The 112,784-nt window shown below is 72.9% G+C and carries 100 protein-coding genes and 3 pseudogenes; 24 read left to right on the forward strand and 79 right to left on the reverse strand.

What is annotated here, in order from left to right; all coding sequences use genetic code 11:
• Window positions 1-142: 142 nt before the first annotated feature.
• The 3 genes from AB0M97_RS21720 to AB0M97_RS21730 all read right to left on the reverse strand — a co-directional run bounded on the left by AB0M97_RS21720 (window position 143) and on the right by AB0M97_RS21730 (window position 1,871).
• Window positions 143-418 (reverse strand): zf-TFIIB domain-containing protein, encoded by a 276-nt coding sequence (locus AB0M97_RS21720; protein WP_365962577.1) that lies wholly within the window; start codon window positions 416-418, stop codon window positions 143-145.
• A gap of 99 nt (window positions 419-517) precedes the next feature.
• Entirely contained in the window at window positions 518-1,468 is a 951-nt protein-coding gene (locus AB0M97_RS21725) for an aminoglycoside phosphotransferase family protein (protein WP_365962578.1), read from the reverse strand.
• A gap of 193 nt (window positions 1,469-1,661) precedes the next feature.
• Window positions 1,662-1,871 carry a hypothetical protein gene (locus tag AB0M97_RS21730; protein ID WP_365962579.1) on the reverse strand — a complete coding sequence of 70 codons (210 nt, stop codon included), beginning with the start codon at window positions 1,869-1,871 and terminating at the stop codon, window positions 1,662-1,664.
• A 636-nt stretch (window positions 1,872-2,507) separates the two neighbouring features.
• On the opposite strand from AB0M97_RS21730, the gene AB0M97_RS21735 reads away from it, so the two are divergent.
• On the forward strand, window positions 2,508-4,007 hold the full coding sequence (locus tag AB0M97_RS21735) for a protein kinase (RefSeq protein ID WP_365962580.1): 1,500 nt from the start codon (window positions 2,508-2,510) through the stop codon (window positions 4,005-4,007).
• A 146-nt stretch (window positions 4,008-4,153) separates the two neighbouring features.
• On the opposite strand, the gene AB0M97_RS21740 is transcribed toward AB0M97_RS21735, so the two are convergent.
• The 8 genes from AB0M97_RS21740 to AB0M97_RS21775 all read right to left on the reverse strand — a co-directional run bounded on the left by AB0M97_RS21740 (window position 4,154) and on the right by AB0M97_RS21775 (window position 16,169).
• A complete protein-coding gene (locus AB0M97_RS21740) occupies window positions 4,154-4,972 on the reverse strand; it encodes an RNA methyltransferase (protein WP_365962581.1) in 819 nt (272 codons plus the stop codon).
• Between the two features lie 55 nt (window positions 4,973-5,027).
• Complete coding sequence (gene cobA / locus AB0M97_RS21745) at window positions 5,028-6,260, reverse strand: uroporphyrinogen-III C-methyltransferase (RefSeq protein ID WP_365962582.1); 1,233 nt, start codon at window positions 6,258-6,260, stop codon at window positions 5,028-5,030.
• Between the two features lie 564 nt (window positions 6,261-6,824).
• A complete protein-coding gene (cobT, locus tag AB0M97_RS21750) occupies window positions 6,825-11,030 on the reverse strand; it encodes a nicotinate-nucleotide--dimethylbenzimidazole phosphoribosyltransferase (RefSeq protein ID WP_365962583.1) in 4,206 nt (1,401 codons plus the stop codon).
• A 380-nt stretch (window positions 11,031-11,410) separates the two neighbouring features.
• Entirely contained in the window at window positions 11,411-12,619 is a 1,209-nt protein-coding gene (gene cbiE, locus AB0M97_RS21755; RefSeq protein WP_365962584.1) for a precorrin-6y C5,15-methyltransferase (decarboxylating) subunit CbiE, read from the reverse strand.
• 106 nt (window positions 12,620-12,725) lie between these two features.
• Complete coding sequence (locus AB0M97_RS21760) at window positions 12,726-13,364, reverse strand: GNAT family N-acetyltransferase (protein WP_365962585.1); 639 nt, start codon at window positions 13,362-13,364, stop codon at window positions 12,726-12,728.
• A 137-nt stretch (window positions 13,365-13,501) separates the two neighbouring features.
• Window positions 13,502-14,329, reverse strand: a complete 828-nt coding sequence (locus AB0M97_RS21765) for a MetQ/NlpA family ABC transporter substrate-binding protein (RefSeq protein ID WP_365962586.1) — start codon at window positions 14,327-14,329, stop codon at window positions 13,502-13,504.
• Between the two features lie 68 nt (window positions 14,330-14,397).
• The gene (locus AB0M97_RS21770) at window positions 14,398-15,135 is read right to left on the reverse strand and encodes a methionine ABC transporter permease (protein ID WP_365962587.1); all 738 of its coding nucleotides are present in this window, start codon (window positions 15,133-15,135) and stop codon (window positions 14,398-14,400) included.
• Window positions 15,132-16,169 carry an ATP-binding cassette domain-containing protein gene (locus tag AB0M97_RS21775; RefSeq protein ID WP_365962588.1) on the reverse strand — a complete coding sequence of 346 codons (1,038 nt, stop codon included), beginning with the start codon at window positions 16,167-16,169 and terminating at the stop codon, window positions 15,132-15,134. Before AB0M97_RS21775 ends, AB0M97_RS21770 begins: the two co-directional genes overlap by 4 nt.
• 605 nt (window positions 16,170-16,774) lie before the next feature.
• On the opposite strand from AB0M97_RS21775, the gene AB0M97_RS21780 reads away from it, so the two are divergent.
• Both AB0M97_RS21780 and AB0M97_RS21785 read left to right on the forward strand, forming a co-directional pair.
• Window positions 16,775-17,134, forward strand: a complete 360-nt coding sequence (locus tag AB0M97_RS21780; protein ID WP_365962589.1) for a hypothetical protein — start codon at window positions 16,775-16,777, stop codon at window positions 17,132-17,134.
• 34 nt (window positions 17,135-17,168) lie between these two features.
• A complete protein-coding gene (locus AB0M97_RS21785; protein ID WP_365962681.1) occupies window positions 17,169-17,546 on the forward strand; it encodes a hypothetical protein in 378 nt (125 codons plus the stop codon).
• Between the two features lie 99 nt (window positions 17,547-17,645).
• Here AB0M97_RS21785 and AB0M97_RS21790 read toward each other — a convergent pair whose 3' ends face one another.
• From AB0M97_RS21790 to AB0M97_RS21800, 3 genes and pseudogenes are all read right to left on the reverse strand, one after another.
• Window positions 17,646-18,143, reverse strand: a complete 498-nt coding sequence (locus tag AB0M97_RS21790) for a GNAT family N-acetyltransferase (RefSeq protein ID WP_365962591.1) — start codon at window positions 18,141-18,143, stop codon at window positions 17,646-17,648.
• An 87-nt stretch (window positions 18,144-18,230) separates the two neighbouring features.
• Window positions 18,231-18,293 (reverse strand): annotated as a pseudogene (locus AB0M97_RS21795) (sigma-70 family RNA polymerase sigma factor); the annotation flags it as partial.
• Window positions 18,294-18,380: 87 nt separating this feature from the next.
• The gene (locus AB0M97_RS21800) at window positions 18,381-19,544 is read right to left on the reverse strand and encodes a glycerophosphodiester phosphodiesterase (RefSeq protein WP_365962592.1); all 1,164 of its coding nucleotides are present in this window, start codon (window positions 19,542-19,544) and stop codon (window positions 18,381-18,383) included.
• Between the two features lie 437 nt (window positions 19,545-19,981).
• On the opposite strand from AB0M97_RS21800, the gene AB0M97_RS21805 reads away from it, so the two are divergent.
• The gene (locus AB0M97_RS21805; RefSeq protein ID WP_365962682.1) at window positions 19,982-20,653 is read left to right on the forward strand and encodes a lysophospholipid acyltransferase family protein; all 672 of its coding nucleotides are present in this window, start codon (window positions 19,982-19,984) and stop codon (window positions 20,651-20,653) included.
• 79 nt (window positions 20,654-20,732) lie between these two features.
• Here the strand turns inward: AB0M97_RS21805 and AB0M97_RS21810 are convergent, their stop codons facing one another.
• The 5 genes from AB0M97_RS21810 to AB0M97_RS21830 form a co-directional block, all read right to left on the reverse strand.
• Window positions 20,733-22,256 (reverse strand): MFS transporter, encoded by a 1,524-nt coding sequence (locus tag AB0M97_RS21810; protein WP_365962593.1) that lies wholly within the window; start codon window positions 22,254-22,256, stop codon window positions 20,733-20,735.
• Window positions 22,253-22,804, reverse strand: a complete 552-nt coding sequence (locus AB0M97_RS21815; RefSeq protein ID WP_365962594.1) for a helix-turn-helix domain-containing protein — start codon at window positions 22,802-22,804, stop codon at window positions 22,253-22,255. Before AB0M97_RS21815 ends, AB0M97_RS21810 begins: the two co-directional genes overlap by 4 nt.
• Window positions 22,805-22,891: 87 nt before the next feature.
• Window positions 22,892-23,863 carry an aldo/keto reductase gene (locus AB0M97_RS21820; RefSeq protein ID WP_365962595.1) on the reverse strand — a complete coding sequence of 324 codons (972 nt, stop codon included), beginning with the start codon at window positions 23,861-23,863 and terminating at the stop codon, window positions 22,892-22,894.
• Window positions 23,864-24,019: 156 nt separating this feature from the next.
• Window positions 24,020-25,453, reverse strand: coding sequence for an argininosuccinate lyase (gene argH / locus AB0M97_RS21825; protein WP_365962596.1), 1,434 nt, complete (start codon window positions 25,451-25,453; stop codon window positions 24,020-24,022).
• 103 nt (window positions 25,454-25,556) lie between these two features.
• Entirely contained in the window at window positions 25,557-26,750 is a 1,194-nt protein-coding gene (locus AB0M97_RS21830; RefSeq protein WP_365962597.1) for an argininosuccinate synthase, read from the reverse strand.
• Between the two features lie 182 nt (window positions 26,751-26,932).
• Between AB0M97_RS21830 and AB0M97_RS21835 the strand changes: the two genes are divergently transcribed.
• Window positions 26,933-27,520: a pyridoxamine 5'-phosphate oxidase family protein gene (locus AB0M97_RS21835; RefSeq protein ID WP_365962598.1), complete on the forward strand. Its 588-nt coding sequence runs from the start codon at window positions 26,933-26,935 to the stop codon at window positions 27,518-27,520.
• Between the two features lie 3 nt (window positions 27,521-27,523).
• Entirely contained in the window at window positions 27,524-28,234 is a 711-nt protein-coding gene (locus tag AB0M97_RS21840; RefSeq protein WP_365962599.1) for a L,D-transpeptidase family protein, read from the forward strand.
• A gap of 266 nt (window positions 28,235-28,500) precedes the next feature.
• On the opposite strand, the gene AB0M97_RS21845 is transcribed toward AB0M97_RS21840, so the two are convergent.
• The 8 genes from AB0M97_RS21845 to AB0M97_RS21880 form a co-directional block, all read right to left on the reverse strand.
• Window positions 28,501-29,040 carry an arginine repressor gene (locus AB0M97_RS21845; protein ID WP_365962600.1) on the reverse strand — a complete coding sequence of 180 codons (540 nt, stop codon included), beginning with the start codon at window positions 29,038-29,040 and terminating at the stop codon, window positions 28,501-28,503.
• Between the two features lie 19 nt (window positions 29,041-29,059).
• Window positions 29,060-30,274, reverse strand: a complete 1,215-nt coding sequence (locus AB0M97_RS21850; protein WP_365962601.1) for an acetylornithine transaminase — start codon at window positions 30,272-30,274, stop codon at window positions 29,060-29,062.
• Window positions 30,271-31,176 carry an acetylglutamate kinase gene (argB, locus tag AB0M97_RS21855; RefSeq protein WP_365962602.1) on the reverse strand — a complete coding sequence of 302 codons (906 nt, stop codon included), beginning with the start codon at window positions 31,174-31,176 and terminating at the stop codon, window positions 30,271-30,273. The genes AB0M97_RS21850 and argB overlap by 4 nt, the downstream gene beginning before the upstream one ends.
• Window positions 31,173-32,324 (reverse strand): bifunctional glutamate N-acetyltransferase/amino-acid acetyltransferase ArgJ, encoded by a 1,152-nt coding sequence (gene argJ / locus AB0M97_RS21860; protein WP_365962603.1) that lies wholly within the window; start codon window positions 32,322-32,324, stop codon window positions 31,173-31,175. Before argJ ends, argB begins: the two co-directional genes overlap by 4 nt.
• Window positions 32,321-33,349, reverse strand: coding sequence for an N-acetyl-gamma-glutamyl-phosphate reductase (gene argC, locus AB0M97_RS21865; protein ID WP_365962604.1), 1,029 nt, complete (start codon window positions 33,347-33,349; stop codon window positions 32,321-32,323). Before argC ends, argJ begins: the two co-directional genes overlap by 4 nt.
• 81 nt (window positions 33,350-33,430) lie before the next feature.
• Entirely contained in the window at window positions 33,431-34,132 is a 702-nt protein-coding gene (locus tag AB0M97_RS21870) for a DUF4232 domain-containing protein (protein ID WP_365962605.1), read from the reverse strand.
• Window positions 34,133-34,305: 173 nt separating this feature from the next.
• The gene (locus tag AB0M97_RS21875; protein ID WP_365962606.1) at window positions 34,306-35,472 is read right to left on the reverse strand and encodes an alanine--tRNA ligase-related protein; all 1,167 of its coding nucleotides are present in this window, start codon (window positions 35,470-35,472) and stop codon (window positions 34,306-34,308) included.
• A gap of 331 nt (window positions 35,473-35,803) precedes the next feature.
• Window positions 35,804-37,054 carry an MFS transporter gene (locus tag AB0M97_RS21880; protein ID WP_365962607.1) on the reverse strand — a complete coding sequence of 417 codons (1,251 nt, stop codon included), beginning with the start codon at window positions 37,052-37,054 and terminating at the stop codon, window positions 35,804-35,806.
• 55 nt (window positions 37,055-37,109) lie between these two features.
• Between AB0M97_RS21880 and AB0M97_RS21885 the strand changes: the two are divergent.
• A pseudogene (locus AB0M97_RS21885) lies at window positions 37,110-38,121 on the forward strand (DUF5937 family protein).
• An 86-nt stretch (window positions 38,122-38,207) separates the two neighbouring features.
• Here the strand turns inward: AB0M97_RS21885 and AB0M97_RS21890 are convergent.
• On the reverse strand, window positions 38,208-40,694 hold the full coding sequence (locus AB0M97_RS21890; RefSeq protein WP_365962608.1) for an alpha-L-arabinofuranosidase C-terminal domain-containing protein: 2,487 nt from the start codon (window positions 40,692-40,694) through the stop codon (window positions 38,208-38,210).
• A gap of 144 nt (window positions 40,695-40,838) precedes the next feature.
• On the opposite strand from AB0M97_RS21890, the gene AB0M97_RS21895 reads away from it, so the two are divergent.
• Window positions 40,839-41,282, forward strand: a complete 444-nt coding sequence (locus AB0M97_RS21895) for a DUF6314 family protein (RefSeq protein ID WP_365962609.1) — start codon at window positions 40,839-40,841, stop codon at window positions 41,280-41,282.
• Here AB0M97_RS21895 and AB0M97_RS21900 read toward each other — a convergent pair.
• The 3 genes from AB0M97_RS21900 to AB0M97_RS21910 all read right to left on the reverse strand — a co-directional run bounded on the left by AB0M97_RS21900 (window position 41,264) and on the right by AB0M97_RS21910 (window position 43,891).
• Entirely contained in the window at window positions 41,264-41,857 is a 594-nt protein-coding gene (locus AB0M97_RS21900; RefSeq protein ID WP_365962610.1) for a histidine phosphatase family protein, read from the reverse strand. The two genes, AB0M97_RS21895 and AB0M97_RS21900, sit on opposite strands and share 19 nt — an antisense overlap.
• 115 nt (window positions 41,858-41,972) lie before the next feature.
• Window positions 41,973-42,410: a GNAT family N-acetyltransferase gene (locus AB0M97_RS21905; RefSeq protein WP_365962611.1), complete on the reverse strand. Its 438-nt coding sequence runs from the start codon at window positions 42,408-42,410 to the stop codon at window positions 41,973-41,975.
• Window positions 42,407-43,891, reverse strand: coding sequence for a PLP-dependent aminotransferase family protein (locus AB0M97_RS21910; RefSeq protein ID WP_365962612.1), 1,485 nt, complete (start codon window positions 43,889-43,891; stop codon window positions 42,407-42,409). Before AB0M97_RS21910 ends, AB0M97_RS21905 begins: the two co-directional genes overlap by 4 nt.
• On the opposite strand from AB0M97_RS21910, the gene AB0M97_RS21915 reads away from it, so the two are divergent.
• A complete protein-coding gene (locus AB0M97_RS21915) occupies window positions 43,890-44,807 on the forward strand; it encodes a DMT family transporter (RefSeq protein ID WP_365962613.1) in 918 nt (305 codons plus the stop codon). The two genes, AB0M97_RS21910 and AB0M97_RS21915, sit on opposite strands and share 2 nt — an antisense overlap.
• A gap of 94 nt (window positions 44,808-44,901) precedes the next feature.
• On the forward strand, window positions 44,902-45,096 hold the full coding sequence (locus tag AB0M97_RS21920) for a DUF1918 domain-containing protein (RefSeq protein ID WP_365962615.1): 195 nt from the start codon (window positions 44,902-44,904) through the stop codon (window positions 45,094-45,096).
• A 1-nt stretch (window position 45,097) separates the two neighbouring features.
• Here the strand turns inward: AB0M97_RS21920 and AB0M97_RS21925 are convergent, their stop codons facing one another.
• Window positions 45,098-46,336, reverse strand: a complete 1,239-nt coding sequence (locus tag AB0M97_RS21925) for a family 10 glycosylhydrolase (protein ID WP_365962616.1) — start codon at window positions 46,334-46,336, stop codon at window positions 45,098-45,100.
• Between the two features lie 186 nt (window positions 46,337-46,522).
• Between AB0M97_RS21925 and AB0M97_RS21930 the strand changes: the two genes are divergently transcribed.
• Together AB0M97_RS21930 and AB0M97_RS21935 are read left to right on the forward strand one after the other, a co-directional pair.
• A complete protein-coding gene (locus AB0M97_RS21930) occupies window positions 46,523-47,383 on the forward strand; it encodes a 3-hydroxybutyryl-CoA dehydrogenase (RefSeq protein WP_365962617.1) in 861 nt (286 codons plus the stop codon).
• A gap of 203 nt (window positions 47,384-47,586) precedes the next feature.
• Window positions 47,587-47,844 carry a hypothetical protein gene (locus tag AB0M97_RS21935; RefSeq protein WP_365962618.1) on the forward strand — a complete coding sequence of 86 codons (258 nt, stop codon included), beginning with the start codon at window positions 47,587-47,589 and terminating at the stop codon, window positions 47,842-47,844.
• 25 nt (window positions 47,845-47,869) lie between these two features.
• On the opposite strand, the gene AB0M97_RS21940 is transcribed toward AB0M97_RS21935, so the two are convergent.
• From AB0M97_RS21940 to infC, 10 genes are all read right to left on the reverse strand, one after another.
• Complete coding sequence (locus AB0M97_RS21940; RefSeq protein ID WP_365962619.1) at window positions 47,870-48,415, reverse strand: NUDIX hydrolase; 546 nt, start codon at window positions 48,413-48,415, stop codon at window positions 47,870-47,872.
• 131 nt (window positions 48,416-48,546) lie between these two features.
• Complete coding sequence (locus AB0M97_RS21945) at window positions 48,547-49,887, reverse strand: transcriptional regulator (protein ID WP_365962620.1); 1,341 nt, start codon at window positions 49,885-49,887, stop codon at window positions 48,547-48,549.
• A 259-nt stretch (window positions 49,888-50,146) separates the two neighbouring features.
• Complete coding sequence (locus tag AB0M97_RS21950) at window positions 50,147-51,217, reverse strand: PP2C family protein-serine/threonine phosphatase (RefSeq protein ID WP_365962621.1); 1,071 nt, start codon at window positions 51,215-51,217, stop codon at window positions 50,147-50,149.
• A gap of 191 nt (window positions 51,218-51,408) precedes the next feature.
• Window positions 51,409-53,931 carry a phenylalanine--tRNA ligase subunit beta gene (gene pheT, locus AB0M97_RS21955; protein WP_365962622.1) on the reverse strand — a complete coding sequence of 841 codons (2,523 nt, stop codon included), beginning with the start codon at window positions 53,929-53,931 and terminating at the stop codon, window positions 51,409-51,411.
• Window positions 53,931-55,052: a phenylalanine--tRNA ligase subunit alpha gene (pheS, locus tag AB0M97_RS21960; RefSeq protein ID WP_365962623.1), complete on the reverse strand. Its 1,122-nt coding sequence runs from the start codon at window positions 55,050-55,052 to the stop codon at window positions 53,931-53,933. The genes pheT and pheS overlap by 1 nt, the downstream gene beginning before the upstream one ends.
• A gap of 147 nt (window positions 55,053-55,199) precedes the next feature.
• Window positions 55,200-56,339 carry an ATP-binding protein gene (locus AB0M97_RS21965; protein WP_365962625.1) on the reverse strand — a complete coding sequence of 380 codons (1,140 nt, stop codon included), beginning with the start codon at window positions 56,337-56,339 and terminating at the stop codon, window positions 55,200-55,202.
• A gap of 60 nt (window positions 56,340-56,399) precedes the next feature.
• A complete protein-coding gene (locus AB0M97_RS21970; protein WP_365962626.1) occupies window positions 56,400-57,260 on the reverse strand; it encodes an RNA methyltransferase in 861 nt (286 codons plus the stop codon).
• A gap of 162 nt (window positions 57,261-57,422) precedes the next feature.
• On the reverse strand, window positions 57,423-57,806 hold the full coding sequence (gene rplT / locus AB0M97_RS21975) for a 50S ribosomal protein L20 (RefSeq protein ID WP_030381833.1): 384 nt from the start codon (window positions 57,804-57,806) through the stop codon (window positions 57,423-57,425).
• Between the two features lie 95 nt (window positions 57,807-57,901).
• Window positions 57,902-58,096 (reverse strand): 50S ribosomal protein L35, encoded by a 195-nt coding sequence (gene rpmI, locus AB0M97_RS21980; RefSeq protein ID WP_007829094.1) that lies wholly within the window; start codon window positions 58,094-58,096, stop codon window positions 57,902-57,904.
• 110 nt (window positions 58,097-58,206) lie between these two features.
• On the reverse strand, window positions 58,207-58,845 hold the full coding sequence (infC, locus tag AB0M97_RS21985) for a translation initiation factor IF-3 (protein WP_365962683.1): 639 nt from the start codon (window positions 58,843-58,845) through the stop codon (window positions 58,207-58,209).
• 386 nt (window positions 58,846-59,231) lie between these two features.
• Here infC and AB0M97_RS21990 point away from each other — a divergent pair, with 386 nt between their 5' ends.
• Window positions 59,232-59,588 carry a DUF1844 domain-containing protein gene (locus AB0M97_RS21990; RefSeq protein WP_365962627.1) on the forward strand — a complete coding sequence of 119 codons (357 nt, stop codon included), beginning with the start codon at window positions 59,232-59,234 and terminating at the stop codon, window positions 59,586-59,588.
• Window positions 59,589-59,600: 12 nt separating this feature from the next.
• Here the strand turns inward: AB0M97_RS21990 and AB0M97_RS21995 are convergent, their stop codons facing one another.
• From AB0M97_RS21995 to AB0M97_RS22005, 3 genes are read right to left on the reverse strand one after another with little or no spacing between them, the layout of a single operon-like run.
• On the reverse strand, window positions 59,601-60,332 hold the full coding sequence (locus AB0M97_RS21995; RefSeq protein WP_365962628.1) for an SseB family protein: 732 nt from the start codon (window positions 60,330-60,332) through the stop codon (window positions 59,601-59,603).
• A gap of 43 nt (window positions 60,333-60,375) precedes the next feature.
• A complete protein-coding gene (gene mycP, locus AB0M97_RS22000) occupies window positions 60,376-61,569 on the reverse strand; it encodes a type VII secretion-associated serine protease mycosin (RefSeq protein ID WP_365962629.1) in 1,194 nt (397 codons plus the stop codon).
• Window positions 61,566-62,477: a hypothetical protein gene (locus AB0M97_RS22005; protein ID WP_365962630.1), complete on the reverse strand. Its 912-nt coding sequence runs from the start codon at window positions 62,475-62,477 to the stop codon at window positions 61,566-61,568. Before AB0M97_RS22005 ends, mycP begins: the two co-directional genes overlap by 4 nt.
• 1,351 nt (window positions 62,478-63,828) lie before the next feature.
• Here AB0M97_RS22005 and AB0M97_RS22010 point away from each other — a divergent pair.
• Complete coding sequence (locus AB0M97_RS22010) at window positions 63,829-65,031, forward strand: amino acid deaminase/aldolase (protein WP_365962632.1); 1,203 nt, start codon at window positions 63,829-63,831, stop codon at window positions 65,029-65,031.
• 15 nt (window positions 65,032-65,046) lie between these two features.
• Here the strand turns inward: AB0M97_RS22010 and AB0M97_RS22015 are convergent, their stop codons facing one another.
• From AB0M97_RS22015 to AB0M97_RS22030, 4 genes are read right to left on the reverse strand one after another with little or no spacing between them, the layout of a single operon-like run.
• Window positions 65,047-65,967, reverse strand: a complete 921-nt coding sequence (locus AB0M97_RS22015) for a DUF2510 domain-containing protein (RefSeq protein WP_365962684.1) — start codon at window positions 65,965-65,967, stop codon at window positions 65,047-65,049.
• Between the two features lie 27 nt (window positions 65,968-65,994).
• Window positions 65,995-66,786: a 3-oxoacyl-ACP reductase gene (locus AB0M97_RS22020; RefSeq protein ID WP_365962633.1), complete on the reverse strand. Its 792-nt coding sequence runs from the start codon at window positions 66,784-66,786 to the stop codon at window positions 65,995-65,997.
• Complete coding sequence (locus tag AB0M97_RS22025) at window positions 66,783-68,165, reverse strand: aldehyde dehydrogenase family protein (protein ID WP_365962634.1); 1,383 nt, start codon at window positions 68,163-68,165, stop codon at window positions 66,783-66,785. The genes AB0M97_RS22020 and AB0M97_RS22025 overlap by 4 nt, the downstream gene beginning before the upstream one ends.
• Window positions 68,166-68,173: 8 nt before the next feature.
• Window positions 68,174-69,538, reverse strand: a complete 1,365-nt coding sequence (locus tag AB0M97_RS22030; protein WP_365962635.1) for a glutamine synthetase family protein — start codon at window positions 69,536-69,538, stop codon at window positions 68,174-68,176.
• An 86-nt stretch (window positions 69,539-69,624) separates the two neighbouring features.
• Between AB0M97_RS22030 and AB0M97_RS22035 the strand changes: the two genes are divergently transcribed.
• Window positions 69,625-70,356: an FCD domain-containing protein gene (locus AB0M97_RS22035; RefSeq protein WP_365962636.1), complete on the forward strand. Its 732-nt coding sequence runs from the start codon at window positions 69,625-69,627 to the stop codon at window positions 70,354-70,356.
• A 52-nt stretch (window positions 70,357-70,408) separates the two neighbouring features.
• Entirely contained in the window at window positions 70,409-71,104 is a 696-nt protein-coding gene (locus tag AB0M97_RS22040) for a gamma-glutamyl-gamma-aminobutyrate hydrolase family protein (RefSeq protein WP_365962637.1), read from the forward strand.
• Between the two features lie 49 nt (window positions 71,105-71,153).
• Here AB0M97_RS22040 and AB0M97_RS22045 read toward each other — a convergent pair whose 3' ends face one another.
• From AB0M97_RS22045 to AB0M97_RS22065, 5 genes are all read right to left on the reverse strand, one after another.
• Window positions 71,154-72,107: a LysR family transcriptional regulator gene (locus AB0M97_RS22045; protein WP_365962638.1), complete on the reverse strand. Its 954-nt coding sequence runs from the start codon at window positions 72,105-72,107 to the stop codon at window positions 71,154-71,156.
• A 200-nt stretch (window positions 72,108-72,307) separates the two neighbouring features.
• Window positions 72,308-73,027, reverse strand: coding sequence for a helical backbone metal receptor (locus AB0M97_RS22050; RefSeq protein ID WP_365962639.1), 720 nt, complete (start codon window positions 73,025-73,027; stop codon window positions 72,308-72,310).
• Window positions 73,024-73,593 (reverse strand): XRE family transcriptional regulator, encoded by a 570-nt coding sequence (locus AB0M97_RS22055; protein ID WP_365962640.1) that lies wholly within the window; start codon window positions 73,591-73,593, stop codon window positions 73,024-73,026. The genes AB0M97_RS22050 and AB0M97_RS22055 overlap by 4 nt, the downstream gene beginning before the upstream one ends.
• A gap of 449 nt (window positions 73,594-74,042) precedes the next feature.
• A complete protein-coding gene (locus AB0M97_RS22060; protein WP_365962641.1) occupies window positions 74,043-76,655 on the reverse strand; it encodes an ABC transporter permease/substrate binding protein in 2,613 nt (870 codons plus the stop codon).
• Window positions 76,648-77,739: a glycine betaine/L-proline ABC transporter ATP-binding protein gene (locus AB0M97_RS22065; protein ID WP_365962642.1), complete on the reverse strand. Its 1,092-nt coding sequence runs from the start codon at window positions 77,737-77,739 to the stop codon at window positions 76,648-76,650. Before AB0M97_RS22065 ends, AB0M97_RS22060 begins: the two co-directional genes overlap by 8 nt.
• Before the next feature lie 215 nt (window positions 77,740-77,954).
• On the opposite strand from AB0M97_RS22065, the gene AB0M97_RS22070 reads away from it, so the two are divergent.
• The 3 genes from AB0M97_RS22070 (at window position 77,955) to AB0M97_RS22080 (ending at window position 81,117) form a co-directional block, all read left to right on the forward strand.
• The gene (locus AB0M97_RS22070; RefSeq protein ID WP_365962685.1) at window positions 77,955-78,884 is read left to right on the forward strand and encodes a 5'-3' exonuclease; all 930 of its coding nucleotides are present in this window, start codon (window positions 77,955-77,957) and stop codon (window positions 78,882-78,884) included.
• Window positions 78,885-79,011: 127 nt separating this feature from the next.
• Window positions 79,012-79,857 (forward strand): siderophore-interacting protein, encoded by an 846-nt coding sequence (locus AB0M97_RS22075; protein ID WP_365962643.1) that lies wholly within the window; start codon window positions 79,012-79,014, stop codon window positions 79,855-79,857.
• 216 nt (window positions 79,858-80,073) lie between these two features.
• Window positions 80,074-81,117 (forward strand): RluA family pseudouridine synthase, encoded by a 1,044-nt coding sequence (locus AB0M97_RS22080; protein ID WP_365962644.1) that lies wholly within the window; start codon window positions 80,074-80,076, stop codon window positions 81,115-81,117.
• Here the strand turns inward: AB0M97_RS22080 and AB0M97_RS22085 are convergent.
• The 5 genes from AB0M97_RS22085 to AB0M97_RS22105 are packed head-to-tail and all read right to left on the reverse strand — an operon-like array spanning window position 81,111 to window position 85,772.
• Entirely contained in the window at window positions 81,111-82,613 is a 1,503-nt protein-coding gene (locus AB0M97_RS22085; RefSeq protein ID WP_365962645.1) for a cytochrome P450, read from the reverse strand. The genes AB0M97_RS22080 and AB0M97_RS22085 overlap by 7 nt on opposite strands.
• Window positions 82,614-82,659: 46 nt before the next feature.
• Window positions 82,660-83,280, reverse strand: a complete 621-nt coding sequence (locus AB0M97_RS22090) for an ATP/GTP-binding protein (protein WP_365962646.1) — start codon at window positions 83,278-83,280, stop codon at window positions 82,660-82,662.
• Window positions 83,261-83,659, reverse strand: a complete 399-nt coding sequence (locus AB0M97_RS22095) for a DUF742 domain-containing protein (protein ID WP_365962647.1) — start codon at window positions 83,657-83,659, stop codon at window positions 83,261-83,263. The genes AB0M97_RS22090 and AB0M97_RS22095 overlap by 20 nt, the downstream gene beginning before the upstream one ends.
• Window positions 83,656-84,063, reverse strand: coding sequence for a roadblock/LC7 domain-containing protein (locus tag AB0M97_RS22100; RefSeq protein ID WP_365962648.1), 408 nt, complete (start codon window positions 84,061-84,063; stop codon window positions 83,656-83,658). The genes AB0M97_RS22095 and AB0M97_RS22100 overlap by 4 nt, the downstream gene beginning before the upstream one ends.
• Window positions 84,060-85,772 carry an ATP-binding protein gene (locus tag AB0M97_RS22105; protein WP_365962649.1) on the reverse strand — a complete coding sequence of 571 codons (1,713 nt, stop codon included), beginning with the start codon at window positions 85,770-85,772 and terminating at the stop codon, window positions 84,060-84,062. Before AB0M97_RS22105 ends, AB0M97_RS22100 begins: the two co-directional genes overlap by 4 nt.
• 416 nt (window positions 85,773-86,188) lie before the next feature.
• Between AB0M97_RS22105 and AB0M97_RS22110 the strand changes: the two are divergent.
• Window positions 86,189-87,442: pseudogene (locus AB0M97_RS22110) on the forward strand (biotin carboxylase N-terminal domain-containing protein); the annotation flags it as partial.
• Between the two features lie 140 nt (window positions 87,443-87,582).
• Here the strand turns inward: AB0M97_RS22110 and AB0M97_RS22115 are convergent.
• From AB0M97_RS22115 to AB0M97_RS22170, 12 genes are all read right to left on the reverse strand, one after another.
• Window positions 87,583-90,438 carry a DEAD/DEAH box helicase gene (locus tag AB0M97_RS22115; RefSeq protein WP_365962650.1) on the reverse strand — a complete coding sequence of 952 codons (2,856 nt, stop codon included), beginning with the start codon at window positions 90,436-90,438 and terminating at the stop codon, window positions 87,583-87,585.
• A gap of 40 nt (window positions 90,439-90,478) precedes the next feature.
• Entirely contained in the window at window positions 90,479-91,369 is an 891-nt protein-coding gene (locus AB0M97_RS22120; RefSeq protein WP_365962651.1) for a diacylglycerol kinase, read from the reverse strand.
• 30 nt (window positions 91,370-91,399) lie between these two features.
• Window positions 91,400-92,347 carry a twin-arginine translocase subunit TatC gene (gene tatC, locus AB0M97_RS22125; RefSeq protein WP_365962652.1) on the reverse strand — a complete coding sequence of 316 codons (948 nt, stop codon included), beginning with the start codon at window positions 92,345-92,347 and terminating at the stop codon, window positions 91,400-91,402.
• Between the two features lie 48 nt (window positions 92,348-92,395).
• Window positions 92,396-92,677, reverse strand: a complete 282-nt coding sequence (gene tatA, locus AB0M97_RS22130) for a Sec-independent protein translocase subunit TatA (RefSeq protein WP_365962653.1) — start codon at window positions 92,675-92,677, stop codon at window positions 92,396-92,398.
• Window positions 92,678-92,946: 269 nt separating this feature from the next.
• Complete coding sequence (locus tag AB0M97_RS22135) at window positions 92,947-93,141, reverse strand: hypothetical protein (protein WP_365962654.1); 195 nt, start codon at window positions 93,139-93,141, stop codon at window positions 92,947-92,949.
• A 54-nt stretch (window positions 93,142-93,195) separates the two neighbouring features.
• Window positions 93,196-93,489, reverse strand: a complete 294-nt coding sequence (locus AB0M97_RS22140; RefSeq protein WP_365962655.1) for a hypothetical protein — start codon at window positions 93,487-93,489, stop codon at window positions 93,196-93,198.
• Window positions 93,486-94,538, reverse strand: coding sequence for a WYL domain-containing protein (locus AB0M97_RS22145; protein WP_365962656.1), 1,053 nt, complete (start codon window positions 94,536-94,538; stop codon window positions 93,486-93,488). The genes AB0M97_RS22140 and AB0M97_RS22145 overlap by 4 nt, the downstream gene beginning before the upstream one ends.
• Before the next feature lie 18 nt (window positions 94,539-94,556).
• On the reverse strand, window positions 94,557-95,510 hold the full coding sequence (locus AB0M97_RS22150; protein WP_365962657.1) for a WYL domain-containing protein: 954 nt from the start codon (window positions 95,508-95,510) through the stop codon (window positions 94,557-94,559).
• 129 nt (window positions 95,511-95,639) lie between these two features.
• Entirely contained in the window at window positions 95,640-96,011 is a 372-nt protein-coding gene (locus tag AB0M97_RS22155; RefSeq protein WP_004002537.1) for an FKBP-type peptidyl-prolyl cis-trans isomerase, read from the reverse strand.
• 55 nt (window positions 96,012-96,066) lie between these two features.
• Entirely contained in the window at window positions 96,067-97,047 is a 981-nt protein-coding gene (locus tag AB0M97_RS22160; RefSeq protein WP_365962658.1) for an FKBP-type peptidyl-prolyl cis-trans isomerase, read from the reverse strand.
• Window positions 97,048-97,181: 134 nt separating this feature from the next.
• Window positions 97,182-98,543 carry a Pup--protein ligase gene (gene pafA / locus AB0M97_RS22165; protein ID WP_365962659.1) on the reverse strand — a complete coding sequence of 454 codons (1,362 nt, stop codon included), beginning with the start codon at window positions 98,541-98,543 and terminating at the stop codon, window positions 97,182-97,184.
• 9 nt (window positions 98,544-98,552) lie between these two features.
• Window positions 98,553-99,812, reverse strand: a complete 1,260-nt coding sequence (locus AB0M97_RS22170; protein ID WP_365962660.1) for an MFS transporter — start codon at window positions 99,810-99,812, stop codon at window positions 98,553-98,555.
• Window positions 99,813-99,932: 120 nt separating this feature from the next.
• On the opposite strand from AB0M97_RS22170, the gene AB0M97_RS22175 reads away from it, so the two are divergent.
• Complete coding sequence (locus tag AB0M97_RS22175) at window positions 99,933-100,949, forward strand: LacI family DNA-binding transcriptional regulator (RefSeq protein ID WP_365962662.1); 1,017 nt, start codon at window positions 99,933-99,935, stop codon at window positions 100,947-100,949.
• A gap of 82 nt (window positions 100,950-101,031) precedes the next feature.
• Here AB0M97_RS22175 and prcA read toward each other — a convergent pair whose 3' ends face one another.
• From prcA to arc, 5 genes are all read right to left on the reverse strand, one after another.
• Window positions 101,032-101,781, reverse strand: a complete 750-nt coding sequence (gene prcA / locus AB0M97_RS22180) for a proteasome subunit alpha (RefSeq protein ID WP_365962663.1) — start codon at window positions 101,779-101,781, stop codon at window positions 101,032-101,034.
• 64 nt (window positions 101,782-101,845) lie between these two features.
• Window positions 101,846-102,691 carry a proteasome subunit beta gene (gene prcB, locus AB0M97_RS22185; RefSeq protein WP_365962664.1) on the reverse strand — a complete coding sequence of 282 codons (846 nt, stop codon included), beginning with the start codon at window positions 102,689-102,691 and terminating at the stop codon, window positions 101,846-101,848.
• A gap of 247 nt (window positions 102,692-102,938) precedes the next feature.
• A complete protein-coding gene (locus AB0M97_RS22190) occupies window positions 102,939-103,157 on the reverse strand; it encodes a ubiquitin-like protein Pup (protein ID WP_365962665.1) in 219 nt (72 codons plus the stop codon).
• Window positions 103,158-103,315: 158 nt separating this feature from the next.
• A complete protein-coding gene (gene dop / locus AB0M97_RS22195; protein WP_365962666.1) occupies window positions 103,316-104,827 on the reverse strand; it encodes a depupylase/deamidase Dop in 1,512 nt (503 codons plus the stop codon).
• 241 nt (window positions 104,828-105,068) lie between these two features.
• Window positions 105,069-106,835 carry a proteasome ATPase gene (gene arc / locus AB0M97_RS22200; protein WP_365962668.1) on the reverse strand — a complete coding sequence of 589 codons (1,767 nt, stop codon included), beginning with the start codon at window positions 106,833-106,835 and terminating at the stop codon, window positions 105,069-105,071.
• Between the two features lie 244 nt (window positions 106,836-107,079).
• On the opposite strand from arc, the gene AB0M97_RS22205 reads away from it, so the two are divergent.
• On the forward strand, window positions 107,080-107,385 hold the full coding sequence (locus AB0M97_RS22205; RefSeq protein WP_365962669.1) for a ferredoxin: 306 nt from the start codon (window positions 107,080-107,082) through the stop codon (window positions 107,383-107,385).
• 61 nt (window positions 107,386-107,446) lie between these two features.
• On the opposite strand, the gene AB0M97_RS22210 is transcribed toward AB0M97_RS22205, so the two are convergent.
• The 3 genes from AB0M97_RS22210 to AB0M97_RS22220 form a co-directional block, all read right to left on the reverse strand.
• Window positions 107,447-108,025 carry a hypothetical protein gene (locus tag AB0M97_RS22210; RefSeq protein WP_365962670.1) on the reverse strand — a complete coding sequence of 193 codons (579 nt, stop codon included), beginning with the start codon at window positions 108,023-108,025 and terminating at the stop codon, window positions 107,447-107,449.
• A 241-nt stretch (window positions 108,026-108,266) separates the two neighbouring features.
• Window positions 108,267-109,169, reverse strand: a complete 903-nt coding sequence (locus AB0M97_RS22215) for a tRNA (adenine-N1)-methyltransferase (RefSeq protein WP_365962672.1) — start codon at window positions 109,167-109,169, stop codon at window positions 108,267-108,269.
• Window positions 109,170-109,263: 94 nt separating this feature from the next.
• Entirely contained in the window at window positions 109,264-110,847 is a 1,584-nt protein-coding gene (locus AB0M97_RS22220; RefSeq protein ID WP_365962674.1) for a site-2 protease family protein, read from the reverse strand.
• A 178-nt stretch (window positions 110,848-111,025) separates the two neighbouring features.
• Between AB0M97_RS22220 and AB0M97_RS22225 the strand changes: the two genes are divergently transcribed.
• Window positions 111,026-112,000, forward strand: coding sequence for a RecB family exonuclease (locus AB0M97_RS22225; RefSeq protein ID WP_365962676.1), 975 nt, complete (start codon window positions 111,026-111,028; stop codon window positions 111,998-112,000).
• 14 nt (window positions 112,001-112,014) lie between these two features.
• Window positions 112,015-112,686 carry a response regulator transcription factor gene (locus AB0M97_RS22230; RefSeq protein ID WP_014671700.1) on the forward strand — a complete coding sequence of 224 codons (672 nt, stop codon included), beginning with the start codon at window positions 112,015-112,017 and terminating at the stop codon, window positions 112,684-112,686.
• Window positions 112,687-112,784: the final 98 nt, after the last annotated feature.

A 112,784-nucleotide genomic window follows, 5' to 3' on the forward strand; every position in this document is an offset into this window, starting at 1 on the left:
AAAACGCTCGGCTGGGAAACCCCAGCCGAGCGCCTCGCTAAGCTCCTGGACACAGCCAGTTGACCTCTGTGTTGCAACGACCCCTGGAATTCGCCTCCCGCCGGGGGGCTTCTTCGTGGCGCGGCTCAGCCGGAGAACGGCATCAGCTGGAGAACAGCATGTGCCCGAAGCTCTTGTGCCGGCGCCCGTGGTGGTGGCCGTGGTGCGGGGCGCCCCACGCGGGGGCGGGCGGCGCCGGGTAGGCCTGCGGGGCGGGCGGGGGCGGCGGGGCGGGCTGGGACCACTGGGCCTCCAGCCTGGTCAGCGACTCCAGCTCGCCGTAGTCGAGGAAGATCCCCCGGCACCCGCTGCACTGCTCGATCTGGACACCGTTGCGGTTGTACGTGTGCATTGGGGCGCGGCACTTCGGACACTGCATCGTCGGCTCAACTCCTCGCCGGTCGTTCCTGCTTCGCATATCGTCAGGACTTCGCGTATCGCCAGGACAAGACTCCGTCCGGCGGCGGCCGGTTGCACCCTACGTCGCAAAATCTTGTGCCGGTTCGCACGGATCGGTGGGGACGGGCCCCATCCGCCCGCATGCCGCCAGGACCATTTCCTCGACCTCGTCCAGGGGGCGGCCGTCCGCGGCGGCCTTCACGATCGCCTGGGCGGCGGTCTGCACGGTCAGCGCCCGGGCCGGGACGTCCAGCGCGGGCCAGGGGTCACCGGCCGCGGGCACGGCGGGACCTTCGGCGGCCCGGTACGCGGTCAGGAACCGGTCCCACTCGCCGGGCGTGAGCAGCCCGCAGGCGTACCAGGCCGCCGGGCGCGCCAGGTCCCAGGCGGGGACGCCGGTGCCCAGGTCGTCGACGTCTATGAGCAGCCAGCGTCCGTCGGGCGCGGGGTGCCGGACGAGCTGGCCGAGGTGCAGGTCGCCGTGGCACAGGGTCGTGGTGCCGGGTGCGGGTGCCTCGGCGCGGGCCCAGCCGGGCAGTGCGTCCCAGGCGCGCAGCACGGTGCCGGCGGCGGGGTGCGGACCGGCGCGGCGGAGGCGTGCGACGGCACGGGCCGCCTTCAGCGGGCCCCGCATGGGCGGCAGGCCGGTTCCCTCGACGGGGGTCCGGTGCAGCCGGGCGAGCAGGTCGCCGGCCGCCTCCCACGGCGCCGCGTCCGGGTCGTCCGGGTCGACGGGACTGCCGTACGGCCAGAACGTGACGAGCCTGCCGTGCAGGGCCACCGGCGCCGGTTCGGCGGGGGCGAGCAGGGTGTCCGGCAGGCGTGCGGCCAGGGACAGGCGCAGGGCGAGTTCGCGCGGGTCCGTGCCGGGCGCGTGGGCCTTGGCGACGGTCTCCTCGTGCCGTACGACGGTGCCGTCGGCGCGGTCGGCGAGCGTGGCGTCCGTCCCGCAGGGGCAGGCGGTGGTCCGCGCGTGGGCGGCGGCTCTGGCTCTGCCGGTCAGCTGGGACACGAGGGTGCTGGCTGTCACGGGGTGAGGGTAGTTGCCGGGGCGAGAGCCTGGGCAGGGCCGGAAGCGGGAGGCGGAAGGTGGGGGCACAGCAATGCCGGCGCAGCTCCCCAGCTGCGCCGGCATCTGTGCCGTCCGCCGCACCCCCGTCCCCACGGGGTTTCATGGATGGATGTCCCCGCCCGGACCGCTCTTCCGGGCCTGGGGTCGCCGCTCAGCGCCCCAGCATCACACCCACGGACGACGCCTGTGTGGCCACCGTCTCCCAGCCGTCGAAGACGAGCAGGAGCAGGGCTGCCAGGGGAAGCGCCATGAGCGTCGCCACCAGGGGGTGACGGCGGCCCTGGCGACGCGGGCGCAGCGTGGCGGCGTACGCCATCCGCTCCCGCGTGCGGAGCACTGTCCGCGATGCCGTGTGGGCCATGGCGCTCTCCTGACCGTTTCGGTTGGCCGTGTGCTGTTGGTCTTGTCGTTCTGTGCAGCGGCGGGTGTCTGACCTCGGGGGACGAGTGCTGCACCCGCCGCTTGACCTCAAATCTAGGTGCCGGGGCGGGCCGGCACGTCATGCCCTCGTACCGAATGCCGGGCCTCCCGGAGGATGAGCCGCGCCGCGGTGAGTACTCCCCAGGGTGGAGACGCGGCCCCGGGTGTCCGGGTCTTCCCGGAGGGGGTGACCGGTCCGCCCGGTTTCTCCGAACCGCCCTCCGTGGGGTGGGCCACCCCCCGAGCGCGTGACTTCGCTCACTTCCGTGACGTCCCGGCGCGCCTCCGCGTTCACGCGGCGGTGCGGTACGGCCGCCACCGCCGCCGACCTGCGCGTCGGGGTGTCCGCGTTCCCCGGCGTGGTCGTCCGCGGACCCCGCCCGGGTCCAACCCCCCTGTCGTCGCGGGCGGTTGGGATCTTGGGCCGTACGTGTCCGGCCCGGTCGAGGTGGAGCTGACCCCGTCTCAAGTGACGCGCCCGACACCGACAATCCGTCGCCGTGAGAGGGCGCGGCCTCTGCGCGCGGGAGGCCGGGGAAACGTAAGCTGTGGCACGTCACAGGACCGGGCAGCGGGGATGAACATGGCGATGATGCGCCTGAGGCGCGAGGACCCGCGCGTCGTCGGCTCGTTCAGGCTTCACCGACGGCTCGGCGCGGGAGGGATGGGAGTTGTCTACCTCGGCTCCGACAAGAAGGGGCAGCGGGTCGCGCTGAAGGTCATCCGGCCCGACCTGGCCGAGGACCAGGAGTTCCGTTCGCGCTTCGCCCGTGAGGTCTCGGCGGCACGGCGGATCCGCGGCGGGTGCACGGCGCGGCTGGTGGCCGCCGACCTGGACGCGGACCGCCCGTGGTTCGCCACGCAGTACGTGCCCGGGCCGTCCCTGCACGACAAGGTCGCCGACGAGGGGCCGCTGTGCGCCGCCGACGTGGCCGCCGTGGGGGCCGCCCTGTCCGAGGGCCTGGTCGCCGTGCACGAGGCCGGGGTCGTGCACCGGGACCTGAAGCCGTCCAACATCCTGCTGTCCCCGAAGGGGCCGCGGATCATCGACTTCGGCATCGCCTGGGCGACGGGCGCCTCGACGCTGACGCACGTCGGCACGGCGGTCGGCTCCCCCGGGTTCCTCGCCCCCGAGCAGGTGCGCGGCGCGGCCGTCACGCCCGCCACGGACGTCTTCTCGCTGGGCGCCACGCTCGCGTACGCGTCGACGGGCGACTCCCCCTTCGGGCACGGCAGTTCCGAGGTGATGCTGTACCGCGTGGTGCACGAGGAACCGCATCTGGACGGCGTGCCCGACGCGCTGGCCCCGCTCATCCGGGCCTGCCTCGCCAAGGACCCCGAAGAACGGCCGAGCACGCTCCAGCTGTCGCTGCGGCTGAAGGAGATCGCCGCCCGTGAGGCGCAGGGCCTCGCCGACGCACGGCCGCCCGCGCCCCGGGCCGGAGACGCGGACCGGCCGACCGGACGGCTTCCCGACGGGCCCCCGGAGCGCGGTCAGCGCCGACCGCAGGGGCAGCAGGGCACTCCCCCGCCGCGCGGCGGCGCCGCGTCCCGCGGGGCCGGTCCGGTGCGCGGCGGGGCCGCCTCAAGGGGCGGGAGCGCGTCGCGTGGCGGATCGGGCTCGCGGGGTGGTTCGGCTTCGCGTGGAGGTTCGGCTTCTCGCGGTGGTTCGGCTTCGCGTGGTGGTTCGGCTTCGCGTGGTGGTTCGGCGTCCCGGTCCGGGGCGCGGCCCACGCCCACGGGCCGTGGCGCGCGCCCGAACAGCGGTGGCCGGCCCGCGCCGCGCAGCGGGACCGGCCGCCGTCCCGGGCCGCGCGCGACGGGAACCGGGCGGCGGCCGGCCAATCCCCGGCTGCTCAGGCAGCGGCTCTTCGTGTTCGTCGTGGTGACGCTGCTCGTGGCGCTGGGCATCGCCGCGGCCCAGGGCTGCCAGGGTCCGGCCCGGGGACTCGGTGACGGGTACGGCGGCGGCGCAGCGCCGAGCCGGCAGGAGCGGGTCGAGCCCGGCCGTCTGCCGGACGGGACGCCGGCGGCGGAGGGGGACGAGGGGACGCGCCGGGAGGGCGCTTCCGGCTAGGGACGGGCCGGGGCCGCTTGGGCGGGGTCGGCTCGGCTCCGGCTCGGGGCGCGGGTGCGGTGCAGGCCGATGGGCGTGCAGGCCGTAGAGGCGCGCAGGCCGTGCCAGGCTACGCCTCCGGGTGGGGGCGTGCAGGCCGTGCCGGGCTACGCTTCCGGGCGGCCCGCTGTCACCGCGTAGAACGCGACCGCCGCTGCCGCGCCGACGTTGAGGGAGTCGACGCCGTGGGACATGGGGATGCGCACCCACTCGTCGGCCGCCCGCAGGGCCCGGGCGGACAGGCCCCCGCCCTCGGCGCCGAGCATCAGGGCCACGCGGTCCATCCGGTGCGGGGCCGTCTCGTCGAGGGTCTTGGCCCGCTCGTCCGGGGTGAGCGCGAGAAGCGTGAAGCCGGCCTCGCGGACCGTCGCCAGGTCCTTCGGCCAGACGTCCAGGCGGGCGTACGGCACGGAGAAGACCGCGCCCATCGAGACCTTCACGCTGCGCCGGTACAAGGGGTCGGCGCAGTCCGGGGAGAGCAGCACCGCGTCGATGCCGAGGGCGGCGGCCGAGCGGAAGACGGCGCCGATGTTGGTGTGGTCGTTGACCGACTCCATGACCACCACGCGGCGGGCGGTGCGCAGCAGGGCGGACGCCGTGGGCAGTGGCTTGCGCTGCATCGAGGCGAGGGCGCCCCGGTGCACGTGGTAGCCGGTGACGCGCTCGGCGAGCTGCGGGTCGACGGTGTAGACGGGCGCCGGGGTCGCGTCGATGACGTCCCGCATGGCGTCGACCCACTTGGCGGACAGCAGCATCGAGCGCATCTCGTAGCCCGCGTCCAGGGCCCGCCGGATGACCTTCTCGCCCTCGGCGATGAACAGGCCCTCGGCCGGTTCGCGGCGGCGGCGCAGGTCGACGTCGGTCAGGCTCGTGTAGTCGTGCAGACGCGGGTCGTCGGGGGTGTCGACGGTGAGGGGATCGGCCACGGGGTGCTGCTGCCTCGTCTGGTTGGTGGGTGGTTGCCGGAAGGGCCGGGGCGGGTCACGCCGACGCGGTGGGGCCCACCTTCACGACCTCGCCGACGACGATGACCGCCGGGGGGCGTACGTCCTCGGCGCGGACCGTCTCCGCGACCGTCGCCAGGGTGGCGTCGACGCGGCGCTGGGCGGCCGTGGTGCCCTCCTGGACGAGGGCGACCGGGGTGTCGGGGGACTTGCCGTGCGCGACGAGCGTGTCGGCGATCCGGCCGATCTTGTCGACGCCCATGAGGATCACCAGCGTGCCGGTGAGCCTGGCCAGCGAGGGCCAGTCCACCAGGGAGCGCTCGTCGTCCGGGGCGACGTGCCCGCTGACCACGGTGAACTCGTGTGCCACGCCCCGGTGCGTGACCGGGATGCCCGCGGCGCCGGGCACCGAGATGGAGCTGGAGATGCCGGGTACCACGGTGTACGGAATCCCCGCCTCGGCCAGCGCCTGCGCCTCCTCCATGCCGCGGCCGAACACGAACGGGTCGCCGCCCTTGAGGCGGACCACCGACTTGCCCTGCTTGGCGTGCTCGATCAGCGCGTTGTTGATGGCCTCCTGCGCCATGAAACGGCCGTACGGGATCTTCGCCGCGTCGATCACCTCGACGTGCGGCGGGAGTTCGGCGAGGAGGTCGCGGGGGCCGAGGCGGTCGGCGATGACGACGTCGGCCTCGGCGAGGAGGCGGCGGCCTCGGACCGTGATCAGGTCCGGGTCGCCCGGTCCGCCGCCGACCAGGGCGACGCCCGCGGTGCGGGTGCGGTGGTGCGGGGCGACGAGCGTGCCGTCGCGCAGGCCCTCCACGACCGCGTCGCGGATGGCGGCGGTGTGGCGCGGGTCGCGGCCCTTGGCGTCGGTGGTGAGCACGGCGACCGTGACGCCCTCGCTGTGGCCGGTCGCCGGGGTCCAGGCCGTCGCGGCGTCGGCGTCGTCGGAGCGCACGCACCAGACGCGGTGCCGTTCGGCCTCCGCCGAGGCGCGGGCGTTCGCCTCGGGGTCGCTGGTGGCGATCAGGGCGTACCAGGCGTCGGCGAGGTCGCCGTCCGCGTACGGGCGCCGCTCCCAGGTGATCTCCCCGGCATCCGCCATCGCCTCGACGGACGGGGTGGCGTCCGGCGACACGAGGAGGACGTCCGCACCGGCCGCGACGAGGGCCGGGAGGCGGCGCTGGGCGACCTGACCGCCGCCGAGGACGACCACTCGGCGGCCGGTGAGGCGGAGGCCTACGGGGTAGGCGGGGTGTTCGGCCATGAGGGTGCGGCTCCTGTTGCGGCGGTGCGGATGCCCTGACGTGCGGATTTTACGGCGCGGGGCGCTGTGGCCGCGCGGGCGGTCCAGTGGCTGGGCAGCGTGGCGGGCGGCGGGTTGGGCCGCGGCGTCCGCAGCGCGGGTTGGGCCGCGGCGTCGGCGGCGGGGTCGGCTGCCCTGACGCCGGCGGCGGGTGCGGCTGGTTCACCGCTGGCGGTGGGGCGGGGCGCTCCGTCGTCGGCGGCGGGTCGGTTGCTCCATCGTCGGCGGTGGGTGCGGCTGGTCCACCGCCGACGGCGGGTTGGGCTGTTCCGTCGTGGGCGGCGGGTCGGCTGCTCCGTCGTCGGCGGCGGTTTCGGCTACTCCGCCGCCGACGGCGGGTGCGGCTGGCTCACCGCTGGCGGTGGGGCGGGGCGCTCCACCGCCGACGGCGGTTGGGCTGCTCCATCGTCGGCGGCGGGGTCCGGGCTGCTCCATCGTCGGCGGCGGGTCGGCTGCTCCGTCGTCGGTGGCGGGTCGGTTGCTCCGTCGTCGGCAGCGGGCTGCCTCGCACGCGGGCCGGGGCACCTACTTCTCGGTCACCCCTGCCGAGTCGAACGTCGCCACCTCGTGCATCGCCCGGGCCGTGCTCTGCACCAGCGGGAGGGCCAGGAGGGCGCCCGTGCCCTCGCCGAGGCGCAGGTCGAGGTCGACCAGCGGGCGCAGGCCCAGCTTGTTCAGGGCCGCCACATGGCCGGGCTCCGCGCTGCGGTGACCGGCGATGCACGCGGCCAGCACCTCCGGGGCGATCGCGCGGGCGACCAGCGCCGCAGCGCCGGCGCTGACGCCGTCCAGGATCACCGGCGTACGCAGGGACGCTCCGCCCAGGAGCAGGCCGACCATGGCGGCGTGCTCGAAGCCGCCGATCGCGGCGAGGACGCCGATCGGGTCGGCCGGGTCGGGCCGGTGCACTTCGAGGGCGCGGCGCACGACCTCCGTCTTGCGGGCGAGGGTCTCGTCGTTGATGCCGGTGCCGCGGCCGGTGACCTCCGCCGGGTCGGCGCCCGTGAACACCGCGATCAGGGCGGCCGACGCGGTCGTGTTGGCGATGCCCATCTCACCGGTCAGCAGGGCCTTGTTGCCGGCGGCCACCAGGTCGCGGGCGGTCTCGATGCCGACCTCGATGGCCTGCTTGGCCTCCTCGCGGGACATGGCGGGACCGGCGGTCATGTCGGACGTACCGGCGCGGATCTTGCGGGGCAGCAGGCCCGGGGTGGCCGGCAGGTCGGCGACCACGCCGACGTCCACGACGCAGACCTCGGCACCGACCTGGTTGGCGAAGGCGTTGCAGACGGCGCCGCCACCGAGGAAGTTGGCCACCATCTGGGCCGTGACCTCCTGCGGCCACGGGGTGACGCCCTGGGCGTGCACGCCGTGGTCACCGGCGAAGATCGCGACGGCGGCGGGCTCCGGGACCGGGGGCGGGCACTTCCGGGACAGGCCGCACAGCTGCGCGGAGATGATCTCCAGCATGCCGAGCGCGCCCGCCGGCTTCGTCATGCGCTTCTGCCGCTCCCACGCCTCGCCGAGCGCTTTGGCGTCCAGCGGGCGGATCTGCGTGACCGTCTCGGCGAGCAGGTCGTGCGGCTCCTCGCCGGGCAGCGCCCGGCGGCCGTACGTCTCCTCGTGCACGACCCAGGACAGCGGGCGGCGCTTGGACCAGCCCGCCTGCATCAGCTCGGGCTCGTCCGGGAACTCGTCCACGTACCCGACGCACAGGTAGGCGACGACCTCCAGGTGCTCGGGCAGGCCGAGGGCGCGGACCATCTCGCGCTCGTCGAAGAAGCTGACCCAGCCGACGCCGAGGCCCTCGGCGCGGGCGGCGAGCCACAGGTTCTCGACGGCGAGGGCGGAGGAGTACGGGGCCATCTGCGGCTGGGTGTGGCGGCCCAGGGTGTGGCGGCCGCCGCGGGTGGGGTCGGCGGTGACGACGATGTTCACCGGGGTGTCGAGGATGGCCTCGATCTTCAGTTCCTTGAACTGCTTGGCCCGGCCCTTGGGGAGGGACTTGGCGTACGCGTCGCGCTGGCGCATGGCCAGTTCGTGCATCGCGCGCCGGGTCTCGGCGGAGCGGATGACCACGAAGTCCCAGGGCTGCGAGTGCCCGACGGACGGCGCGGTGTGGGCGGCCTCCAGGACGCGGAGCAGGACCTCGTGCGGGATGGGGTCGCCGCGGAAGCCGTTGCGGATGTCACGGCGTTCCCGCATGACCTTCAGGACGGCCTCGCGCTCGGCGTCGTCGTAGCCGGGGGCGGCGGGGCCGCTGGACTTGCGCGTCTGTGTCACGGCGCCCGCGCTCTCTTCCTGGCCTTCTTCCCGGCCTTCCCGGCCTTCCTGGTCATCCACGGCGGCCCGGGTGTCCAGGTCGTCGGCGTGCTGGACCAGGTCGGGACCGGCGTGCGGGAGGGCGGCCCCGCGGGCAGCGGGGACGGCGGAGGGCTCCAGGTGCTCGGCGGTGACGTCGGCGGGGGGTGCCACCTCGGTGGGGATCGTGGTCGCCTGCGGCGGGGTCGGGGCAAGGTGCGGGGTGGTCGGCACGGTGCCGTCGACGGGGACGAACTGGCCCACGGGCTGGGGGGAAGCGGGGGCCTGCTGGCCGGTTTGGGCGGCATCCGCGTACGCGAGGTCACCGGCGAGGGAGGACTGAGGGCCCTGCGGGGGCTGGACGGCGTGCGGGGCCTGGGCGGGCCGGCCGGCCATCCCGGGCTGGTGAGCCTCGGCGGGCAGGCCGACCGACGCGGGCTGGGGTTCCGCGTCGGGCTCGGGCTGCCGCGGGTCGTGGTTGATCCACGGGTCCTCGGTCACCTGCACCTCCTGGGGGGACTGCGGATCCTGGTGCTCCGCACCCTGCGCCGCCAACGTGTCGGTGCCGGCGGCGGGGGTGTCCCCCTCGGCGGGCTGCGCGAACTGCGTGACCTGCGCGGGGTCCGCCTCGGCGGCTTCGGGGACTGCCGAGGTGGGGGCGACTGCGGCGGCATCGGGGCTGCCCGGACCGGAGGGCGGTGCGATGTCGGGGTCCTGCGCCGTGAGTGCCGGGGCGGCCTCGACGGTGGAGGGCCCCGGCGGCATGGCGGCTTCGAGGGTTGAGGGCTCCGGGGACACGGCAGCCTCGGAGGCTGAGGGCTCCAGGGACGCGGCGGGCTCGGAGGCTGAGGGCTCCAGGGACGCGGCGGGCTCGGAGACGGACGGCTCCGGAGGCGCGGCGGCCTCGGGAGCGGCGGCATCGAATGCCGGGGTGGCCCCGGGGGCGAGGGCTTCGGCGGCCTGTGCCTGCTCGGGGACATCGACGGGAGCAGGGGGTACGACAGCCTGCGCCTGCTGGGGGACGTCAACCGGGGCAAGGGTCTCAACAGCCTGCGCCTGCCCGGGTGCGTCAACTGGGGCAGGGGCTTCAACCACCTGCGCCTGCCCGGAAGCATCCACCGGGGCGAAGGTCTCGACAGCCTGCGCCTGCTCGGAGGCGTCGGCTTCCGAAGCCAGAGGCTGCTCCGCGGCGGGAGCGTGTCCTATGGCCTCAGCGCCGGGCGCGACGACCTCCTCGGAGGCGGCGGCTGCGGAGACCGGGACCGGCGCAGCGGCAGCCTCATCCGGTACGGCGATCTGTTCAGGGGCAGTCACATCCGGTACGGCGATCTGCTCAGAGGCAGCCACATCCAGTACGGGCGCCTGCTCAGCCGTCGGCTCCTCGGGTACGAGGTTCTGCTCGGACGTGGCCACATCCGGTACGGGCGCCTCCTCAGCCGCGGCCACATCGGTCACCGGGACCTGCCCGGGAGCGGCAGCCTCGGCCGCGACGGCAGCCTCGGACACGACCGGCTCGGGCGCCGGTACGTCCTCCACCGCGACGGCCTCGGCCACGGCAGCCTCGAAGGGCTGCACGCCCTCCGGTGCGCCGGGCTCAAGGGCCGGATCACCCTGGGGCGCGGCCACCTCCGGGTTCTGGGGCAGAACAGGCTCTCCAGGAGCGGACTCGGTGACGAGCGCCCCGCCCTCCACGGGGACGGTCTGCACAGGCTCGGCCTGTCCACCCGCGACGGCCTGACCGGGCTCCGCCTCCGCGAAGACCTCACCGGGCTCGGTCCGGGCCTGGCCGGAAAGCTCCGCGCTCTCCCCTTCCGGGTACGCGACACCCGTACTCGCAGAGGACTGCGCGGGCGCGTCCCCCTGCGCCTCATACCCCCGCGCCGCCCGCGTCACCGCCGCCTCGGCGGCGCCCGGCTCGGGCGGGACAACCGTTTCGGCCGGTCTGGCCTGGGCCTGCCATGCCGGTGCGCCGTGCGAGGGGGCGGCGTCGAGGTACTCCGGGCCGGGCGGGCGGGGCGCGTCCGCGGGGCCGCGGTCGGCGAGGGAGCGGACCGGGCTCGCGGACGTGTTCGGCAGGGGCGGGCCGAGGTGCAGCGGCCGGCGCGGCGGGAGCGATGCCGAGGACACCGGCGGGGCCTGCTGCCCGGTGTCGGGCAGGCGGACGCCGCCGAGGTCGACGAAGCCGCTGTCGCGCCCTGCGGCCTCGTGCGGGCCGGGCTGGTGCACGGCCTCCACGACCGGCTCCGGGGCGGGTGGCGCGACCTCGTTGCCCCAGGGGCTCTGGGCGCCCGGCAGCAGCAAGAGGTCTTCGTCCTGGGCGGTGGTCTCGGAGAGGTAGGCGTACGAGCCGGGCGCGGGGACGCCAGGCTGTTCCACCGTGCCTGCGTTCTCCGGCAGCCCCTCGCCCGGGATCTGGCCGGTGTCGGTCATGCGTACCCCTCGCCCATCGGTTAGTGCTTCTACGACCAGCTCACCCGGAACGGCGCACTGACCGCCCCGCAGTGAGAACGAGCGTGCGTGCCCTGCGGCACGAACGACCCGCCGGAAAAGACGACAAAGCCATTCAGTGGCAATCCATTCAGTGGCATTGTCGCGGTCGTTCCTCCGTCACGACAGCGTGATCCACGACTGGCCGTTGTGGACTGCGCCACGTTGCGCGCCCTCCCGGTCGCTGCCGTACCACACCCGCCCCAAACCGGTCGCGTTGTGGGGACCTTGACCGGCGGGGCGCCGGCGTCCGTGTGGTCCGCAGCAGTCGGCCAGCCTACCGCGCGCGGTACGACAACAGGATCACCGGGACGGTGCCGGGGTCAGCCCGCGCGGACCGGGAGCACGCCGCTGAGCAGGAACGCGACGCTCCGCTCCGTCTCCGTCCAGGCGCGGGTGTCGAGTTCGACGGACTGGAGCAGCGCGCATTCGACGTCGTACCCGTGTTCGGTCAGGTCGCGGCCGACGAGTTCGGCGGCGTCCCGGGTCGCGGCGTGGGTGACGATGCGCTGCGGGCGCCGGTCGGCGACCGCGGAGACGACGGCCGCTCCCCCGCCGCCGACGCGGACGACGTCGGGCTCGGGGAGGTTCTCCAGGGCGTGCGGCGCGGTGCCGTGGACGATGTGGAGCTGGACCCCGAGGCGGCGCGCGGCGGCCTCGGTGCGGGCGCAGGCGGCGGGGTCGCGGTCGACGGCGATGACGGCGGCGCCGGCGCGGGCCGCCTCGACGGCGAACGCGCCGCCGCCGCAGCCGATGTCCCACACGAGGTCGCCGGTCCGCGGTCCGAGGCGGGCGAGTTGGGCGGCGCGCAGCAGGTCGCTCTCGCCCTCGCCGAGCACGCCGTAGGTCTCACCGGGCAGGGTCCAGCCGCGCGGTCCGGTGGCCGGGTCGCGTCCGGCGATCCAGCCGCCGCTCTCGGCGCCGCCGCCGGGGCCGCCGATGACGATGACGACGTTGGGGTCGCGCCAGGTGTGGTCGGCGGCCTTGTCGGAGGTGACGACGCTGACCTGTTCGCGGTCGGTGCCGAGTTCCTCGCAGATGACGAAGGTGCGGTGGACGCCTTCGAGCAGCAGGCCGAGTTCGGCGGGGCCGGCGCCGGGCGAGGTGAGAACGGCGACTTTGGTGTGGGCGCGGCATACGTTGACCGCGCGCCGCAGGGTGCGGGGGTGTGCGACGACCACGTGGGCGTCGTCCCAGGGCATGCCCGCGCGGGCGAAGGCGGCGGCGACGGAGGAGACGGCGGGGACGACCTCGACCTCAAGACCGAACTCGGGTGCGCGCAGGGTCCGTACGACGCCGAAGAAGCCGGGGTCGCCGTCGGCGAGCACGACGGCGGTGCCGCGGTGGGCGGCGATGCGGCGGGCGGCGAGGGCGACGCTGCCGAGGCGGATGCGTTCGGCGCCGCGCGGCACCTCGGGGAGCGACAGGTGGTGGGCGGCGCCCGCGACCAGCGTGGCGGCGCCGAGGGCGGAGCGTGCCGCGGCGGTCAGCGGCGAGCCGTCCCAGCCGATCACCGTGACGCGGTCGGCCATCGTCGTCAGTCTCCAGAAGGTCTGCGCAGGTCGGCTGGACATCCCGCGGGAGCGGGCTTGGTGAGACTACCTGGTGGCGCGGGCGGGGATGTCGTCGCCCGCTGGTTCAGTTCCAGTCGTCGTAGGAGGTGAAACCGCCGGTGTCGGCCAGTTGCTCGGCGACACCGGCGAGGTCCTCGGGGAGCAGGCTCCAGACGATGACGTCGGTGCGCACGTCGGTCCACCCGCCGTCCTCGGTCCTGGCGCGCGCTATCCAGGCGTTGCGCAGGACGCCCTCGCTGATGCAGCCGATCTTCTGGGCCACCTGCTGGGAGGCGGTGTTGTCGGCGGCGGTGCGCAGTTCGAGCCGCTCGAACTTCTGGTCGCTGAACAGCCACTGGGCGGTGGCGAAGGCGGCCTCGGAGGCGTAGCCCTCGCCGCGGGCCCAGGGGGCGATGACGTAGGCGATCTCGCTGGAGCGGACCCGCCAGTCGGTGTGCCGGAGGTGCACGGTGCCGACGAGGCGCTGGGTGAGGAACTCGGTGACGGCGAAGACGATGCCGCGGCCCTCGGTGCGTTCGGCGGGGGCGAGTTCGGTGATCCAGGTGCGGGCGTCGTCCTCGGTGTAGGGGTGGGGCACGGAGGTCCAGGCGGTGACGAGCTCGTCGTTCATCATCTCGGCGAAGGCCTCGATGTCCGGCTCTTCGAGGGGGCGCAGCACCAACCGCTCCGTGCTGATGGAGACGTTGGGGAAGGTGCTCGTCATGCGCCGCTCCGTAACCTTCGGGGACCTTCAGGGGCTGCTGAACTGCCCAGCATGCAGCATCGGGGCCCCCAGCCGCACGACGGGGTCCACTGCCTGTCAGAAAGCGGACCCCGTCCGTGCCGGGCCGCGGGCGGCCGTCAGAAGGAGGCGATGACGGAGCCGGCGTAGGTGTCCTGGATGAACTTCTTGACCTCGGCGGAGGTGAGCAGCTTGGCGAGCTTCTTCACGCGCGGGTCGTCCTCGTTGCCCTTCTTCACGGCGAGGAAGTTGCCGTAGGGGTTGTTCTTCGCGGACTCCAGGACGAGGGCGTCCTTGGAGGGCTCGAGGTCGGACTCGATGGCGTAGTTGCCGTTGACCACGGCGGCGTCCACGTCGTCCAGGGAGCGCGGGGTCTGGGCCGCCTCCAGCTCCTTGAACTTGAGGTTCTTGGGGTTCTTGACGATGTCGGCGGGTGTGGCCTCGTTGCCGACGCCGTCCTTGAGGGTGATGATCCCGTTGTCGGCGAGCAGCTTGAGGGCGCGGGCCTCGTTGACCGTGTCGTTGGGGACGGCGACGGTCGCACCGCTCTTGAGGTCGTCGGCCTTCTTGACCTTGTGGGAGTACAGGCCGAGCGGTTCCAGGTGGACCGTGACGACGGGCACGACGTGGGTGCCGTTCTTCTTGTTGAAGTCGTCGAGGTACGGCTGGTTCTGGAAGTAGTTGGCGCCGACCGAGCCGTCCTCCGTCGCCGTGTTCGGCGTGACGTAGTCGGTGAACTCCCGGACCTCCAGGTCGAGGCCCGCCTTCTTCGCCAGGTTGTCCTTGACGTACGTCAGGATCTCGGCGTGCGGGACGGGGCTCGCGGCGACGACGAGCGGCTTGGAGGTGTCGGTGGCGGCGACCTGGTCCGCGCCGCAGGCGGTGAGCCCGAGGGTGAGGGCTCCGGCGGCGAGGACAGCGGTGGTGACCTTGGTGGTGTTACGCACGAAAAGTGCCTTTCCTGATCGGTGGTGCGACCCCGTCTCGGGTGGTACGGGGAGTCTGTGCAGGGGTGTCAGGCGACCTTGCCGACGTCGGCCGCCGCGGGTCCCCCGGCCTTCAGCAGGCGCAGCCTGGGGGCGGGTCCGGAGCGGGCGCCGCGGCGGTGCAGGGCGCGGGCCGCGTAGTCGCCGGCGAACTGGATGAGGGAGATGACCACCGCGAGGATGGCGACGGTGACCCACATCAGGCCGGATTCGAAGCGCTGGTAGCCGTAGCGGACGGCGAGGTCGCCGAGTCCGCCGCCGCCGACGGTGCCGGCCATGGCGGAGTAGCCGATGAGGGCGATGACGGTGGTCGTGGTGCCGGAGATCAGCGAGGGCAGCGCCTCGGGGACGAGCACCTTGCGGACGATGGTCCAGGCGTTGCCGCCCATCGCCTGCACGGCCTCGACGAGCCCGTGGTCGACTTCGCGTACGGCCGTCTCGACGAGCCGGGCGTAGAAGGGGATGCCGCCGATGGCGAGCGGCACGATCGCGGCCTCGCTGCCGATGGTGGTGCCGGTGACCCAGCGGGTGAAGGTCATCAGGGCGACCATGAGGATGATGAACGGCATGGAGCGGGCGATGTTCACGACCTGCCCGAGGACCTTGTTCAGCACGGCGTTCTGCAGCAGGCCGCCCCGGTCGGTCAGGACGAGCAGGATGCCGACGGGCAGGCCGCCGAGGACCGCGATCAGGGTCGACCAGCCGACCATGACGAGGGTCTCCAGACACGCCTGTTCCAGCAGGGGCTGCATCTCGGACCAGGTCACTTGGCACCTTCCTTCACCAGCAGCTGCTCGGTCTCGCCGACGACGTCGATCTGGAGGCCCTGTTCGCGCAGGAAGCCGATCGGGACGACGTTCTCCTCGTAGCGGCCGGGCAGTTCGATGCGCATCCGGCCGACCTGGAGGCCGCCGACGGTGTCGATGGCGGCACCGAGGATCGATATGTCGATGTTGTAGGTGCGGGCCAGCTGGGAGATGACGGGCCGGGTGGCGGACTCGCCGTGGAAGGTGACGTCCAGGACGGTGCGGTCCTCGGCGGAGGCCTCGCCGCCGACCGGGAAGAGGGCGGCGGCGAGCTGGGAGCCGGGAGTGGCGAGCAGTTCGCTCACGGTGCCGGACTCGACGACGCGGCCGTTCTCCATGAGGGCGGCGGAGTCGCAGATCGACTTGACGACGTCCATCTCGTGGGTGATGAGCAGGACGGTCAGGCCGAGCTGCCGGTTCAGGTCGCGCAGCAGCTGGAGGATGGAGCGGGTGGTCTCTGGGTCGAGGGCGCTGGTGGCCTCGTCGGACAGCAGCACCTTGGGGTCGCCGGCCAGGGCGCGGGCGATGCCGACGCGCTGCTTCTGGCCGCCGGAGAGCTGGGCGGGGTAGGCCTTGGCCTGGTCGGCGAGGCCCACCAGGTCGAGGAGTTCCAGCGCCCTGCGGGAACGTTTCTTCCCTGAGGTGCCGAGGATCTCCAGCGGCAGTTCGACGTTGTCCTGGACGGTCCGCGAGGACAGCAGGTTGAAGTGCTGGAAGACCATGCCGATACGGCTGCGTGCCCGCCGCAGTTCCCTGCCGGCGCGCGGTCCGCGGCCGGCGAGCGCGGTGAGGTCCTGCCCGGCGACGGTGACCGTGCCGGAAGTGGGGCGCTCCAGGAGGTTGACGCAGCGGATGAGGGAGGACTTACCGGCGCCGGACTGGCCGATGACGCCGTACACCTCGCCTTCGCGGACGTGCAGGTCGACGCCGTCCAGGGCGGTGACCTCTCGGCCGCGCGAGCGGTAGACCTTGGTCAGGCCCGATGTGGTGATCACGTGGGTTTCCGTCACTGTCGAGTGCGCGGCGCGGGAGTGGGCGCCGGGCACGGGGCATTGTTCTTCCGGGTTCTGCGGAACGCGGCACGGTTCTCACGAGCGCGGGGTAACCGGGAGAAACCTGTGCGCGGGGCATGGCTCCGCTCCGGCGCGCGGGGCGTACGGGAGAGGAGCGGGCGCTCGCTTCGGGGCGCGAGGCTCAGATGGTGCGGGGGCCCTCTAGAAGGCGCACATTCGGCACATGCGACACAGACAACGAGCACCGGGCGTCGTGGTCGCCTCGGTCGCAGGAATGCGGTCGCTCGTCGTGGTCATGCGATCAGTAAAGCAGACGGACGGTGCTGACCGGGCATCGCCTGTCCGTATGCCGGACAGTGGTGGACACCTGGCCGGGCGCGGGCGGCGAGGACCCTCGATGCGCCGGTGACCTGGGCGGACAGGGCCGGGGACAGGTCGCCGGGAGGCCGGCGCCGAGCGGGTGGGCGGTGGGTGTGGCCAAGGCCACGGAGGTCGCGGCGGCTGCCCGTGGTCCCCGATCAGGCCGCCCCCGGCCCGGGCCGGGGGCGGCCTGATCGGGGACCACGGCCCGTAATAAGGTCACTGCCATGCTTGATGCCCTCACCCTGGCGACCGGCGTCGCCGCGCTGTTGCTCGCCGCCTGGTGCGGCTGGGCCGCCTACCGCGACGAGCCGACGAAGGACTGGCACTTCATCGGGATGGCCGTGGTGACGCTGCTGGCCCTGATCCAGCTGGTGGCCGGCATCGTGCTGCTGGCGCGGGGCGAGGAGCCGGCCCAGGGCACGACGATCTTCGTGGCCTATCTGCTCGGCGCGTTCGCGTGCGTGCCGGCGGCGGCCTTCCTGTCGCTGGCGGAGCGGACCCGGTGGGGCTCGGTGACGGTCGCCGCCGCCGGTGTCGTCCTCGCCGTGCTCGAAGTGCGGCTGTACGACATCTGGGGAGGCTGAGGTGGCCGGGAAGAGGCTCATCGGCGGGCCGGGCATGCTGCTGGTCTGGCTGTACGGCGTGATGGTCGTCGGCGCGGTGTCGCGGTCGGCGTACCAGATCGCGACGGAGTTCGACCGGGCGCCGCTGGCCTACTCGCTGTCGGCGGTGGCGGGGCTGGTGTACGGGTTCATCACGTACTCGCTGGTGCGGGGCGGGGAGACGGCCCGACGGGCGGCGTTGGTGTGCTGCGTGGCCGAGCTGCTCGGCGTACTGGTCGTGGGAACGTGGACGGTGTGGGAACCGTCCGCGTTCCCCGACGCGACCGTGTGGTCGGACTACGGGATGGGGTACCTGTTCATCCCGGTGCTGCTGCCGGTGTCGGCGATCTACTGGCTGCGGAAGGCGCGTGCCGCCGAGCCGCACGCCGCCTGAGCGGCACGCCGCCCCGCCGCGGAAAGACACGGCCGTCTCGCCCGTCCGGCCTGCAAAGACACGGGCGTCTCGCCGCCCCGGTGGCGGGCGCGGCGGGCGTCAGGCCGTCTGGGCGTACGCCTCGGCCCGCTTCTCCAGGACGATCATTGGTACGCCGTCCGTGCCCTGCGCGGTGCCCACCGCCTCGTAGCCGACCTTGCGGTAGAGGTTGAGGTTGCCCTCGCTGCGGTGGCCGGTGTGCAGGCGGAACGTCGTCGCGCCGCGCTCGTCCCTGAGGGCCGCCTCGGCCGCCTTCAGGAGGCGGGCGCCGATGCCGTGGCCTTGGAGGCGGGGGTGGACGCACAGCTTGCCGATGGCGGCGGCGCCGTCCTCGGTGACCCGGCCGCGCACCGAGCCGACCACCTCGTCGCCGAGGCGGGCCACGAAGACGCAGTCCGCGGCGACCTCCTCGCGCACCGAGTCGAGGGTCTGGACGAGCGGGTCGATGCGGTAGTTCCCGTACAGCGCGGCCTCGCTCTGGAAGCAGAGGTACTGCAGCCTGAAGATCTGCTCCGCGTCCTGCTCGGTCGCCGCAGAGATGGTCACGCTCATGCCCATGTGCGCACGCCTCCCGCTCATCTGATCGCCGGTTGTCCCTCACTCCTATCCCCGGACTCGGCGGGCCGCAACCTCCGCTGTGAGCAATCACCGCGGACATCCCAGGCATCCGGAACGTTCCGGTCCAAGACTGGCCTGTGAGATAGCCAACGTACGGCCGTGGAGGGGGTGGACGCGGCCGCCCGGGCGGTGGGCTGCCCGGGCGGCCGGAGGTCGCCCCGGCCGGGGCGGGGCGGCTCAGCCGTTGAGGAAGTCCTCGCGGGCCAGCAGGCCGGTGTCCGGGTGGTCCGTGAAGACTCCGTCGATGCCGGTGGCGAAGTAGGCCCGGTAGGCGCCGAACACGTCGCCGTAGGCGTCCGCGTCGGTGCCCCTGCGGAAGTCCGCGGGCAGGAACGGATTCTCGTTGCGCAGGGTGTACGGGTGCAGGAGGAGGCCCGCCGCGTGCGCGTCCCGGACGAGGGTGGTCGGCCGGGTCAGCCTGCCGCTCGCGTCCTTGGGTATGACCAGGTCGAGGGTCGGGCCGATGCCCTGGGCGTAGGAGGCGATCTCCCGCAGGCCCTCGGGGGTGATCAGGTCGGCGACGGTGCGCGGGTCGCCGTTCTCCCGGAAGTCCCAGGGGCGGCTGCTCGCGCCGGACAGCAGGACCACCAGCGGGTTGGCGACGAGCCCGCTCAGGCGCTGGATGCTGGTCGGCTCGAAGGACTGCAGGATGACCGGCGAGTTCTTCCGGTCCTTGCCGTGCCGGCGCAGCACCCTGGCGACCCGCTCCTCCAGGCCGAGGCCCAGCTTGCGGAAGTAGGTGGGGTGCTTGAGCTCGGGGTAGATCCACACCTGCTTGCCGGTCTCGCGGGTCTGCTCGTCCTGCCAGTCCAGCACCTCCTCGAAGGTGGGGATCTCCCAGCGGCCGTCGTAGAGGGTGTTGTGCGGGCGGTTGACGGGGATGCGCTCCTTGGCCCGCAGGGTCTTCAGCTCGGCGAGCGTGAAGTCCTCGGTGAACCAGCCCGTGGTGGAGACGCCGTCGAGGAGCTTGGTCCTCTTCCGGTCGGCGAACTCGGGGTGGTTCGCGACGTCGGTGGTGCCACCGATCTCCGGCTCGTGGCGGCAGACGAGGTGGCCGTCCTTGGTGGGCACCAAGTCGCCGGCCTCGACGATGTCGGCGCCCATGTCGAGGGCGTGTTGGTAGGCGGCGAGGGTGTGCTCGGGACGGTAGCCGCTGGCCCCGCGGTGCCCGATGATCGTCGGGACGGGCAGGCTGCGCAGCCCGCCGCCGCGCGCGGCCCCGGCGGCTCGCGCGGTGCCGGACAGTCCGAGGACCGCTCCGCCCGCCCCGAGCATCGCCGCGCCGAGCAGCGCGCGCCGCCCGGTACCGCCCGTCCGCTCGTCCGATTCCTGCGTTCCCATGAGCGCCTCCTGCCGTGCCGTCTGTCGTCGGTGCGGGCCGATCGTAGGGGCGTGCGCGTGACGTGCGGGAGACGTACGGCGGAACACGCGGGTGCTGCGGGATGTCTCCTGATGGCTCCCGATGTCGTGCCCCGAGGCGGATGTGACGGACGGTCCGGTCGGGGGCGGCCGGGTCCGGACACGGGCGGACATGCCCGGACACGGGGTTGGGCGCGGCGCGGCGGGGAACCCGGGCGGTGTGCCCCCGGGCGACGTCCGTCACACGTGACGGCCGTGTTGCGTCCCGCCGTCGGCACGCCCCCGCAGGTGAACGTGCGTCAACGCGGCGTAAGACCCCGGTGACATCCGATGTGCCCGATGTGCGCGACCCCGGGGGCCGCGAGTAATGTCCTCACCTGCACAGACTCATACAGCGTCCGTTGACCCCGGAGGGCCCGTTGTCCCGCTTCGCGCTCATCAAGGCAGTGCTCGGCCCGATCATGCGGCTGATGTTCCGCCCCCAGGTGGAGGGCATGGAGCACATTCCCGGCGACGGGCCCGTCATTCTGGCCGGCAACCATCTGACGTTCATCGACTCGATGGTCCTGCCGCTGGTCTGCGACCGGCAGGTGTTCTTCATCGGCAAGGACGAGTACGTCACCGGCAAGGGTCTCAAGGGCCGGCTGATGGCCTGGTTCTTCACCGGCGTCGGCATGATCCCCGTCGACCGCGACGGCGGCCGGGGCGGTGTCGCGGCGCTGATGACCGGCCGGCGGGTGCTGGAGGAGGGCAAGGTCTTCGGCATCTACCCGGAGGGCACCCGCTCCCCCGACGGCCGTCTGTACCGGGGCCGTACCGGCATCGCCCGGCTCACGCTGATGACCGGGGCGCCCGTGGTGCCGTTCGCCATGATCGGCACGGACAAGCTTCAGCCGGGCGGGGCGGGGTTGCCGCGGCCGGGGAAGGTGACGGTGCGGTTCGGTGAGGCGATGGAGTTCTCCCGGTACGAGGGGATGGACCGGGACCGCTATGTGCTGCGGGCTGTCACCGACTCCGTGATGGCCGAGGTGATGCGGTTGTCCGGGCAGGAGTACGTGGACATGTACGCGAGCAAGGCGAAGGCGGCCTAGCTTTCTGGCGCCGGGCGGGAGGTCGGGGGCGTGCGGGTTGTGGTTGGCGCGCGGTTTCCCGCGCCCCCTTTTGGGGCGGTCAGGGAGTGTGGTCCAGGCGTTGGTCCCTGAGGAGGAACCAGGCCGCTGCCGAGGCGGCCAGGAGGACCGTCGCGCCTGCGCCTGCCGCCAGGGTGAGGCCGTCGACGAAGGCCTCCCGGGCCGACGCCAGCAGGGCCCCGGCGGTGTCCGGGGGTAGTGTCCGGGCCGCCTCCACCGCGCCGCCCAGGGACTCGTGGGCCCCGGCCGGTGTACCCGCCGGGCCGGAGAAGCCCCGGTAGACGCCGGTGACGATCGAGCCGAGTACGGCGATGCCCAGGGCGGCGCCGAGTTCGTACGCCGTCTCGGAGACCGCGGACGCCGCGCCCGCCTGTTCCTTGGGGACGGACGACAGGATGACGTCGGCGGTGACCGTGAACGAGAAGCCCGCGCCGATGCCGACGAACAGCAGCACGGTCCCGATCAGCGGGTAGCCGGTGGAGTGGTCGACCACGGTGAGCGCGGCCAGGGAGAGGCCGACGGCCGCGAGCCCGCCGGAGACCACGGCCCGCACGGAGAAGCGCCGGGCCGCCCGGCCCGCGACCAGACCGGCCGCCACCGCCCCGATCGCGGCGGGCAGTTCGGCGAGGCCCGCCTCGAACGGGCCCCGGCCCTGGACGAGTTGCAGGTACTGGGAGAGGAAGAACACCAGGCCGGACAGGCCGAGGATGGTCAGCAGGTCGGCCAGCACCGCGCCGCTGAAACCGCGGTGGGCGAACAGCCGCATGTCCAGGAGCGGTTTCGGCAGGGTGAGCTGGCGCCGCACGAAGCCGTAGAGGGCGGCGGCGCCGAGCAGACCGGCGGTGAGCGCTCCTGGGGCGAGGCCGTGCGCGGCGGTCTCCTTCACCGCGTACACGATGCCGACCATGCCGGCCAGCGACAGGACGACGCCGCGCAGGTCCCACGGGCCGGGGTCCGGATCGCGCGACTCGGGCAGCAGCCTGGCGCCCACCACGACGAGGACCGCCATCACCGGCAGGTTGATGAGGAAGACCGAGCCCCACCAGAAGTGCTCCAGCAGGAACCCGCCCGCGACGGGGCCGACGGCCGTGCCGGCGGAGGCGGTCGCGCCCCATATGCCGACAGCGAGGCTGCGCTCGCGCGGGTCGTGGAAGATGTTGCGGATGAGCGCCAGGGTGGCCGGCATCAGCGTCGCGCCCGCGACACCGAGCAGGGCCCGGGCGAGGATCATCAGCTCGGGTGTCGACGCGTAGGCGTTGAGAACGGAGACCGCGCCGAATGCGGTGGCGCCGACGAGCAGGATCCGCTTGCGGCCGATGCGGTCGCCGAGGCCGCCCATGGAGACCAGCAGTCCGGCGATGACGAACGAGTAGACGTCGCCGATCCACAGCAGCTGGGTGCCGGTGGGCGCGAGGTCCTCGCTGATGTAGGGGGTCGCCAGGCCGAGCACGGTCGCGTCGACGGCCACCAGCAGCACGGCCAGCACGAGGACGGACAGCGCGAGCCAGCGGCCCGGGCGCTGCACCGCCTCCGTCGGGTCGGCCGGCCGCAGGGTGCTGCTCATGATTCCTCTCTCCGTGTCGCACCGCCGAGCAGCAGCTCGACGATCATGTGGGTGAAGTCCTTGCCGGCCACACGGCCCTCGGACACGGCCCAGGCGGCGGAGGCCAGCAGGCCGTACAGGGCCTCGGTGAGCCAGGCCGGGGTCAGGTCGATGCGGAACTCGCCGCTGAGCTGGCCGCGCCGGAACAGCGCCTCGATGCGCTCGTCGAGCCGGGACCAGCCCGCGTTGCGCTGCTCGCCCTCGAAGAGCTGGTTCTCGGAGTAGAGGAAGGCGAGCAGTCCGGCGGCCGGTTCGAGGGCGTGCACCAGGCGCCGTACGGCGTCGCCGGCGGGCCCTTCGTCGGGGCGGGCCGCGTCCAGTGCCGCCTCGCACTCGGCGATGCCGAGGGCCTCCAGCGCGCGGACGAGCGCGTCGCGCCCGGCGAACTGCCGGTGCAGGGTGGCCCGGCTGATGCCGGCGGCCTTGGCCACCTCGTCCATGGTCGCGGTGGACTTGCGGCTCAGCAGGGCCGCGGCGGTGCGCAGCACGTGATCACGATCGACAGCCATGAGACAACCATAACCTATATGAGACATCAATGTCTCATACGGGGTACGTGCGTCTCATCCACGGTGAGGAACGGGCGATCTTGGCGCTCAGCGCCAGGGCAGCTGTCCGCGTCGCTCCCAGTACGCGGCCGGGTCCTCGGTGAGGGTGGCGAGCCGGGACAGGCGGTCGTCGTCCAGGTCGACGACCGCGGCGTGCAGGTTCGAGGCCAGCTGGCCGACGGTCGCGGCGCCGGACAGGACGACACCGGCCCACGGCCGGCTCAGGACGAACGCCAGCGCGACCGCGTCGCAGCCCTGGCCGGTCTCCTGGGCGACGGCCCGCAGCGCGTCCGGGGCGTGCGGGGCGGCGAGCCTGCCGTTGGCCATGGCCTCCTTCACGATCACGGTGAGCCCGGCGGCGTGCGCCTCGGCGAGCGCGGGCTCCGCCGAGGTCTCCAGGAGGTTGTACGTGGACTGGACCGTACGGAACAGGGGGTTGCCGTCGACGGTCACCTCCAGCGCGGCGCGGATCGCGTCGGCCTGGGCGGGGCCGCTGGTGGAGAAGCCGACGCTGACGCCCTGCCCGGCGGCCTCGGCGAGGCGGGCGTGCAGGTCCTTGTCGGTGAGGGCGGGGCTGTCCGGTGTCACCGAGTGGATCTGGTAGAGGTCGAGCCGCCTGCCGAGCAGGGCGTCGGTCTCGGCGCGCTGCCGCTCGTACGTGGCGAGGGAGTGGTCCTTGACCTCGTGCCGCTCGGCGTCCGTGGACCAGCCGGCGGTGTAGGTGTAGCCCCACTTGCTGCCGATCACCACGTCGTTCACGGCCGGGTGGGCCTGGAGCCAGGAGGCGAGGAACTCCTCGGAGCGGCCGTAGGAGCGGGCGGCGTCGAAGTAGCGCACGCCCTGCGCGTAGGCGGCTTCGAGGAGTTCGTGGGTGCGCTCGCGCAGGGCTTCGACGCTGCGGTCCTCTCCGAGGTCCCGGTCCCGGCCGAGGGTGAGGTACCCGGGGCGGCCGACGGCGGCGAGGCCCAGGCCGATGTGGCAGGTCGGGGTCGTCGCTGAGGCGAGGCGGGCGAAGGGCATCGCGGGCTCCGTTCGGTCGGCTCCGGTACGGCTTCGACCAACGTAACCCCTGATGGCCTGCGCCCCCGGCGCCCGGTTCGTCCGGTGCGCCGGGGGCGCGGATGTTCTCAGCGTCGTGCCGCGCGGTTCCCCGCGTCCCTGTCGGGGTGCTGCCCCTCAGTCCTGCTTCTTCGCCGACGCCCACGCGTGCTGGGCGGCCACGTCCGCCTTCACCTCCGCGAGCTGGACGGCGACCGCCTCGGGTGCCGTACCGCCGCGGCCGTTGCGGGAGGCCAGGGCGCCCCGCACGGTGAGGACGGTGCGCACCTCGGGGGTCAGGTGGGAGGAGATCTTGGCGAACTGCTCGTCGGTCAGCTCGTCCAGTTCCTTGCCCTCGGCCTCCGCGGCCTTCACGCACTCGCCGGCGACCTCGTGCGCGACGCGGAACGGCACGCCCTGGCGGACCAGCCACTCGGCGATGTCGGTGGCGAGGGAGAACCCGGCCGGGGCCAGCTCCTCCATGCGCTCGCGGTGCACCGTGAGGGTGGCCATCATGCCGGTGAAGGCCGGGAGCAGGACCTCCAGCTGGTCGACGGAGTCGAAGACCGGCTCCTTGTCCTCCTGGAGGTCGCGGTTGTACGCCAGCGGCAGGGCCTTCAGCGTCGCCATCAGACCGGTGAGGTTGCCGATGAGGCGGCCGGACTTGCCGCGCGCCAGCTCGGCGATGTCCGGGTTCTTCTTCTGCGGCATGATCGAGGAGCCGGTGGAGAAGGCGTCGTGCAGGGTCACGAAGGAGAACTCCTTCGTGTTCCAGATGATGACCTCCTCGGCGATCCGGGAGACGTTCACGCCGATCATCGCGGTGATGAAGGCGAACTCGGCGACGAAGTCGCGGGAGGCCGTGCCGTCGATGGAGTTGGCCGAGCTGCCGTGCTCGAAGCCGAGGTCCTTCGCCACCGCCTCCGGGTCCAGGCCGAGGGAGGAACCGGCCAGGGCGCCCGAGCCGTACGGCGACACGGCCGTCCGCTCGTCCCACTGGCGCAGCCGCTCGGCGTCCCGGGACAGGGACTGCACGTGCGCGAGGACGTGGTGGGCGAACAGCACCGGCTGGGCGTGCTGGAGGTGGGTGCGTCCCGGCATGGCGACGTCGGGGTGGGCCTCGGCGAGGCCGATCAGGGCGTCCTGGAGGTCGGCGATCAGGCCGCCGATGACGCGGGCGTGGTCGCGCAGGTACATCCGGAACAGGGTCGCCACCTGGTCGTTGCGCGAGCGGCCGGCGCGCAGCTTGCCGCCGAGGTCGGGGCCGAGGCGCTCCAGCAGGCCGCGCTCCAGGGCGGTGTGGACGTCCTCGTCGGCGATGGTGCCCACGAACTCGCCCGACGCCACGTCCGCCTCGAGCCGGTCCAGCCCTTCGATCATCCGGGTGAGCTCGTCCTCGGTGAGCAGGCCCGCCTTGTGCAGCACGCGCGCGTGGGCGCGCGAGCCGGCGATGTCGTAGGGCGCGAGCCGCCAGTCGAAGTGGACGGACGCGGACAGCTTCGCCAGGGCCTCGGCGGGACCGTCGGCGAAACGGCCGCCCCAGAGCCGTACGTCACCGCTGTTGCTGCTCACTTGCGTGCTCCTCGGAAAAGATGGCGATGTGCGACCGCCTCCCCACTCTCGGCAAGCGGGGAGGCGGCTGTCAGGCTAGTGCGTGTGAGGGACCGTCAGGCCGTTACGCGAGGTCGCGCTTGGCCGCGATCTTCGACGACAGGCTGTAGATGTCGATGAAGCCCTTGGCCGCGGCCTGGTCGAAGGTGTCGCCCGTGTCGTACGTGGCCAGGTTGAAGTCGTACAGGGACGACTCGGAGCGCCGGCCGGTGACGACCGCGCGGCCGCCGTGCAGGGTCATCCGGATGTCGCCGGTGACGTGCTGGTTGGCCTCGTTGACGAAGCCGTCCAGGGCGCGCTTGAGCGGGGAGAACCACAGGCCGTCGTAGACCAGCTCGCTCCAGCGCTGCTCGACCTGCCGCTTGTAGCGGGCCAGTTCGCGCTCGACGGTGACGTTCTCCAGCTCCTGGTGGGCGGTGATCAGGGCGATCGCGCCGGGAGCCTCGTAGACCTCGCGGGACTTGATGCCGACGAGGCGGTCCTCGACCATGTCGATCCGGCCGACGCCCTGGGCGCCGGCGCGCTCGTTGAGCTGCTGGATGGCCTGCAGGACGGTGACGGGCCTGCCGTCGATGGCGACCGGGACGCCTTCCTTGAAGGAGATGATCACCTCGTCGGCCTCGCGGGCGGCGGCCGGGTTCTGCGTGTACTCGTAGATGTCCTCGATCGGGGCGTTCCAGATGTCCTCGAGGAAGCCGGTCTCGATGGCGCGGCCGAAGACGTTCTGGTCGATGGAGTACGGCGACTTCTTGGTGGTCGCGATAGGCAGGCCCTTGTCCTCGCAGAAGGCGATGGCCTTGTCGCGGGTCATGGCGTAGTCGCGGACCGGGGCGATGCACTTGAGGTCGGGGGCGAGGGCGACGATGCCGGCCTCGAACCGCACCTGGTCGTTGCCCTTGCCAGTGCAGCCGTGGGCGACGGTGGTGGCGCCGTGCTTCTGCGCGGCGGCGACGAGGTGCTTGACGATCGTCGGCCGGGACAGCGCGGAGACCAGCGGGTAGCGGTCCATGTAGAGGGCGTTGGCCTTGATCGCCGGGAGGCAGTACTCCTCGGCGAACTCGTCCTTGGCGTCCGCGACCTCGGCCTCGACGGCACCGCAGGCGAGCGCGCGCTTGCGGATCACGTCCAGGTCCTCGCCGCCCTGGCCAACGTCGACCGCAACGGCGATGACCTCGGCGCCCGTCTCCTCGGCGATCCAGCCGATGGCGACGGAGGTGTCCAGACCGCCTGAGTAGGCGAGTACGACGCGCTCGGTCACGGGTTTCTCCTCACAGTGCATTCGCTGATATGCATGAGTATGCAGTGCTCCGCATGATTCGTCAATCCAGCCCGTCCGGGTCAGTCCGCGGACCCGGACGCGGGCCCGCCCCCGGCCCCGGCCCCGGTCCCTGCCGCCCATTCCTTAGACAGCCAAAAGGTTCGCCTGCATAATCGTTAGATATGGGAAAGACCTATGACCGCATAGACGGCAGACTCCGCACCTTCATCGAGTCGCAGCCCGTGTTCTTCACCGCCACCGCGCCGCTCTCCGCCGACGGCACCGTCAACCTCTCCCCCAAAGGCCTCAAGGGCTCCTTCGCCGTGCTGGACGAGCACACCGTGGCCTACCTCGACTTCGCCGGCTCCCATGCCGAGACCATCGCGCACCTGCGGGAGAACGGCCGCATCACCCTGATGTGGTGCGCCTTCCAGGGCCCGCCGAACATCGTCCGGGTGCACGGCCGCGGCGAGCCGGTCTTCCGCGACGACCCGCGCTTCGGGGACCTCCTCGCCCGCTTCCCGGACATCGACCCGGCCCAGCACGGCCTGCGCGCGGTCGTCGTCGTGACCGCCGACCTCGTCCGCGACTCGTGCGGCTACGCCGTGCCGTACATGACGTACGACGAGGACCGCGACCTGCACCGCAGGCGCTTCGCGCGCGAGGACGACACCTCGCTGAGCGCGTACTTCGCCCGGAAGGACCACATCGCCACCAGCCTGGACGGCCTACCCGGGCTGCCGCTGCCGCTGCCGCCCTCTACCGTCTGAGCCATGCGCCCCGGTGTCGTCGCCGCCCTCGCCCTCGCCTCCTCGGTCCTGCTCCTGCTGGGCGCCGCGCCGCCCGGCGAGGGTCCGCCGCCGCTGCCGGCCCGGATGGCGGACACCGGCGGCGGCACCCAGCTGATCACCGCGCGGGCACCCGGCACCGCCTCGACGTCGGGCACGGTCACCTGGTGGGACCTGCGGGACGGGCGCTGGACGCGGGCCGGTTCGGCGCCCGCCCGCTTCGGGGCCAACGGCCTCACCGAGGGCTCCTCGCGCAAGCAGGGCACCAGGACCACCCCGACCGGCCTGTACGACCTGCCGTACGCCTTCGGCATCAGGGCGGCCCCGCCCGGGACGGCGTACCCCTACCGCCGGGTGCGCGAGGACTCCTGGTGGTGCCAGGACAACGCCTCCCGCTCCTACAACCGCTGGACCGAGCCCCGCGTGGCCGACTGCCGGGCCGCCCACGCCGAGCACCTGATCACCTACGGCACGCAGTACGCGCACGCCCTCGTCATCGGCTTCAACTACGAACGCCCGGTGCGCGGGCGCGGCGCCGGCATCTTCCTCCACGTCAACGGCCACGGCGCGACGGAGGGCTGCGTCTCGGTCCCCCCGGACGCGATGCGCCGCATCCTGAGCTGGGCGGACCCTGCGGCCCGCCCGCACATCGCGATCGGGACGGAGGGGGGAGGGACGGCCATCACGCGGTACTGACCGGCGCCGGCCGAGCCGGCCCGGCGCCGGATCGCCTCCTTGGGTCGCGCGACGGGCAGGCGCCGCGCCGCTGGAGCGACCGTGAAGTGGACCGCGTGCGGCGGGCGTTGCGGCGGGTCGCGGTGTGCTGCTGCGGGGGGATCGTGCTCGCGGCAGGGGCGGTCGCCGTCGCCTGGGTCGGCCACCGAGTCCCCTGCCCCGCGCAGGGATGAGACCTCCTCGAGGGACCGCACCGGCACGACCGCCCGCAGGCGCAGCAGTCCGCCCTAGTGCCCGTTCTGCGCCAGCCGCAGCAAATGGTCGGCCAGGGCCTGACCCCCCGTCGGCTCGCGTGAGATCAGCAGCAGTGTGTCGTCGCCGGCGATCGTGCCCAGGATGTCGTGCAGCTCCGCCTGGTCGATCGCCGAGGCGAGGAACTGCGCGGCACCCGGCGGGGTCCGCAGGACCACGAGGTTCGCGGACGCCTCCGCGGAGATCAGCAGCTCCTGCGACAGCCGCCGCATCCGCTCCTCCTTCGCGGACTCCCCGAGCGGGGCCCGCGGCGTGCGGAAACCGCCCTCGCTCGGTACCGCGTAGATGAGGTCGCCGTCGGTGTTGCGGATCTTCACCGCGTTCAGCTCGTCCAGGTCGCGGCTGAGCGTCGCCTGCGTGACGGTCAGCCCGTCGTCGGCGAGCAGCTTCGCCAGCTGGCTCTGCGAGCGCACCGGCTGCCGGTTGAGGATGTCCACGATCCGGCGGTGGCGTGCGGTGCGGGTCTGCGGCACGGCAGGCCCGCCGTTGTGCTCGTGGTCCTGCGCCTGGCTCATCGTCGTCTCATTCTCCGGATCATCTTTCCCCGTCGGCCCCGTGGGCCCTGTCGGCCCCCTCCAGGGCCTGGTCGAGGATGCCGGGCAGCGCCCGGAGGAAGGCGTCCACCTCGTCGTCGCGCAGGTTCAGCGGCGGCATCAGCCGTACGACATCGGGGGCGGGCGCGTTCACCAGGAGACCGGCGTCCTGAGCCGCCTGCTGCACCTTGGGGGCGAGCGGCTCGGTGAGCACGATACCCAGGAGCAGGCCCGCGCCCCGGACATGGTCGGTCAACCGGTGGCCGAGGGCCTCGATCCCGTCGCGCAGCTTCTCGCTCTGCCGCTTGACGTTCTCCAGCAGTCCCTCGTTGTCGATGGTGTCGAGGACGGCGAGCCCGGCGGCGCAGGCGACGGGGTTGCCGCCGAACGTGGTGCCGTGGTGGCCCGGCCGGAGCAGGTCGGCGGCCCGGCCGAAGGCGACGGTGGCGCCGAGCGGCAGCCCGCCGCCGAGCTGCTTGGCGAGGGTGACGACGTCGGGCAGGACGCCCTCGTGGGCCTGGTACTCGAACCAGTGCCCGGTGCGGCCGATGCCGGTCTGCACCTCGTCCAGGACGAGCAGCGCGCCGGTCGCCGCGGTGATCGCGCGGGCGGCCTTGAGGTAGCCGGAGGGCGGGACGACGACGCCGTTCTCGCCCTGCACCGGCTCGATGATCACGAGCGCGGTGTCCTCGGTGACCGCGGCGGCCAGTGCCTGCGCGTCGCCGTACGGCACGTGCGTGACGTCGCCGGGCAGCGGCAGGAACGGGTCCCGCTTGCCGGGCTGGCCGGTCAGCGCGAGGGCGCCCATGGTCCGGCCGTGGAAGCCGCCGTCGGTGGCGACGGCATGGGTGCGGCCGGTGAGCCGGCCCATCTTGAACGCGGCCTCGTTGGCCTCCGCGCCGGAGTTGCAGAAGAAGACCCTGCCGTCCCGGCCGAACAGCCGCAGCAGCCGCTCGGCGAGCGCGACGGTCGGCTCGGCCATGAAGAAGTTGGAGATGTGGCCGAGGGAGCCGATCTGCCGGGTGACGGCCTCCACGACGGCCGGGTGGGCGTGGCCGAGCGCGTTGGTGGCGATGCCGCCGACGAAGTCGAGGTACGCGTTGCCCTCGGCGTCCCACACCCTGGTGCCGGCGCCGCGCACCAGGGGCAGCCGGGGGGTGCCGTAGTTGTTCATGAGCGCGCCCTGCCACCGCGCGCTCAGTTCCTGGTTGCTCATGACGGCTCCCCCTCGTGCTCGTCGGGCACGACCATCGTTCCGATGCCCTCGTCGGTGAAGATCTCCAGCAGGATCGAGTGCTGGACCCGCCCGTCGAGGACGCGGGCGGTGTTCACGCCGCCCCGGACGGCGTGCAGGCAGCCCTCCATCTTGGGCACCATCCCGGAGGACAGCTCCGGCAGGAGCTTCTCCAGCTGGGCCGCGGTGAGGCGGCTGATCACCTCGTCGGAGTTCGGCCAGTCCTCGTAGAGGCCCTCGACGTCCGTGAGGACCATGAGGGTTTCGGCGCCCAGCGCGGCAGCGAGTGCCGCGGCCGCCGTATCGGCGTTGACGTTGTAGACGTGTCCGTCGTCCTCGGAGCGGGCGATCGACGAGACGACCGGGATGCGGCCGTCGGCCAGCAGCGCCTCGATGGCGCCCGTGTCGATCCCGGTGATCTCGCCGACCCGGCCGATGTCGACCGGCTCGCCATCGATCCGGGGCCGGTGGCGGGTGGCGGTGATGGTGTGCGCGTCCTCGCCGGTGAGGCCCACGGCGAACGGTCCGTGCCGGTTGAGCAGCCCGACCAGCTCGCGCTGCACCTGCCCGGCGAGCACCATCCGTACGACGTCCATGGCCTCCTCGCTGGTGACGCGCAGGCCGGCCCGGAACTCGCTGACGATGCCGTGCCGGTCGAGGGCGGCGCTGATCTGCGGGCCGCCGCCGTGCACGACGACCGGCCGGAGCCCGGCGTGCCGCAGGAAGACGACGTCCTGTGCGAAGGCGGCCTTCAGCTCCTCGTCGACCATGGCGTTGCCGCCGAACTTGATGACGACGATCTTCCCGTGGTGCCGGGTGAGCCAGGGCAGCGCCTCGATGAGGATCTGGGCCTTGGGCAGGGCGGTGTGCTTGCGGGTGCTCATGAGGAGTAGGCGCTGTTCTCGTGGACGTAGTCGGCGGTGAGGTCGTTGGTCCAGATGGTGGCCGTTTCGGAGCCCGCGGCGAGGTCGGCGACGATGTGCACCTCCCGGTAGCGCATGTCGACCTTCTCGCGGTCCTCGCCGACGGAGCCGTTCTTGCAGACCCAGACGCCGTTGATGGCGACGTTCAGCCGGTCCGGCTCGAAGGCGGCGGTCGTGGTGCCGATGGCGGACAGGACGCGGCCCCAGTTGGGGTCCTCGCCGTGGATCGCGCACTTGAGGAGGTTGTTGCGGGCGATGGAGCGGCCCACCTCGACGGCGTCGGCCTCGGTCCCGGCGCCCACCACCTCGACCTTGATGTCCTTGCTGGCGCCCTCCGCGTCCCGGATGAGCTGCCGGCCGAGGTCGTCGCAGACGGCCCGTACGGCCTCGGCGAAGGCGTCCTGGTCGGGAATGATCCCGGAGGCGCCGGAGGCCAGCAGCAGCACGGTGTCGTTGGTGGACATGCAGCCGTCGGAGTCGACGCGGTCGAAGGTGACCCGGGTGGCCGCGCGCAGCGCCCGGTCGAGCGCTGCGGACTCCAGGTCGGCGTCCGTGGTGAGGACGACCAGCATGGTGGCGAGGCCGGGGGCGAGCATGCCCGCGCCCTTGGCCATGCCGCCGACGGTCCAGCCGTCCTTGGTGACGACGGACGTCTTGTGGACGGTGTCGGTGGTCTTGATGGCGATGGCGGCCTTCTCGCCGCCGTGTTCGGAGAGCCGGCCGGCGGCGGTCTCGATGCCGGGCAGCAGCTTGTCCATGGGGAGCAGGACGCCGATGAGCCCGGTGGAGCAGACGGCGACCTCGCCGGCGCCCACGCCGAGGACCTCGGCGGCCTTCTCGGCGGTGGCGTGGGTGTCCTGGAAGCCCTTCGGGCCGGTGCAGGCGTTGGCGCCGCCGGAGTTGAGGACGACGGCGGTCAGCTGCCCGCTCTTGAGGACCTGCTCGGACCACAGGACGGGCGCGGCCTTGACGCGGTTGGAGGTGAACACGCCCGCGGCGGCGCGGCGGGGCCCGGTGTTGACCACGAGGGCCAGGTCCGGGTTGCCGTTCTCCTTGATCCCGGCGGCGATGCCCGCCGCCGTGAATCCCTTCGCTGCCGTCACGCTCACGGCGCAACTCCGATCGTCGTCAGTCCGGTGGTCTCATCGAGCCCCAGGGCGATGTTCATGCTCTGCACGGCACCGCCCGCGGTGCCCTTGGTCAGGTTGTCGATGGCACTGATCGCGATGATCCGCCCCGCCGCCTCGTCGTACGCGACCTGCACCTGAACGGCGTTGGAACCGTGGACGGACGCCGTGGCGGGCCACTGCCCCTCGGGCAGCAGGTGCACGAACGGCTCGTCGGCGTAGGCCTTCTCGTAGGCGGCGCGCAGCGACTCGGCGTTCACGCCCTCGCGTGCCTTGGCGCTGCAGGTGGCGAGGATGCCGCGGGGCATCGGTGCGAGGGTCGGCGTGAAGGACACCGAGACGCGCTCCCCGGCGACCGCGCTGAGGTTCTGGATCATCTCGGGGGTGTGCCGGTGACCGCCGCCGACGCCGTACGGCGACATGGACCCCATGACCTCGCTGCCCAGCAGGTGCGGCTTGGGCGCCTTGCCCGCGCCGGAGGTGCCGGAGGCGGCGACGATCACGGCCTCGGCCCCGGCGAGCTGGGTGGCGTAGGCCGGGAAGAGGGCGAGGGAGACGGCGGTCGGGTAGCAGCCGGGCACCGCGACGCGCTTGGACCCCTCCAGCGCGGCGCGGGCCCCCGGCAGTTCGGGCAGGCCGTACGGCCAGGTGCCGGCGTGCGGCGAGCCGTAGAACCTCTCCCAGTCGGCGGCGTCCGCCAGCCGGAAGTCGGCTCCCATGTCCACGACCAGCACGTCGGGTCCGAGCTGTTCGGCGACGGCGGCGGACTGGCCGTGCGGCAACGCGAGGAAGACCACGTCGTGACCGGCGAGGACGTCGGCGGTGGTCTCCTGGAGGACCCGGTCGGCCAGCGGCAGCAGGTGCGGCTGGAGCGTGCCGAGCCGCTGCCCGGCGTTGGAGTTGCCGGTCAGGGCGCCGATCTCGACCCCGGGATGGGCGAGGAGCAGACGCAGGAGCTCCCCGCCCGCGTATCCGCTCGCTCCGGCCACTGCCGCACGTACCGTCATGGACATCCTCCACCGACTCTCTCGATGGCATGACTATACGTTTCGCTGCACGTTTATGCAATGACGGCCGGGGCGGAGCGATCAGTGGGTGAGCGCGTCCTCGGCGGTGGCGAAGAAGCTGGTGACCTGGCCGTCGTTGACCGTGACGGGGCCGCCGCCGATCGGCACCGTCGCGGGGCTCTCGGAGGCGGCGAGCGCGATCTCCACCTTGTCGGCGCTCTTGCCGCCCTCGGTGCCGACGCGCGCGAACAGGATCCCGGCGTAGGCCTTGTCGCCGGGGTTCAGCATCCAGTCCTCGTTCGCGGGTCCCCTCTTCTGGGCGGCGCCGTCGAGCCCCGGGACCGTGATCATCGGTTCGTTCGCCGCCAGCGCGCAGGGGTCGCCGCTGTTGTTGATCGCGGTCAGCAGGGCGTGGTTGGCGGGCTGGGAGGCGACGGTGACGGTGAAGCCCATGTCGGTCGTCTCGCACATGCCCACGCCGCCGTCCTGGTCGTCGTCCACCCCGGCCTCCGACGGCGGCGGGGTGCCGCCGTCGGAGGAGCCCTCGCCGCCTGTGCCGCCGTCGCCTGTGCCGCCGTCGCTCGGTCCGGCCGTCGACGGCGTGCCGGAGCCCTTGCCCTTGTCCTTGCCCGTGTCCTTGCCGGCGGCGGACGGGCTCGCGGTCGCGCTCGGAGCGGCCTTGTCCTTCCCGGTGTCGCCCGCGCATGCGGTGAGGGCCGGCACTCCGAGTGAGAGAGCGGCGAGTACGGCGGTGGTGCGGCGCGAACGGGCTGTGCGAACCATGAGATGCCCCCCGAGTTGGAATGGTCCGGTGATCGTGCCCTACGGGAGCGGTGCTGGGGACCGCTCGCACCGGGTGGGAACTGACTGCGAACAGCTTTGTGACACTGCGCGCGACGGCCATGGGCGCGGCAGCGCCGGGCGAGCGGGCCGAACACCGGCCGCGCCCCCGGCTGTCACTCCGGCCGCAGCCCGAGGACGAGGTCGCGCGGCAGGCCGTGGGTGTCGTGGAGGTAGTGGAAGTCCTCCTCGCTCAGCGGGCCCCGGAAGCGCGGCCGGGCCAGTACCCGCCGGCCGCGCTCCAGGAGCCGGCCGAAACGGCGCTCCTCCTCCAGCAGCACCCGGCGCACGACGTGCGGGTCCTCGCCCTGGCGGAAGTGGTCCAGGGTGTGCCGGACCAGCTCGTCCGGCAGGTCGCCGAGGCTGCCCGACGGATCGTGCCGCCGCACCACGGTGAGCACCCGCCGCACCAGACTGCGCAGCACGTGGCCGCGGCCGGTGCCGGCCGGGCGCACCCCGTCGCCGATCACCACCACGGCTGAGCGCAGGTGGTCGCAGACCAGCCGCAGCGACGGCTCGTCCAGCGGCCACAGGGCCGGTACCAGGCGGCGCCAGGGGTCGAAGAGGTCGCACTCGAACACCGACGTCCGGCGCTGCACCGCAGCGGCCAGGCGTTCCAGGCCCAGTCCGGTGTCGACGTTGTTCCGGGGGAGCGGCACGAGGGAACCGTCGGCGAGCTGCCGGTGGCCCATCGACACGTGGTTCCACACCTCCACCCAGCGTCCGTCACCCGTCGGCGTCGACCGCGGCGGGGTGTCGCCGGTCCACAGGAAGATCTCCGAGTCGGGGCCGCACGGGCCGGTCGGTCCGCCGGACCACCAGTTGTCCTCGACGGTGAGCTCCACCGGCACCCCGCGCTCCTGCCACAGCTCCAGGGAGGCGGTGTCGGGGCCGGTCCGGTCGTCACCGCCGAAGGCCGTGGCGTACAGGAGTCCCGGGTCGATGCCGAACCCCTCGGTGAGCAGGCCGAAGGCCCAGTCGAGGCTCTGCCGGTGCCCGTAGTCTCCGAGCGACCAGGTGCCGAGCATCTCGAAGACCGTCAGGTGGGTGCTGTCCCCGACCTCCTCGAGGTCCGTGGTGCGCAGGCAGCGCTGCACGTTGACCAGCCTGCCGCCGAGGGGGTGCGGGCGGCCCTCCAGGTACGGGGTGAGCGGGTGCATGCCCGAGGTGGTGAACAGCACGGGGTCGTCCTCGGGCGGGAGCAGGGTCGAGCCGGTGATACGGCGGTGGCCGCGTTCCTCGAAGTACTCGACGAACGTGCGGACGATCCGGTCGGTGTTCATGGGGTGGCTCCTTCGCGTGAGCGGGGAGGCACCGGACAACGGTCCGCACGGTCGTCGGAGCCGCGGCGGGAGCGCCGTGGACCCACCGGCAGGCCGTTTCCGGTCGCCGGTGGGGAGGGGATACGTCAGGCGGCGGCAACCGGCGAGCTGGTCGCTCGCGCGGTCGCGGTGGTGGGCCGGCCCGTGACGTTCATGGAGCCGAGCGTAGCGGGGGCGGTTGTTCCGGGGCGCGCCCTTTTCGACCCAGGGGTCGGCCCTGTGGCCGCTCGGCCACTGGGCACCGGGCGCTCCGCCCGTTCGGCCACCAGGCCACCCGCCGGCTGATGGACGTCTACGCCGACAGCACCACCCCCGGCAGCTTCCGCAACCTCCGCACAGGCGAGCAGAACACCGGCAGGAACGCGCCTGCCATGCACACCGCGCCCGCCCAGACCGCCATCCGTACGCCCGCCACCTCGCCGATGAGGCCGCCGAGGGCGGAGCCGACGGCGAGGGCGCCGGTGAGCAGGAAGCGGAAGGTGGCGTTCATGCGGCCGAGCAGGGGGTCCGGGGTCATGTGCTGGCGCAGGGTGACGCCGAGGACGTTGTCGATGCCCGTCTTGGTCATGGCGGCCAGCCATCCGGCGCCGGCCACCCACAGCCACGGGCCCGCGCCGACCAGGCCGACGGCGAGTGCGGCGGGCGCGAACCACAGGCCGGCCAGCCCCAGGGCACGCCCGTGGCCGAGCCGGGCGGCCAGCCGGCGGGCGACGGCGGCGCCGAGCAGGATGCCCACACCGCCCGCCGCCCAGTACGCGCCGAGCGCTCCGGCGGACAGGCCCAGCTCGCGGGTGAAGAGCACGGGCAGGACCGCGTTGATCATCTGGCCGCCGAGGTTGCCGAGGGTCGCGGTGAGGGCCAGCGCGCGCAGTTCGCGGCTGCCGAGGACGTGGCGCAGTCCTGCCGCCGTCTCGGCCCGCAGCCCTTGCCGGCCGGCCGGCGCCGCGGCGGGCGCGGGTCGCTGCCCGATGCGGGTGAGGCCGAGCGCGGAGGCCAGGTAGGCGACGGCCCCGACGAGAATCGCGGGCGGGGCCGTGCAGAGCTGGACCAGGAAGCCGCCCGCGCCGCGGCCCGCGATGTTGGCGCCGGCCATCAGACTCACCAGGGCGGCGTTCGCGGGCACCAGCCGTTCGCGGCCGACGAGGTCGGGCAGCGCGCTCTGCGAGCCGATGTCGAAGAACACCGTGGCGCAGCCGTTCAGCAGGACCACCGCGTACAGCTGCGGCAGCGACAGCACGTCCAGCCACCAGGCGACGGGGACCGACGCGAACAGCAGCGCGCGGGCGGTGTCGGCGGCCACCAGCACCCGGCGGCCGGGCAGCCGGTCCACCCAGACGCCGGCGGGCAGGCCGACGAGGAGGAAGGCGGCGGTGGACAGCGCGGCCAGCGCACCCGCCTGTCCGGGTCCCGCGCCGAGGGCGGTGACCGCGAGCAGCGGGATCGCCACGTAGCCCATGTTGCCGGCGAGGTGGCTGAGGGCACCGGCGGCGAAGAGGATGCGGAAGTCGCGCAGCCGCCACGGGGAGCGGGGTGTGTCGGTCATGCCCGGTACCGTGCGCGCCCGCCGTCCGCTTCCCTATTGATTTAGCCTGGGCTGAATGATCGAGATCGAGCTGGGTCTGGCGGACGTGGCCCGCACCCGCTTCGCGATCTCCCCGCTGTGGGAGGTGGTGGCGAGTGTGCGGGTGCTCAAGGGCGCCGACGAACAGGGCCTGCACCGCACGTGGACCGCGCAGGCGCGCTCGCGGCTGGCGGCGGCGGACCTCGATGTCGGCCCGTTGTTCGACCTCGTTCCGGTGCCGACGCGCTCGCCGTGGGCCGGCCGCGTCCCGGGGTTCCTCTGCCCGCCGCCCACGACGCCGCTGCCGTCCCTGGACGTGGAGCTGGCCACGGTCCGGGCGACCCCGCCGGAGCTGCTGCGTACGACGGCCGAGGTGCCGCCGGGGCGGCTCGCGGAACTGCGCGCCGACCCGGTGGCCGGGCTGGGGCGGCTGGCCGGGCTGATCGAGGCGTACTGGGAGCTGGTCCTCGCGCCGTACTGGCCGCGGATACTGACGCTGCTGGAAAGCGACATCCGCTACCGCGCCGGGCGCCTGGTCGAGGGTGGCGCCCAGCACCTGTTCGCCGACCTCGATCCGCAGGTGACCTGGGCGGGGAACACCCTGCGACTGGCCCACCGCACCGCGTGCGGGGAGCGGCGCCTGGCGGGCCGGGGGCTGCTGCTGGTGCCGTCGGCGTTCGTGTGGCCGCGCGTCTTCTCGGTGCTGAACGAGCCCTGGCAGCCGTCGCTGCGCTACCCGCCGCGCGCCGTCGGCACCTTGTGGGACACGCGGCCCGCGACCGTGTCCGACGCCCTGGCGGGGGTGCTGGGCCGTTCCCGCGCGAGGCTCCTGACCGAGCTGACCGCCCCGGCCTCGACCACCGAAACTGGCCCGCCGCACCGGATTGACCCCGGGCGGTGTCTCCCAGCACCTGACAGCCCTGCGCACCGCGGGACTGGTCGGCGCCCACCGTGCGGGCCGCTTCGTGCTGTACGCCCGCACCCGGGCCGGGCAGACGGTGGTGGAGGCGGCGGGCGAGGGCCCGGCGCCGACCACCGCCCCCGGCTGAGACCGGCGCGCCGGGGACTACCGGCGACGCCGGGCGGGGCGACGGCCTGAGCGCCGCCGCCCCGCCCGGCCCGGGTCCCGGCCCGGTCACCTCTGCTTGAGCCGCAGGAAGGTGATCGAGTTCGCCGGGAAGGTGTACGTGAACCGGGCGGACGCGCCGCGGAAGGTCGACTCGACCGGCGTGACGGGGGTGTCCGTCTCGGTGTTCACCGCCTCCGGGTCGGCCGCCAGCGTCGTCACGCGGGCCGTGGCGGAGACCTTCGCGCCGCCCAGGTCGATCGCCGTGCGCGCCGCCGTGGGCTGGGCGTTGACGACCTTGACGATCAGCTCGCCGGTCTTCGCGTCCCTGGTGACGACCTGCCGGAAGGGTTCGGCCGGCTTGTCGTCCGTGAAGCTGCCCCACTCCTGGCCGTCGAGGTAGAGGGTGACGTGACGGCCGCGCACCTTGATGTCGATGTCGTAGGCGCGGCCCGTCTCGATGGAGCCGGCCTTGGCGATCAGGGTGGACTTGCCGCCGTCGGACGCCTGTTCCACCGCGGACTGGGTGTTGTTCCAGCCGCCGAGGTTCCACCAGTAGTAGGTGCCGGTGTCCTTGACGCCGAAGGCGACGAGGAAGCCCTCGTTGCCCGCCTTCTTGGTGGCCCTGACATGCAGGTCGTAGTCGTGCCAGGCCGGGTCGCCGGCGGTGACCAGGGTGTTCTCGGCCGCCGTGTCGGTCTGCACGTACTGGCCGTCCACGACGCTCCAGCTTCCGCCGCCCCGGTGCGTCCACTTGGCGGCGTCACCGGAGAAGTCGTCGCTCAGCAGGGCGGAGCCGTCCGCCGAGGTGACCCGCACGTCGTCGTACGCGGCGCTGGTCGCCCACGTCGACAGGCCCACGGCGCCGGTGATCGGGCCGTTGACGCCGGGGGTGGTGGTGGCCGTGGAGGGCACGACGCGGTCACCGGTGTTGGTCATGAACAGCTTCTGGACCTCGTAGTTGGCCGATCCCCAGGAGGCGTGGTTGTTGAACCAGATCATGTCCGGGCGCCACTGCACGTAGTCCTCGTTGGCGAGCAGCGGCGCGTACGAGGCGAGCTTGACGATGTCGGCGTTGCGCTCCAGGCCGGTCATGAAGGCGGCTTCGGCGAGGCCGTTCTTCCAGGCGTTGCCCTGGGAGGCGTACTCGCCGAGGAAGACCTCGGGGCCGCCGCGGTCGTAGGAGTCGTAACGGTCGTTGTTCTGGAGGAACCACTGCGGGCTGTTGTAGTAGTGCTCGTCGACCATGTCGACGCCGGCCTCGCGGTTCAGCCGCCAGGCGGTGTCGAAGGTGGTGCCGGAGTCGTCGGGGCCGGAGTTGGAGACCACGGTGATGTCCGGGTACTTCGCCTCGATGGCGGCCCGGAAGCGCTGGAAGCGGTCCATGAACGCGGCCGGCAGGTTCTCCTCGTTGCCCACCCCGATGTGGGTGAGGCCGAAGGGCTTGGGATGGCCCATCTCGGCCCGCTTGGCGCCCCATTCGGAGGTGGCCGGGCCGTTGGCGAACTCGATGAGGTCCAGGGTGTCCTGGATGTGCCGCTCCAGCAGGGCCTCGTCGTCGGTGGCGCGGTTCTGGCCGCAGCCGGTCACCAGGGCCGGGACGACGGGCAGCGGCATGGCGCCGACGTCCTCGGCGAAGCGGAAGTACTCGTAGTAGCCGAGGCCGTAACTCTGGTTGTAACCCCAGAAGTTGGCGTTGGTGGCGCGTTCCTCGACGGGGCCGATGGTGTCCTTCCACTGGTAGGAGCGCTTGCGCTGCCAGCCGGAGGCCTCGCTGTAGTCCTGCATGGAGCCGGTGTTGACGATGCAGCCGCCGGGGAAGCGGACGAAGCCGGGCCGCAGGGCCTCGATCTTCTCGGCGAGGTCCTTGCGCAGGCCGTTCGGCTGCCGCTTGTAGGTGTCACGGGGGAACAGCGACACCATGTCGAGGGCGGCGTCCGCCGAGGAGGCGACGGCGAGACGGCCGGTGCTGCTGGTGCGGGCGGCCGTGAAGGTCGCCGTGTACTTGGCCCAGCCGCCCTGCGCGGTGATCCGGCGGCCGGTCGCCAGGCCGCCGGCGGCGTCCTTCAGCGACACGGTGAGGGTGGCGGCGGATGCGGCGCGGGCCCACACGGAGAAGTCGTAGCGCTTGCCCGCCTCGACGCGGATGCCGGTGTTGTACCCGGCGTTGGTCACGGCCGAACCGGCGCCGAGCGACAGGTAGCTGCGGTTGCGTTCGTTGAGGCGGCCCGCGTCGTTGACGACCTTCGCCGTGCCGTCGACCGTCCAGGAGGTCAGCGGCGTGTACGAGGTGTTGTCGTCGGTGGAGTACTCGAAGGACCGATTCTGCACGAGTTCGGCGTACAGGCCGCCGTCGGCGGCGCGGTTGATGTCCTCGAAGAAGACGCCGTACATCGTGTCGTCGATCCTCGCACCCTGCCGGGCCGGGTCGACGGTGATCGCGTAGTCGGCGGCGTCCGCGGCCTGCACGGGTGCCGGGACGACGACGGCGCCGGCCGTCAGGAACGCGCAGGCGGCCAGAGCGAGTCTCCAGCGCGTGCGGGTGGTGCGTGACATGGAAGCTCCGCGGCTCGATGGGAGTCGTTCACGGCTGTTCGATATTTCGTACGATGGTCAGGACTTCGAACGGCAAGATAGGGAGGGCGCGCAGACGCGTCAATGGGTCGCGCAGAAACCGACGGGACGGAAGAACGGGACGGGATGGGCGAGTTCTGGCCAGTGCCGGACGTGCTGGCGTTCCTCGCGGGGCGCTGGCGGGTGCGGCGGTCGGTGCGGGATCGGGCGAGCGGACACGACGGGCGGTTCACCGGGACCACCGAGTTCCGGCCACTGGACGGCGGCGGGCTGCTGCACGTCGAGTCCGGCACCTTCGTCTGGCGGGGCGTCGCCCGGCCCGCCGAGCGGACCCTGCGCTTCCTGCCCGGCAGTGCGCCCGGGACGGCGGACGTGCGCTTCGCGGACGGGCGGTTCTTCCACGGCCTGGACCTGAGCACCGGCCGCCATGTCGCCGGCCACCCGTGCGCGGCGGACCTCTACCGCGGCGAGTTCACCGCTCTGGACGCCGGACGCCGGCGGACGGTGTGGCGGGTGGGCGGACCCGCCAAGGACCTGGTGCTGACCACCGACTACGACCGGGAGGACTGAAGCGGCACCCCGTCGAAGCGCAGGTTCCAGCGGCCGGCGCGGCCCGTCACGGACGTCGCCGACAGCGGGCGCACGTCGAAGTTCCAGTACGTCGCGGGCGGCGCCTTCAGGGCGTAGACCAGGGCGGCCCGGATCACCGCCGGCTCGGCCACCGCGACGATGTGGCCGCCGTCGCCGACGGGCCGGGTGTCGAGCCAGCCGCCGACGCGGCCGATGAAGGCGAGCAGCGACTCGCCGCCGTGCGGCACGGCACGCGGGTCGGCGAGCCAGGCGTCCACGGCCTCCGGCTCGCGGGCCATCGCCTCGCCGAGGGTCAGTCCGCGCCAGCGGCCCATGTCGCAGTCCCGCAGGGCGAGTTGCACGAGCGGGGCGTAGCCGAGGGCGGCGCCGGTGGCGCGGGAGCGCGGGGCGGGCGAGCAGTAGCGCAGCTCGGCCCCCGCGAGCGGCAGCAGGTCACGGCCGACGCGCTGCACCTCGTCCCAGCCGGCCTCGTCCAGCGGCCGGTCGTCGTCGAAGCGTTCCGCGAGCGGCGGCGCACCGCGCGCGGCGGCGACGAACGTGACCCGGAGCGACATGCGGTGATGGTGGTCCCGGAATGTGCGCAGGTCAAGAGGGATTGCCGGTCAATCGCCCGAAGGTCCGCGAAACCTTACCCACAGGTCAGGGAAGTGTCCGGCCGAGCCGGGCGGATCACTCGAAATGGAGCGCCATCCACCGCCCGGGGTGCTCCAGCGGCGCGAACCCGAGCTTCTCGTAGACGCCGTGCGCGTCGTGCGTGGCGAGCAGGACGCGCCGCAGCCCGAGGGACCGCAGGTGCTCGCGGACGGCGGCGACCAGGGCGGTGCCGACGCCCTTGCCGCGCACGGCCGGGTCGACGTACACGTCGCACAGCCACGCGAAGGTGGCCCCGTCGGTGACGGCGCGGGCGTACGCCACCTGCTCGCCCGAGACGGTCTCGTACACGCCGAAGTTGAGCGAGCCCGCGATGGCCAGGTCCTGCCTGTCGCGGGACCGGCCGAGCGCCCAGTACGCGTCGGTGGACAGCCAGTGGTGCACGCGCCCGGCGTCGACGCGGTCGGGGTCGGCGGAGAACTCGTAGCCCGCGGGGAGCGTCGGCGTATCGGTCATGGCGGGATCGTCGCAGGTGGGGCGGGTCGGCGTCGACCCGTTAAGCCGTTGAGCGCCTCGTCGCAGGCGGTGCGCAGCCGCCGTACGCCCTCCGCGATCTCGCCGGTCCCGGCGACCGCGGCGAAGCTGAGCCGGATGTGCGCGGCCGGGGGTTCGGCGCTGAAGTAGGGGCGGCCGGGCGTGATGGCGACGCCGGCGCGCAGCGCGGCGGCGGTGAGGGCGGCGTCGTCGGCGCCGTCGGGCAGCCGCAGCCACAGGTGGTAGCCGCCTAACGGGATGTGCGGCAGGGCGAGTTCGGGCAGGTGGAGGCGGACGGCGGCGGTCATCGCGTCGCGGCGGGCGCGCAACTGCGCGGAGACGGCGCGCAGATGGCGCGGCCAGGCGGGCGAGCCGACGAGTTCGAGCGCCGCCTCCTGCAGCGGCCGGGGCACGAAGAAGGTGTCGACGACCTGGATGGCCCGCAGCCGGTCCAGCACCGGTCCGCGGGCCGCGAGGGCGCTCACCCGGAAGCTCGGCGAGGTCGCCTTGGTCAGGGAGCCGACGTGCACGACGACGCCGTCGGGGTCGTCGGCGGCGAGCGGGCGCGGCAGGGGCCCGGCGTCCTCGTGCACGAGCCGCCGCACGAAGTCGTCCTCGATGACGAACGCCCCGGCCTCGCGTGCGATGCGCAGCACCTCGGGGCGCCGCTCGGGGGAGAGCACGGCGCCGGTCGGGTTCTGGAACAGCGGCTGGCAGATCAGGACGCGGGCACCGCTGGCGCGGAAGGCGTCGGCGAGCAGGGCCGGTTTCACGCCGTCCGCGTCGACCGGCACGGGCACCGGGCGCAGTCCGGAGGCGCGGCAGATGGCCAGCATGCCCGGGTAGGTGGGCGACTCGACCAGGACGGGCGCCCCGGGCGGTGCCAGGGCGCGCAGTGCGGTGGTCAGCGCGGCCTGGCCGCCCGCGGTGACCAGTACCTCGGCGGCGGTGACGGGCCCGCCGATGCCGCGCGCGAACCACTCGCGCAGTTCGGGCAGGCCCTCCATGGGCGGTCTCCCCCAGGCGCCGGGGCGCCGGCCGGCCCGGGACAGCGCGGCGGCCATGGCCCGCTCCGGCTGGAGGGACGGGTGCAGATAGCCGCCGTTGAACTCCATGACGCCGGGCGCGGGCGCGGCCAGCGAGGCGAGCACGCCGGAGGCGTCGACGGAGCGCGGCACGAGGTCGGCGGTGCCGTCCGCGCTGAGGGCGATCTCCTGCCAGGAGGTGTCCCCGGCGGGGGTGGCGGAGACCGGCGGCCGGGCCCGGAACGCTCCGGCGCCGGGCCGGGTGACGACCAGCCCTTCGGCGGCCAGCTGGGCCAGGGCGCGCGAGACGGTCACCGGGCTGACCCGGAACCGTTCGACGAGGGCCCGGCTGGAGGGCAGCTTTCCACCGGGTGAGTAGCGGTGGAGTTCACTCCGCAGTTGGTTCGCCAGTTCACCGACGCTGCTACGCTCATGCATGAGAGCACACAGTAGCACTATCGCCCCGCCCTCGATAGCGGTAACCGCCCCCGTGCAGCGCCCGGGGCCCGGCACCGCCCTCGCCGCGCTCGGCGTCGTCGCCTTCTCCCTCACGTTCCCGGCCACCGCCTGGGGCCTGGAGGGCTTCGGGCCCTGGTCGCTGGTGGCCGTGCGCAGCGTCCTCGCCGCGCTGATCGCGGGCGGCGCTCTGCTCGCCCTGCGGGTCCGGCCGCCGTCCCGCGCGCACTGGCCGGGGCTCGCGGTCGTCGCCGCCGGGGTCGTCGTCGGGTTCCCGCTGCTGACCACGCTCGCCCTGCGGACGTCGACCACGGCGCACGCGGCCGTCGTCGTGGGCCTGCTGCCGCTGACCACCGCCCTGTTCTCCGCGCTGCGGGTCGGCACCCGCCCCTCGCGCACCTTCTGGGCGGCGGCGCTGGCGGGCGCGGCGGCCGTGGTCGCCTTCACCGTGCAGCAGAGCGGCGGCGCCCTCACCGCCGCCGACGCGTACCTGTTCGGGGCGCTGCTGGTGTGCGCGGCCGGTTACACCGAGGGCGGCCGGCTGGCCCGGGTCATGCCCGGCTGGCAGGTGATCGGCTGGGCGCTGGTGCTGTGCCTGCCCCTGGCCGTGCCGGCCGCCGCGGTGGCGCTGGCGCACGAGCCGGTGGAGCTGACCGCGCACAGCGTGACCGGGCTGCTGTGGGTGGCGGCGGGCTCGCAGTTCCTCGGGCTGGTCGTCTGGTACCGGGGCATGGCGGCGATCGGCATACCGAAGGCCAGCCAGTTGCAGCTCGCCCAGCCGCTGCTCACACTGGTGTGGTCGGTGCTGCTGCTGGGCGAGCACCTGACGGTGGCCGCCCCGCTGACGGCCGCCGCGGTGCTCGTCTGCATCGCCGTCACACAGCGGGCGCGAGGCTGAGCGGCGCGCACGGGCCGGTTCCCACCGGGCCACCGCGCCGTGGACTCGAGGCCGCGGACCGCTGCTCCCGCACCTTCGTGAGGAGGCCCCGCAGATGCGCGCAACCGTGGGCGACCAGCTTGTCCAGCACGGCAGGGTGGTCGGTCAGCACGACAAGGTCGCCGAGATCGTCGAAGTGATGGGCAAGGAAGGCACCCCGCCGTACCGCGTCCGGTTCGAGGACGGCCACGAAGCGGTGTGCTCCCCCGGCCCGGACAGCGAGATCCGGCACAGGAAAACACACCAGTAGATCAGCGCGGTGGTCCCGCCGGCCGCTCGTAGTGGTCGGCGACCACCCGCGCGAGGGCCCCGATGCGGTCCGCCGCCGCGTCCCGGGCGGCGAAGTAGACGTGCCCGCGCACCTGCGCGTATCGCTCGGCGAGCGCGAGGTGCCGGGACAGCTCGGCCGGGTCCTGCCAGGCCGCGGGCTGCGCCGGGTCGCCCGCCTTGTAGAGCGCCTCCCCCACGTAGAGGCTGGTGCCGGTGCCCTGCGCCACGTCGGCCCACCAGGGCAGCAGCTTGGCGTAGTCGGCGGCGGGGAAGCCGATGTTCCAGTACAGCTGCGGGCAGATGTAGTCGATCCAGTTCTCCCGCACCCAGCGCCGGGTGTCCGCGTACAGGTCGTCGTACGTCTGCACGCCCGCGCGCGTGTCGGAGCCGCTGGGGTCGGTGGCGGCGTTGCGCCACACGCCGAAGGGGCTGATGCCGAACCGGGTGGTGGGCCGGACGCTCTTGATCCGGGCGGCGGTCTCGCGCACCAGCCGGTCGATGTTGTCGCGCCGCCAGGAGGCGCGGTCCGGGAAGCCGGCGCCGTGCGCCCGGTGGGCGGCGTCGTCGTCGAAGGCCTGGCCGGCCACCGGGTAGGGGTAGAAGTAGTCGTCGAAGTGCACGGCGTCGACCGGGTAGCGGTGCACGGCGTCGAGCATCGCGTCCTGCACGAAGGCGCGGACCTCGGGCAGCCCGGGGTTGTAGTAGAGCTTCCCGCCGTACGCCACGACCCACTCGGGGTTGCGGCGCGCGGGGTGCGAGGCGGCGAGCCGGGCGGGGTCGGTGTGGTTGGCGACGCGGTAGGGGTTGAACCAGGCGTGCAGCTCCAGGCCCCGGGCGTGGGCCTCCTCGACGGCCGTGCCGAGCGGGTCCCAGCCGGGCGACCTGCCCTGGGTGCCGGTGAGGTACTGCGACCACGGCTCGTACGGCGAGGGCCACAGCGCGTCGGCCGTCGGCCGCACCTGGAAGATCACCGTGTTGAGGCGGCGGCGGACGGCCGTGTCGAGGTGGGCGATCAGTTGCGCCCGCTGCTCGGCCGCGGGCAGGCCCGGCCGGGACGGCCAGTCGCGGTTGGCGACGGTCGCCAGCCACACGCCCCGCATCTCGGTGATCACCCGTCGCCCGCCGCCCGGCACGGCCGCGGCGCCCGGAGCGGCCCCCGGTACGGCCGTCAAGGCGGCGAGCGCCGCGACCGCGAACGTCCTGCGTGACAATCTGCTCATCTGCGCACCCCCGGAACCTTCCGGAACACTCCGGACCCGTGCGGTCACGGATCGACACTGAAGTCCCCCAGCATGCCCCACCCTGGCGATCGATCATCGAGACGTGGCGGTAACGTGCACGATCGGAGCAGGGCACCCGTTACCACGGCGACCTGCCCCCAGCCGTAGATCAGCGAAAGGGACGATGTGACAGACATCGAGCGCGTCGGAGTCGTGGGCTGCGGCCAGATGGGAGCGGGCATCGCGGAGGTGTGCGCCCGGGCCGGACTGGACGTGAAGGTCGCCGAAACCACCGGCGAAGCCCTGGAGATAGGCCGTACCCGGCTGTTCACCTCCCTGGACAAGGCTGCCCAGCGCGGCAAGATCACCGAGGAGGAGCGGGAGGCGACGCAGGCGCGCCTGAGCTTCACCACCGACCTCGGCGAGTTCGCCGACCGCGACCTCGTCATCGAGGCCGTCGTGGAGAACGAGCAGGTCAAGACCGAGATCTTCCAGGTGCTCGACCAGGTCGTGACCCGGCCGGACGCGATCTTGGCCTCCAACACCTCCTCCATCCCGCTGGTGAAGCTGGCGGTCGCCACCTCGCGGCCCGACCAGGTCATCGGCATCCACTTCTTCAACCCGGCGCCCGTGCAGCAGCTCGTCGAGCTGATCCCGGCGCTGACCACCTCGGAGGGCACCCTCGGGCGGGCCCAGGTCTTCACCGAGAAGATGCTCGGCAAGCACGCGATCCGCGCCCAGGACCGCTCCGGCTTCGTGGTGAACGCGCTGCTGATCCCGTACCTGCTCTCCGCGATCCGGATGTTCGAGACGGGCATCGCCAGCCGCGAGGACATCGACAACGGCATGGAGATGGGCTGCGCCCACCCGATGGGCCCGCTGAAGCTGTCCGACCTCATCGGCCTGGACACGGTCGCCTCGGTCGCCCAGAGCATGTACGACGAGTACAAGGAGCCGCTGTACGCCGCTCCCCCGCTGCTCCAGCGGATGGTCGACGCGGGCCGGCTGGGCCGCAAGACCGGCTCCGGCTTCTACACCTACGGCTGATTACGCACGGTCAGATTTCGGCCAGTTGGCGGGCCCGGCACCGAAAAAGGTGCCGGGCCCGCGCCGTTCACACGGCGTGTGCGCACCGGGCCCGCATATGCCTCTCGCACACCCTCCCCACGCGCCCACCAGGCGAGTTGACTCGTGATGCGCACGAAGGGGATGTGAAGCGAGCACGACCAACTACGGAAAGGAGCGGATCTGTGACCGCCGATCCCGACCATCCCGCCGTCCACGGAGAACTCGCAGAGTTACGACGCCGCCTCGACGTGGCGTACGCCCGCGTCGAGGGCGGCCTCGCGCTGCTCAGTCATCGCACCGAGGAGACCGCCAAGGAAATCGAGGAGCTGAACTCCCGGATCATCACGCTGGAGCACACCCGCTGGCCACTGGCGTCGATCGCCGCCCTGGCGGCCGTGGGCGCGCTCCTGGTGGCGCTCTGGCAGGCGTTCGGCCGCTGAGGGAGCCGGGCGTGGTGGGGGGGGGTCAGGGCAGGGTGTCCTGTCCGAGCCTGAGGTGGTGCAGCAGGAGTAACGCGGCCGCCATGCCGGCGGCCGGGACCTCGCCGCGGGCGACCAGATCGGGGACGACCTTGAGGGGAACCCATTCCCGGCGGTCCGACTCGAAGTCGTCCACGGGGTGTCCGAGGTACTCGCCCTCGTCGGCCCAGTAGATGTGGTGCCGGGCGTCGGTGAGGCCGTTGGACGGCTCCACGGTCATGAGGTGGTGCAGGGGTCCCGGCCGCCAGCCGGTCTCCTCCTCCAGTTCCCTGGCCGCCGCGCCCGCGATGTCCTCGCCGTCCTCGACGACGCCCGCCGCGAGTTCCCACCCCCAGCTGTCGGTGATGAAGCGGTGCCGCCACAGCAGGAGGACCTCGTTCGCCTCGTTGACCACCGTGGCCACGGCGACGGGCCGCAGCCGTATGAGGAAGTGGTCGAGGTGCCGGCCGTCCGGCAGCTCGACATCCGCGAGATTGACGTTGAACCAGCGATTTGCGTACACAGGTTGTTCGTTCTGTTTCGTCCACTGCACGGTTCTGCCACCTTTCACCGAGTAGATGGCAATATCGCAGCAGCAGTGGTGCGACAGCAGGCGCCCGGCGGGCCACTCCCGGCGCGGCGACGGGGCGCGGGGCCTGTGACGTGGGACGGCGACGGGAACGCCTACAGCGGCACGCGCAGCGCCCCGTCGATGAGTTCGGCGGCCTCGGCCGTGCCCGCGCAGCCGCTCGCCCTCAGGCGCTCGCGGACCGCCCGCAGCCGGTCGCGCAGCCGCTGCGACTCCATCCCCCGGGCCTGCTCGGCCATCTGGACGGCGATGGCGACCGCCTTGTCGGCGTTGCCCTGGCGCAGCTCGATGGTGCTGAGCATGGCCAGCCGGTGCACCCGGCCCCGGTCGTGGGCGGGAGTGTCCACGGCCGCCGCCGCGTGCTCCCCGGCCGCGGCCAGCTCGCCGAGGCTCAGCAGCGCCTCGGCGACCTGCACGTTGACCAGGCCGGGCTGTACGTAGCCGGTCTCGTCGGGCTCGTGGCCGCGCCGGATGCGCTCGGCGGCCTGCTCGGCGCGCCGGATGCACGACAGGGCTCCGCTGCCGTCGCCCAGGTGCGCGTACGCCTTGGCCTGCATCGCGTACAGGTCGGAGGCGAGCGCCGGGGTGATGTGCCGTCCCGCGGCGCGCAGCGCGGCCTCCGCGAAGGCGACGGCCTGGCGGTACTCCCGCATGAACAGCGACTGGTTGACCAGCAGCGCGATCACGTACGCCCCGAGCCCCCGGTCACCGCTGGCCTTGGCGAGTCTGAGGGCCTGGTGGAAGTAGCGCTGGGCGAGACCGTGCGCGTCGGAGTCGTACGCGCAGATGCCGGCGATCGCCACCAGCCCGCCGGTCGCCCGGTGCAACTGGCGGCCGGTGGCGTCGGTGTAGCCGCCGCGCAGCAGCGGGGCGGCCTCGGAGGTGAGGAAGCCGACGATGCGGGCGCGGGTCGCCACGCCGCCGGCCTTGCGGTACATCTGCTCGTAGTGGGTGCGGGCGGCGCGCAGCATCTCCAGGTCGGCCGCCGTGACCCGGTGCCGGCCGCCCCGGGAGACGTCCACGTCCTCGGGCGGGTTCTCCCACTCCCACACGGGCATCACGGCGGGCGTGCCGGTGACGGCGGGCGCGCCCAGGATGTGCGGGCGCTGCTGCTGGTCGGAGCGCCACAGCGCGGTGGCGCGCTCCACGAAGCCCGACAGCGACCCGGTGTGCGGCACGGACGGTTCGCCGGGCACGCCGAGGCCGATGTCGTCCAGGGTGACGGGTCTGTGCAGCCGGGCGGCGAGAACCTCGCAGATCAGGTCGGGCACCTGGCCGCGCGGGCGCTGCCCCTTCAGCCACCGTGCCACGGCGGTGTGTTCGTACCGCAGGGAGAGCCCGCGGCGGCGGCCCGCCTGGTTGACGTGGGCCGCGAGACCCGCGTGCGAGATCCCGGCCTCGTCCAGGATCGCGTCGAGCAGAGTGTTGGGCTGCATGGGTGCCCCCCGGGTGGCTCGGTGCGGGACAGACTAGTGCGAGCGGCTTCACACGGGGTGTGAACGGAGTGCCCGAATCCGCACCGTGTGCGCGCTGTCGCGGAGAGTGCCCCACCGGTTGACTGAAACGCCTCGCAAGAGGCCGGCCGGGCCGCCGGCTCCCCCTCGAACAGCACGGCGGCCCGATCCCGCGCCGTCCGCCCGGCTGCCTGCCCGGCACTCCGCGGCGGGGCGGACGGCGCGCCGCGCGGCCCGGGCGTCATGGGACGTGGTACGCCCGGTGTCCCGCAGGTGCGCCCGCGTGCGGGGCGCGGGGGCACCGGTCGTTGCGCAGGACGAGCAGGGCGACGTCGTCGGCCGGCGCCGTGCCGGTGTGGCGCAGCAGCTCGGTCAGGACGGTGCGCAGCACGCTCTGCGGGCAGACCGGCGTGCCGCGCACGGCCTCGGTGAGCACGTCGGCGAGCGGGAAGAACCGGCCATGGCCGTCCCGGGCCTCCTCCGCCCCGTCGGTGTAGAGGAACAGCGCGTCACCGGGCCGCAGCCGGCCGCACGGGTCGGCGGTCAGCTCGGCCGGCAGCGCAAACGGCCCGATCGGCGGCAGCGGTTCGGACGCGGCCAGCGGCACGGCACGGTCGTCGCCCAGCACGTACGGCCAGGGGTGCCCGCAGTTGAGGACGTGCAGGGTGCCGTCGTCGCGGATCTCCAGCAGGAGCAGGGTGACGAACTCCTCGGCGACCGGGACGTCCAGATCGCGTCCGGGCGGCCCGTGGTCGTCGCGGGCGTGTTCCCGCAGGTGCCGGGCCAGCGCGCGGTCCAGCCTGCGCAGCACGCCCCCGAGGTCGGACTCGTCGTGCACGGCCTCCCGGAAGCTGCCGAGGACGGCGGCGGCGGTCGACGTCGCCGCGAGGCCGTGTCCGCGTACGTCGCCCATGACCACCCGCACGCCGTGCTCGGTGGGGATCACCTCGTAGAGGTCCCCGCCGATCGAGGCGCCCCGGTCGGCGGACAGCTGCGCGGCGGCCACCCGCAGCCCGTCGATGCGGGGCGGCAGCGGACGCAGCAGCACCCGCTGGGCGGCGTGCGCGACCCGGCGGGCCTGCCGCACCTCCCGCAGCAGCACCTGTCTGACGTGCAGGACCAGCCCGGTGCCCACGGCGAAGAACACGGCGCTGGTGACGACGCGTGCGCCGAACCCGTCCTGCTGGGCGAGCGGGCAGCCCAGCTTGTACACGACCGCCACGGCCCCCCACGCCGTGGGCAGGCCGAGCGCGAGCAGGCGCCGGAGGGACCGCCGCGTGGCCGGCCGGGCCCGTGATCTGATGCGGATCATGCCGATGGCCCCCCAAGTAGGCCGTGACAGCGCGGACGGCCCCGAAAGGCCGGTCCGATTCTGTCTACGGCCCCCTCCCGGAAGGCCACCTCGCCCAGGAACCTCACCCATACGAGTGAGGCACCGCGGGCAACACCCGGAAAACGTGCGGGGGTGCCACGCCCTCCGTGCCGCGCGGTCCCCCGCGACGCTCAGCCGCGCAGTACGGCCCCCACGCGCTCCCCGGCGAGGGCGACCGCCGCGTCCCGGGCGGCCGACGCCTCGTCCACCGTCAGCGTCCGGTCCGCCGCGCGGAAGCGCAGCGCGTAGGCCAGCGACTTTTTGCCGTCGCCGAGCTGGTCCTCGTTCTCGTAGACGTCGAACAGCCGGATGGACTCCAGCAGTTCACCGGCGCCGTCGCGCAGCGCGGCCTCGACTTCGGCGGCCGGCACCGGCTTGTCCACGACGAGGGCGACGTCCTGCGTGGCGACCGGGAAGGTGGAGATGCCCGGCGCCTGCGGCGTGCTGTCGCCGGCCACCTCCAGGGCGTCCAGGTCCAGCTCCATCGCACAGCTGCGCTCCGGCAGGCCCAGCGTCTTGAGCACGCGCGGGTGCAGCTCGCCGGCGTGGCCGATGACGCGCTCGGCGCCGTCGACGGTGATCACCAGCTCGGCGCACCGGCCGGGGTGCCACGGCCCGTACTGGCCCTTGCGTACGGCGAGTCCGGCGCCGGCCTCGCGGGCCACGGTGCGGGCGGCCTCGATGGCGTCGGCCCAGTCGGCCGGGCGGCCCCTGCCCCACCAGCCGGCCTGCTCACGGGCGCCCGCGAGGACGACGGCGACGTGCCGCGGCTGGTGCGGCAGCGCGGCGTCCAGCTCGGCGATCTCCCCGTCGGTCGGCCGCCGGTCGACGGGCAGGACCGGGGCGACGCGCTGCTCCTCGCGCGGGTGGAAGACCAGGCCGGTTTCGAACAGCGCGAGGTCGTGCGAGCCCCGGCCGTCGTTGCGGCGCAGCGCGCCGAGCAGGCCCGGCAGCAGCGAGGTGCGCAGCGCGGGCTCCTCGTCGCTGAGCGGGTTCGTCAGCCGGACGACGCGGCGGGCCGGGTCACCGGCGTCCAGGCCGAGCTGGTCGAAGACCTGCTCGCTGACGAACGGGTAGTTCGGCGCCTCGACGTAGCCCGCCCCGGCCAGGGCCCGGCCGATGCGGCGGTGCAGCCGCTGGCGGTGGGTGAGGCCGCGGCCGGCCGGCGGTCTGGGCAGCGTCGAGGGCAGGTTCTCGTAGCCCTCCAGCCGGATGACCTCTTCCGCCAGGTCGTTCGGGTCGGTCAGGTCGGGCCGCCAGGACGGCACGGTGACGACCAGCTGGTCCTGCCCGGAGACGCCGCAGCCGACCTCCTGGAGGCGGCGTACGACGGTCTCGCGGCCGTACGGCACGCCCGCGACCCTGTCCGGGTGGTCGGCCGGGAGGGTGATGGTGCGCGGCTCGGCCGGCGCGGCGACCTCGGTGACGCCGGCCTCGGCGGTGCCGCCCGCGAGCAGCACCAGCAGGTCGACGGTGCGCTGCGCGGCGGCAGCGGCGGCCTGCGGGTCGACGCCGCGCTCGAAGCGGCGGGACGCCTCGGAGGACAGCTTGTGGCGGCGGGCCGTGCGGGCGACGGAGACGGGGTCGAAGTGCGCGGCCTCGATCACCACGTCGGTCGTGGCGTTCGCCGCGCCCTCGCCCGCGTCGTGGTCGGCGATCTCGGTGTTGGCGCCGCCCATGACTCCGGCGAGCCCGATGGGGCCGCGCTCGTCGGTGATGACGAGGTCCTCGGCGTCGAGGGTGCGGGTGACGCCGTCGAGGGTGGTGAGCTTCTCGCCGGCCTCGGCTCGGCGCACCCCGATGGCGCCCTGGACCAGCTTGCGGTCGTAGGCGTGCAGGGGCTGGCCCAGCTCCATCATCACGTAGTTCGTGACGTCGACGGCGAGCGAGATCGGGCGCATGCCGGCCTTCTGCAGACGGCGCTGGAGCCAGATCGGGGAGCGCGCCTCGGGGCTCAGGCCGGTCACCGTGCGGGCGGTGAAGCGGTCGCAGCCGGACGGGTCGGAGACCCGCACCGGGTAGCCGAAGGCGTTCGGGGCGGGGACGTCGAGGAGTGCCGGGTCGCGCAGCGGCAGGCCGTAGGCGGTTGCGGTCTCGCGGGCGACGCCGCGCATCGACAGGCAGTAGCCGCGGTCGGGCGTGACGGCGATGTCCAGGACCTCGTCGACCAGTTCCAGCAGTTCGACGGCGTCCTTGCCGACCTCGGTCTCGGGCGGCAGCACGATGATGCCCTTGCTGCCGTCGTCGCCCATGCCGAGTTCGTCGCTGGAGCAGATCATGCCGTGCGAGACCTTGCCGTAGGTCTTGCGCGCGGCGATCGCGAAGCCGCCGGGCAGCACGGCGCCCGGGAGGACCACGACGACCTTGTCGCCGACGGAGAAGTTCCGCGCGCCGCAGACGATCTCCTGCGGCTCGCCGGTTCCGTTGGCCGGGCCGACGTCGACGGTGCAGAAGCGGATCGGCTTCTTGAAGCCCTCCAGCTCCTCGATGGTCAGCACCTGGCCGACGACCAGCGGGCCCTTGAGGTCGGCGCCGAGCTGCTCGACGGTCTCGACCTCAAGACCTGCGGAAATGAGCTTGGCCTGGACGTCACGGCCGGTTTCGGTGGCCGGCAGGTCGACGTACTCCCGCAGCCAAGAAAGCGGGACCCGCATCAGATCTCCATCCCGAACGGCCGGGTGAACCGGACGTCACCCTCGACCATGTCTCGCATGTCCTCGACGTTGTGGCGGAACATCAGCATCCGCTCGATGCCGAACCCGAAGGCGAAGCCGCTGTACTTCTCCGGGTCGACGCCGCAGGCGATCAGCACCCGCGGGTTGACCATGCCGCAGCCGCCGAGCTCGATCCAGCCCTCGCTGGAGCAGGTGCGGCAGGGCCGGTCGGGGTTGCCGACGGAGTCGCCCTTGCAGACGTAGCAGAGCATGTCCATCTCGGCGCTGGGCTCGGTGAAGGGGAAGAAGTTCGGCCGCAGCCGGGTCTTCATCTCCGCGCCGAACAGCGACTGGACCATGTGGTCCAGGGTGCCCTTCAGGTCGGCCATGGTCAGGCCCTCGTCCACGGCGAGCAGCTCGACCTGGTGGAAGACGGGCGTGTGCGTGGCGTCCAGCTCGTCGGTGCGGTACACGCGGCCGGGGCAGATGACGTAGACGGGCAGCTCGCGCTCCAGCAGGGAGCGGATCTGCACGGGCGAGGTGTGGGTGCGCAGCACGACGCCGGACTCGGTGCCGCCCTCGGGGCCCTGCACGAAGAACGTGTCGTGCTCGCCGCGCGCGGGGTGGTCGGGGCCGATGTTCAGGGCGTCGAAGTTGAACCACTCGGCCTCGGCCTGCGGGCCCTCGGCGACCTCGTAGCCCATGGCCACGAAGATGTCCTCGATGCGCTCCGACAGCGTGGTCAGCGGGTGGCGGGCACCGGCCGGAACCCGGTCGTGGGGCAGCGTGACGTCCACGGCCTCCTCGACCAGCACACGGGCGTCGCGCTCGGCCTCCAGCTCGGCCTGACGGGCGGCGAGGGCCTTGTTGACGGCACCGCGGGCCTGTCCGACGCGCTTGCCGGCGTCGGCCTTGGCGTGCGGGGGCAGGGCGCCGATCTCGCGGTTGGCGAGGGCCAGCGGGGAGGTGCCGCCGGTGTGCGCGACCTTCGCCTCCTGGAGCGCGTCGAGGGAGTCCGCGGCGGCGAAGGCGGCGAGCGCCTCGTCCCGCATGCGCTCGATCTCTTCCGGTTTCAACGCCTCGACCTCGACAGGGTCGTACGACTTATTCGGTGCCGACATCTCTTCCCGTGCTTCCGGTTGGCTGGCTGGAGGTCCCCGTCACTGATCCGATGACGGATCGTCGCCGACTTCGGGACGCAAAGGTGCCAAAGGCCGAGTCTAACGGGGTGGGGGTTGACGAATGCGCCCGTGGGGCTCCCGGCCGTCTCAGGTGAGATACGCCGGTGCCGCCACGGGCAGCGTAAATCGGAACTCGGCGCCGCCACCGGGAGCGCGGCCGACCGTGATGGTGCCGCCGTGGGCCTCCACGATGCCCTTGACGATGTAGAGCCCGAGGCCCGTGCCGCCGCGCTTGCTGCCCCGCCAGAAGCGGGTGAAGACGCGGTTCATGGACTCCTCCGGGATGCCGGGCCCCTCGTCGCTCACCGTGACCGACGTGCCGGTCTCCTCGCCCTCGCGGGGGGATGTGGCGGCCGTGATGTCGATGGTGACGGTTCCCTCGCCGTGCCGCACGGCATTTTCCAGCAGGTTGCTGAGCACCTGGTCGATCTTGTCGGGGTCGGCCCACAGGCCGGGCAGCGGCTGTTCGAGGCGGAGCAGGAAGCGGTCGGCGGGCAGGCCCGCGGCGACGTACGCCTGGATGTGGCGGCCGACGGCGGCGCCGATGTCGACGGGCTGGCGGCGCAGCTCCAGCCGTCCGGAGTCGATGCGGGAGATGTCGAGGAGTTCGGCGATGAGCCGGGTGACGCGGTCGGCGTCGGCGTCGACGGTCTCCAGCATCAGCCGTTTCTGGTCGTCGGTGAACCGTTCCCACTTGGCGAGCAGGGTCGCGGTGAAGCCCTTGACGGAGGTCAGCGGCGAGCGCAGTTCGTGGGCGACGGTGGCGATCAGCTCGGCGTGGCTGCGCTCGGTGCGGCGCCGGGCCTCGGTGTCGCGCAGGGTGACGACGACGCGGTGGACGGGGCCGGTGGGCTCGGTGCGGACGTAGCGCGCGGTGACGAGGACTTCCCGGCCGCCGGGGAGTAAGAGGTTCCGTTCGGGCTGGCGGGTGCGGATGGCGAGGCCGCCGTAGGGGTCGGTGAGCTGCCACCAGCGCCGGCCCTCCAGGTCCTCCAGCGGCAGGGCCTTCTCCAGCGGCAGGCCGAGCACGTCGGCGGCGCGGACGGCCGCGATGCGCTCGGCGGCGGCGTTGCAGCAGATCACCCGGCCGTGTTCGTCGGCGACGACGAGGCCGTCGGGCAGCTCGTCGGGACCGACGCCGAGCCCGGCGAGATCACCGGCCCCGGACGCGGGCGGGCGCCGCCGCGCCTTCCGGGCCCCCGGTGCGCTGCTCGTGCCGACGCTCATCCCCGTGTCCCACCTCTCAGACGGCATGGGAGGTGCAGTGCCCCTGAGCTGGTCAGCCTACTAGCTGCCGGTGACGGAGCGGCACCCTCCCGAGGCGCGCTGTGCACGCGCGGACGCGTACAGGCATACGGCGGCGGCGGTGGCGAGGTTCAGGCTCTCGGCGCTTCCGTGGATCGGGACGCGCACCACGGCGTCCGCGAGGGCCCGCGTCTCCTCGGGCAGGCCCCAGGCCTCGTTGCCGAACACCCAGGCGGTCGGGCCGCCCATGGTGCCCTGGTCGAGTTCGTCGTCGAGGTCGCGGTCGCCGGCCCCGTCGGCGGCCAGGACGCGCACACCGGCGTCCCTGAGCCGCCCGACGGCCTGCCCGACGGGGACGCCGACGGCGACGGGCAGGTGGAAGTGGGAGCCGACGGAGGCGCGGACGGCCTTGGGGTTGTACAGGTCGACGGAGGCGTCGGTGAGGACGACGGCCTCGGCACCGGCGGCGTCGGCGCACCGCAGGACGGTGCCGGCGTTGCCCGGGTCGCGGACGTGGGCGAGGACGGCGACGAGGCGCGGGCGGGCCTTGAGGATGTCCTCGAACGGCGTGTCCAGGAACCGGCAGACCCCGACCAGCCCCTGCGGGGTGACGGTGGTGGAGATGTCGGCGACGACCTGCTCGGCGGCCAGGTGCACGCGGGCGCCGGCGTCACGGGCCGCGCCGACGATGCCGGCGTGCCGTTCGGCGGCGTCCGGCGTCACGAACAGCTCGACCAGGGTGGGCGCGCCATCGATCCGGTGCCCGGCGGCCTCCCGCACGGCCTGCGGCCCCTCCGCGAGGAACAGCCGCTCCTTCCCCCGGAAGTTCCGCTTGGCCAGCCGCCGCGCGGCCAGCACACGGGGCGAACGGGGGGAGATCGGCTCGGGGAGGGCGGGGGGCATGCGGCAGCTCACCTTCGGTACGGAAAGGCCCGCCGCGGCGGCGATCGGCCACGACGGCGGTGTTCGGCGGTGCCGAACCAACCGGTACTCAGACAACACAACGGACCCGCGGGTCATCCCCACGGGTCCGTTCAGGCACGTCGGCTCAGTGCCGGCGCAGCGTCACGCGGCCTTGGGCGCGTTGACGTCGCTCGGCAGGGCCTTCTGCGCGACCTCGACGAGCGCGGCGAACGCGTTGGCGTCGTTCACGGCGAGCTCGGCGAGGATCTTGCGGTCGACCTCGACGTTGGCGGCCTTCAGACCCTGGATGAAGCGGTTGTAGGTCATGCCGTTGGCGCGGGCAGCGGCGTTGATGCGCTGGATCCACAGCTGACGGAAGTCGCCCTTGCGCTTCTTGCGGTCGTTGTAGTTGTAGACCAGCGAGTGGGTGACCTGCTCCTTGGCCTTGCGGTACAGGCGCGAGCGCTGACCGCGGTAGCCGGAGGCCTGCTCGAGGATTGCCCGGCGCTTCTTGTGGGCGTTGACTGCCCGCTTGACGCGTGCCACTTGTTAACTCCTTGTAGCGGGGCCGCGGTGGTCCTCACGCGGCCCGAAATCGATTGGGTCCCGGTCCAGACGAACGGCGCTCGGGCGCCGCAGCGTCACTTGCCGAGAAGCTTCTTGATCTTCTTGGCGTCGCCCGGGGCCATCTCGGCGTTGCCGGTGAGGCGCCGCGTCAGACGGGACGACTTGTGCTCGAGCAGGTGGCGCTTGCCGGCACGCTCACGGAGCACCTTGCCGGAGCCGGTGACCTTGAAGCGCTTGCTGGCACCGCTGTGCGACTTGTTCTTCGGCATGGCGCCGTTCTCTCCTCGTCGGTGGCGCTCCGGTGCCCGGTCGTGAAACCGGGCACGGTGGAGCGTCGCTTGTATCGGTTACTGCTTCCCTGGGACTGGCGTCCCCGGGGTCACGCCTCGGCGGGCTCGTCGGCCGGCGCGTCGGCTTCCGCGGCGTTCTGCGAGCGGCCGGGGTTGGCCTTCGCATCCGCCTTGCGGGCCTCCTGCGCCTGGCGGGCCTCGGCCATCGCCTCGGTCTTCTTCTTGTGCGGACCGAGAACCATGATCATGTTTCGGCCGTCCTGCTTCGGGTTCGACTCCACGAATCCGAGGTCCTGGACGTCCTCCGCGAGACGCTGCAGCAGTCGGTAGCCCAGCTCGGGCCGGGACTGCTCACGTCCACGGAACATGATCGTGATCTTGACCTTGTCGCCCTGCTTGAGGAACCGGACGACGTGACCCTTCTTGGTGTCGTAGTCGTGCGGGTCGATCTTCGGCCGGAGCTTCATCTCCTTGATGACCGTGTGCGCCTGGTTCTTGCGCGCCTCACGGGCCTTCATGGCCGACTCGTACTTGAACTTCCCGTAGTCCATGAGCTTGCACACGGGCGGACGGGCGTTCGCCGCGACCTCGACCAGGTCCAGGTCGTACTCCTGCGCAAGCTCCAGTGCCTTGGCCAGGGGGACGATGCCCACCTGCTCGCCACTGGGACCGACAAGTCGCACCTCGGGAACGCGAATCCGGTCGTTGATGCGGGGCTCGGCGCTGATGGATCCTCCTCGGTAGCACCACGCGACGGTCTGGCGGACAGCCGCGTAACGTCTGTATGTGACAGTCCCAACCGCGCCGGGGCAACAAAAATGCCCCGGACGATCACAGGCGGGGCTCCTCGAACTACCGGAGCACCGCCGCGACGAACGCGGGGCGCACTTTCGGGTCGACCGCCGCCACGGAGGGGCGGGGCCGCCTGACCGGTGACCCGCCGTCCCAGGGGGACGGTCAGGTGGGAGTTCGAAAGCCTCCACTTGTGGGCCGGGCCCGCCGCCATGGGCGTACGTGTCCGACCGGTCCTTACTCAAGGTTAGCAGCTCGCCGGGGCAAGGGCTAACCGAGACTGCATGCGCCGGGGCGTCGCCGTACGCCTATCGTGTGCGGCATGAGTGAGACCCCTCCTGAGACGCCCGACTTCGACGCCATGACCCGCGACATCGCCGAGGTCCCGGCGGTCGAGGTGATCGTCACGGTCGCCGTCAACCTGATGAGCGCCGCCGCCGTGAAGCTCGGACTGACCGAGGAGGGCGACACCCACAAGGACCTGGACGAGGCCCGCAAGCTGGTGCACGCGCTGGCCGGTCTGCTGGACGCGAGCACGACCGAGATCAGCTCCTTCCACGCGGCGCCGCTGCGGGACGGCCTGAAGTCGCTGCAGCTGGCGTTCCGCGAGGCGTCGCTCGTCCCGGACGAGCCGGGTCAGGGCCCGGGCGAGAAGTACACGGGCCCGGTCTTCGGGTGACGTCCGGCTGATTCAGCCGCGGACGTACAGGGGCTCGCCCGGTGGCGTCGCCCCGGCCGGCATCAGTGCCAGGTCGAGGCCGCGCACCAGGCGGGCCCGCAGCGTTTCGTCGGCGGCGAGGCGCTCGGCGACGGCGCGAGCGGTCTCGGCGGGCGGTGCGGCGGCGTCCAGGACGAGGGCGAGGGTGCCGTCGGCCTGTCCGGGCCCGAGGTGGGCGCGCAGCACGGCGGGCTCGGCGGCGACGGCGGTGCGGACGGCGGCCAGGACGGCGGGGTCGGCGAGCGGATCGGTGGTCGTGCGGCCCTCCGCCAGCGCCAGCAGCGCGGGGCCGGTCAGCTCGAACGGCACCGGACCGGCCACGTCCAGCACGACAGTGTCCGCCTTCTCGTGTGCGGCAGCTCGGAGCGCCTGGTGCAGGGGTACGGCGACGGGGCGGGCCGCCGGGTCCCAGCGGGCCAGCGAGTCGGTGGACGTGAAGGCCGGGAGGGCGGTGCGGCCGGCCGCCTTCAGGGTGGGGACGGCCATGTCGCTGGTCTTCTCCCGCCGCAGCCCCCGCTCGTCCTCCTCGGCCTCACCGAGCACGGCGACGACCGGGACGAGCAGCCGGGCGTCCTTGAGTGCCTCCAGGACCGGCGCGACGGCGGTGCGGTCGTCGGCCCAGCGGGCGAGCGCCGCGCCCAGCCGGGGGTCGGCGGAGCCGTCGTCGTCGGAGAAGCCCGGGTCGGGGATGTTCTTGTTCGCCACGGTCACCGACCCTATCGGGGGCACCGGCAGGCGCCGTACGGGGCTACCGGCCGTCGGGCGGCGGCCAGGCGGACGGGGTGCGGCGGGCGCGCCACATCACCACCGCCATGACCAGCAGCACGCCGCCGGCGCCGCCCGCAAGCGGGGCCGCCCAGCCGGCGGTGTCCTCGGCCGAGGCGGCGGTGTCCGGGCCGGGGCCGAAGTACTTCTCGCCGTACGCCGCCGCGCGCAGCCCCTTCGGCTGGAGCCGGCCGGCGGCCTCGATGGCGGCGGCCGGGTCGACGAAGCCGAAGCCGCGTGAGTCGTCGCGGCCCCCGGCGGGGGCGTTGCGCGCGGTGTCCTCCAGGAGGTCCTTGACCTGCGCCGGGGTCAGCTCGGGGTGGGCCGACGTCACCAGGGCCGCGGCGCCGGAGACGAACGCGGCGGCGGCGCTCGTGCCCCAGCCCTCGTAGTACTTGCGGTCGGGGTCGGCGATGACGACGTCGACGCCGGGCGCGCTGACCGTGGCGTACCAGCGGCGGGTGGAGAAGGAGGCGCGGGTGCCGTAGCGGTCCACGGCGGTCACGGCGATCACGCCCGGGTAGGCGGCCGGGTAGGAGACGCGGTCGCCCTTCTCGCCGCCGTTTCCGGCGGAGGCGACGACGACCACGCCCTTGCGCAGGGCGTACTGGATGGCCTCGTCCTCGGCGGGTTCGGGGTGCGCGGAGGCGGAGTCGTCGCCGAGGGAGAGGTTGATGACGTCGGCGCCGTGGTCGGCGGCCCAGCGGATGCCCTCGGCGAGGGCGTTGCCGCGGGTCTTGCGGGCCCTGGCGCGGGACGGGTCGCCGTCCTCCAGGATCACGCGGACAGGGAGGATCTTGGCCTCGGGCGCGATGCCCATGACGCCCTCGGTGCCGCCGCTGCCGTGTCCGTGGCCCGCGACGATGCCGGCCATGGCGGTGCCGTGCCGGGCCCAGGCGCGATCGCCGCGCTCGGCGCCGAAGCCGACCATGTCCTTGCCGGTGAGGACGTTGCCCCGGAGGTCGGGGTGGTCGGCGTCGACGCCGGTGTCGAGGACGGCGACGGTGACGCCCTCGCCCTTGGTGGTGCGCCAGGCCTGCTCGGTGTGCATGGCGTCCAGGCCCCACTGCTGGGCGCGGATGCCGTCGGCGTGGGCGGTGGTGGCCGGTACGACGGCGAGGGCGACGGCGAGGAGCGGGCCGAGCAGCCTGGCCCGGCGGGGGAACGGACGGGTCATGAGGGCTGCTCCGTGGCCCGGCCGGCGGTTTTGCGCAGGCTCCGCTCGACGCGGTCGGCGAGGCCGCGCGCCTCGTGGCCGAGGCCGGCCTGGGCGGGGGCCGCGGTGGTGCCGGTCTTCATGGCCTCCTCGGCGGGCAGCGGTTCGTCGACGGTACGGCCGTCGGCCCAGCCGGAGACGGCGAAGACGACGACGGGGGCGTCGGTGAGGACGGAGATCTCCCAGGAGGCGCGCTGCTCGGCGCCGAAGCGTGCGGCGGGGGTGTCCGGCGCGGCGTACGGCAGCGGCATCAGGTCGGTGCGGCGGTCGAGGCCGTCCTTGCGGAAGCGGGCGGCGAGGCTGGTCATGGCGGCGGCGTCGGCGTCGGTGAACAGCAGGCCGACGGTGGTGACGTGGCTCTGGGTGGCGTCCGTGTAGGTGGCGCGCAGCAGGCGCCGGCAGCCGGCGGGGTCCAGGGCCTTGCGCAGCAGCGGGTCGAAGGCGCCCTGGCAGCCGCTGTCGGGGGCGACGGCGATCCGGGTCCAGGTGCGGTCGGCTCCGCCGGGTCCGGCGCCGCGGCCGTTCACGGTGGGCGGGAAGAGCTGGTCGACGGGGACGCTGTGCCACAGGCCGCCGGCGGCCTCGTACGCCTCGCGCGCGCCGCCCCCGCCGGGCTCGCCGACGAGCCAGCTGCCGGTGACGGCACCGCCGATGAGGCCGAGCCCGAGCACGAGGCACACGGCGGCGGCAGCGGTCCGCGACCGCCGCGGGGCGCCGAGCGGCCGGGGCCGGGCCTGCTCGTCGTACCCCTCGGGCACCCCGAACGACACGACGGGGCGCGCGGCGGTGGGCGCGCTCCAGGCGAGGGAGGGGTCGGGCGGCGTGACCGCCCCGGTGGAGCCCGGAGGACGGGCCTCGCCATAGGACATGTCACCCGGCCGCCCGCCGGACGGCCCCGAGGGCGCCCGGAAGTCCCCGCCGGGCCCGGCGGTCGGCTGCGCGGGCGGGGACGGGCGGCGGAGGGGGCGGGGCGGCACCGGGCGCCGGCCCGGGCCTTCGGTGAGGGGCGCCGAGGGGCGCGGCGCGGGCGCCGACGGGCGGCCGACAGGGCGGGGCGGCACGGGGGCCTGCCCCGGCCCTTCACCGAGGGGCGCTGAAGCGGCGGACCTCGGCGGACGACTGGCCGGGCGGGGCGGTACGGCGGCCTGGCCAGTCCCCTCGGCGAAGGGCACCGGGGACGCGGGGCGCGGCGCGGGCGCGGACGGCAGGCCCGACGGGCGTGGAGGCATGGTGGTCCGGCTCGCCGCCTCCGCGGGGCGCGGCGCGGGCGCCGACGGGCGTGGAGGCATGGTGGTTCGGCTCACCGGCTCCGTGAAGCGCGGCGCGGGCGCCGACGGGCGTGGAGGTACGGCGGTCCCGCTCGCCGCCTCCGTGAAGCGCGGCGCGGGCGCCGACGGGCGTGGGGGCATGGTGGTTCGGCTCGTCGGTTCCGTGGGGTGGTCCGGGGATGCCGGGGGGTGCGTCGGTGCCGGTGGGTGGAACGGGGCCGGGGTCTGGGCGGGCCCAGGGACGCTGGTGTCCTCGCCGGCGGCCGGTGGCGTGTCGGGGAAGCGGGCCGATGCCTTCGGCGGGGGCGGGGGGTTGCCCGTGGCAGGCGAACGGAAGCTCGGGGAGCGAGGGCTGTCGGTCCCCGGTGCGGTGCTGTCGCGCGGTGCCTCGCGGCGCGAAGGCGACGGCTCGTGCGGCGAGTCGTTGCCCGTCGGGTGCGTGTCCCGCTCCTGTGGGCGGGGCTGTGCCGGTTCCCGGGTCTCGGGGGCCGGGGTCTCGGGCGTCGAAGGGGTGGAGGCGCGCCGCGCTTCCGTGCTCATCCGCCCCCCGTTTCCTCGTCCCCGGGTCCTGCCGTCCCCGTCCTCGGGCTTGTCCCGTTCCCCGGGCCTTGTCCGGTCCCCGGATCTTGTCCCATGCCCGGGGCTTGTCCCGTACGCGGACCCGCCTTCCGCCCCAGGGCAGTCTTGTTCCGGCGGGCTGGAATTCCCAGGGCAGGTATACCCACGCGCGGAATTCCGTCAGGCACGCACACCCCGGGCGGGATCCCCCGGGGCACGCACACCCGCGCGCGCGTGGCCGCATCCGGCGCTGTGGCGGCGGGTGGGGTTCCGCGTGCGTGCGCGTCACTCTACGGCGTGTCGGTGCCGGAGCGGGAACCAGTCCGCGCCGCCGGGGCATCTGCCCGGGAACGTCCCCCTCCCCTCCGGTAATTCCGTCTGGCAGGCTGCGCCCATGACCGCACGCGCCGCCGACCGGGCTCGGTACGACCGGGCCACCGCCCATCTCGACGCTCCTCTCGCGATCGTGGACCTGGACGCGTTCGACGCCAACGCCGACGACCTGGTCCGCCGGGCCGGTGGGAAGCCGGTCCGGGTCGCCAGCAAGTCCGTGCGCTGCCGTGCGCTGCTCGAACGGGTCCTGGCCCGGGACGGTTTCGCGGGGATCATGTCGTTCACGCTGGCCGAGTCGCTGTGGCTGGCGCGCTCCGGTTTCGAGGACGTGCTGCTCGCCTACCCGTCCGCCGACCGCGCCGGTTTCGCGGAACTGGCCGGGGACCCCAAGCCGGCCGCCGCCGTGACCGTGCTGGTGGACGACCCGGCGCAGCTCGACCTCATCGACGCCTCGCGCGACGGCGGACGCGAAGTGGTGCGGGTGTGCCTGGAGTTGGACACCTCGCTGAGGATGTTCGGCGGGCGGGTGCGGGTCGGCGCGCTGCGCTCCCCGCTGCACTCCCCGGCACAACTCGCCGACCTGGCCCGCGCGGTGACCCGCCGGCCGGGTTTCCGGGTCGTCGGGATCATGGCGTACGAGGGTCATGTCGCCGGGGTCGGGGACGCGGTGGCCGGGCGTCCGCTGCGGTCGCGGGCCGTGCGGCTGATGCAGGCCGCGGCCCGCCGGGAGCTGGCCGAGCGGCGCGCGGCGGCGGTGCGGGCGGTGCGGGCCGTGGTGCCGGACCTGGAGTTCGTCAACGGCGGCGGCACCGGGAGTGTGCAGCACACGGCCGCGGAGGACGCGGTGACGGAGATCGCGGCCGGGTCGGGGCTGTACGTGCCGCGGCTGTTCGACCACTACACGTCGTTCACGGGCCGTCCGGCCGCCCTGTTCGCGCAGCCGGTGGTGCGGCGTCCGGGCGTCGGCGTGGTGACGGTGCTCGGCGGCGGCTATCCGGCGTCCGGCGCGCCCGGCCCGGACCGGCTGCCGGTGCCGTATCTGCCGGAGGGGCTGCGGTACGACCCGCAGGAGGGCGCGGGCGAGGTGCAGACGCCGCTGGTGGGCTCGCCCGCCGACGATCTCCTCGTCGGGGACAAGGTGTGGTTCCGGCACGCGAAGGCGGGCGAGCTGTGCGAGCGGTTCGGCACGCTGCATCTGGTGGCGGGGGACGCGGTGACGGCGTCGGTGCCGACGTACCGGGGCGAGGGGCACGCGTTCCTGTAGCCGCCGCGCGCCCGTTCAGCCGGTGGGACCGATGCTGCTGCCGACGCCGCCTCCGGTGGACGCGTCGCCGACCGGGCGGATGCCTTCGGTGATGCGGTCCATGTCGGCGAGCGGCGGGCCGTCCTCGCCCGCGTCGAAGACGTACCGGACGACAATGGGCGACTCGGTGCCGACGGTCGAGGGGAACACCAGCGACTGCACATGGCCGCCGGGGCCCTTGGCGGTCCTCACCCGCCAGCGCACGAAGTACCCGGCGCGTCCCGCGACCGCGACGGGGCCCGCCGCGACCTGCTCGTGGGACTCGATGCCGCCGAAGGGCCGGTTGCCGAGGAGGTCACGGTCGTAGGCGTCGTCGGCCGCGTCGGGGATGTCCTCGCGGGCCAGCGCCTCGGGCGACCGCTCGTCGTTCGCGGTGACCGTGCGGGAGATGACGAGGCCGTGCCGGCACAGGCCGCCGTCGCCGGGGCAGTCGTAGGTGCCGTCCCTGGTCATGACGACGTCGTCCTGGGCGACGTGCTCGGGCCGGATCCAGCCGTCGAGGAGGGGCAGGGTGATGCCGTTGAGTTCGTCCACGACGCGGGACGGGTCCTCGGCGGACGGCTTCGAGGGGGACGCTGGGGGCGGGGCGGCCGTCGGCGTGGCGCCGGACGCGGTCGGGGCGGGCTGCGGCAGGTTCCGCGTCCCGGGGGCGCCGTCGTCCTTGCCGAGCAGGACCGTGCCGGTGACGATCGCGGCGACGAGGACGGCCCCGGCGGTGGTGAGGGCGACGGCCCCGGCCCGCTTGCCGCCGGCGGCGGCGGACGGGGAGCCCGGCGGCGGCACGGGGGGTGCCGCCGCCTCCGGTGCGCGCCGGTGCGCGGTCCAGGCCGTGCCGTCCCACCAGCGTTCCAGGTGCGGGCCGGACGGGTCGCGGTACCAGCCGGGCGGCGGTGTCATGCTCATCCCGGCACTCTAGGACGGGCCCTACAGCGGCGTGACGTACGCCCCCGAGATCCCGCCGTCCACCAGGAAGTCGGTGGCGTTCACGAAGGACGAGTCGTCGCTGGCGAGGAAGGCGACGGCGGCGGCGATCTCCTCCGCCTCGGCGAACCGGCCGAGCGGGATGTGCACCAGGCGGCGCTCGGCGCGCTCCGGGTCCTTGGCGAACAGCTCCTGAAGGAGCGGGGTGTTGACCGGGCCGGGGCACAGGGCGTTGACGCGGATGCCCTCGCGGGCGAACTGCACGCCCAGTTCACGGGACAGGGCGAGCACGCCGCCCTTGGACGCGGTGTACGAGATCTGCGAGGTGGCCGCGCCCATCTTCGCCACGAAGGACGCCGTGTTGATGATGGAGCCCTTGCCCTGGCGCCGCATGTAGGGGATGGCGGCCTTGCAGCACAGGTAGACGGAGGTGAGGTTGACCTCCTGGACGCGCTTCCAGGCGTCCAGTCCGGTCTCCAGGATGGAGTCGTCGTCGGGCGGGGAGATCCCGGCGTTGTTGAAGGCGACGTCGACGCTGCCGTAGGTGTCGTACGCCGTCCGGAACAGCGCCTCGACCTGCTCCGGGTCGGTGACGTCGACGTTGACGAAGATGCCGCCGGTCTCCTCGGCCGCCGCCTTGCCGCGGGTCTCGTCGACGTCGCCGCAGACGACGTGCGCGCCCTCGGAGGCGAGCCGGCGCGCGGTGGCGAGTCCGATGCCGCTGCCGGCTCCGGTGACGACGGCGGTACGGCCGACCAGGCGGCGGCAGATGTTCTCGTCAGGCGATGCGGTCACTGTGCGGGGCCCTCCGTGCTGATGAAGACGTTCTTGGTCTCGGTGAAGGCGGCCAGGGCGTCCGGGCCCAGCTCGCGGCCGATGCCGGACTGCTTGAAACCGCCGAACGGGGTCCAGTAGCGGACGCTGGAGTGGGAGTTGACGGACAGGTTGCCCGCGCGGACGGCCTGGCAGACGCGCAGGGCGCGGCCCACGTCGCGGGTCCAGATGGAGCCAGACAGGCCGTACTCGGTGGCGTTGGCCAGGGCGACGGCCTCCGCCTCGTCCTCGAAGGGCAGCACGACGGCGACCGGGCCGAAGACCTCCTCGACGGCCACGCGCGCGTGGGGGTCGACGCCGGTGAGGACGGTGGGCGGGAACCAGAAGCCGGGGCCCTCGGGGGCCTTGCCGCGGATGCCGTCGGCGTCCGGGTCGACGTAGGAGCGGACGCGCTCCAGCTGGGTGCGGGAGATCAGCGGGCCCATCGCGGTGCTGTCGTCGGCCGGGTCGCCGACGACGACGGACTCGACGGCGGGGGCGAGGAGTTCGAGGAAGCGGTCGTGGACGTCGTGCTGGACGAGGATGCGGGTGCGGGCGCAGCAGTCCTGGCCGGAGTTGTCGAGGAAGGCCATGGGGGCGGCGGCAGCGGCGGCCTCCAGGTCGGCGTCGGCGAAGACGATGTTGGGGCTCTTGCCGCCGAGTTCCAGGGTGACGCGCTTGAGCAGGGCCGAGCCCTTGGCCAGGACCTGTTTGCCGACGGCCGTCGACCCGGTGAACACGATCTTGGCGACGCCGGGGTGCTCGACGAGGGCGGTGCCCGTGACGGGGCCGTGGCCGGGGAGCACCTGGAACAGCCCTTCGGGCAGGCCCGCCTCCAGGGCGAGTGCGGCCAGGCGCAGGGCAGTCAGGGGTGTGGTCTCGGCGGGTTTGAGCAGGACCGCGTTGCCCGCGGCGAGCGCGGGGGCGGTGCCCCAGGCCGCGATCGGCATGGGGAAGTTCCAGGGGGCGATGACGCCGACGACGCCGAGCGGTTCGAGGATCGTGACGTCCAGTCCGCCCGCGACGGGGATCTGGCGGCCGGTGAGCCGCTCCACTCCCCCGGCCGCGTAGTCGAGCAGGTCACGGACGTTGCCGGCCTCCCAGCGGGCGTTGCCGATCAGGTGGCCCGCCTCCAGGACCTCCAGCCGGGCCAGCTCCTCCAGGTGCGCGTCCACGGCGGTGGCGAAGCGGCGCAGCAGGCGGGCGCGGTCGCCGGGTGCCAGGGCGGCCCAGGCGGTCTGCGCCCGTGCGGCGCGTACGACCGCGGCGTCGACGTCGGCGGCGGAGGCGGCCGGGACGGTGGCGACGACCTCCTCGGTCGCGGGGTTGAGGACCGTGAGTTCGTGGGGGTGTTCGGACAAGCGGGGCCTCACATGCGTTCGAAGGAGCGGCGCAGTTCCCAGTCGGTGACCGCGGCGTCGAAGGCGTCGAGTTCGACGCGCGCCATGTTGCGGTAGTGGGCGACGACCTCGTCGCCGAAGGCCGCCTTGGCGAGGGGGCTGTTCTCCCAGAGTCCGGCGGCCTCGCGCAGGGTGGTCGGGACGTGCGCGAGGCCGGCGGCGTAGGCGTTGCCGGGGCAGGGGTCGGGCAGTTCGAGCCGCTGCTCGATGCCGTGCAGCCCGGCCGCGATCATGCCGGCGACGGCGAGGTAGGGGTTGACGTCGCCGCCGGGCAGCCGGTTCTCGAAGCGCAGGGAGCGGCCGTGGCCGACCACCCGCAGGGCGCAGGTGCGGTTGTCGTGGCCCCAGGCGACGGCGGTGGGCGCGAAGGAGCCCGGCTGGAACCGCTTGTAGGAGTTGATGTTGGGGGCGTACAGCAGGGAGAAGTCGCGCAGTGCGGCGAGCTGCCCGGCGAGGAAGTGCCGCATGACGTCGGACATGTCACCGCCGGGGCCCGCGGCCATGACGTTGGTGCCGTCGGCGTCGGCGAGCGAGAGGTGGATGTGGCAGGAGTTGCCCTCGCGCTCGTTGTACTTGGCCATGAAGGTGATCGACACGCCCTCCTGGGCGGCGATCTCCTTGGCGCCGGTCTTGTAGACGGAGTGCTGGTCACAGGTGACGAGGGCCTCGTCGTAGCGGAAGGCGATCTCGTGCTGGCCGGGGTTGCACTCGCCCTTGGCGGACTCGACGGTCAGGCCGGCGGCGGTCATCTCGTTGCGGATGCGGCGCAGCAGGGGCTCGATGCGGCCGGTGCCGAGGACGGAGTAGTCGACGTTGTACTGGTTCGCGGGGGTCAGGCCCCGGTAGCCGGCGTCCCAGGCCTGTTCGTAGGTGTCCTTGAAGACGATGAACTCCAGCTCGGTGCCGACCTGGGCGGTCCAGCCGTGGGCGGCGAGGCGGTCGAGCTGGCGGCGCAGGATCTGTCGGGGCGCCGCGGCGACCGGGGAGCCGTCGTGCCAGGCGAGGTCGGCGACGAGCATCGCCGTGCCCTCGTTCCAGGGGACGCGGCGCAGGGTCGTGAGGTCGGGGTGCATGGCGAAGTCGCCGTAGCCGCGGTCCCAGGAGGACATCGCGTAGCCGTCGACGGTGTTCATGTCGGCGTCGACGGCGAGGAGGTAGTTGCAGCCCTCGGTGCCGTGGTGGAGGACCTCGTCCAGGAAGAAGCGGGCGGCGAACCGCTTCCCCTGGAGCCGCCCCTGCATGTCGGGGAACGCGAGCACGACCGTGTCGATGTCACCGCCCGCGACGAGGGCGTGCAGTTCCTCGATGCCGAGCGGGGCTGTGCGGTCTGCCACGGGAGAGCCTCCTTGGGGCTTCTGCGTTCCGCCGTGAGCCATAAGGTATTGCCGAGGACCTTTGCTTGGGAAGGGGGCACGGCCGTATGCGGGAGGAACCCGGCGGTGGGGACCGCCTAGCGCCGGTGCTGCGGCCGGTGCGGGCGGGCAACGGCTTCGAGGAGGCGCTGGAGCAGATCCTCCAGGTGGTGCGGCTGGGGCTGGTGCCGCAGGGCGGGCGGCTGCCGGCGGAGCGGGAACTGGCGGAGCGGCTGGGGATCAGCCGGGTGACGCTGCGGGAGGTCCTGAAGGTGCTCCAGGACCAGGGGCTGGTCGAGTCGCGGCGCGGGCGGTACGGCGGAACGTTCGTGCTGCCGCGCGCCGACGGCCCCGGCGGCCAGGACGCGCTGCGGCGGCGGGTGGCCGGCACGGACGTCGAGGACGTGCTGCGGTTCCGGGAGGTGCTGGAGGTGGGGGCGGCCGGGCTGTGCGCGGCGCACGGCCTGGGCGGCGAGGGCGCGGCCCGGCTGCGGGAGGCGCTGGACCGCACGCACGACGCGCCGCTCGCCGAGTACCGGCGCCTGGACACGATGCTGCACCTGACGCTCGCGGAGCTGTGCGGGTCGCCGTCGCTGGCGGCGCAGTACGCGGCGGTCCGGGCGACGCTGAACGACCTGCTGGACTGCATTCCGCTGCTGGTGCGCAACCTGGAGCACTCGCAGCGGCAGCACACGGCGCTGGTCGAGGCGGTACTGGACGGTGACGCGGACGGGGCGCGGGAGATGATGCGGGAGCACTGCGCGGGGACGGCGGCGCTGCTGCGCGGGTTTCTCACCTGAGCCGGTCGGAGGGTAAAGGTAAGGGTTCACACCATTGCGGGGAGGGGTCGAGGTGACCGGACGGCGTCCGCTGATCGGCGTCAGCACGTATCTGGAGGCCGGGGCGCGCTGGGGCGTGTGGGAGCTGGAGGCGGCGCTGCTGCCCGCCGGGTATCCGCGGCTGGTGCAGCGGGCGGGGGGCCTGGCCGTGATGCTGCCCCCGGACGCGCCCGAACACGCCGCGGCGGCGGTGGCGCGGCTCGACGGGGTGGTGATCGCCGGCGGTCCGGATGTCGACCCGGCGCGGTACGGGGCGCCGCGGGACGCGCGTACGGGACCGCCCGCCGTGGAGCGGGACGCGTGGGAACTGGCGCTGATCGGGGCGGCGCTGGGGGCGGGGGTGCCGCTGCTGGGGATCTGCCGGGGCATGCAGTTGCTGAACGTCGCCCTCGGCGGCACGCTCGTGCAGCACCTGGAAGGGCACGCGGAGGTGGTGGGGATGTTCGGCGGGCATCCGGTCGCGCCGGTGCCCGGGACGCGGTACGCCTCGCTGGTCCCGGAGGAGACGGTCGTCCCGACGTACCACCATCAGTCGGTGGACCGCCTCGGGGAGGGGCTCGTGGTGTCGGCGCGGGCGGCGGACGGGACGGTGGAGGCGGTGGAACTGCCGTCGGCGGCGGGGTGGACGCTCGGGGTGCAGTGGCATCCCGAGATGGGGGACGACCTGCGGGTGATGCGAGGGCTGGTGCGGGCGGCCGGCGGGTCGTAGGAACCGTCCCCGGCGGATGCCGTGGTACCCGCGGGACGGGCGCCCCCCGTCACGCGCGCGTGAGCGACAACAGCTCCCGGGCCGGGCCCGTCGGGCGGTGACCCGTTGGCCAGACCGCACGGAGGTCCCTCGTCAGGGCGATGCCCTCGACCGGGACGGGGACCAGGCGGCGCATCGACAGCTCCTCCCCCACGGCCAGTTCGCTGAGGACCGCCGGGCCCGCACCGCCGACCACCGCGGCCTTCACGGCCGTCGTGGAGGACAGTTCGATCAGCGGGCGGGCCAGGCCGCCCAGGGCCGCGTCCAGGACCTGACGGGTTCCGGAGCCCTTCTCGCGCAGGATCAGCGGGGTCGCCGCCAGCTCCTGCGCGGCCAGCGGCCTGCGGCGGCGGGCCCAGGGATGGCCGGGCGCCGCGACGACGATCAGCCGGTCGTGGGCAATGACGGCCGAGTCCAGGCCGGCCGGGACCGACAGGCCCTCCACGAAGCCCAGGTCGGCCTCGTCGGACAGCAGCCGCTCGGCGACCGCCGCCGAGTTGCCGGCGAGCAGCGACACCGCCGTGTCCGGGCGCTGGGCGCGCAGCGCGAGCAGCCAGCCCGGCAGCAGGTACTCGGCGATCGTCATGCTCGCCGCCACCCGCAGCCGGGAGTCGCGCCGGTCCCGCAGCGCCTGCGCCCCGGCGTCGAACGCCTCGGCGGCCTCCACGATCCGCCGCGCCCAGTCGGTGACGAGGGCGCCCGCGTCGGTGAGCCGGGAGCCGCGCGGCGAGCGGTCCACGAGGGCCACACCGAGCTGCCGTTCCATCGACCGGATGCGGCTGCTGGCGGCGGGCTGGGTGATGCCGAGTTCCCGGGCGGCACCGCCGAGGCTGCCGAGCCGCGCGACCGCCAGCAGCAGTTCCAGCGCTCCGAGGTCCGGCACCCGGTGCGCCAGCGGCCCCCCGGCGGTCTGCCGGGATGCGTCGTGCCCGTCCGTCGACCTCGTGCTGTCACCACTGCTCATAAGCCCAGCTTATGTTGCACCAGAGGGATGCTCCCTGGTCGCGGCGGAGAACGGGCACGACGGTGGACGTCATGGTCACCGCCGCCCAGCTCCTCCCCCGTGCCACCGCGCGTCCCCGCGTGCCGCCGTCCGTCAGCTCGGGCCGAACCGGTACGCCGCCGTCATGGGCGCCGCCGCCGTGGGCACGGCGCGCGGTGTGGTCAGCGGCGCGCCGCTCGCAGGGCCCGCCCCAGCACCCGGGGCGCCTCGGCCAGCGACGGGCCGTACCAGGTGAGGTGGCGGCCACTGACCAGCGCGCAGGGCAGCCCGGGGAAGGCCTCGGGTCCGTCGTCGGCGGTGAAGCGGTAGGGCTCGTCGGGGAGCACGACGAGGTCCGGGCCCGCGGCGAGCAGGTCGTCCCGGGACACGCGCGGATAGCGCTCGGCGTGGGCCGCGTACACGTGGTCGACGCCGAGGCGGGCCAGCACGTCGCCGGCGAAGGTGTCCCGGCCGAGCACCATCCACGGGCGGCGCCACACGGGCACCACGGCGGTTGTACGGCGCCCCGGCTGCGGCAGCGCCGCCCAGGTCTCCTCGGCCTCGTCCAGCCACCGGGGGCGGCTGCCCGCCCCGCACGCCCGCAGCACCCGCTCCAGCTCGCCGAAGGCCTGCGGCACGCTGCGCACCTCGGTCACCAGCACGTCGACACCGGCCGCCCGCAGGGCGTCGAGGTCGGGGGCGCGGTTCTCCTCCTCGTTGGCGATCACCAGGTCGGGGGCGAGGGAGAGGATCCGCTCGGTCTTCGGGTTCTTGGTGCCGCCGATGCGTACGACGTCGAGGCCGGCCGGGTGCGTGCACCAGTCCGTGGCGCCGACGAGGGCGCCGGGCAGCGTCACGGCCACCGCCTCCGTCAGGGACGGCACCAGCGAGACGACCCTCACTGCGGGGGCCTGTCCCGGACCGCCTCGATGTGTTCGGCGACCGCGACGACCAGCAGCCGCGTGTCGGAGACCGTGGCCCGCCAGCGGTGCCGCACCCCGCCCGTGAGGTAGAGGGTGTCGCCGCGGCCGAGGCGGTAGGCGCGGCCCTCGGCCTCGATCTCCACGGCGCCGTCCGCCACGTACATCAACTGGTCGTTGCGGTACTGGAATTCACGGCCCGCGTCGTGGTCGCCGGTGAACTCCGAGGCGTGCATCTGGTGGTGTCCGCGCACCAGGGACCGCACCCGGGGCTCCGGGAAGGGCTCGGCCGCCTCGGCGCGCACGACGTCCACGCTGCACGCCGGGTCGGCCGCCGCGAGGAGTTCCACGGCGGTGGTGCGCAGCGCGTCGGCGAGCTTCTCCAGGGAGCTGGTGCTGGGCCGCGCCCGCTCGTTCTCGATCTGGCTGAGGAACGGCACGGACAGGCCACTGCGTTCGGCCACGACGGCGAGCGTGAGCTCCAGGGCCCTGCGTCGCCGCCGTACGGCCGCGCCCACCCGCAAGGGCTGTTCTTTGTGGTCGCCCATCGCTCCGGCTCCCTCCTTCGCTCGTCGTCCGGCCGGCCGGCCGCGCCGTCGCCGGCGCGCCCGTGGTGCCGGCTTCCCTGCACCCTACGCATGTTCGGCAAACCGATTCATGCGCCCGTCACATGCCTGTCACCCCGTGGGGGTTGCGACCTCATGGTTCGCGCCAATGGAACGACGGGACGTTCCGTCGGGTCAATGCACGGTCGCTCGTCCGAGTTCCCGTCCTGGCGGAGATTTCCCGTCCCGGATCGCGTGGCGGTGGCGGTACGTGTTTGGCCGAATCCCTACCGCAGGCGCCGGGGCGGCCCGCCGGTATCGGAAAGGGCGCCCGGTATGCCGAAGGGGCGGGCCCCGCCGCACGGCTCGCGGCGGGGCCCGCCCCTCGCGGGGGACGCGCCGGGTCCCGTCAGGTCACCCGGCACGCCCGGTATCAGGACCGGAAGCGTGGATCACTGCGGAGTCATCCGCCCGACCATGTCCGGGTGCTCCTCGAGCCACGCGGCGACGGCCTCCTCCTCGTGGCCCTGACCGCGCTCGTTGATCTCGGCCTCCAGCGTGCCCAGCTCGTCCTCGGTCATCCGGAAGCCCTTGATCCACTTGGTGAGCTGCGGATACTGCTCCGGGAACTTCTCGCTGGAGATGGTGCGGATCGTGTTGCCCTCGCCGAAGAGCTTCTTCTCGTCCTTCAGCTTGGTCAGCTCGTACTCGCTGTACGCCCAGTGCGGCGACCAGAGCACGACGACGACGGGCTCCTTCTTGGCGTAGGCGCGCTTGAGCTCCGCGAGCATCGCCGGGGTGGAGCCGTCGACGACCTTGTACTCCTCGTCGAGGCCGTAGCCCGGCAGGACGTCCTTCTTGAGCAGGTTCATCTCGCCGGTGCCCGGCTCGATGCCGATGATCTTGCCGTCGAAGCGGTCGGCCTTGCCCTTGAGGTCCGCGAGGGACTTGACGTCCTTCACGTACGACGGGACGGCCAGCTCCAGCGACGTCGGCTCGTACCAGGTGCCGAGGTCGTTGAGCTTGTCCTTGTGCTGGTCCCAGTAGTTCTTCTGGGCGTACGGCAGCCAGGCGTCGAAGTTGAGGTCGATGTCGCCGGAGGCCAGGCCGGTGTAGACCGGGCCGACGTCCATCTGCTTCAGGTTCAGCCGGTAGCCGCGCCGCTCCAGGACGTTCTTCCACAGATAGGTGATGGCGATGTCCTCGTCCCAGGGGAACCAGGCCACGTCGACGGGCCGCTTCGCCTCGGCGGGCGTGCTGCCGGCGGCGTCCTTCACCGGGGCGAGCTTCTCGACCACGCCCGGGTTCTTCTTCAGCCATGCCTTGACCGCCTGCTGCTGCCTGCCCTTGCCTGCCTTGTTGATCTCGGCTTCCAGGCCGGTGAGTTCCTTCTCGGTCATCCGGAAGTTCTTCAGCCATGTGCCGACGACCGGGTTCTCGGCCGCGAAGCCCTTGCGGGACAGGGTGTGCACACCGTCGCCCTTGCCCCAGCTGCCCTTGGGGTCCTCGAGCTTCTTCAGGTCGTAGTCGCTGTAGGCCCAGTGCGGGGACCACAGGGTGACGACGATCGGCTGCTTCTTGGCGTAGGCGCGCTTGAGCTGCGCGAGCATGGCCGGGGTGGAGCTGTCCACGACCCGGTATTCCCTGTCGAGGCCGTACTCCTTGAGGACCTTGCTCTTCAGCAGGCCCATCATGCCGGCGCTCGGCTCGATGCCGGTGATCTTCCCGCCGAACCGCCCGGCCTTGCCCTTGAGGTCCGCGAGGGAGTCGATGTCCTCCATGTACGCGGGGACGGTCAGCTCCAGGGAGGTCTCGTCGTACCAGGCGCCGAGGTCGTCGAGCCGCTTGCCGTACTTCTTCCAGTACTGCTCGTGGGTGGTGGGCAGCCAGGCGTCGGTCTGGAAGTCGATGTCACCGCTCGCCAGCGAGGTGTAGAGCGGGCCGGCCTCCAGCTGCTTGGTCTCCACCTGGTAGCCGCGCCGCTCCAGGATCTCCTTCCACAGGAAGGTGGAGGCGACGCCCTCGTCCCAGGGGATGTAGCCGATGCTGATCCTCTTGTCCTGGCCGACGTCACCGCTCGCTGCGGTGGCGGTGCCCTTGTCCGCGCCGAAGACGCCCATGCCGCCCGCCACGAGCGCGAGCACCACGACGCCGATCACGGCGACGGCCGGACGCGGCCGGTACGACCAGATCTTCATGCCCTGGGCCGCGCGCGCCCGGGCCGCGGCACGGCGGCCGAGCGGCGACACCTGGGTGCCGAGGGCGCTGGTCATGCGGTCGAGGTAGATCGCCAGGATCACGATCGCGACACCGGCCTCGGAGCCGAGGCCGACGTTGAGCTGGCCGATGGCCTCGTTGACGTCGCCGCCGAGGCCGTCGGCGCCGACCATGCCGGCGATGGCGGCCATGGACAGGCCGAGCATGATGACCTGGTTGACGCCCGCCATGACGGTGGGCAGGGCGAGCGGCAGCTGGACGCGCAGCAGGATGTTGCGCGGGGTGGTGCCGAACGCCTCGGCGGCCTCGACCAGCTCCTTGTCGACCTGCCGGATGCCCAGCTCGGTCATGCGGACGCCGGGGGCCAGCGCGAAGATCAGGGTGGCGACGATGCCCGCGGGAGCGCCGCTGCCGAAGAAGAGGATCGCCGGGATGAGGTAGATCATCGCGGGCAGCGTCTGCATGAAGTCCAGCACCGGCCGGACCACGCCGCTGACGCGCTCCGAGCGGGCCGCCCAGATGCCGACGGGCACCGAGATCACGAGCGCGATGATCGTGGCGACGAGGACCAGCGAGAGGGTCATCATCGCGTTCTCCCACAGGCCGAGGGAGTCGATGAACGCGAACCCGGCGAAGGAGAGCACACCGGCGACGGCGCCGCGCAGCCAGAAGGCGATCACGGCGAAGATGCCGGCCAGCAGCAGCGGCTCGGGGGCCTGGAGGACGGCGTCGATGCCGTCGTAGGCGCCGAGGAAGACCGTCTTGAGGAAGTCGAACAGCCACGCCACGTTGTCGAGCAGCCAGTCGACGGAGCTGTTGACCCAGTCGCCGAAGGGGATCCTAGGCATGGGCGGTCACCTTCTCCCCGTCGTTGCCGCTCCGGGAGGCGCAGGGCGCGGGCGGCGCCGTCTGCTCGTCGCCGAGGAAGCCGACCAGCCGCTGCCGGGGGACGACCCCGACGACCTCGCGGCGCTCGCCGAGCACGGCGACCGGGTGGGCCAGCCGGGCGCTGAGCGCGCAGAGGTCGGTGAACGGCGTCTCGGGCGTCGCGGTCTCGCAGTCGCAGTCGGCCTCGTGGCCGCTGACGTCGCGGTCCATGACGGACTCGGCGGTCAGCACGCGGGAGCGGTCGACGTCCTGCGTGAAGGAGGCGACGTAGTCGTCGGCGGGGCGCAGCAGGATGTCCTGAGCGGTGCCGACCTGCACGATGCGGCCGTCGCGCATGACGGCGACGCGGTCGCCCAGGCGCATGGCCTCGTTGAGGTCGTGGGTGATGAAGACGATGGTCTTCTTCAGGGTGCGCTGGAGCTCCAGGAGCTGGTCCTGCATGTCGCGGCGGATCAGCGGGTCCAGGGCGCTGAAGGACTCGTCCATCAGCAGCAGGTCGACGTCGGTGGCGAGCGCGCGGGCGAGGCCGACGCGCTGCTGCATGCCGCCGGACAGCTCGTCGGGCCAGGACTCCTCCCAGCCGGCCAGGCCACACAGGGCGAGCGCCTCGTCGGCGCGCCGTGCGCGCTCGGCGCGGGGCACGCCCTGCACTTCCAGACCGTAGGCGGCGTTCTCGCGCACACTGCGGTGCGGGAAGAGCGCGAAGTGCTGGAAGACCATGCTGATCTTCCTGGAGCGGACCTCGCGCAGGTCGCGGTCGCCGAGCGCGGTCAGGTCCTGGCCGTCGAAGCGGACGTGACCCGCGGTCGGTTCGAGCAGGCCGTTGAGCATGCGCAGCAGGGTGGACTTGCCCGAACCGGACAGCCCCATGACGACGAAGATCTCACCCGGCTCGACGGTGAAGGAGGCGTCGATCACGGCGGCCGTGGTGCCGTTCGCCCGCAGCTCCTCCCGGTCCGCCCCCTGCTGGAGCCGTCTGACCGACTCGTCCGGTCGTCTGCCGAACACCTTGTACAGGTGCTCGGCCTCTAGCCTCGCTGACACGCTTACCTTCTCGTCTCGACGGCAATGGGAACGGAGCGACCGGGGCGCGGACATCTGTGACAGTTGAACGCGCAACCCGCATCGCTCCGAGGCCGCCCCTGCCCCCGGCCCTCGAACACAAACGCACGGGCGGCCGGACTTCACAGAGTGTTTACAACGTTGGCATTCGGCGGCCGGACGGTCACGGTGCGTGGTTGTCAGTGGTGTGCGGCATGATGCGAGACGTGACCGGACGACTGATGCTCCTCGACACCGCCTCGCTCTACTTCCGCGCCTACTTCGGGGTCCCGGAGTCGGTCCGGGCCCCGGACGGCACGCCGGTGAACGCCGTGCGCGGGCTGCTCGAGTTCATCGACCGCCTGGTCAAGGACCACCGGCCCGACCGGCTGGTGGCCTGCATGGACGCCGACTGGCGGCCGCAGTGGCGGGTCGAGCTCATCCCGTCGTACAAGGCGCACCGGGTCGCCGAGGAGCACGCGGCGGGTCCCGACGAGGAAGAGGTCCCGGACACCCTGTCGCCGCAGGTGCCCGTCATCGAGGCCGTGCTCGACGCGCTGGGCATCGCCCGGGTGGGCGTCGCGGGGTACGAGGCGGACGACGTGATCGGCACGTTCACCGCCCGCGCCACGGGCCCGGTCGACATCGTCACCGGCGACCGCGACCTGTACCAGCTGGTGGACGACGGGCGCGGGGTCCGCGTGCTGTACCCGCTCAAGGGTGTCGGCACGCTCCAGCTGACCGACGAGCCGTGGCTGCGCGAGAAGTACGGAGTGGACGGACGGGGGTACGCGGACCTGGCGACGCTGCGCGGCGACCCGAGCGACGGGCTGCCGGGCGTGCCGGGCGTCGGCGAGAAGACGGCCGCGAAGCTGCTGGCCGAGTTCGGTGACCTCGCCGGGATCCTGGCCGCCGTCGACGACCCGCGGTCGAAGCTGACCCCGGCGCAGCGCAGGCGGCTGGACGAGGCACGGCCGTATCTGGCGGTCGCGCCGAAGGTGGTGAAGGTCGCGGACGACGTCCCGCTGCCCGAGGTCGACACGGCCGTGCCGGTCGCGCCGCGCGACCCGGCGGCGCTGGAGGCGCTGGCGGCCCGCTGGGGCCTGGGCGGCTCGCTGCAACGGCTGCTGACGACGCTCGGGGCGTGACGGCACGGGCGGCACGCGACCCGCGATGTTTGTGACGGACGCGTGCTCAAGATGTTCATGAGAGGGGTACTCGCGGGAGGGAAGTGCTAACTTAGGTAACCCTAAGCACGGACCAGGGAGATCCCTCATGGCAGACCGACCGGACCGCAAGCCGCGCAAGCTCTACGCCGCGCAGGTCGTCCGCACCGAGCGGCTGACCCCCCACATGCAGCGCGTGGTGCTCGGCGGCGACGGTCTCGCCGGGTTCTCGGCCGACACGTGCACCGACCACTACGTGAAGCTGCTGTTCCCGGCCGGGGGCGCGACGTATCCGGAGCCGTTCGATCCGGAGCGCGTGCGCGAGGAGTTCCCCCGCGAGCAGTGGCCGGTCACCCGCACCTACACGGTGCGCCACTGGGACCCCGAGCACCGGGAGCTGACGCTCGACTTCGTCCTCCACGGCGACGAGGGACTCGCCGGCCCGTGGGCGATGCGCGTCCAGCCGGGCGAGATCGTCCGTTTCCTGGGCCCCGGCGGCGCCTACGCCCCCGATCCGACCGCCGACTGGCATCTTCTCGCCGGTGACGAGAGCGCGCTGCCCGCGATCGCCCGCTCCCTGGAGGCCCTGCCGCACGGCGCGCGGGCACACGCCTTCATCGAGGTCACCGGCCCCGAGGAGGAGCAGAAGATCGACTCCGACGTGGACGTCGTCTGGCTGCACCGCGGCGACCGGCCGGTCGGCGAGGCGCTGGTGGAGGCCGTGCGGGGGCTGGACTTCCCGGCGGGCCGGGTGCACGCCTTCGTGCACGGCGAGGCGCACTGCGTGAAGCAGCTGCGCCGCCTGCTGCGCGTCGAGCGCGGCGTCCCCCGCGAGGACCTGTCGATCTCCGGCTACTGGCGGCTCGGCCACAACGAGGACGGCTGGCAGGCCTCCAAGCGGGAGTGGAACGCGCGCATCGAGGCGGAGCAGGAGGGCGCGGGGTCGGCGGCGTGAGGCACTGACCCGGCCCCTTGGCGAAGTCACCGGCCCCGCAGGCGCGGGAGGGCACTCCCGCCCCGGGCACGCACCGTCCCAGCCTCGAACCGGCCCCGCAGGCGCGGGGAGGGCACCGTGAGGCACTGCCCCGCGGCCCGGCCGGGTCACCGGCCCCCGGCTCCCGACCCCCGGCTCCCGGCTCCCGGCTCCCGGCTCCGCATACCCTGACCCCCGATGAGACGCCGCCGACCGATTCCGCCCGCCCCTCTCCCCCAGCGCGACGGGGTCGATCCGGTGCGGGTGCGGTTGCCGGCCGGAGGACCGTGGGCCACGGTGCGGGACCATCTGGCCGAGCGGCTCGCGACGGCGGGCCCCGGCGTGGTCGACGGCATGTTCGAGGAGGGCCTGATCGTCGGCGCGGACGGGCACCCGGTGGCGCCGGACACCCCGTACGAGCCGGGCACGTTCGTGTGGTTCCACCGGGAGCTGCCCTCCGAGGTGCCGGTGCCGTACCCGCTGGACGTGGTGTACCGCGACGAACACATCATCGTCGCCGACAAGCCGCACTTCCTCGCCACCACCCCGCGCGGCGGCCATGTCGCCGAGACCGCGCTCGCACGGCTGCGCCGGGAGCTGGGCATCCCGACGCTGACCGCCGCGCACCGGCTGGACCGGCTCACCGCCGGGCTGGTGCTGTTCACCGTGCGGCCCGAGGAGCGCGGCGCCTACCAGACACTGTTCCGCGACCGCCGGGTCACCAAGGAGTACGAGGCCGTCGCCCCGTACGATGCCGGGCTCGTCCTGCCCCGCACGGTACGCAGCCGGATCGTGAAGGAACGCGGCGAACTCACCGCCCGCGAGGTCGGGGGCGAGCCGAACGCGGTCAGCCGGATCGAGCTGCTGGAGCACCGGGCGGCGCACGGGCTCGCACGGGACGGCGCTGCACCGGACGGCGCTGCACCGGACCGTGTGCCACCGGACGGCGCGGCGCACGGCCTGGGCCGGTACCGGCTGCTGCCCGGCACCGGCCAGACGCACCAGCTTCGGGTGCACATGACCGCGCTGGGCGTGCCGATCCTCGGCGACCCGCTGTATCCCGTGGTGACCGGCCCCGTACCGGCCGGCGACTTCCGCCGCCCGCTGCAATTGCTGGCGCGGGCGCTGGAGTTCACCGATCCGGTGACGGGTGCGGCGCACCGGTTCCGCAGCGCGCGGGTGCTCGCGGCCTGGGCGTCGTACGACGGCTGGGCGGCCGGTCGGCAGCCGCGCCGTCAGTAGCCGCGCCACCAGCGCAGGAAACGCTGCCAGGCACCCGGCGGGCGGGCCGGCGCGGACGGCGGCTGCGGCGGCAGGGGCAGCTGCGGCGCGGCGGCAGGGGCGGACGAGGGCTCGGGCGGCAGGGGCGGCCGCGGCGCGGGCTCGGAGCGCGGCGGTTCGGTGCCGATGAACCAGTCGGGCCGCCGCTGCGGTGGTGTCGTGCCCGGCGTGTCCGTCACGGCCTGCTGCTCCTTGGGCTCGAAGCACACCGGCAGCTCCACCAGGTGACGCGAGGCGATCGAGGACCGCCAGGCCAACTCGTCCTCGGGGCAGTCGAGTTGGACGTCGGGCAGCCGCAGCAGCAGCGCGTCGACGCCGGTGTCGGCGATGGCGCGGCCGATGTCCTGTCCGGGACACTCGTGCGGGCCGCCGCCGAAGGCCAGGTGGGACCGGTTGCCCTGCATGTTGGCCGCCAGGTCGGGCCGCACCCGGGGATCGACGTTGCCGGGCGCGATGCCGAACAGCAGCCCGTCGCCGGCCCGGATGTGCTGCCCGCCCAGCTCCAGGTCCTGCTTGGCGAAGTAGGCGAAGACCGTGCTGAACGGCGGCTCGTCCCACAGGGACTGCTCGACCGCCTCCGGCACGGTCATCTGGCCGCCGCTGAGCCGGGCCCGGAATCCGGGGTCGGTGAGCACCACGCGCAGGACGTTGCCGATGAGGTTGGCGGTCGCCTCGTAGGCGGCGAGCAGGACCACGCGCAGGTGCTCGCGCACCTCGTCGTCGGTGAGCCGGGCCGGGTGGTTGACGAGGTGGCTGGCGAAGTCCTCGTCGGGCTGCGCGCGGCGCCGCGCGGTGAGCCGGGCCAGGGCCTCCATGACGTAGGCGTGGCTGGCCATGGACGTCTCGGTGCCCTTGAGGGTGTCGCGGGCGGCCTCCACCATCCGGTCGTTGAACTCCTCGGGCATGCCGAGGATCTCGCACAGCACGCCCATCGGCAGGTGCTCGGCGAACTGCCCGACGAGGTCGGCGCGGCCCTGTTCGCAGAACCGGTTGACGAGTGCCTGGGTGTGGCGGTTGATGTGCCGGCGCAGGCTGCGGTAGTCGATGGTCGACATGGCGCCGGTGACCGCGCCGCGCAGCCGCTTGTGCTCGTCGCCCTCGGCGTGCGAGCAGATCGGCTGCCAGGCGATGTGCGGCATGAGGGGGTGGTCGGGCTTGACCTTCCCCTCCTTGAGCGGGGTCCAGATGCGGCTGTCCCGGCAGAACAGGGACGGGGTGCGCACCATGTGGAGGTTCTCGGTGTGGCCGAGGACCACCCACATCGGGATGTCGTCGTGGAGCAGCACGGGCGCCACGGGGCCGTGTTCGGCCCGGAGCTCCTCGTACAGCTCCTCCAGGTCGTCCACCTCGTGCAGCCGGTGCAGCCCGCCGGCTCCGAGGCCGTGCGCGGGGCAGCCGGGGGGCGGGACGGGCCGGGCGTCGCCCGTCGAGGTCGGGACGTGCGATTCAGGCGTCACAGTGGTCGCTCCGGGGCTGAAAGGACAGGGCAGGGGGAGGCGGGCGTCAGGTGAGGGCACCCGACTGGGCGAGCGCGTGCAGGAAGCGCATCAGGGTCAGCAGGACGTCACGGCTGGAGGCCCGGCGGCGCACGTCGCACTCGACGATGGGGATGTCCTCGGCCAGGTCGAGGGCGGCGCGCAGGTCCGGGAGGGGGTAGCGAGGCGCGTCCGGGAAGGTGTTGACGGCGACCACGAACGGCACGCCCCGCTCCTCCAGACGCCCCATGACGTCGAAGCTGACCTCCAGCCGGCGGGTGTCGACGAGCACGACGGCGCCGAGCGCGCCCTCGAACAGGCCGTTCCACAGGAACCAGAAGCGCTCCTGGCCGGGGGTCCCGAACAGGTACAGCACGAGCTGGTCGGTGATCCGGATGCGGCCGAAGTCCATCGCCACGGTGGTGGCCGTCTTGGTGGGCGAGCCGAAGTTGTCGTCCACGCCGATGCCGGCCTGGGTCATCGTCTCCTCGGTGGTCAGCGGTCTGATCTCGCTGACCGAACCCACCATGGTGGTCTTGCCGACGCCGAAGCCCCCCGCGATCACGATCTTCACCGCGGCCTGTGCCGTGTGCGGCAGTTGGTCCTCGGTCCGCGGGCCCGGGACGGTGTCAGAGCCGTTGAAGTCCATGCATCACCGCTTCGAGGATGGTTCGGTCGGGAAGCGCCTGGCGGACGATCGGGGCGCGCGCCTGCACCAGTTCGGCCGGCAGCAGGTCGGTGATCAGCACGGTCACTACGCTGAACGGCAGGTTCAGATAGGCCGACAGCTCGGCCACGGAGAGCGGGGCGGCGCACAGCCGGATCAGTGCCGCCTGCTCGGGGGTGGCGGACTGCGGGGGGTCGGCACGTGCCACGATCAGCGTCACCAGGTCGAGTTCGGCCCGTTTGCCGTCCGGTCCGGCAACGACGTAGAGCCGCTCGACGCCGCCGCCCTCGCCCTCCTTCCTCTGGGGTTCGGGGGGAGGTTCCGGCTGGGGGGTCCGCCTCTGGCGTTGCGGAGGAGTCATACGGTGTGCCCGCTGCGCCGGGGCGGACTGGTCAGATGGGCGCCGATACGGGCGACGAGGTCGCGCATGCGGTTGCTCATCAGGCCGGGTTCGGCGACGACGTCGGAGAGCACCGCGAGGTAGGCGTTGGCACCGGCGGCCATCAGGTAGAAGTAGCCGCCGTTGATCTCGATGATGACGAGCTTCATACGGCCGTCGCTGTCGGGGATCTCGGTGGCGACGGCGCTCGCCAGGCTCTGCAGCCCGGCGCAGGCGGCGGCGACCCGGTCGGCCGCGTCGGGGTCGCCGCCGTGGCGGGCGATGCGCAGGCCGTCGGCGGAGAGCACGACGATCATCTCGATGCCCGGGACGCCGTCGGCGAGGTCCTTGAGCATCCAGTCGAAGTTGGCTCGCTGCTGGATCACGTGAAGTCCCCTTCGTCGTCGGCCTCGGCACGGACCGGCTCGGTGGTCGGCTGGATGACAGGCTCGGTGATCGGCCCGGCGGCGGGCTCGGTGATCGGCCCGGTGGCCGGTTCGGCGATCGGCCCGGCGGCGGGCTCGGTGATCGGTTCGGTCGCCGGCCGGGTGAACGCGGTCGGGTCCGGGTCGCCCTTGAGCCCTTCCCAGAACGCCTCGACCCACAGGCCCGGCGGGGGCTCGTCCTCCTTGGGCTCCGGCGCGGGCGCGGGCGTCGTCCAGAGGGACTCGGCCGCCGCCCCGGACTGCTCGGCCTCGCGTGCGGCGCGCTCGGCGGCGTACTGCTCGGCGTAGCGCTGGGTGATCGGGGTCTTGACCCGGCTGCGGCGCTGCGGCAGGCCGTTCGCCGTCCATTCGGTGACCTCGGGGACGTCGTCCTCCATGGACACGGTCATGGGGACGCGGGGGCTGGTGGGGCGGCGCGTCTTGGGGGCGCGCTTGGGGCCCTCCAGGGTGCCGGGACCCTGCTTGGGCACGGAGGTGGCACCGATGCCGTGGGCGGCCCCGATGCCGGGCTCGGTGGTCATCATGGTGCTCGGGACGACCAGGATGGCGCGGACACCGCCGTACGCGGAGGCGCGGAGCGACACCTGCATGTTGTGCGTCTTGCAGAGGCGGCCGACGACGGCGAGGCCGAGGCGCGGGTGCTCGCCGAGGTCCTGGAGGTCGAGGCCGGCCCTGGCGCGCTCCAGCATGCCCTCGATGCGGGCGCGGGCCTCCTCGCTGAAGTTGACCCCGGCGTCCTCGATCTCGATGGCGACGCCGGTCTGCACCTCGACGGCGGTGACGTGCACCTTGGTGTGCGGGGGCGAGTAGCGGGTGGCGTTGTCGAGGAGTTCCGCGGCGGCGTGGATGACGGGCTCGACGGAGATGCCCTTGATGTTGACCGTGGCGATGGAGCGCAGCTCGATGCGGCGGTACTCCAGGATCCGGGACATCGCGCCGCGCAGCACGCTGTACAGGGAGACGGGCTTGGGCCACTGCCGGCCGGGCCTGCCGCCGCCGAGGACGGTGACGGAGTCGGCGAGGCGGCCGATCAGCGCGGTGCCGTGGTCGATGCGCAGGAGGTCGTCGAAGACCTCGGGGTTGCGGCCGTGGTCCTCCTCCATCTCCCGCAGTTCCTTGGCCTGCTGATGCACGATCGCCTGGACGCGGCGGGCGATGCTGACGAAGGAGCGCTGCGAGGCGTCGCGCAGGGACTCCTCGGTGTCGATGACCTTCAGCACGGTCCTGATCAGCGACAGCTGCGCGGGCCGCAGGTCACGGTAGGAGGGGTCGACGCCGGGCAGGCGCAGCAGGACCTCGCGGGGTGAGAGTCCGCCGTGCAGGAGGTGCAGCGCGGTGGGCACGATCTCCTCGGCGAGGCGGCCCATCTCCATCTCCTCGGCGGCGAGCCGCCGTTCCAGACGCGTGACGTGCCGGGCGTGTTCGGCGCGCAGGGCACGCAGGGCGCGGCCCCGGCGCACGGCTTCGGCGGCCGTCGCGATGACCAGCAGCGTGGCGACCGCACCGCACCAGCCGACGGCGGCCCGGGCCGGGTGCGTCACCCAGGCGACGGCGGCCCCGGTCGCCGCGGCCATCAGGACGGCCGGCAGCAACAGCACGCGCGCATACGAGAGTTCGCGGCGACCGGGAGGGGATTCAACACTCACCATGTAGGCCCTCGTAAAGGAATCGGCTGGGGGAAGCTTGCCGGGGATACGTCAGGGAAACCGGGGGTATGTCAGGGACGCAGGCGGCATTTTCCGCGCATGGGGGAACAAGCGCGCGAATTCACCTCAACTCGGCGCACTGCGGGCGAGCTTAGCCCGACCGGATCAACGTCATGGCATATTCGGCAAGCACCTGAAACCCGCCCCATGACCGGAGTACCCTCGACCCCATTTACACGCTCGGGAGCCATTCGCACACCTTGCGTCACGGCGTACGGACGTACGAAAACCGTCGGGGCCGTCCGTAGATCAAAAACCCCCGCGGCGGGTTTCGGGCCACCGGCCGTGGAGAGGACCACCCGGACGGCCACCGGCGCCGCGCCCAGGACGACGCGTCAGGCCACGACCCGAGGGGCCGCATGACGTTCCACACGCTGCTCGTCGCCGACCGCGGTGCGACCGCCGCCCGCGTCGTCCGCACGGCCCGCGCCCTGGGCCTGCGCACGGTGACCGTGCACGGCGACACCGACCTGATCCTGCGGGCGGCCAAGGACACCGGCGCGGGCGCGATCCATCCCGGCCACGGCTCCCTGTCGCGGGACGCGGCCTTCGCGCGGCGCTGCGAGGACGCCGGGCTCGTCTTCGTGGGCCCGGCGCCCGAGCAGCTGGAAATCTTCGGCGCCAAGCACACGGCACGCGCGGCGGCCGACGCGGCAGGCCTGCCCCTCGCCCCCGGCACGGAACCGCTGACCTCCCTGGAGGAGGCACTGCGGGAGGCCGGCCGCATCGGCTACCCGGTGATGCTGAAGCCGACGGGCGGCGGCATCGGCATGTCGGCCTGCCGCTCCCCCGCCGAACTGACCGGCGCCTGGCGGCGGACGCGCCGGGCGGCATCCGCGTCCCGCGCCTCCACCGACGTCTTCCTGGAGCGCCTCGTGGAGCACGCCCGGCATCTGGAGGTGCCGGTCTTCGGCGACGGAGACGGCCTGGTCGTCACGTTCGGCGACCGGGACTGCTCCCTGCGCCGTCACGGCCGGAAGGTGCTGGCCGAGGCCCCCGCCCCGCGCCTCCCCGACCACGTACGCGCCCAACTGGCGGCCTGGGCCCGCGACTTGTGCGCCTGGACCGACTACCGCTCGGCGGGCACCGCCGAGTTCCTGTACGACGCCGTCCGCGAGGAGGCGTACTTCCTTCAGGTCAGCCCCGGTCTCCGGGCCGGACATCCGGTCACGGAGGAGGTCTACGGCGTCGATCTGGTCGCCTGGACGCTGCGCCTGGCGCGCGGCGAACGGGGCGTGGTGCGCGCCCCGGGCGCACCGCGCGGCCACGCCGTCGGAGTCCGCCTGTACGCCGGGGGCGCGAGGCGCGCACCTGTGCCCGCCTCAGGACCGCCGGCCGGGGCCGACCTCCCGCCGGGCGTGCGCGTGGACGGCCCGGCGGAGACCGGCACCGGGGCGCCGACGCCGTACGACCCGGTGCTCGCCGAGGTGATCGCCCACGGCTGCGACCGCGAGGAGGCGCTGCGGCGGCTCGGCGAGGCGCTGGCCGGGCCCTGGATCGACGGCGCGGGGACCGGTCTGGGGCTGGTGCGGGCGGCGCTCGGCGACCCCGCGTTCCGCACGGCCACGCACTCCACGACGACCCTCGATGCCCTGACCGGCCCCCCACCGCGCGGACGCGCCGAGCCGCACGGGACCGATGCCCGCGGACAGGCAGGCCACCCGGCCGACGAACCGGACCAGACCCGCACCCACGGGCAGACGAACCACCCCACCGACGAACCGGACCGGCCCCGCACCCGCGGCCAGGTGGATCACCCCACCGACGAGTAGGCGACAACCCCCCGCAGCAGCCCGTCGACAGCCTTCCGCGCGGTCCTGGCCACGGTGGAGCCCTCGGCCGCGGGCGCCGCGGCGGAGATCTGCCCCAGCACGTCGATCACCTGCTTGCACCACCGCACGAAGTCCCCGGCCGGCATCTCCGCCTCCCGCAGCACCTCGTCGAGACCCGCGCCCGAAGCCCACTGGTACGCGGCCCAGGCGAACCCGAGGTCCGGCTCGCGCTGCCCGACCCCCTCCGTCTGGGTGATCCGGAACTCCTCCTCCAGCGCGTCGAGACGCCCCCAGATCCGCACCATCTCGCCCAGCGCGGCCTTGGCCTTCCCGGACGGCAGCTTCGGCGCCATCGCGTCGTCGGCGGCCCGCGCCTCGTACACCAGCGCCGACACGCACGCGGCGAGTTCGGCGGGAGCGAGCCCCTCCCAGACGCCCTCACGCAGGCACTCGCTGCAGAGCAGGTCCAGCTCGCCGTAGAGCCGGGCGAGCCGCTTGCCGTGCTCCGTGACCTCGTCGCCGCGCAGATAGTCCAGCTCGGTCAGCAGCGCCACGATCCGGTCGAAGGTCCGCGCGATCGTGTTCGTGCGCCCCTCGATACGGCGCTCCAGCTGCGAGGTGTCCCGCAGCAGCCGGTGGTACCGCTCGGCCCAGCGGGCGTGGTCCTCCCGGTCGTTGCACCCGTGGCAGGGGTGGGCGCGCAGCGCGGTGCGCAGCCGGGCGATCTCCCGGTCGTCGGCCGCCTCGGAGCGCCGCTTGCGGTGCCGCTCGGGCGGGATGTGCCCGGCCTTGGTGCGCAGCGCCGACGCCAGGTCGCGGCGGGACTGCGGCGAGCGCGGGTTGAACGACTTCGGGATCCGCATCCGCTCCAGCGCCTCGACCGGCACCGGGAAGTCGATCGACGCGAGCCGCTTGACCTGCCGCTCGGCGGTGAGGACCAGCGGGCGCGGCCCGTCGTGGTACTCGACGCCCCGGTGACCGTTGGACCGCCCGGCGGGCAGGCCCGGGTCCAGCACCAGGGCGAGCCCGGCGTACTTGCCCGTCGGCACGTGGATGACGTCGCCCGGCTTCAGTTTCTCCAGGGCGACGGCGGCCTCGGCGCGGCGCTGGCCGGCGCTCTGCCGGGCCAGCTCGGTCTCGCGGTCCTTCAGCTCCCGGCGCAGCCGCGCGTACTCCTCGAAGTCGCCGAGGTGGCAGGTCATGGAGGCCTTGTAGCCCTCCAGGCCCTCCTCGTTGCGCTGGACCTGCCGGGAGATGCCGACGACCGACTTGTCGGCCTGGAACTGCGCGAAGGACGTCTCCAGCAGCTCCCGCGAGCGGTGCCGCCCGAACTGCTCGACCAGGTTGACGGCCATGTTGTACGACGGCTTGAAGCTGGAGCGCAGCGGGTACGTGCGCGTGCCCGCGAGTCCCGCGAGGTGCTCGGGGTTCATGCCGCGCTGCCACAGCACCACGGCGTGGCCCTCGACGTCGATGCCGCGCCGCCCGGCGCGGCCGGTGAGCTGGGTGAACTCACCGGGGGTGATGTCGGCGTGCTGCTCGCCGTTCCACTTGACGAGTTTCTCCAGCACCACCGAGCGCGCCGGCATGTTGATGCCGAGGGCGAGGGTCTCGGTGGCGAATACGGCCTTGACCAGGCCCCGGACGAACAGTTCCTCGACGACCTCCTTGAACGTCGGCAGCATGCCCGCGTGGTGGGCCGCGATGCCGCGCTCCAGGCCTTCCAGCCACTCGTAGTAGCCCAGGACGTGCAGGTCCTCGGGCGGGATGGAGGCGGTGCGCTCCTCGACCAGGGCGCGGACCTTCTCGCGGGCCTCCTCGTCGTTGAGCCTGAGGCCCGCGTACAGGCACTGCTGGACGGCGGCCTCGCAGGCGGCGCGGCTGAAGATGAAGGTGATCGCGGGCAGCAGGCCCTCGGCGTCGAGGCGCTCGATGACCTCGGGACGGCTCGGCGTCCAGATCCGCGACCGCTGTCTGCGCTCGCGCTCCCGGTCGGCCTCCCGCATGTGCCGGCCGCGCCGCCGGTCCTGGTACGACGGCCGGCTCGCCTCCAGGCGGGCCATGCGGGTCAGGTCGGGGTTGACGGCCTTCTTGTGGCCCTCGGCCTCCTCGAAGAGGTCGTACATCCGGCGCCCGGCCAGCACGTGCTGGAACAGCGGCACGGGCCGGTGCTCGGAGACGATCACCTGGGTGTCGCCGCGGACGGTGTCGAGCCAGTCGCCGAACTCCTCGGCGTTCGACACGGTCGCCGACAGGGACACCAGCGTCACGGACTCGGGGAGGTGGATGATCACTTCTTCCCAGACGGCGCCGCGGAAGCGGTCGGAGAGGTAGTGCACCTCGTCCATCACCACGTACCCCAGGCCCCGGAGGGTCTGGGAGCCCGCGTACAGCATGTTCCGCAGGACCTCGGTGGTCATCACGACCACCGGGGCGTCGGAGTTCACGCTGTTGTCGCCGGTGAGCAGGCCCACCTTGTCCGTGCCGTAGCGGCGGCACAGGTCGGCGTACTTCTGGTTGGACAGCGCCTTGATGGGCGTCGTGTAGAAGCACTTCTTGCCCTGCTGGAGGGCGAGGTGGACGGCGAACTCGCCGACGATCGTCTTGCCCGAGCCGGTGGGGGCGGCCACCAGCACGCCCTTTCCGGCCTCCAGTGCCTGGCAGGCCTCGATCTGGAAGGGGTCGAGGCCGAAGTCGTACATCTCGCGGAAGGAGGCGAGCGCGGTGGCCTGCTCGGCAGCGCGCCTGCGGGCCGCCGCGTACCGCTCGGCCGGTGAGAGATCCTCTGTCATCGTGCTTTCGAGCGTACCGGGCCGCACTGACAACAGGACGATCATTATCCGGATCGTTTTCCGGTGAATCCCGGATCCGCCCAGCTCACGGCCCCACGACCCGTACGGCGCCGGGCACGCACCGCGCCGTCAGCGGCAGCGGGCCGAGCGGCTCGCCGTCGGCGTACCCGGTGATCCCGTCCGCGGCGAGCTCGACCCGCGCCGCCCGCACCACGGTGACCTTGGGGTGGTCCACGTGCGTGCCCCGGTAGACGCTCGGGAACACCCTCAGCAGCGTCGCGCGGCTGCACTCCCCGACCACGGTGATGTCGAACAGCCCGTCGGTGAGGTCGGCGCCGGGGCAGATGCGCATGCCGCCGCCGTACGACGACCCGTTGCCGACGGCGACGAGCGTGGCCTCGATCTCCCGGACCTCGCCGCCGTCGAGCCGGATGCGGTAGGCAAGCGGCCGGAACGCGGCGAGTTCGGCGAGCATCGCCATGTCGTACTTGGCGCGGCCGGCGGGCCACCGCATCCGGTTGCCGCGGTCGTTCACGCGGGAGTCGAAGCCGGAGGCGAGGACCGTGCCGAACCACTGGTCGCCGGCCCGCCCGAGGTCGATGTCCCGCAGCCGTCCGCCCTTGAGGGCGTCGGCGATCAGGCGGCCCGCGGCGGCCGGGTCCCGCACCGGCAGGCCGAGGGCGCGGGCGAAGTCGTTGCCGGTGCCGACGGCGACCAGGCCGAGCGGGGTGCCGGTGCCCGCGACGGCCTGCAGGGCGAGGTTCGCCATGCCGTCGCCGCCGACGGATATCAGGGCGCCGGTGCCGCCCGCGACGGCGGCACGCGCGCGCGTGAGGGCGTCCCGGGCGTTCTCGCCGAGGACCGTGCGGACGGAGAAGCCGGCCGCCCGCAGCGCGGAAGCGGCCGGCTGCGCCGCGCGGGCGCCCCGGCCGCGGCCCGCGGTGGGGTTGACGAAGAGGGTGATCTCGCAGGTCACGGCCCGACCCTACGAGGTGCCGCCCGGACTTCAGGTCACGTCGTCATAACCGTTGACCCGGTCCGCTCCGGCCTGCTCGGGCAGCGCCCGCTGCGCGGTCACGGGCTCGACCTCGCCGATGTCCTCGGGGGTGAGGTCCAGCTCTGAGGCCTCGTCGTCGGCGGGCCCGAGGGCCTCGCGGCGGCGCCGGCGCCGGTCGTTGAGCAACGAGAAGGCGACCGCCGTGAAGTACAGGATCCAGATGGGCCCGGCGAGGGCCATCATGGTCAGCGGGTCCGTGCTCGGCGTCGCGATGGCCGCGAACAGCGTGATGCCCAGGATCATGCCCCGCCACCAGCCGAGCATCCGGCTGCCGCTCAGTGCCCCGGTGAGATTGAGCATGATCAGCAGCAGCGGCAGCTCGAAGGACAGGCCGAAGACGATCACCATGCGGGTGACGAGATCGAGCAGGTCGTCCAGCGGCAGCAGGTTGTCGACGCCGAACGGCGTGAACTCGATCAGGACCTTCGCGGTGGTGGGCAGCACCTTGTAGGCGAAGAAGGCGCCGCCGAGGAAGAGCGGGAAGCCCGTGGCCACGAACGCGTACGCGTACTTCTTCTCGTGCCCGTGCAGTCCGGGGGCGACGAAGGCCCACAGCTGGTAGAGCCAGACCGGGGCGGCCAGCACGACACCGGCCATCAGGGAGACCTTCAGCGCCAGCGTGAACGGCGTCAGCAGGCCGTTGATGGTGATCTGCGCGCACGGCGACGAGGACCGCGAGTTCGCCAGTTCCTCGAAGGACTCCTTGCAGCCCACCGACTTCAGGATCGGCTCGGTGAAGAAGTTGATGATGTCGTTGTAGAAGAAGGCGGCGGCGACGGTGACGACGACGATGGCCAGCAGCGCCTTCGCGAGCCGGTTGCGGAGCTCACGGAGGTGTTCCGCGAGGGGCATCCGCCCCTCGGGATCCTTCTCCTTCTTGCGGGCAGGCTTCAGCAACCCACGTTCCCATCTCGTGCGGGCGGGCCGGAGGTCACCGGCCCCGCGTCAGCGCTTGGTCGTGTCCGTCGGCTCGTTGACCGGGCGCGAGGTGGACACGTCGCCGGGGGCGGCCCGGATGACGCGCTGGGCCGGGGGCTGCTCGTCGCCGGCGGGCGGGTCGGCCGGGGCGGAGGACTTCTCCTCCTTCATGGCCTTGGCCTCGCTCTTCAGGATGCGCGCGGACTTGCCCAACGAACGCGCCATGTCCGGAAGCTTCTTCGCGCCGAACAGCAGGATGATGACGACGAGGATGAGAATGATCTCGGGAGCGCCGAGCCTTCCGAACATAAGTCTTTACCTTCTCACCGAGGCGGCTTGGGGTGGGTGCCGTCCGACCGGTCGGACGCCTGTCCGACAGATCGTGCTGCCAGCGATCGTAACGCTCAGGGGTGAACGTGGGGCAATCCCCGTGCGTCCCCTGTGCGTACTCCCGTCCGCGGCCGGGCCTCGTTCTCCGGTCCGCGATCAGAAGCCTACCTGCCGTCCCCGGCGGGCCGACAGGGCGAAGCGGTACGAAAGGTCCGGGCGCCGGCCTCACGGGCGGCGCGGCGCGCCCCTCACAGCGCGTCCACGGAACGGGCCGTACTCGCCGCGGCGTGCTCCAGGTCCTCGGCCGCCCTGCTGATACGGCGGGCGGAGTCGGACACCTGTCTGCTCAGACGCTCCGCCTCCACGAAGACACGCACGGCGAACACCGCCAGGACCACAAGCCCCAGAAAACCCAGAGCAACCGCGAACATCGGCCAGAACATGACGCCGAGCCTAGACCGTCCCGGCCGGTCGCCGTGCGCCCGCCCGGCGGACGGCTACAGCGTCGAGTGCAGCCGCAGGGTGCGCACGCCGCCGCCGGTGAGCAGCTCCACTATCCGCTCCCCCGCCGGCTTGCGGACCGCGGCGCCGCAGTCCGGGCAGGTGAAGGAGTAGAACGTGGTCCGGCTCGTGGCCCCGATGGTCAGGCGCAGGGCGCTCGCGGTCAGCTCGAAACGCCCGCGGCAGTCCGGGCAGCCCGCCCGGAACACCACGGGGGTCACGCTCGTCATCCCGGCGAACGCGGACGCCACCGTCATGCCCCGCACACCAGACGTCGCCGACTCGCTCACAGCACTCGCTCCTGCCTGTCGTCCTGCCCGTCCTCGGCCACGGGCACCGCCCGCGGCTGCTCCGCCTCGGTCCCGTCGTACGCCGCGAGGGCCTCGCGGGCCGCCCGCCGGGCGCTGTCGGCGAGCTCGGGCGGCGAGACGATCCGGCCGTCGCGGCCGAGCCGCAACGCCAGGCGCCGCAGCGACGCCGGGTCGGGGGTGCGCAGGCTGATGCGCAGCCCGCCGTCCGGCAGCTCGTCCGCGCTGTCGTGCGGGTAGTACTCCGCGACCCACCGGCCGCCCGGGCCGACCTCGACGACGACCTCCGGGTCCTCGGCGGCGGGCTGCACCAGCCCCTCCGACAGGTCCCGCAGCTCCACCTCGGGCGGCGCGGACGGCTCGTCCAGGATCTTGATCTCGGCGACCCGGTCGAGCCGGAAGGTGCGGCGCGCCTCGGAGCGGCGGCACCAGGCCTCGACGTAGGTGTGGCCGACGCTGACCAGGCGGATGGGGTCGATCTCGCGCTCGGTGACCTCGTCGCGGGCCGGTGAGTAGTAGCGGATCCACAGGCGGCGGCGCTCGGCGATGGCGCGGTCGACGTCGGCGAAGACGCCGCCCTCGGACTCGAAGGTGACCGACAGCCGGGAGCTGGCGCCCGCGGCCTCCCCCGCCGCGGCCTCCACCTTGGCCGTCGCCCGCAGCAGCGCCTGCCGGTCGCTCTCGCGCAGGCCGGGCAGGGTGGCGACGGCGCGGGCGGCGACGAGCAGCGCGGTGGCCTCGTCGGCGGCGAGCCTGAGCGGCTCGGCGGCCTCCGCCCCGAGGGCGGCGGGGTTGTGCCACCAGATGCGCTCGCCGTCGGTGTCGATGTCGAGCAGGTCGCCGCCGCGGAAACTGGTGCCGCACATGGGCAGTACGTCGAGGTCGGAGACCAGCTCGTCCTCGGTGATGCCGAAGGCGCGCGCGACGTCCTCGATGCGGGCGCCGGGGCGCTCGCGCAGATAGGTCACCAGGGAGAGCATCCGCCGGGTCTGGTCGATGGCGCTCGTGGGCCTGACCGGTTTGCCTGCCACTGTGTTGTCCGCTCCCCCTCAGCCCTTGGCGACGGCGCGCAGCCGGTCCACCACGTCGGCCCGCAGCTCGGCGGGCTCCAGGACCACCACGTCCGGCCCGAACTCCACCAGCCAGGCGTCCAGCCCGTGCCCGTACGGAATCTCCAACTCGTCCCAGCCGTCGCCCAGTTCCCGTACGGCGGTGGCTTTCGCCCGGAGGGGGTATCCGGCGTTGGTGCGCAGCCGGATGCGCGCGGAGCGGTCCGCGGTCTCGCCGGCCCAGCTCGCGACGGTTTCACGGACGGTGACGACGTCGGGGACCGGGACGGTGAACCGGCCGCCGCGCGAGCGCACCTTGCCGGTGATCCGGGACAGCCGGAAGACGCGCTCGGCGCCCCGGTCGCGGTCCCAGCCCGCCAGGTACCAGTGGCCGCGCCAGCACTCCAGCGCCCAGGGTTCGACGTGCCGCTGCTCGGGGTGCGCGGCGGTGGCCTTGCGGTAGTCGAAGACGACCGGGCGGCGGTCGCGGCAGGCCAGCATCAGCGGTTCGAAGGCGGCCTCGTGCACGGGGATGCGTGGCTCCAGCGCGCTGTGCGCCCCGTACGGGTCGACGTCCTCGGGGAGTCCGGCGGCGCGCAGTTTCTGCAGGGCGCCGCTGGCGGCGCCGGCGAGCCGGGCCTGCTGCCACACTTTGGCGGCGAGCCCGAGGGCGGCGGCCTCCTCCGCGTCGAGGGTGATGGGCGGCAGCCGGTTGCTGTCGCGGCGGGCCAGGTAGCCGATCTCGCCGTCGAGGCTCTCCACAGTCTCGATGACCAGGCCGAGTTCGCGCAGATCGTCCTTGTCGCGCTCGAACATCCGGTTGAAGGAGTCGTCACCGCCGGCTTCGAGGTAGGCCTCGATGGATTCGCGCAGCTCGCGCTTGCTGAGCGGCCGCCGCGTCCCGAGCAGACACAGCGCCAGGTTCATCAGCCGCTCGGCCTTGGCAATGGCCATCGACGCGCTTCGCCTCCCTATGGTGCTTACGAGCGATGACCGTACCGCTCCGCGGTGTCCTGACAAAAGCCGAGGACCCATGCCCGCACGGGCATGGGCCCCAGGTGAGCGGGTCCCGTCGGACGGCGGTCAGACTCCGAGGAGGTCGACCACGAAGATCAGGGTCTCGCCGGGCTTGATGGCCGGGGTCGGGCTCTGGTTGCCGTAGGCGAGGTGGGCGGGAATGGTCAGCTGGCGGCGGCCGCCGACCTTCATGCCCTGCACGCCCTGGTCCCAGCCCTTGATGACGCGTCCGGCGCCCAGCGGGAAGCGGAACGGGGTGCCGCGGTTCCAGCTGGCGTCGAACTCCTCGCCGGTGCTGAAGGCCACGCCCACGTAGTGGACCGTGACGGTCTGGCCGGCCTGCGCGACCGGGCCGTCACCCTCCCAGATGTCCTTGATCTCGAGGTCCGCCGGGGGCTCGCCGCCCGGGAAGTCGATCTCGGGCTTGTCGATGCTCACTTCATCTCTCCTTGTTGCGTGACCTGCGTCGCGGACAGTCTCACAGACTTCCGGGTCAGACGGTGCCGAGGATGTCGACCACGAAGACCAGGGTGTTCTTCGCCAGCTCGCTGCTGGGGCTGGCGCCGTAGCCGAGGGAGGGCGGGATCACCAGCAGGACCCGGTCGCCGACGTTCTTGCCGACGAGGCCCTTGTCCCAGCCCTGCACGACGGAGCCGGTGCCGATCTGGAAGGCGGTGGCGCCCCCGTGGTCCCAGGAGGAGTCGAACTTCTTGCCGTCCTCCCACTTGACGCCGGTGTACTGGGCGACGAGCCCCTGGCCGGCCTCGACCTTCTTGCCGTCGCCCTTGATCAGCACCTGCTGCTTGAGGTCCTTGGGGGCCTTGACGCCCTTGGGGACGGTGATGGTGGCCGCCTTCTGCGAGGGGGCCACCACCTTGGGCAGGCCCGCCTCGGAGGCGGCCTGCTCGCCCTTGACCTCGCCCTTGGCGTCGACGGCGGCGGCGCCGACCGGGTCGACCACCCAGATCAGCACGTCCTTGGCGGAGATGCCGGACTGCGGGTTGAGGTTCTGCCCGATCAGGTCGCCCGCGGTGCCCTGCACGAGGATGCGGCTGCCGGCCTTCTTGCCCTTCACGGCCTCCAGGACCTTGGCGGGCAGCTGCTGGCTCTGCTTGCCGACCTGCTCGACGGACTGCTGCTTGGGCGTCTTGCCGCCGGTCTGCGGCGCGGCCCAGGTGCCGCCCAGTTCCTGGTCGCCGCCCCACTTCTTGACGGTCCAGTCCAGCCGGACGAAGTCGGAGGCCTTGATCGCGGCTCCGCTGCCCTCCAGGACGGTCTCGGTCACCGTCTTCTGGGACGGCTTGCCGTCCTTGGGCACGGAGATCTCGGGCTTCTCCCCGGCCTTTCCCTTGACCTGGGCGACGCCTGCCGCCGCGTCGCCCTTGCTGTCGTCGTCCGAACCGCACGCGGCGGTGAACAACAGTGCGGGAACGGCGAGCAGCGCCACGGCGCGTCGTTTCATGGTGTAGTTCATCAGTCCAACTGGGCTCGGGAGTGGGGGGCAATGGCCGCCACTCTACGACCAAAGGACGCCCGGTGCCCGGAGGCGGTGAACACCTCCGGGCACCGGGCGTCCTTAGTGAGCCCGCGCCGAACCGGCCGTGGCCGTCACATACCGGCGATGAGCTTCTCCACCCGGTCGTCCACGGAACGGAACGGGTCCTTGCACAGCACCGTGCGCTGCGCCTGATCGTTCAGCTTCAGGTGCACCCAGTCGACCGTGAAGTCGCGGCGCTGTTCCTGGGCCCGCCGGATGAAGTCGCCGCGCAGCCGGGCCCGGGTGGTCTGCGGCGGGACGGACTTGCCCTCGAAGATCTTCAGGTCGTTGCAGATCCGGGCCGCCTGGCCCTTCTTCTCGAGCAGGTAGTACAGGCCACGGCGCCGGTGGATGTCGTGGTACGCGAGGTCTATCTGCGCGACCCGCGGGTGCGACATGGTCATGTTGTGCTTGGCGCGGTACCGCTCCAGGAGCTTGTACTTCATGACCCAGTCGATCTCGGTGCCGATGCGGTCGAAGTCCTCGGTCTCGATCGAGTCGAGGGTGCGGCCCCACAGCTCCAGGACCTGCTCCACGGTGCCGGTGCGGATGCCGCGCCGCTCGCAGAAGTCCACGGCCTTCTCGTAGTACTCCCGCTGCACCTCCAGGGCGGAGGCCTCGCGTCCGCTGGCCAGGCGGACCTTGCGGCGGCCGGTGATGTCGTGGCTGACCTCGCGGATCGCCCGGATCGGGTTCTCCAGGGTGAGGTCGCGCATCACGGTGCCCGCCTCGATCATGCGGAGCACCAGGTCGGTGGCGCCGACCTTGAGGAGCATGGTCGTCTCGGACATGTTCGAGTCGCCCACGATGACGTGCAGGCGGCGGTAGCGCTCGGCGTCGGCGTGCGGCTCGTCGCGCGTGTTGATGATCGGCCGGGAGCGGGTCGTCGCCGAGGAGACGCCCTCCCAGATGTGCTCGGCCCGCTGGCTGACGCAGTACACGGCCCCACGCGGGGTCTGCAGTACCTTGCCGGCGCCGCACAGGAGCTGCCTGGTCACCAGGAACGGGATGAGGATGTCGGCGAGCCGGGAGAACTCCCCGTGCCGGGCGACGAGGTAGTTCTCGTGGCACCCGTAGGAGTTTCCCGCGGAGTCGGTGTTGTTCTTGAAGAGGTAGACGTCGCCCGCGATTCCCTCCTCGTGCAGGCGTCGTTCCGCGTCCACCAGGAGTCCCTCGAGAATGCGTTCGCCGGCCTTGTCGTGGGTGACCAGCTCGGTCACGTTGTCACATTCGGGTGTGGCGTATTCCGGATGTGACCCCACGTCGAGATAGAGGCGGGCGCCGTTTCGCAGGAAGACATTGCTGCTGCGGCCCCATGACACGACACGGCGGAAGAGGTACCGCGCCACCTCGTCAGGCGACAGGCGGCGCTGTCCCCTGAACGTGCACGTGACGCCGTACTCGTTCTCCAGCCCGAAAATGCGGCGGTCCATGACTGAACATTACGCCCGATCCCCTGAGCTGAAACGGGGTTCGACGGCACGGTTTGGATCATTTTCCGAACCGGCGGCAACGACCGCTCCCCTGGCGGGAGCTGCGAGGACCCGTCCGGTGGCCGTCAGGACCAGCAGGGACACGCCGCCCGCGACGGCCGGTACGGCGAAGCCCCACAGGGCGCCGCCCGCCTCGACGACCGGTCCGGTCAGGCCCGTTCCGACGGACGCGCCGACGGTGAACGTCGTCACCAGCCAGGAGAACGCCTCGGTGACCGTGCCGCGCGGCGCGTGCCGGTCGACCAGCACGAACGCGCAGGCGATGGCCGGTGCGAGGAAGACACCGGCGACGACGGTGAGCAGCGTCATGGCGACAGGCCCCGGCATCAGCATCAGGGGCAGGTAACACACCGCCAGGAGGGCCACGATGACCCGCAGTCGGCGCGCGGGTTCACCGGCCCACTGCCGGGCGCCGTACACGGCGCCCCCGGCGAGCGCGCCCATGCCGATGGCCGCCATCAGCCAGCCGTACACGGCGTCGCCGCCGTGGTCGTCCGCGTAGGAGACGGCGGCCACGGTGATGGAGCCCAGTGCCACGCCGACGAACAGGAACGCCGCGAGCAGCGCCAGGAGGCCCGCCGAGCGCAGCGCGCCCAGCCAGTGCGCCTCGCGCGGCGCCGACCGCCAGGCGCGCGAAGGGCGCGAGGCGACCACGGAGAGCGCGCCGAGCACGCCGACGGCGTTCAGGACGAGGAGCCCGGCCTGCGCGGACCACAGGGCGGTGCACAGGGTCACCAGCAGCGGCCCGACGGTGAACATCACCTCCTGCGCGACGGCGTCCATGGCGTACGCCGTGTGCACCTGCTCCTCCTTGCGCAGCACGCTGGGCCACAGCGCCCGCAGCCCGCCTTCCAGGGGCGGTGTGAGGAGTCCGGCGGCGGCGACGGCGAAGTGGGCCAGGAGCAGCGGGTCGGTCCCGGCGAAGGCGAAGACGGCCATGGCCAGGGCCGAGCCGACCGCGGCGGGCAGTTGCACGCGCGGCTGCCCGTACAGGTCGACGAGCCGCCCGAGCAGGGGCTGGCCCACGGCGTTGGAGACGCCGTACACGGCCGCGAGGGCGCCCGCGAGGCTGTACGTGCCGCCCTCGGCGCGGACGAACAGCACGATGGCGATGGCCGCCGTCGCGTTGGGCAGCCGGCCCACGAGGGTGCCGACGAGCAGCCGCGTCGCGTGTTTCGTCCTGAGGATCTCCAGATAGCCCGTGGCCATGTCCGCCCTCCGTCCGCCCGTGACGCTTGCGGCCACCGACACGAGTTTTACGTATAACTAGCTCCGTCATACGTACCATGTGCGCAGTTCACGAGTCCAGACGAGGGAGCGGGACCCACGGTGGCACGAGGCAGCACACGCCCGACGAGCCGGGACGTCGCCCAGGCCGCCGGCGTCTCCCAGGCCGCGGTCTCCCTGGTGCTCGGCGACAAGTGGCGCGGGCGCGTCTCGGAGGCCACCGCGCAGCGCGTGCGCGACGCCGCGCGCGACCTGGGCTACCGCCCGAACCTCGCGGCCCGCAATCTGCGCCTGGGGCGCACCCGCACGGTCCTGCTGGTCGTCCCGGCGCTCACCACGGAGTTCTTCGCCGGTGTCTACATGGGTGCCGCGCGGGTCGCCGCCGAGCACGGCTTCGGCGTGGTGCTCTACCCCTCCCCCGAGGGCATCGGCCCGGCCCGCGACCCCTTCGCGTCGGCGCAGGCGGCCCTGGACGGCGTCATCGCGTCCTCGATGGCGGCGGACGCGCTGACCGCGATCCGGGGCGACCAACTGCCGCTGGTGATGCTGGACAGCGATCCGGCGGGCAGCCTCGGCGCGGCGACCGTGAACCTGGACATCGCGGACGGCGTGCGCCAGGTCGCCGAGCACCTGCTGGCGCTGGGCCACCGGAGCTTCCTGCACCTGGCGGCGGACGTGCCCTCCTGGACGTTCGAGGTACGCGCCCGGGAGCTGGCGGAACGGCTCGGCCGGGTGGCCGGCGCGGAGATCCGCACGGCCCCGGCCCCCATCTCGATCGACGGCGCCCGGTACGCCACGGAGGCCGCGCTGGCGGCCCCCGGCCCCCGTCCCACGGCGGTGGTCTGCGACGACGACAAACTGGCGGCGGGCGCCTACAAGGCGATCCGGCGCCTGGGACTCGCCGTCCCGTCCGACGTGTCCGTCACCGGCCTGGACGACCTCGCCCTGGCCACGGCGATCGACCCGGAGCTGACGACGGTCCGGCTGGACGCGGAGCTGTTCGGGGAGCGCGGCATGCGGGCCCTGCTGGCGGTCCTGGAGGGCCGCACGCCCGAGGCCGGCGACATCCCCGTCGAACTGGTCGTACGGGGCTCCACGGCCCCGCCGGCCCGTCGCTAGGGCGCGGCACGCACCCCGCGCCGCACACGCCGCGCGCCCCGGCCTGGCGAGGCCGGGGCGCGCACGCGGGCACGCGTGGTGACTACTCCTCGGAGTCGTCCTCCGTCGAGGACTGCGCCGTCGTGTCGCCGCTGCCCTCCGCGAGCAGCCGCGACAGCCGGGCGCCCGTGATCCGCCGGAACTTCCGCTTCTGCGGTCGCGTACGGTCCAGCACCGCCACCTCCAGCCGCTCCGCGGGAATCTCCCGCTCGCTGCCGTTGGTGTCGCGGGACAGGGACTGCACCGCCAGCCGCAGCGCCTCCGCCAGCGTCATGCCGTCCCGGTGGCGCTGGTCCAGGTAGCTGCTGATCGTCTCGGCGTTGCCGCCGACCGCCACCGAGCCGTGCTCGTCGACGATCGAGCCGTCGTGCGGCAGCCGGTAGATCTGGTCGGCCTCGGGCGTCTCGCCCACCTCCGCGACGACCAGCTCCACCTCGTACGGCTTCTCGCCGACGCTGGAGAAGATCGTGCCCAGCGTCTGGGCGTACACGTTGGCCAGGCCGCGGGCGGTCACGTCGCCCCGGTCGTAGGTGTAGCCGCGCAGGTCGGCGTAGCGGACACCGCCGATGCGGAGGTTCTCGTACTCGTTGTACTTGCCGGCGGCGGCGAAGCCGATCCGGTCGTAGATCTCGCTGAACTTGTGCAGCGCGCGGGACGGGTTCTCGCCGACGAACACGATGCCGTCGGCGTACTGCAGCACGACCAGGCTGCGGCCACGGGCGATGCCCTTGCGGGCGTACTCCGCCCGGTCGGCCATGGCCTGCTGGGGTGAGACATAGAACGGCGTCGACACCGGTTATCCGTCCCTTTCTGTCGAAGTCACTGGATCACCTGATCAAAAGCTCACGCGTCCGCGCTCAGAGCAGCGCGGCCCGCGGACCGTCGGGCTGCTCGAGACGCCGCTGGAGCACGGAGCGGGCGATCTCGGAGGACTCGTCCTCGGTGAGCCGACGGAAGCCGTCGTCGGTGATCACGGTGACGATGGGGTAGATCCGGCGGGCGACATCGGGACCGCCGGTCGCCGAGTCGTCGTCTGCCGCGTCGTACAGCGCCTGGACCACGAGCGTCGTGGCCTCGGACTCGTCCAGGTCGTCGCGGTAGAGCTTCTTCATGGCGCCGCGCGCGAAGATCGAGCCGGAGCCCGTGGCCGCGAAGCCGTGCTCCTCGGAACGGCCGCCGGTGACGTCGTAGGAGAAGATGCGGCCCTTGCCGCGGTCCACGTCGTACCCCGCGAAGAGCGGCACCACGGCCAGGCCCTGCATGGCCATGCCGAGGTTGGAACGGATCATGGTCGACAGCCGGTTCGCCTTGCCCTCCAGCGACAGCTGCGCGCCCTCGACCTTCTCGAAGTGCTCCAGCTCCAGCTGGAACAGCTTGACCATCTCCACGGCGAGTCCAGCCGTACCGGCGATGCCCACCGCCGAGTACTCGTCCGCCGGGAAGACCTTCTCGATGTCCCGCTGCGCGATGACGTTGCCCATGGTGGCCCGCCGGTCACCGGCGAGCACGACGCCGCCGGGGAACGTGACGGCGACGATCGTGGTGCCGTGCGGCGCCTCGATCGCGCCCTGGACGGGCGGCAACTTCCTGTTGCCCGGCAGCAGTTCGGGCTGGTGCTCGGACAGGAAGTCCACGAAGGACGAAGATCCCGGCGTCAGGAAGGCAGCTGGTAGACGCCCGGTGCTACGAGTGTTGGCTTCCACGCGATTCCTTCCACGTATGCAACAGCCCGCCCTCTGGCGTCGGGCCGAGCCTGGAGAACTCCCCGGCACGGTGTCCCGGCCGGGGCCTGGTATGCCACGGACCCTACCCGCCCGACGGCGGTGATCCACATGCCCGGCGGAATCGAAGAAACACGTCCCGGTCCGGGCACGAAACGCATGCTGCGCGCGGCACGGCCCCGGCCGCACCGCACGCAGCACTCACGCTCGCTCGTCAGCCCGTGAGGGCCTACTGGCCGCCCTTCTGGACGAAGGACCGCACGAAGTCCTCGGCGTTCTCCTCGAGGACGTCGTCGATCTCGTCCAGCACGGAGTCCACGTCGTCCGAAAGCTTCTCCTGGCGCTCCTTGAGGTCCTCGGTGGCCTGCGCGTCCTGCGCCTGCTCCTCGGTCTCCTCGGTGGAGCGCGTCGCCTTCTGCTGGCCGCCGCCGGTGTCCTTGGTCGCCATAACCCTCACCCCGCTCGGTTCGACGTTCTTGATCAGACCCTACAAGCAGGGTCCGACATCGGCCCCGCAGTTCTTCCAACGTACGGGGCCCACCTCCTTGATTCCCTGGCGCGGGGGTTTTCCACCCCGCGCCGGCAGATCGGCCCCGCGCACCGCGCTCAGTGGCCCGACAGGACTCTGACCAGGTCCTCCGCGGTGCGGCAGCGGTCCAGGAGCTCCTTGACGTGATTACGCGTTCCGCGAAGCGGTTCCAGGGTTGGGACCCGTTGCAGCGAGTCCCGCCCCGGCAGATCGAAGATCACCGAGTCCCAGGAGGCCGCCGCGACGTCGTCCGCGTACTGCTCCAGGCACCGCCCGCGGAAGTACGCGCGGGTGTCCTCAGGCGGCTTCGTGCGGGCCCGCTCGACCTCGGCCTCGTCCAGGAGGCGCTTGATGCGCCCGCGGGCCGCCAGGCGGTTGTAGAGGCCCTTGTCGGGCCGTACGTCGGCATACTGGAGGTCGACCAGGTGCAGCCGGGCGGCGTCCCAGTCCAGGTCGTCGCGGCGCCGGTAGCCCTCCATGAGCTCCCGCTTGGCGACCCAGTCCAGCTCGCCCGCCAGGCTCATCGGGTCGTGCTCCAGCCGGTTGAGCGTGTCCTCCCAGCGGCCCAGGATGTCCTTGGTCTGGTCGTCCGCGTCGGCGCCGTAACGCTCCTCCACGTACTTGCGGGCCAGCTCGTAGTACTCCATCTGGAGCTGCACCGCGGTGAGTGTCCGGCCGCTGCGCAGCGTGACCAGCCGCTTCAGGGTCGGGTCGTGGGAGACCTGGTGGAGCGTGCGTACGGGCTGGTCGACGGCCAGGTCGACGGCGATGAAGCCGTCCTCGATCATGGACAGCACCAGGGCCGTCGTGCCCAGCTTGAGGTACGTCGAGATCTCCGACAGGTTGGCGTCGCCGATGATCACGTGCAGCCGGCGGTACTTCTCGGCGTCGGCGTGCGGCTCGTCGCGCGTGTTGATGATCGGGCGCTTGAGGGTGGTCTCCAGGCCCACCTCGACCTCGAAGTAGTCCGCGCGCTGGCTGAGCTGGAAGCCGTGCTCGTGGCCGTCCTGGCCGATGCCGACGCGGCCCGCCCCGGCGAAGACCTGGCGGGAGACGAAGAAGGGCGTCAGGTGGCGCACGATGTCCGAGAACGGGGTCTCCCGCTTCATCAGGTAGTTCTCGTGCGTGCCGTAGGAGGCGCCCTTGTTGTCGGTGTTGTTCTTGTACAGGTGGATCGGCTGGGCGCCGGGCAGCTGGGCCGCCCGTTCGGCGGCCTCCGCCATGATGCGCTCGCCGGCCTTGTCCCACAGGACCGCGTCCCGGGGATTGGTGACCTCCGGCGCGCTGTACTCCGGGTGGGCGTGGTCCACGTAGAGCCGTGCGCCGTTGGTGAGGATGACGTTGGCCAGGCCGATGTCCTCGTCGGTGAGCTGGCTGGAGTCGGCGGCCTCGCGGGCGAGGTCGAAGCCCCGCGCGTCGCGCAGCGGATTCTCCTCCTCGAAGTCCCAGCGGGCCCGGCGGGCCCGGTGCATCGCCGCCGCGTAGGCGTTGACGATCTGGGACGAGGTGAGCATGGCATTGGCGTTGGGGTGGCCGGGGACGGAGATCCCGTACTCCGTCTCGATGCCCATTACTCGCCGTACGGTCATGCGGCCCTCCTTGCCCGGCGGCGCCCTCGGTCGTGGACGCCGCTCAAGTACCGCTGGCGCTCGGTTGCGTGTGCGGTGCCCGTCCCCGCACTGCGCGACTCGGCGGTACGAAAGAGCCTAGAACGCCTCTGCGCCGGCGGGGAGATCATTTGCGTCATTGCCTGCTCCAGCCGTGGCCCGTGGCCAGAAAAAACAGTGGGCTGCGGGTACCCGGTGAGGGCACCCGCAGCCACCCTGCTCGTTACAGGTACTGCCCGGTGTTCGCCACCGTGTCGATGGAGCGTCCGGTGTCCGCGCCCTGCTTTCCGGTGATGAGGGTGCGGATGTAGACGATCCGCTCGCCCTTCTTTCCGGAGATCCGGGCCCAGTCGTCCGGGTTCGTGGTGTTGGGCAGGTCCTCGTTCTCCTTGAATTCGTCCACGCAGGCCTGGAGCAGGTGGGAGACCCGCAGACCCTTCTGGTCGTGCTCGAGGAAGTCCTTGATCGCCATCTTCTTGGCGCGGCCCACGATGTTCTCGATCATGGCGCCGGAATTGAAGTCCTTGAAGTAGAGGACTTCCTTGTCGCCATTGGCGTAGGTGACCTCGAGGAAGCGGTTCTCCTCCGTTTCGGCGTACATGTGTTCCACGGCCGTCTGGATCATGGCCTGGACGCAGGCGCCCTTGTCGCCGCCGTGCTCGCGCAGGTCCTCCGCGTGCAGCGGGAGGCGCTCGGTGAGGTACTTGCCGAAGATGTCCTTGGCCGCCTCGGCGTCCGGACGCTCGATCTTGATCTTCACGTCGAGCCGGCCGGGCCGCAGGATGGCCGGGTCGATCATGTCCTCACGGTTGGAGGCACCGATCACGACCACGTTCTGCAGGCCCTCGACACCGTCGATCTCGGCGAGCAGCTGCGGGACGATGGTGTTCTCCACGTCCGAGCTGACACCGGAGCCACGGGTGCGGAAGAGCGACTCCATCTCGTCGAAGAAGACGATGACGGGCGTGCCCTCGCTCGCCTTCTCCCGGGCCCGCTGGAAGACCAGGCGGATCTGCCGCTCGGTCTCACCGACGTACTTGTTCAGCAGCTCGGGGCCCTTGATGTTCAGGAAGAAGCTCTTGCCGGCCGCCTTGCCGGTCACCTCGGCGACCTTCTTGGCCAGCGAGTTGGCCACCGCCTTGGCGATCAGGGTCTTTCCGCAGCCGGGCGGGCCGTAGAGCAGGACGCCCTTCGGCGGGCGCAGTTCGTGCTCCTTGAACAGGTCCGGGTAGAGGTACGGGAGCTCGACCGCGTCGCGGATGGCCTCGATCTGGCCACCCAGACCGCCGATCTGCTCGTAGCCGATGTCGGGGACCTCTTCGAGGACGAGTTCCTCGACCTCGCTCTTGGGGACGACCTCGTAGACATAGCCGGAGCGGGGTTCGAGCAGCAGGGCGTCTCCGGCGCGGATGGTGACGTCCATCAGCGGCTCGGCGAGCCGTACCACCCGCTCCTCGTCCGTGTGACCGAGCACCAGGGCGCGCTCGCCGTCCTCGAGGATCTCCTTCAGGGTGACGATCTCACCCACGCGCTCGAACTCCATGGCGTCGACCACGTTGAGCGCTTCGTTCAGCATGACTTCCTGGCCGCGCCGGAGCTCCTCGAGCTCGACGCTCGGGCTGACGTTCACCCGTAGCTTGCGGCCGCCGGTGAAAATGTCCGCGGTGCCGTCCTCGTTCGCCTGCAGGAAGACACCGAAGCCGGCCGGCGGCTGTGCGAGCCGGTCGACCTCCTCCTTGAGGGCCACGATCTGGTCGCGGGCCTCACGGAGCGTGTTGGCGAGCCGCTCGTTCTGTGCGGACACGCCGGCCAGATTGGTCTGCAGCTCGACGATCCGCTCTTCGAGAATTCTCGTGTGTCGCGGAGAGTCGGCGAGCTTACGTCGCAGGACGGCGATCTCCTGCTCAAGGTAGGCGATCTGCCCGGCCGGGTCGTCGGACCCGCGTCCCGGGCGGATGCCGCGGTTCATGTCGTCGTCGTGGGCTGCCACGGTCCTCACCTCCTCCAAGGGGAGCTGGACGCTTCCAGACCCTACCTGGGCCGGTGTCGATTGAAACCCCTAGATCACAAAGACGGTCGAGGTGTGTCCGATCTTCACCCTTGCGCTCTCCCTCACGGAGGGGAGATACCCACCGAACGTGAAGGGAAAGCAACCAGAGGTAGGGTCGAGACGTTCAACACCCGTCAGAGCTGGCCGGATTCCCGCCCGGTTCGGCGTTGAAACGGCAGGAGAGATGAACGTGCAGCAGGAGGCCGGGGCCGACGGCGAGGACCTGGAGGTCTGGATCGACCAGGATCTGTGCACCGGCGACGGGATCTGCGTCCAGTACGCGCCCGAGGTGTTCGAGCTGGACATCGACGGTCTGGCCTACGTGAAGAACGCCGGGGACGAGCTGCTGCAGGACAAGGGCGCGACAACGCCCGTGCCGCTGCCGCTTCTCACGGAGGTCGCCGACTCGGCGAAGGAATGTCCGGGCGAGTGCATCCACGTGCGTCGCGTTTCGGACAAGGTCGAGATCTTCGGGCCGGACGCGGCGTGATCCGTCCGGTACGCACTGTCACCGCTGTCTGGTTTCTCACACGCCGACCGAGGTGAACGGGTCAGACGCTGCGGGCGCCCGCGGGCGTGGAGCGGACGAACGCGCCGTCCTTCCACTGCCACTTCACCGCGTCCTTCAGGTCCGGGCAGCAACTGGGCACGTCGGACGAGGAGTAGCCGAGGAGTGTGGCCCGTACGGCGCCGTCCCGCACGGCGAGGTGTGACACGGTCTGGCGGTCCTTGGGGTCGACGAGGGTGGCGACCACGCGCGGTTCGGCGGTACCGGAGCCGCGGGTGAGGACGTACAGGCCGTCGGGCGGGGTGCCCATCGGGGCGTCGCAGTGGACCGCGGCCACCGTCTCGGGTGTGCCGTCGCCGTCGAGGTCGCCGGACGCCTTGTGCACCACCACCGCCTTCACCGCTCCGCACTCGAGCGGGAACTCGAGGTCCGCCGGGTCGGGCGGGACGACGTTCGCCGGGGCGGTCTTCGGCTCCGGGGCGGCGGCCTGGGCCGCAGTGGCGGGGCCGGGCTGCGCGACGGAGGACAGGGCCACCACGCCGGCCACGGCCGTGGCGGTGGCGAGCCAGTGGATGGGGCGGGTGTGGGTGTGGGCGAGCTCCGGGACGGCGGATTGCTGCACTAGGAGTCTCTCCTGCGAGGGCGGTGCCGGTGGGGGTGGCCTGCATGGTGCCACACGTCACACCACGGGGGAACGGCGGGGTGCGGTGCGACATCGTGTCCGCCGTGACCGTCTCTGGTGGCGTGTCACCTGCCGGACCAACGAGAAGGCGCCGTGGCGGAGTTCCCGGCTGTCCCCGGGAACTGGGCCACGGCGCCGCGTCGTTGTGCGCGACAGCCGTTGTACGCGGCAGGGGGCCGCCTCAGCGGCCGGCGCCTCCGTCGGCGTTGGGGCCGGCGTAGTCCTCGCCGTAGGCACCCTTGGCGGGGCGGCGGCGGCGCATGGGCGGCTCGACGCCGTCGGCGAGGCGGCGGGCGGTGAGCAGGAAGCCGGTGTGGCCGATCATCCGGTGGTCCGGGCGGACGGCGAGGCCCTCGATGTGCCAGTTGCGGATCATCGACTCCCAGGCGGTCGGCTCGTTGAAGCTGCCGATCTCGCGGATGGACTCGACCGTCCGCGCCAGCTGGGTGGTGGTGGCGACGTAGCAGCACAGGATGCCGCCGGGGACCAGGGCCTTGGAGACGGCCTCCAGGCACTCCCAGGGGGCGAGCATGTCGAGGATGACGCGGTCGACGTCGGTGTCGGACAGGTTGTCCTGGAGGTCGCCGACGGTGAGCTGCCAGGCGGGGTGCGGGCCGCCGAAGTAGCGCTCCACGTTCTGCTGGGCGATCTCGGCGAAGTCCTCGCGGCGCTCGTAGCTGTGCAGCATGCCCTGGTCGCCGATGGCGCGGAGCAGGAAGCTGCTGAGCGAGCCGGAGCCGACGCCGGCCTCCACGACACGCGCACCGGGGAAGATGTCGGCGAAGGCGAGGATCTGCCCCGCGTCCTTCGGGTACACGACGGCTGCCCCGCGGGGCATGGACAGGACGTAGTCGGGGAGCAGGGGGCGCAGCGCGAGGTAGGCGACGTTCCCGGTGGTGCGGACAACGCTGCCCTCGGGAGCGCCGATCAGTTCGTCGTGGGGGAAGGAACCCTTGTGGGTGTGGAAGTTCTTCCCGGCCTCGAGCGTGAACGTGTAGTGGCGGCCCTTGGGGTCGGTCAGCTGAACCTGGTCCCCGACCTTGAAGGGCCCGCGCCTGCGGGCGGCACCGGTCGGTTCGGACATGTGACCAGCCTACCGGCGTTCGGAGAGGCCGCCGACCACCGGGAGCGGCGGGCACGGGGAGCGCGCCGAGCACCTCCTCGGGAGAGCGGGTGTCTCAGCTGTGCCGGGCCATGGCCTTCACGAACGCCCGCTCGACGTCGGCCGCCGACAGTACGCCGTAGATCTCGCCGGTCTCCTCCACCACCAGGTACTCGGTGGCCGGCGTCGCGCGCAGGGCGTCCAGGAGCTGTTCTCCGGCCAGCTCCGCCGAGACGCGCATGCCGTCCGTGATCTCCTGGGCGAGGCCGCCGACCGCGACCCACGGCCGGCGGTGTTCGGGCACGCCGACGATGGCGGCCTCGCGGACCAGGGAGAGCGGGTTGCCCTCGTGGTCGACGACGACCAGAGCGCGGGCCCCGGCGGCGTTGGCCCGGCGCAGGGCCTCGGAGAGCGGGGTGTCGGCCTCCACGGGGACGGCGCGGCGGGTGAGGGCGCGGGCGCGCAGCTCCGGGAGGTGCTCGCGCAGACGTGCCATGCGCAGGCTGTTGCCGGCGCCGGTCCAGATGATCGCGGCGAGGATCGCGGCGAGCAGGGCGTCCATGACCGTGTCCATGCCGACGCTGTCCTCGGCGGCGGAGCCGAGCGCGCCGGACTGCGTGAGCAGCGGGAGGCCCACGAGGACGGCGACGGCGAGGGCCCGGCCGACCCAGGCGGCGGCCACGGTGCCGGCCATCGGCCTGCCGGTGATCTTCCAGACGACGGCGCGGAGCATGCGGCCGCCGTCCAGCGGGAGGCCGGGCAGCAGGTTGAAGGCGGCCACGATGAGGTTGGAGATCATCAGGCCCGCCAGCAGGACACCGGGGACCGTGCCGGGCTCGACGGTCCGCATGGCGAGGTGGAACACGCCCGCGAGGGCGAGGGAGAGCAGCGGACCGACGAAGGCGAGGACGAACTCGCGGCCGGGGGTCTCGGCCTCCTTCTCGATCTCCGAGACGCCGCCGAAGAACTGGAGCTGGATGCGGCGGACCGGGAGCTTGAAGCGGAGCGCGGCGACCGTGTGGGCCAGTTCGTGGACGAGCACGGACGCGTAGAAGGCGACCGCGAAGAAGAGGGAGACCAAGTAGCGGACGGCGCCGAGCTCGGGCAGGATCCGGTCGAGCTGGCCGCCGAAGACCCAGGTGATCAGGGCGGCGACGAGGAACCAGCTCGGCGCGACGTACACGGGCACGCCGAACGGGCGGCCCATGAGCAGTCCGCCGCCGGGCCCGGGGCGCTGCGCGGAGCGGCCCCGGCCGGAGCGCGCGAGGGTGCGGTGCGGGTCGCGGTCACCGCCGGGCTTGGCGTTCTCCGCGGGCGCCCCGAAGCTTCCGGTGGGCGGGGGCCGGTCGGGCCCGGTGGTTCCTTCCGGCGCCTGGGGCCGTGTGCCGTCCGGTGTCGTTCCTGGCCCGGTGTCCGGCGCGGGGGTGCCGGGGTGTTCGGGGTGCGGCGCTTTGCCGTTCTCCGTGCCGCCCGCGTTCTGCGCGTCCTGGGCCGGTTTCTCGAAGTTCCGTGCGGGGGTGACCGGTTCGTCGGCCGGGGGGCGTGCGCCGGGGGCGGGCGGTTCGGGGCGTGCGGGACCCGCGGCCGGGGACCCTGCGTGCTCCTCGGCCGACTGGTCGTTTCCGGATCGCGGCTGTCCGCTCCCGCCGCTCTCGTCCACCGGTGTCCCCTCGATCGAAGCGTCTCCCGCGCCGGTGCGGCCGGGAGGGTCTGACGTCGATGGTATGCGGCCGTCGCGGCGCGTTCCGCCCGGCACCCCCTGTTGTTTTCCACAGCTTCCGGGGGCGCGGGGGCCGCGAACGGGGCGCTGTCGGTGCCGGGCCGTAAGGTCTGTCGTCATGGAGACGAGCACCCAGGGCACGACCGCAGTGCCCGACAGCAGCCCTGCCCCGGCGGCGGATCCGCCGGCCCCGGCCGGGCCGACGGCGGCAGCGGCGGACCACGGCGCGAGCGGGACGACCGCCGTGGCGCCGGTTTCGCTGTCCCCCTCGCGTGCCGGCGACTTCATGCAGTGCCCGCTGCTGTACCGGTTCCGGGTCATCGACCGGCTGCCGGAGAAGCCCAGTGAGGCGGCGACCCGGGGCACGCTGGTGCACGCGGTGCTGGAGCGGCTGTTCGACGCCCCGGCCGCCGAGCGCACGGCACCGCGCGCCAAGTCGCTGATCCCGGGCCAGTGGGACCGGCTGCGCGAGAGCCGGCCGGAGGTCGCCGAGCTGTTCGCCGACGACCCGGAGGGCGAGCGGCTGGCGCGCTGGCTCGACGAGGCGGAGCGGCTGGTCGAGCGCTGGTTCACGCTGGAGGACCCGGCACGTCTGGAGCCCGCCGAGCGCGAGCTGTTCGTGGAGGCCGAGCTGGACTCCGGGCTGCGGCTGCGCGGCATCATCGACCGGGTGGACGTGGCGCCCACGGGCGAGGTCCGCATCGTCGACTACAAGACGGGCAAGGCGCCCCGGCCGGAGTACGCCGAGGGCGCGCTGTTCCAGATGAAGTTCTACGCCCTGGTGGTGTGGCGGCTGAAGCAGGTCGTCCCGCGACGGCTGCAGCTGGTGTACCTCGGCAGTGGTGACGTCCTGACGTACGATCCGGTGCTCGCCGATCTGGAGCGTGTCGAGCGCAAGCTGCTGGCGCTGTGGGACGCGATCCGGCAGGCCACGGAGACGGGCGACTGGCGGCCCCGCCCGACGAAGCTGTGCGGCTGGTGCGACCACCAGGCGCACTGCCCGGAGTTCGGCGGCACTCCCCCGCCCTATCCGCTGCCGGTGAGGGCGCCCGAGTCGGACGGTGCGGCGCAGGGCAGAATGGGGCCGGACTAGCGAAGGAGACTTACGTGGCCATCCGCGTCCTACTGGTCGACGACCAGCCCCTGCTGCGTACGGGCTTCCGGATGATCCTGGAGGCCGAGCAGGACATCGCGGTCGTCGGCGAGGCCGGAGACGGCCTCCAGGCGCTCGACCAGGTGCGGGCCCTGCAGCCCGATGTGGTGCTGATGGACATCCGCATGCCGCGGATGGACGGCGTGGAGGCGACCCGGCAGATCACCGGCCCCGGGCGGGACGGTCCGGCGAAGGTGCTGGTGCTGACCACCTTCGACCTCGACGAGTACGTGGTGGAGGCGCTGCGGGCGGGCGCCAGCGGTTTCCTGCTGAAGGACGCCCCGGCCAACGAACTGGTGCAGGCGATCCGCGTCGTGGCGGCCGGTGAGGCGATGCTCGCGCCGAGCATCACGCGGCGGTTGCTCGACAAGTACGCCACGCATCTGCCGTCCGGCGAGGAGCCGGTCCCGGACACGCTGCACACGCTGACCGACCGGGAGGTGGAGGTGCTGAAGCTGGTGGCGCGCGGGCTGTCCAACGCGGAGATCGCGGCCGACCTGTTCGTCAGCGAAACCACCGTCAAGACGCACGTGGGGCACGTCCTGACCAAGCTGGGGCTGCGCGACCGCGTGCAGGCCGCGGTGTACGCGTACGAGAGCGGGCTCGTGCGCCCCGGCGCGCAGTAAGCCTCTCCCGGCCCCGCCCGCGCTGAAGGCCCCGCCCGCATATACGGGAGGGCGCCCTCCCCGCCGGAACTCCGGTGCGGAGGGCGCCCTTTCGCGCG

Source organism: Streptomyces sp. NPDC051207 (assembly GCF_040682395.1).
Taxonomy (GTDB): domain Bacteria; phylum Actinomycetota; class Actinomycetes; order Streptomycetales; family Streptomycetaceae; genus Streptomyces.

Excerpts from the sequence above, each read along its gene's own strand:
- AB0M97_RS21720 (WP_365962577.1), bottom strand. The coding sequence starts at position 418 with ATGCAGTGTCCGAAGTGCCGCGCCCCAATGCACACGTACAACCGCAAC.
- AB0M97_RS21730 (WP_365962579.1), bottom strand. The coding sequence starts at position 1,871 with ATGGCCCACACGGCATCGCGGACAGTGCTCCGCACGCGGGAGCGGATG.
- AB0M97_RS21735 (WP_365962580.1), top strand. The coding sequence starts at position 2,508 with ATGAACATGGCGATGATGCGCCTGAGGCGCGAGGACCCGCGCGTCGTC.
- cobA (WP_365962582.1), bottom strand. The coding sequence starts at position 6,260 with ATGGCCGAACACCCCGCCTACCCCGTAGGCCTCCGCCTCACCGGCCGC.
- cobT (WP_365962583.1), bottom strand. The coding sequence starts at position 11,030 with ATGACCGACACCGGCCAGATCCCGGGCGAGGGGCTGCCGGAGAACGCA.
- cbiE (WP_365962584.1), bottom strand. The coding sequence starts at position 12,619 with ATGGCCGACCGCGTCACGGTGATCGGCTGGGACGGCTCGCCGCTGACC.
- AB0M97_RS21760 (WP_365962585.1), bottom strand. The coding sequence starts at position 13,364 with ATGACGAGCACCTTCCCCAACGTCTCCATCAGCACGGAGCGGTTGGTG.
- AB0M97_RS21780 (WP_365962589.1), top strand. The coding sequence starts at position 16,775 with ATGCTTGATGCCCTCACCCTGGCGACCGGCGTCGCCGCGCTGTTGCTC.
- AB0M97_RS21785 (WP_365962681.1), top strand. The coding sequence starts at position 17,169 with ATGCTGCTGGTCTGGCTGTACGGCGTGATGGTCGTCGGCGCGGTGTCG.
- AB0M97_RS21790 (WP_365962591.1), bottom strand. The coding sequence starts at position 18,143 with ATGGGCATGAGCGTGACCATCTCTGCGGCGACCGAGCAGGACGCGGAG.
- AB0M97_RS21800 (WP_365962592.1), bottom strand. The coding sequence starts at position 19,544 with ATGGGAACGCAGGAATCGGACGAGCGGACGGGCGGTACCGGGCGGCGC.
- AB0M97_RS21810 (WP_365962593.1), bottom strand. The coding sequence starts at position 22,256 with ATGAGCAGCACCCTGCGGCCGGCCGACCCGACGGAGGCGGTGCAGCGC.
- AB0M97_RS21815 (WP_365962594.1), bottom strand. The coding sequence starts at position 22,804 with ATGGCTGTCGATCGTGATCACGTGCTGCGCACCGCCGCGGCCCTGCTG.
- AB0M97_RS21820 (WP_365962595.1), bottom strand. The coding sequence starts at position 23,863 with ATGCCCTTCGCCCGCCTCGCCTCAGCGACGACCCCGACCTGCCACATC.
- AB0M97_RS21835 (WP_365962598.1), top strand. The coding sequence starts at position 26,933 with ATGGGAAAGACCTATGACCGCATAGACGGCAGACTCCGCACCTTCATC.
- AB0M97_RS21840 (WP_365962599.1), top strand. The coding sequence starts at position 27,524 with ATGCGCCCCGGTGTCGTCGCCGCCCTCGCCCTCGCCTCCTCGGTCCTG.
- AB0M97_RS21845 (WP_365962600.1), bottom strand. The coding sequence starts at position 29,040 with ATGAGCCAGGCGCAGGACCACGAGCACAACGGCGGGCCTGCCGTGCCG.
- AB0M97_RS21850 (WP_365962601.1), bottom strand. The coding sequence starts at position 30,274 with ATGAGCAACCAGGAACTGAGCGCGCGGTGGCAGGGCGCGCTCATGAAC.
- argB (WP_365962602.1), bottom strand. The coding sequence starts at position 31,176 with ATGAGCACCCGCAAGCACACCGCCCTGCCCAAGGCCCAGATCCTCATC.
- argC (WP_365962604.1), bottom strand. The coding sequence starts at position 33,349 with ATGACGGTACGTGCGGCAGTGGCCGGAGCGAGCGGATACGCGGGCGGG.
- AB0M97_RS21870 (WP_365962605.1), bottom strand. The coding sequence starts at position 34,132 with ATGGTTCGCACAGCCCGTTCGCGCCGCACCACCGCCGTACTCGCCGCT.
- AB0M97_RS21875 (WP_365962606.1), bottom strand. The coding sequence starts at position 35,472 with ATGAACACCGACCGGATCGTCCGCACGTTCGTCGAGTACTTCGAGGAA.
- AB0M97_RS21880 (WP_365962607.1), bottom strand. The coding sequence starts at position 37,054 with ATGACCGACACACCCCGCTCCCCGTGGCGGCTGCGCGACTTCCGCATC.
- AB0M97_RS21890 (WP_365962608.1), bottom strand. The coding sequence starts at position 40,694 with ATGTCACGCACCACCCGCACGCGCTGGAGACTCGCTCTGGCCGCCTGC.
- AB0M97_RS21895 (WP_365962609.1), top strand. The coding sequence starts at position 40,839 with ATGGGCGAGTTCTGGCCAGTGCCGGACGTGCTGGCGTTCCTCGCGGGG.
- AB0M97_RS21900 (WP_365962610.1), bottom strand. The coding sequence starts at position 41,857 with ATGTCGCTCCGGGTCACGTTCGTCGCCGCCGCGCGCGGTGCGCCGCCG.
- AB0M97_RS21905 (WP_365962611.1), bottom strand. The coding sequence starts at position 42,410 with ATGACCGATACGCCGACGCTCCCCGCGGGCTACGAGTTCTCCGCCGAC.
- AB0M97_RS21915 (WP_365962613.1), top strand. The coding sequence starts at position 43,890 with ATGAGAGCACACAGTAGCACTATCGCCCCGCCCTCGATAGCGGTAACC.
- AB0M97_RS21910 (WP_365962612.1), bottom strand. The coding sequence starts at position 43,891 with ATGCATGAGCGTAGCAGCGTCGGTGAACTGGCGAACCAACTGCGGAGT.
- AB0M97_RS21920 (WP_365962615.1), top strand. The coding sequence starts at position 44,902 with ATGCGCGCAACCGTGGGCGACCAGCTTGTCCAGCACGGCAGGGTGGTC.
- AB0M97_RS21925 (WP_365962616.1), bottom strand. The coding sequence starts at position 46,336 with ATGAGCAGATTGTCACGCAGGACGTTCGCGGTCGCGGCGCTCGCCGCC.
- AB0M97_RS21945 (WP_365962620.1), bottom strand. The coding sequence starts at position 49,887 with ATGCAGCCCAACACTCTGCTCGACGCGATCCTGGACGAGGCCGGGATC.
- AB0M97_RS21950 (WP_365962621.1), bottom strand. The coding sequence starts at position 51,217 with ATGATCCGCATCAGATCACGGGCCCGGCCGGCCACGCGGCGGTCCCTC.
- pheT (WP_365962622.1), bottom strand. The coding sequence starts at position 53,931 with ATGCGGGTCCCGCTTTCTTGGCTGCGGGAGTACGTCGACCTGCCGGCC.
- pheS (WP_365962623.1), bottom strand. The coding sequence starts at position 55,052 with ATGTCGGCACCGAATAAGTCGTACGACCCTGTCGAGGTCGAGGCGTTG.
- AB0M97_RS21965 (WP_365962625.1), bottom strand. The coding sequence starts at position 56,339 with ATGAGCGTCGGCACGAGCAGCGCACCGGGGGCCCGGAAGGCGCGGCGG.
- AB0M97_RS21970 (WP_365962626.1), bottom strand. The coding sequence starts at position 57,260 with ATGCCCCCCGCCCTCCCCGAGCCGATCTCCCCCCGTTCGCCCCGTGTG.
- rpmI (WP_007829094.1), bottom strand. The coding sequence starts at position 58,096 with ATGCCGAAGAACAAGTCGCACAGCGGTGCCAGCAAGCGCTTCAAGGTC.
- AB0M97_RS21990 (WP_365962627.1), top strand. The coding sequence starts at position 59,232 with ATGAGTGAGACCCCTCCTGAGACGCCCGACTTCGACGCCATGACCCGC.
- mycP (WP_365962629.1), bottom strand. The coding sequence starts at position 61,569 with ATGACCCGTCCGTTCCCCCGCCGGGCCAGGCTGCTCGGCCCGCTCCTC.
- AB0M97_RS22005 (WP_365962630.1), bottom strand. The coding sequence starts at position 62,477 with ATGTCCTATGGCGAGGCCCGTCCTCCGGGCTCCACCGGGGCGGTCACG.
- AB0M97_RS22010 (WP_365962632.1), top strand. The coding sequence starts at position 63,829 with ATGACCGCACGCGCCGCCGACCGGGCTCGGTACGACCGGGCCACCGCC.
- AB0M97_RS22015 (WP_365962684.1), bottom strand. The coding sequence starts at position 65,967 with ATGACACCGCCGCCCGGCTGGTACCGCGACCCGTCCGGCCCGCACCTG.
- AB0M97_RS22035 (WP_365962636.1), top strand. The coding sequence starts at position 69,625 with ATGCGGGAGGAACCCGGCGGTGGGGACCGCCTAGCGCCGGTGCTGCGG.
- AB0M97_RS22045 (WP_365962638.1), bottom strand. The coding sequence starts at position 72,107 with ATGAGCAGTGGTGACAGCACGAGGTCGACGGACGGGCACGACGCATCC.
- AB0M97_RS22055 (WP_365962640.1), bottom strand. The coding sequence starts at position 73,593 with ATGGGCGACCACAAAGAACAGCCCTTGCGGGTGGGCGCGGCCGTACGG.
- AB0M97_RS22060 (WP_365962641.1), bottom strand. The coding sequence starts at position 76,655 with ATGCCTAGGATCCCCTTCGGCGACTGGGTCAACAGCTCCGTCGACTGG.
- AB0M97_RS22070 (WP_365962685.1), top strand. The coding sequence starts at position 77,955 with ATGCGAGACGTGACCGGACGACTGATGCTCCTCGACACCGCCTCGCTC.
- AB0M97_RS22075 (WP_365962643.1), top strand. The coding sequence starts at position 79,012 with ATGGCAGACCGACCGGACCGCAAGCCGCGCAAGCTCTACGCCGCGCAG.
- AB0M97_RS22080 (WP_365962644.1), top strand. The coding sequence starts at position 80,074 with ATGAGACGCCGCCGACCGATTCCGCCCGCCCCTCTCCCCCAGCGCGAC.
- AB0M97_RS22090 (WP_365962646.1), bottom strand. The coding sequence starts at position 83,280 with ATGGACTTCAACGGCTCTGACACCGTCCCGGGCCCGCGGACCGAGGAC.
- AB0M97_RS22095 (WP_365962647.1), bottom strand. The coding sequence starts at position 83,659 with ATGACTCCTCCGCAACGCCAGAGGCGGACCCCCCAGCCGGAACCTCCC.
- AB0M97_RS22105 (WP_365962649.1), bottom strand. The coding sequence starts at position 85,772 with ATGGTGAGTGTTGAATCCCCTCCCGGTCGCCGCGAACTCTCGTATGCG.
- AB0M97_RS22115 (WP_365962650.1), bottom strand. The coding sequence starts at position 90,438 with ATGATCGTCCTGTTGTCAGTGCGGCCCGGTACGCTCGAAAGCACGATG.
- tatA (WP_365962653.1), bottom strand. The coding sequence starts at position 92,677 with ATGTTCGGAAGGCTCGGCGCTCCCGAGATCATTCTCATCCTCGTCGTC.
- AB0M97_RS22135 (WP_365962654.1), bottom strand. The coding sequence starts at position 93,141 with ATGTTCTGGCCGATGTTCGCGGTTGCTCTGGGTTTTCTGGGGCTTGTG.
- AB0M97_RS22150 (WP_365962657.1), bottom strand. The coding sequence starts at position 95,510 with ATGGCCATTGCCAAGGCCGAGCGGCTGATGAACCTGGCGCTGTGTCTG.
- AB0M97_RS22160 (WP_365962658.1), bottom strand. The coding sequence starts at position 97,047 with ATGAACTACACCATGAAACGACGCGCCGTGGCGCTGCTCGCCGTTCCC.
- pafA (WP_365962659.1), bottom strand. The coding sequence starts at position 98,543 with ATGGACCGCCGCATTTTCGGGCTGGAGAACGAGTACGGCGTCACGTGC.
- AB0M97_RS22170 (WP_365962660.1), bottom strand. The coding sequence starts at position 99,812 with ATGGCCACGGGCTATCTGGAGATCCTCAGGACGAAACACGCGACGCGG.
- AB0M97_RS22190 (WP_365962665.1), bottom strand. The coding sequence starts at position 103,157 with ATGGCGACCAAGGACACCGGCGGCGGCCAGCAGAAGGCGACGCGCTCC.
- dop (WP_365962666.1), bottom strand. The coding sequence starts at position 104,827 with ATGACCGTACGGCGAGTAATGGGCATCGAGACGGAGTACGGGATCTCC.
- AB0M97_RS22205 (WP_365962669.1), top strand. The coding sequence starts at position 107,080 with ATGAACGTGCAGCAGGAGGCCGGGGCCGACGGCGAGGACCTGGAGGTC.
- AB0M97_RS22215 (WP_365962672.1), bottom strand. The coding sequence starts at position 109,169 with ATGTCCGAACCGACCGGTGCCGCCCGCAGGCGCGGGCCCTTCAAGGTC.
- AB0M97_RS22225 (WP_365962676.1), top strand. The coding sequence starts at position 111,026 with ATGGAGACGAGCACCCAGGGCACGACCGCAGTGCCCGACAGCAGCCCT.